Origin of the sequence: Dietzia massiliensis (assembly GCF_018390595.1) — a bacterium.
Lineage (GTDB): Bacteria > Actinomycetota > Actinomycetes > Mycobacteriales > Mycobacteriaceae > Dietzia > Dietzia massiliensis.
Genome location: NZ_JAHBAV010000002.1, coordinates 1 through 115,343, shown reverse-complemented (window position 1 = coordinate 115,343; position 115,343 = coordinate 1). Strand labels below are relative to the sequence as shown.

The 115,343-nt window shown below is 71.4% G+C and carries 101 protein-coding genes, 7 tRNA genes and 4 pseudogenes (1 of these 112 running past the window's edge); 78 read left to right on the top strand and 34 right to left on the bottom strand.

Going from position 1 to position 115,343, the window contains the following annotated elements; genetic code table 11:
• From KHA85_RS01320 to KHA85_RS01310, 3 genes are all read left to right on the top strand, one after another.
• A protein-coding gene (locus KHA85_RS01320) for a DsbA family protein (RefSeq protein ID WP_213184508.1) crosses the window boundary here: on the top strand, positions 1–110 show its 3' end. It extends 628 nt beyond the left edge of the window; only the last 110 of its 738 coding nucleotides appear in the window; the start codon falls outside the window, past its left edge; the stop codon is at positions 108–110.
• Positions 111–263: 153 nt separating this feature from the next.
• A tRNA-Ala gene (locus KHA85_RS01315) sits at positions 264–336 on the top strand.
• A 95-nt stretch (positions 337–431) separates the two neighbouring features.
• Entirely contained in the window at positions 432–1,526 is a 1,095-nt protein-coding gene (locus KHA85_RS01310) for a serine hydrolase domain-containing protein (protein ID WP_213184507.1), read from the top strand.
• 22 nt (positions 1,527–1,548) lie between these two features.
• Here KHA85_RS01310 and nadE read toward each other — a convergent pair whose 3' ends face one another.
• Positions 1,549–2,415, bottom strand: a complete 867-nt coding sequence (gene nadE, locus KHA85_RS01305) for an NAD(+) synthase (protein WP_213184506.1) — start codon at positions 2,413–2,415, stop codon at positions 1,549–1,551.
• A 213-nt stretch (positions 2,416–2,628) separates the two neighbouring features.
• On the opposite strand from nadE, the gene ykgO reads away from it, so the two are divergent.
• The 5 genes from ykgO to nrdF all read left to right on the top strand — a co-directional run bounded on the left by ykgO (position 2,629) and on the right by nrdF (position 7,415).
• Positions 2,629–2,751 carry a type B 50S ribosomal protein L36 gene (ykgO, locus tag KHA85_RS01300; protein WP_007626209.1) on the top strand — a complete coding sequence of 41 codons (123 nt, stop codon included), beginning with the start codon at positions 2,629–2,631 and terminating at the stop codon, positions 2,749–2,751.
• Positions 2,752–3,464: 713 nt separating this feature from the next.
• A complete protein-coding gene (gene nrdH, locus KHA85_RS01295) occupies positions 3,465–3,695 on the top strand; it encodes a glutaredoxin-like protein NrdH (RefSeq protein WP_109148944.1) in 231 nt (76 codons plus the stop codon).
• 51 nt (positions 3,696–3,746) lie between these two features.
• On the top strand, positions 3,747–4,193 hold the full coding sequence (gene nrdI, locus KHA85_RS01290; RefSeq protein ID WP_007627785.1) for a class Ib ribonucleoside-diphosphate reductase assembly flavoprotein NrdI: 447 nt from the start codon (positions 3,747–3,749) through the stop codon (positions 4,191–4,193).
• 68 nt (positions 4,194–4,261) lie between these two features.
• Positions 4,262–6,343 carry a class 1b ribonucleoside-diphosphate reductase subunit alpha gene (nrdE, locus tag KHA85_RS01285; protein ID WP_236884998.1) on the top strand — a complete coding sequence of 694 codons (2,082 nt, stop codon included), beginning with the start codon at positions 4,262–4,264 and terminating at the stop codon, positions 6,341–6,343.
• Positions 6,344–6,398: 55 nt separating this feature from the next.
• Positions 6,399–7,415, top strand: coding sequence for a class 1b ribonucleoside-diphosphate reductase subunit beta (gene nrdF / locus KHA85_RS01280; protein WP_007627783.1), 1,017 nt, complete (start codon positions 6,399–6,401; stop codon positions 7,413–7,415).
• Positions 7,416–7,526: 111 nt separating this feature from the next.
• Here the strand turns inward: nrdF and KHA85_RS01275 are convergent, their stop codons facing one another.
• Positions 7,527–8,663: a TroA family protein gene (locus KHA85_RS01275; RefSeq protein ID WP_236884970.1), complete on the bottom strand. Its 1,137-nt coding sequence runs from the start codon at positions 8,661–8,663 to the stop codon at positions 7,527–7,529.
• Positions 8,664–8,915: 252 nt separating this feature from the next.
• Here KHA85_RS01275 and ctaD point away from each other — a divergent pair, with 252 nt between their 5' ends.
• The 3 genes from ctaD to KHA85_RS01260 all read left to right on the top strand — a co-directional run bounded on the left by ctaD (position 8,916) and on the right by KHA85_RS01260 (position 12,869).
• The gene (ctaD, locus tag KHA85_RS01270) at positions 8,916–10,676 is read left to right on the top strand and encodes an aa3-type cytochrome oxidase subunit I (RefSeq protein ID WP_213184504.1); all 1,761 of its coding nucleotides are present in this window, start codon (positions 8,916–8,918) and stop codon (positions 10,674–10,676) included.
• A 136-nt stretch (positions 10,677–10,812) separates the two neighbouring features.
• Positions 10,813–12,042: a phosphoserine phosphatase SerB gene (serB, locus tag KHA85_RS01265; RefSeq protein ID WP_061229606.1), complete on the top strand. Its 1,230-nt coding sequence runs from the start codon at positions 10,813–10,815 to the stop codon at positions 12,040–12,042.
• 77 nt (positions 12,043–12,119) lie between these two features.
• On the top strand, positions 12,120–12,869 hold the full coding sequence (locus KHA85_RS01260; RefSeq protein WP_213184515.1) for an aminoacyl-tRNA hydrolase: 750 nt from the start codon (positions 12,120–12,122) through the stop codon (positions 12,867–12,869).
• A gap of 41 nt (positions 12,870–12,910) precedes the next feature.
• Here the strand turns inward: KHA85_RS01260 and KHA85_RS01255 are convergent, their stop codons facing one another.
• Positions 12,911–15,019, bottom strand: a complete 2,109-nt coding sequence (locus KHA85_RS01255) for an ATP-dependent DNA helicase (RefSeq protein ID WP_213184503.1) — start codon at positions 15,017–15,019, stop codon at positions 12,911–12,913.
• A gap of 33 nt (positions 15,020–15,052) precedes the next feature.
• The gene (locus KHA85_RS01250) at positions 15,053–16,411 is read right to left on the bottom strand and encodes a nicotinate phosphoribosyltransferase (RefSeq protein ID WP_070721585.1); all 1,359 of its coding nucleotides are present in this window, start codon (positions 16,409–16,411) and stop codon (positions 15,053–15,055) included.
• Positions 16,412–16,515: 104 nt separating this feature from the next.
• On the opposite strand from KHA85_RS01250, the gene clpS reads away from it, so the two are divergent.
• From clpS to KHA85_RS01215, 7 genes are all read left to right on the top strand, one after another.
• The gene (clpS, locus tag KHA85_RS01245; protein WP_007627772.1) at positions 16,516–16,809 is read left to right on the top strand and encodes an ATP-dependent Clp protease adapter ClpS; all 294 of its coding nucleotides are present in this window, start codon (positions 16,516–16,518) and stop codon (positions 16,807–16,809) included.
• 4 nt (positions 16,810–16,813) lie between these two features.
• Complete coding sequence (locus KHA85_RS01240) at positions 16,814–17,434, top strand: DUF2017 domain-containing protein (RefSeq protein ID WP_061229610.1); 621 nt, start codon at positions 16,814–16,816, stop codon at positions 17,432–17,434.
• 10 nt (positions 17,435–17,444) lie between these two features.
• Entirely contained in the window at positions 17,445–18,140 is a 696-nt protein-coding gene (locus tag KHA85_RS01235; RefSeq protein ID WP_007627770.1) for a rhomboid family intramembrane serine protease, read from the top strand.
• On the top strand, positions 18,137–18,952 hold the full coding sequence (murI, locus tag KHA85_RS01230; protein WP_070721588.1) for a glutamate racemase: 816 nt from the start codon (positions 18,137–18,139) through the stop codon (positions 18,950–18,952). The genes KHA85_RS01235 and murI overlap by 4 nt, the downstream gene beginning before the upstream one ends.
• 73 nt (positions 18,953–19,025) lie before the next feature.
• Positions 19,026–19,805, top strand: a complete 780-nt coding sequence (locus KHA85_RS01225) for an MBL fold metallo-hydrolase (protein WP_070721593.1) — start codon at positions 19,026–19,028, stop codon at positions 19,803–19,805.
• A gap of 26 nt (positions 19,806–19,831) precedes the next feature.
• Entirely contained in the window at positions 19,832–20,617 is a 786-nt protein-coding gene (gene rph / locus KHA85_RS01220; protein ID WP_007627767.1) for a ribonuclease PH, read from the top strand.
• Positions 20,618–20,619: 2 nt separating this feature from the next.
• A complete protein-coding gene (locus KHA85_RS01215) occupies positions 20,620–21,306 on the top strand; it encodes a non-canonical purine NTP pyrophosphatase (RefSeq protein WP_213184502.1) in 687 nt (228 codons plus the stop codon).
• Between the two features lie 6 nt (positions 21,307–21,312).
• Here KHA85_RS01215 and KHA85_RS01210 read toward each other — a convergent pair whose 3' ends face one another.
• Both KHA85_RS01210 and KHA85_RS01205 read right to left on the bottom strand, forming a co-directional pair.
• Positions 21,313–21,687, bottom strand: a complete 375-nt coding sequence (locus KHA85_RS01210) for a DUF3817 domain-containing protein (RefSeq protein WP_070722092.1) — start codon at positions 21,685–21,687, stop codon at positions 21,313–21,315.
• The gene (locus KHA85_RS01205) at positions 21,684–22,247 is read right to left on the bottom strand and encodes a hypothetical protein (protein WP_213184501.1); all 564 of its coding nucleotides are present in this window, start codon (positions 22,245–22,247) and stop codon (positions 21,684–21,686) included. The genes KHA85_RS01210 and KHA85_RS01205 overlap by 4 nt, the downstream gene beginning before the upstream one ends.
• A 59-nt stretch (positions 22,248–22,306) precedes the next feature.
• Here KHA85_RS01205 and KHA85_RS01200 point away from each other — a divergent pair.
• The 3 genes from KHA85_RS01200 to KHA85_RS01190 all read left to right on the top strand — a co-directional run bounded on the left by KHA85_RS01200 (position 22,307) and on the right by KHA85_RS01190 (position 23,585).
• Positions 22,307–22,388: transfer RNA gene (locus tag KHA85_RS01200), tRNA-Leu, on the top strand.
• Positions 22,389–22,435: 47 nt separating this feature from the next.
• Positions 22,436–22,990, top strand: coding sequence for a CAP domain-containing protein (locus KHA85_RS01195; RefSeq protein WP_165001104.1), 555 nt, complete (start codon positions 22,436–22,438; stop codon positions 22,988–22,990).
• Positions 22,991–23,060: 70 nt separating this feature from the next.
• A complete protein-coding gene (locus tag KHA85_RS01190) occupies positions 23,061–23,585 on the top strand; it encodes a DUF421 domain-containing protein (protein ID WP_061229717.1) in 525 nt (174 codons plus the stop codon).
• Positions 23,586–23,613: 28 nt separating this feature from the next.
• Here the strand turns inward: KHA85_RS01190 and KHA85_RS01185 are convergent, their stop codons facing one another.
• Both KHA85_RS01185 and KHA85_RS01180 read right to left on the bottom strand, forming a co-directional pair.
• Positions 23,614–24,183: a gluconokinase gene (locus tag KHA85_RS01185; RefSeq protein ID WP_213184500.1), complete on the bottom strand. Its 570-nt coding sequence runs from the start codon at positions 24,181–24,183 to the stop codon at positions 23,614–23,616.
• A gap of 14 nt (positions 24,184–24,197) precedes the next feature.
• A complete protein-coding gene (locus KHA85_RS01180) occupies positions 24,198–25,037 on the bottom strand; it encodes a maleylpyruvate isomerase family mycothiol-dependent enzyme (RefSeq protein WP_213184499.1) in 840 nt (279 codons plus the stop codon).
• Positions 25,038–25,159: 122 nt separating this feature from the next.
• On the opposite strand from KHA85_RS01180, the gene KHA85_RS01175 reads away from it, so the two are divergent.
• The gene (locus tag KHA85_RS01175; protein ID WP_213184498.1) at positions 25,160–26,554 is read left to right on the top strand and encodes a glucose-6-phosphate dehydrogenase; all 1,395 of its coding nucleotides are present in this window, start codon (positions 25,160–25,162) and stop codon (positions 26,552–26,554) included.
• 47 nt (positions 26,555–26,601) lie between these two features.
• On the opposite strand, the gene KHA85_RS01170 is transcribed toward KHA85_RS01175, so the two are convergent.
• Both KHA85_RS01170 and KHA85_RS01165 read right to left on the bottom strand, forming a co-directional pair.
• Positions 26,602–26,742 carry a methionine/alanine import family NSS transporter small subunit gene (locus KHA85_RS01170; protein ID WP_082767821.1) on the bottom strand — a complete coding sequence of 47 codons (141 nt, stop codon included), beginning with the start codon at positions 26,740–26,742 and terminating at the stop codon, positions 26,602–26,604.
• Between the two features lie 3 nt (positions 26,743–26,745).
• Entirely contained in the window at positions 26,746–28,419 is a 1,674-nt protein-coding gene (locus KHA85_RS01165) for a sodium-dependent transporter (RefSeq protein WP_213184497.1), read from the bottom strand.
• A gap of 147 nt (positions 28,420–28,566) precedes the next feature.
• On the opposite strand from KHA85_RS01165, the gene KHA85_RS01160 reads away from it, so the two are divergent.
• The 3 genes from KHA85_RS01160 to KHA85_RS01150 all read left to right on the top strand — a co-directional run bounded on the left by KHA85_RS01160 (position 28,567) and on the right by KHA85_RS01150 (position 39,450).
• Entirely contained in the window at positions 28,567–29,130 is a 564-nt protein-coding gene (locus tag KHA85_RS01160) for a hypothetical protein (protein ID WP_070722080.1), read from the top strand.
• 358 nt (positions 29,131–29,488) lie between these two features.
• Entirely contained in the window at positions 29,489–38,929 is a 9,441-nt protein-coding gene (locus tag KHA85_RS01155; protein ID WP_308936813.1) for a polyketide synthase, read from the top strand.
• Positions 38,926–39,450 (top strand): holo-ACP synthase, encoded by a 525-nt coding sequence (locus tag KHA85_RS01150; RefSeq protein ID WP_213184495.1) that lies wholly within the window; start codon positions 38,926–38,928, stop codon positions 39,448–39,450. The genes KHA85_RS01155 and KHA85_RS01150 overlap by 4 nt, the downstream gene beginning before the upstream one ends.
• Before the next feature lie 49 nt (positions 39,451–39,499).
• On the opposite strand, the gene KHA85_RS01145 is transcribed toward KHA85_RS01150, so the two are convergent.
• Together KHA85_RS01145 and KHA85_RS01140 are read right to left on the bottom strand one after the other, a co-directional pair.
• Positions 39,500–40,246, bottom strand: coding sequence for a TetR/AcrR family transcriptional regulator (locus KHA85_RS01145; RefSeq protein ID WP_007626718.1), 747 nt, complete (start codon positions 40,244–40,246; stop codon positions 39,500–39,502).
• A 7-nt stretch (positions 40,247–40,253) separates the two neighbouring features.
• Positions 40,254–40,760, bottom strand: coding sequence for a peroxiredoxin (locus KHA85_RS01140; protein ID WP_213184494.1), 507 nt, complete (start codon positions 40,758–40,760; stop codon positions 40,254–40,256).
• 148 nt (positions 40,761–40,908) lie between these two features.
• On the opposite strand from KHA85_RS01140, the gene KHA85_RS01135 reads away from it, so the two are divergent.
• On the top strand, positions 40,909–41,184 hold the full coding sequence (locus KHA85_RS01135) for a DUF3618 domain-containing protein (RefSeq protein ID WP_007626708.1): 276 nt from the start codon (positions 40,909–40,911) through the stop codon (positions 41,182–41,184).
• A gap of 317 nt (positions 41,185–41,501) precedes the next feature.
• Here KHA85_RS01135 and KHA85_RS01130 read toward each other — a convergent pair.
• Positions 41,502–41,574, bottom strand: a tRNA-Lys gene (locus KHA85_RS01130).
• Positions 41,575–41,809: 235 nt separating this feature from the next.
• Between KHA85_RS01130 and KHA85_RS01125 the strand changes: the two genes are divergently transcribed.
• Positions 41,810–43,039, top strand: coding sequence for a L,D-transpeptidase (locus KHA85_RS01125; RefSeq protein WP_109148412.1), 1,230 nt, complete (start codon positions 41,810–41,812; stop codon positions 43,037–43,039).
• Between the two features lie 48 nt (positions 43,040–43,087).
• Here the strand turns inward: KHA85_RS01125 and KHA85_RS01120 are convergent, their stop codons facing one another.
• A complete protein-coding gene (locus KHA85_RS01120; RefSeq protein ID WP_213184514.1) occupies positions 43,088–44,371 on the bottom strand; it encodes a cation:proton antiporter domain-containing protein in 1,284 nt (427 codons plus the stop codon).
• A gap of 58 nt (positions 44,372–44,429) precedes the next feature.
• Here KHA85_RS01120 and KHA85_RS01115 point away from each other — a divergent pair, with 58 nt between their 5' ends.
• A complete protein-coding gene (locus KHA85_RS01115) occupies positions 44,430–45,419 on the top strand; it encodes a DUF2804 domain-containing protein (RefSeq protein ID WP_213184493.1) in 990 nt (329 codons plus the stop codon).
• Between the two features lie 99 nt (positions 45,420–45,518).
• On the opposite strand, the gene KHA85_RS01110 is transcribed toward KHA85_RS01115, so the two are convergent.
• The 3 genes from KHA85_RS01110 to KHA85_RS01100 all read right to left on the bottom strand — a co-directional run bounded on the left by KHA85_RS01110 (position 45,519) and on the right by KHA85_RS01100 (position 47,013).
• A tRNA-His gene (locus KHA85_RS01110) sits at positions 45,519–45,591 on the bottom strand.
• Positions 45,592–45,665: 74 nt separating this feature from the next.
• Positions 45,666–46,334, bottom strand: coding sequence for an oligoribonuclease (orn, locus tag KHA85_RS01105; RefSeq protein ID WP_213184492.1), 669 nt, complete (start codon positions 46,332–46,334; stop codon positions 45,666–45,668).
• Positions 46,335–46,341: 7 nt separating this feature from the next.
• Entirely contained in the window at positions 46,342–47,013 is a 672-nt protein-coding gene (locus KHA85_RS01100) for a hypothetical protein (protein ID WP_213184491.1), read from the bottom strand.
• Positions 47,014–47,129: 116 nt separating this feature from the next.
• Here KHA85_RS01100 and KHA85_RS01095 point away from each other — a divergent pair, with 116 nt between their 5' ends.
• The gene (locus KHA85_RS01095; RefSeq protein ID WP_213184490.1) at positions 47,130–47,831 is read left to right on the top strand and encodes a TetR/AcrR family transcriptional regulator; all 702 of its coding nucleotides are present in this window, start codon (positions 47,130–47,132) and stop codon (positions 47,829–47,831) included.
• Between the two features lie 25 nt (positions 47,832–47,856).
• Here the strand turns inward: KHA85_RS01095 and cmrA are convergent, their stop codons facing one another.
• On the bottom strand, positions 47,857–48,681 hold the full coding sequence (gene cmrA / locus KHA85_RS01090; RefSeq protein ID WP_213184489.1) for a mycolate reductase: 825 nt from the start codon (positions 48,679–48,681) through the stop codon (positions 47,857–47,859).
• Between the two features lie 122 nt (positions 48,682–48,803).
• Complete coding sequence (locus KHA85_RS01085) at positions 48,804–49,514, bottom strand: hypothetical protein (protein WP_213184488.1); 711 nt, start codon at positions 49,512–49,514, stop codon at positions 48,804–48,806.
• 290 nt (positions 49,515–49,804) lie between these two features.
• Between KHA85_RS01085 and KHA85_RS01080 the strand changes: the two genes are divergently transcribed.
• Entirely contained in the window at positions 49,805–51,109 is a 1,305-nt protein-coding gene (locus tag KHA85_RS01080) for an MFS transporter (protein ID WP_236884987.1), read from the top strand.
• Between the two features lie 91 nt (positions 51,110–51,200).
• Here KHA85_RS01080 and KHA85_RS01075 read toward each other — a convergent pair whose 3' ends face one another.
• Positions 51,201–51,911 (bottom strand): HAD family hydrolase, encoded by a 711-nt coding sequence (locus KHA85_RS01075; protein WP_308936812.1) that lies wholly within the window; start codon positions 51,909–51,911, stop codon positions 51,201–51,203.
• 97 nt (positions 51,912–52,008) lie between these two features.
• On the opposite strand from KHA85_RS01075, the gene KHA85_RS01070 reads away from it, so the two are divergent.
• Positions 52,009–52,998 (top strand): TIGR03557 family F420-dependent LLM class oxidoreductase, encoded by a 990-nt coding sequence (locus tag KHA85_RS01070; RefSeq protein ID WP_063973991.1) that lies wholly within the window; start codon positions 52,009–52,011, stop codon positions 52,996–52,998.
• A gap of 42 nt (positions 52,999–53,040) precedes the next feature.
• A complete protein-coding gene (locus KHA85_RS01065) occupies positions 53,041–53,667 on the top strand; it encodes a DUF2335 domain-containing protein (protein WP_213184487.1) in 627 nt (208 codons plus the stop codon).
• Positions 53,668–53,804: 137 nt separating this feature from the next.
• Here KHA85_RS01065 and KHA85_RS01060 read toward each other — a convergent pair.
• Positions 53,805–53,877 (bottom strand) — tRNA-Arg (locus tag KHA85_RS01060).
• 112 nt (positions 53,878–53,989) lie between these two features.
• Here KHA85_RS01060 and KHA85_RS01055 point away from each other — a divergent pair.
• The 8 genes from KHA85_RS01055 (at position 53,990) to KHA85_RS01020 (ending at position 61,722) form a co-directional block, all read left to right on the top strand.
• The gene (locus KHA85_RS01055) at positions 53,990–56,020 is read left to right on the top strand and encodes a bifunctional copper resistance protein CopD/cytochrome c oxidase assembly protein (RefSeq protein ID WP_213184486.1); all 2,031 of its coding nucleotides are present in this window, start codon (positions 53,990–53,992) and stop codon (positions 56,018–56,020) included.
• A 166-nt stretch (positions 56,021–56,186) separates the two neighbouring features.
• Entirely contained in the window at positions 56,187–56,639 is a 453-nt protein-coding gene (locus KHA85_RS01050; RefSeq protein WP_213184485.1) for a single-stranded DNA-binding protein, read from the top strand.
• A 126-nt stretch (positions 56,640–56,765) separates the two neighbouring features.
• Positions 56,766–58,439: an energy-dependent translational throttle protein EttA gene (gene ettA / locus KHA85_RS01045; RefSeq protein ID WP_007626691.1), complete on the top strand. Its 1,674-nt coding sequence runs from the start codon at positions 56,766–56,768 to the stop codon at positions 58,437–58,439.
• A 5-nt stretch (positions 58,440–58,444) separates the two neighbouring features.
• Positions 58,445–58,921, top strand: a complete 477-nt coding sequence (locus tag KHA85_RS01040) for an acyl-CoA thioesterase (protein ID WP_213184484.1) — start codon at positions 58,445–58,447, stop codon at positions 58,919–58,921.
• Positions 58,918–59,376, top strand: a complete 459-nt coding sequence (locus KHA85_RS01035; protein ID WP_213184483.1) for an acyl-CoA thioesterase — start codon at positions 58,918–58,920, stop codon at positions 59,374–59,376. The genes KHA85_RS01040 and KHA85_RS01035 overlap by 4 nt, the downstream gene beginning before the upstream one ends.
• Positions 59,373–59,858 carry an acyl-CoA thioesterase gene (locus KHA85_RS01030; protein ID WP_213184482.1) on the top strand — a complete coding sequence of 162 codons (486 nt, stop codon included), beginning with the start codon at positions 59,373–59,375 and terminating at the stop codon, positions 59,856–59,858. Before KHA85_RS01035 ends, KHA85_RS01030 begins: the two co-directional genes overlap by 4 nt.
• A gap of 35 nt (positions 59,859–59,893) precedes the next feature.
• On the top strand, positions 59,894–60,547 hold the full coding sequence (locus KHA85_RS01025; RefSeq protein ID WP_308936811.1) for a DUF8185 domain-containing protein: 654 nt from the start codon (positions 59,894–59,896) through the stop codon (positions 60,545–60,547).
• A complete protein-coding gene (locus KHA85_RS01020; protein WP_213184480.1) occupies positions 60,544–61,722 on the top strand; it encodes a site-specific DNA-methyltransferase in 1,179 nt (392 codons plus the stop codon). The genes KHA85_RS01025 and KHA85_RS01020 overlap by 4 nt, the downstream gene beginning before the upstream one ends.
• Here the strand turns inward: KHA85_RS01020 and KHA85_RS01015 are convergent.
• The 3 genes from KHA85_RS01015 to KHA85_RS01005 are packed head-to-tail and all read right to left on the bottom strand — an operon-like array spanning position 61,719 to position 64,466.
• Complete coding sequence (locus KHA85_RS01015; RefSeq protein ID WP_213184479.1) at positions 61,719–62,462, bottom strand: SDR family NAD(P)-dependent oxidoreductase; 744 nt, start codon at positions 62,460–62,462, stop codon at positions 61,719–61,721. The two genes, KHA85_RS01020 and KHA85_RS01015, sit on opposite strands and share 4 nt — an antisense overlap.
• Positions 62,463–62,481: 19 nt before the next feature.
• Positions 62,482–64,032 (bottom strand): glycoside hydrolase family 13 protein, encoded by a 1,551-nt coding sequence (locus tag KHA85_RS01010; protein WP_213184512.1) that lies wholly within the window; start codon positions 64,030–64,032, stop codon positions 62,482–62,484.
• Between the two features lie 38 nt (positions 64,033–64,070).
• Positions 64,071–64,466 carry a globin gene (locus KHA85_RS01005; RefSeq protein ID WP_082904694.1) on the bottom strand — a complete coding sequence of 132 codons (396 nt, stop codon included), beginning with the start codon at positions 64,464–64,466 and terminating at the stop codon, positions 64,071–64,073.
• A gap of 402 nt (positions 64,467–64,868) precedes the next feature.
• Here KHA85_RS01005 and KHA85_RS01000 point away from each other — a divergent pair, with 402 nt between their 5' ends.
• On the top strand, positions 64,869–65,480 hold the full coding sequence (locus tag KHA85_RS01000; protein ID WP_131884916.1) for an HNH endonuclease: 612 nt from the start codon (positions 64,869–64,871) through the stop codon (positions 65,478–65,480).
• A 144-nt stretch (positions 65,481–65,624) separates the two neighbouring features.
• On the opposite strand, the gene pepN is transcribed toward KHA85_RS01000, so the two are convergent.
• A complete protein-coding gene (gene pepN, locus KHA85_RS00995; protein WP_213184478.1) occupies positions 65,625–68,234 on the bottom strand; it encodes an aminopeptidase N in 2,610 nt (869 codons plus the stop codon).
• Positions 68,235–68,343: 109 nt separating this feature from the next.
• Between pepN and KHA85_RS00990 the strand changes: the two genes are divergently transcribed.
• From KHA85_RS00990 to KHA85_RS00975, 4 genes are read left to right on the top strand one after another with little or no spacing between them, the layout of a single operon-like run.
• A complete protein-coding gene (locus KHA85_RS00990; RefSeq protein ID WP_213184477.1) occupies positions 68,344–68,970 on the top strand; it encodes a mycothiol-dependent nitroreductase Rv2466c family protein in 627 nt (208 codons plus the stop codon).
• A 27-nt stretch (positions 68,971–68,997) separates the two neighbouring features.
• Complete coding sequence (locus KHA85_RS17775) at positions 68,998–70,524, top strand: GNAT family N-acetyltransferase (protein WP_236884968.1); 1,527 nt, start codon at positions 68,998–69,000, stop codon at positions 70,522–70,524.
• A 45-nt stretch (positions 70,525–70,569) separates the two neighbouring features.
• Entirely contained in the window at positions 70,570–71,043 is a 474-nt protein-coding gene (locus tag KHA85_RS00980) for a ribose-5-phosphate isomerase (RefSeq protein ID WP_213184476.1), read from the top strand.
• Between the two features lie 41 nt (positions 71,044–71,084).
• Positions 71,085–71,921 carry an Fpg/Nei family DNA glycosylase gene (locus tag KHA85_RS00975; RefSeq protein ID WP_213184475.1) on the top strand — a complete coding sequence of 279 codons (837 nt, stop codon included), beginning with the start codon at positions 71,085–71,087 and terminating at the stop codon, positions 71,919–71,921.
• A 213-nt stretch (positions 71,922–72,134) separates the two neighbouring features.
• Here KHA85_RS00975 and KHA85_RS00970 read toward each other — a convergent pair.
• A tRNA-Gly gene (locus tag KHA85_RS00970) sits at positions 72,135–72,208 on the bottom strand.
• Positions 72,209–72,410: 202 nt separating this feature from the next.
• On the opposite strand from KHA85_RS00970, the gene KHA85_RS00965 reads away from it, so the two are divergent.
• The 7 genes and pseudogenes from KHA85_RS00965 (at position 72,411) to catC (ending at position 78,187) form a co-directional block, all read left to right on the top strand.
• Positions 72,411–72,487 (top strand) — tRNA-Pro (locus KHA85_RS00965).
• Positions 72,488–72,538: 51 nt separating this feature from the next.
• Positions 72,539–73,936, top strand: coding sequence for a trigger factor (gene tig, locus KHA85_RS00960; RefSeq protein WP_213184474.1), 1,398 nt, complete (start codon positions 72,539–72,541; stop codon positions 73,934–73,936).
• 266 nt (positions 73,937–74,202) lie between these two features.
• A complete protein-coding gene (locus KHA85_RS00955) occupies positions 74,203–74,844 on the top strand; it encodes an ATP-dependent Clp protease proteolytic subunit (RefSeq protein WP_007626671.1) in 642 nt (213 codons plus the stop codon).
• Positions 74,845–74,912: 68 nt separating this feature from the next.
• Positions 74,913–75,536 (top strand): ATP-dependent Clp protease proteolytic subunit, encoded by a 624-nt coding sequence (locus KHA85_RS00950; protein ID WP_061228473.1) that lies wholly within the window; start codon positions 74,913–74,915, stop codon positions 75,534–75,536.
• Positions 75,537–75,682: 146 nt separating this feature from the next.
• Positions 75,683–76,951 (top strand): ATP-dependent Clp protease ATP-binding subunit ClpX, encoded by a 1,269-nt coding sequence (clpX, locus tag KHA85_RS00945; protein ID WP_007626667.1) that lies wholly within the window; start codon positions 75,683–75,685, stop codon positions 76,949–76,951.
• Between the two features lies 1 nt (position 76,952).
• Positions 76,953–77,836 (top strand): annotated as a pseudogene (locus KHA85_RS00940) (muconate/chloromuconate family cycloisomerase); the annotation flags it as partial.
• 66 nt (positions 77,837–77,902) lie between these two features.
• Positions 77,903–78,187 (top strand): muconolactone Delta-isomerase, encoded by a 285-nt coding sequence (gene catC, locus KHA85_RS00935; RefSeq protein ID WP_061228475.1) that lies wholly within the window; start codon positions 77,903–77,905, stop codon positions 78,185–78,187.
• A gap of 368 nt (positions 78,188–78,555) precedes the next feature.
• On the opposite strand, the pseudogene KHA85_RS00930 reads toward catC, so the two are convergent.
• Positions 78,556–79,212 (bottom strand): annotated as a pseudogene (locus tag KHA85_RS00930) (acetyl-CoA C-acyltransferase); the annotation flags it as partial.
• 5 nt (positions 79,213–79,217) lie between these two features.
• Here KHA85_RS00930 and KHA85_RS00925 point away from each other — a divergent pair.
• The 3 genes from KHA85_RS00925 (at position 79,218) to KHA85_RS00915 (ending at position 81,176) form a co-directional block, all read left to right on the top strand.
• Positions 79,218–79,391, top strand: coding sequence for a CoA-transferase (locus KHA85_RS00925; protein ID WP_259827681.1), 174 nt, complete (start codon positions 79,218–79,220; stop codon positions 79,389–79,391).
• A complete protein-coding gene (locus KHA85_RS00920; protein WP_213184473.1) occupies positions 79,388–80,017 on the top strand; it encodes a 3-oxoacid CoA-transferase subunit B in 630 nt (209 codons plus the stop codon). The genes KHA85_RS00925 and KHA85_RS00920 overlap by 4 nt, the downstream gene beginning before the upstream one ends.
• A 166-nt stretch (positions 80,018–80,183) precedes the next feature.
• Positions 80,184–81,176 carry a malate dehydrogenase gene (locus KHA85_RS00915; RefSeq protein WP_213184472.1) on the top strand — a complete coding sequence of 331 codons (993 nt, stop codon included), beginning with the start codon at positions 80,184–80,186 and terminating at the stop codon, positions 81,174–81,176.
• 42 nt (positions 81,177–81,218) lie between these two features.
• Here KHA85_RS00915 and KHA85_RS00910 read toward each other — a convergent pair.
• Positions 81,219–82,452, bottom strand: a pseudogene (locus KHA85_RS00910) (acetamidase/formamidase family protein).
• A gap of 121 nt (positions 82,453–82,573) precedes the next feature.
• Here KHA85_RS00910 and KHA85_RS00905 point away from each other — a divergent pair.
• From KHA85_RS00905 to proB, 9 genes are all read left to right on the top strand, one after another.
• Positions 82,574–85,285, top strand: coding sequence for a valine--tRNA ligase (locus KHA85_RS00905; RefSeq protein ID WP_213184471.1), 2,712 nt, complete (start codon positions 82,574–82,576; stop codon positions 85,283–85,285).
• Entirely contained in the window at positions 85,282–86,880 is a 1,599-nt protein-coding gene (gene folC / locus KHA85_RS00900; protein WP_007628952.1) for a bifunctional tetrahydrofolate synthase/dihydrofolate synthase, read from the top strand. The genes KHA85_RS00905 and folC overlap by 4 nt, the downstream gene beginning before the upstream one ends.
• Entirely contained in the window at positions 86,877–87,290 is a 414-nt protein-coding gene (locus KHA85_RS00895; RefSeq protein ID WP_213184470.1) for a DUF4233 domain-containing protein, read from the top strand. Before folC ends, KHA85_RS00895 begins: the two co-directional genes overlap by 4 nt.
• A 50-nt stretch (positions 87,291–87,340) precedes the next feature.
• Positions 87,341–87,751 carry a nucleoside-diphosphate kinase gene (gene ndk, locus KHA85_RS00890; protein ID WP_007628950.1) on the top strand — a complete coding sequence of 137 codons (411 nt, stop codon included), beginning with the start codon at positions 87,341–87,343 and terminating at the stop codon, positions 87,749–87,751.
• 330 nt (positions 87,752–88,081) lie between these two features.
• The gene (locus KHA85_RS00885) at positions 88,082–91,741 is read left to right on the top strand and encodes an Rne/Rng family ribonuclease (protein WP_213184469.1); all 3,660 of its coding nucleotides are present in this window, start codon (positions 88,082–88,084) and stop codon (positions 91,739–91,741) included.
• A 242-nt stretch (positions 91,742–91,983) separates the two neighbouring features.
• Positions 91,984–92,289: a 50S ribosomal protein L21 gene (gene rplU, locus KHA85_RS00880; RefSeq protein ID WP_007626967.1), complete on the top strand. Its 306-nt coding sequence runs from the start codon at positions 91,984–91,986 to the stop codon at positions 92,287–92,289.
• 69 nt (positions 92,290–92,358) lie between these two features.
• Positions 92,359–92,622 carry a 50S ribosomal protein L27 gene (gene rpmA, locus KHA85_RS00875; RefSeq protein WP_007626965.1) on the top strand — a complete coding sequence of 88 codons (264 nt, stop codon included), beginning with the start codon at positions 92,359–92,361 and terminating at the stop codon, positions 92,620–92,622.
• A gap of 140 nt (positions 92,623–92,762) precedes the next feature.
• Positions 92,763–94,223: a GTPase ObgE gene (gene obgE / locus KHA85_RS00870; RefSeq protein ID WP_213184468.1), complete on the top strand. Its 1,461-nt coding sequence runs from the start codon at positions 92,763–92,765 to the stop codon at positions 94,221–94,223.
• The gene (proB, locus tag KHA85_RS00865) at positions 94,220–95,335 is read left to right on the top strand and encodes a glutamate 5-kinase (RefSeq protein WP_109148409.1); all 1,116 of its coding nucleotides are present in this window, start codon (positions 94,220–94,222) and stop codon (positions 95,333–95,335) included. The genes obgE and proB overlap by 4 nt, the downstream gene beginning before the upstream one ends.
• Before the next feature lie 73 nt (positions 95,336–95,408).
• Here proB and KHA85_RS00860 read toward each other — a convergent pair whose 3' ends face one another.
• The 3 genes from KHA85_RS00860 to KHA85_RS00850 form a co-directional block, all read right to left on the bottom strand.
• Positions 95,409–96,032, bottom strand: a complete 624-nt coding sequence (locus KHA85_RS00860; protein ID WP_213184467.1) for a carbonic anhydrase — start codon at positions 96,030–96,032, stop codon at positions 95,409–95,411.
• 82 nt (positions 96,033–96,114) lie between these two features.
• Positions 96,115–97,002 (bottom strand): Sir2 family NAD-dependent protein deacetylase, encoded by an 888-nt coding sequence (locus KHA85_RS00855; protein WP_063974036.1) that lies wholly within the window; start codon positions 97,000–97,002, stop codon positions 96,115–96,117.
• Complete coding sequence (locus KHA85_RS00850; protein WP_213184466.1) at positions 97,003–97,809, bottom strand: MBL fold metallo-hydrolase; 807 nt, start codon at positions 97,807–97,809, stop codon at positions 97,003–97,005.
• 23 nt (positions 97,810–97,832) lie between these two features.
• On the opposite strand from KHA85_RS00850, the gene KHA85_RS00845 reads away from it, so the two are divergent.
• Positions 97,833–98,603 carry an AAA family ATPase gene (locus tag KHA85_RS00845; RefSeq protein WP_308936810.1) on the top strand — a complete coding sequence of 257 codons (771 nt, stop codon included), beginning with the start codon at positions 97,833–97,835 and terminating at the stop codon, positions 98,601–98,603.
• Positions 98,604–98,620: 17 nt separating this feature from the next.
• Positions 98,621–100,441: an FAD-binding dehydrogenase gene (locus KHA85_RS00840; RefSeq protein ID WP_213184465.1), complete on the top strand. Its 1,821-nt coding sequence runs from the start codon at positions 98,621–98,623 to the stop codon at positions 100,439–100,441.
• A gap of 33 nt (positions 100,442–100,474) precedes the next feature.
• On the opposite strand, the gene KHA85_RS00835 is transcribed toward KHA85_RS00840, so the two are convergent.
• The gene (locus KHA85_RS00835; RefSeq protein WP_213184464.1) at positions 100,475–101,635 is read right to left on the bottom strand and encodes a calcium/sodium antiporter; all 1,161 of its coding nucleotides are present in this window, start codon (positions 101,633–101,635) and stop codon (positions 100,475–100,477) included.
• 117 nt (positions 101,636–101,752) lie between these two features.
• On the bottom strand, positions 101,753–103,930 hold the full coding sequence (locus tag KHA85_RS00830) for a RecQ family ATP-dependent DNA helicase (protein ID WP_213184463.1): 2,178 nt from the start codon (positions 103,928–103,930) through the stop codon (positions 101,753–101,755).
• Between the two features lie 70 nt (positions 103,931–104,000).
• Between KHA85_RS00830 and KHA85_RS00825 the strand changes: the two genes are divergently transcribed.
• Both KHA85_RS00825 and KHA85_RS00820 read left to right on the top strand, forming a co-directional pair.
• The gene (locus tag KHA85_RS00825; RefSeq protein WP_213184462.1) at positions 104,001–105,023 is read left to right on the top strand and encodes a serine hydrolase domain-containing protein; all 1,023 of its coding nucleotides are present in this window, start codon (positions 104,001–104,003) and stop codon (positions 105,021–105,023) included.
• Positions 105,024–105,112: 89 nt separating this feature from the next.
• Entirely contained in the window at positions 105,113–105,724 is a 612-nt protein-coding gene (locus tag KHA85_RS00820; RefSeq protein ID WP_213184461.1) for a class I SAM-dependent DNA methyltransferase, read from the top strand.
• Between the two features lie 65 nt (positions 105,725–105,789).
• Here the strand turns inward: KHA85_RS00820 and KHA85_RS18600 are convergent.
• Positions 105,790–106,044, bottom strand: a pseudogene (locus KHA85_RS18600) (CPBP family glutamic-type intramembrane protease); the annotation flags it as partial.
• Between the two features lie 10 nt (positions 106,045–106,054).
• Here KHA85_RS18600 and KHA85_RS00815 point away from each other — a divergent pair.
• From KHA85_RS00815 to KHA85_RS00770, 10 genes are all read left to right on the top strand, one after another.
• The gene (locus tag KHA85_RS00815; protein ID WP_213184518.1) at positions 106,055–106,330 is read left to right on the top strand and encodes a hypothetical protein; all 276 of its coding nucleotides are present in this window, start codon (positions 106,055–106,057) and stop codon (positions 106,328–106,330) included.
• 411 nt (positions 106,331–106,741) lie between these two features.
• Complete coding sequence (locus KHA85_RS00810; RefSeq protein ID WP_213184460.1) at positions 106,742–108,031, top strand: HNH endonuclease signature motif containing protein; 1,290 nt, start codon at positions 106,742–106,744, stop codon at positions 108,029–108,031.
• A 148-nt stretch (positions 108,032–108,179) separates the two neighbouring features.
• Positions 108,180–109,484 carry a glutamate-5-semialdehyde dehydrogenase gene (locus KHA85_RS00805; protein ID WP_236884966.1) on the top strand — a complete coding sequence of 435 codons (1,305 nt, stop codon included), beginning with the start codon at positions 108,180–108,182 and terminating at the stop codon, positions 109,482–109,484.
• A gap of 70 nt (positions 109,485–109,554) precedes the next feature.
• The gene (locus KHA85_RS00800) at positions 109,555–110,436 is read left to right on the top strand and encodes an AAA family ATPase (RefSeq protein WP_213184459.1); all 882 of its coding nucleotides are present in this window, start codon (positions 109,555–109,557) and stop codon (positions 110,434–110,436) included.
• A gap of 36 nt (positions 110,437–110,472) precedes the next feature.
• Complete coding sequence (locus tag KHA85_RS00795) at positions 110,473–111,903, top strand: vWA domain-containing protein (protein WP_213184458.1); 1,431 nt, start codon at positions 110,473–110,475, stop codon at positions 111,901–111,903.
• A gap of 65 nt (positions 111,904–111,968) precedes the next feature.
• On the top strand, positions 111,969–112,685 hold the full coding sequence (gene nadD, locus KHA85_RS00790) for a nicotinate-nucleotide adenylyltransferase (protein WP_213184457.1): 717 nt from the start codon (positions 111,969–111,971) through the stop codon (positions 112,683–112,685).
• A complete protein-coding gene (rsfS, locus tag KHA85_RS00785) occupies positions 112,682–113,125 on the top strand; it encodes a ribosome silencing factor (RefSeq protein ID WP_007626928.1) in 444 nt (147 codons plus the stop codon). The genes nadD and rsfS overlap by 4 nt, the downstream gene beginning before the upstream one ends.
• Positions 113,126–113,133: 8 nt before the next feature.
• On the top strand, positions 113,134–113,832 hold the full coding sequence (locus tag KHA85_RS00780; protein ID WP_213184456.1) for a histidine phosphatase family protein: 699 nt from the start codon (positions 113,134–113,136) through the stop codon (positions 113,830–113,832).
• Positions 113,829–114,659 carry a DegV family protein gene (locus KHA85_RS00775; protein WP_213184455.1) on the top strand — a complete coding sequence of 277 codons (831 nt, stop codon included), beginning with the start codon at positions 113,829–113,831 and terminating at the stop codon, positions 114,657–114,659. The genes KHA85_RS00780 and KHA85_RS00775 overlap by 4 nt, the downstream gene beginning before the upstream one ends.
• A gap of 51 nt (positions 114,660–114,710) precedes the next feature.
• Positions 114,711–115,343, top strand: a 633-nt coding sequence (locus KHA85_RS00770) for an SLBB domain-containing protein (protein ID WP_213184454.1), incomplete at its 3' end; no start/stop codon positions are given.

Genomic DNA, 115,343 nt, shown 5'->3' with positions numbered 1-115,343 from the left:
AGCAGACCATCCGGGAGATCACCGATCGCGTGTCAACCCCGACCGTCGCGTTCGAGGGTCAGGTCGTGGACCTCGCGAACGCCGCCTGGCTGCAGGAGATCGTCGCCTGATCCTCTGCGGTCCCGCGTGTCACGCGCCCACCGTTTTCGTGCCCCGGCCTCGCCTTTTCCGGCGGGGCCGGGGCCGATTTGGAAGGCCGGACCGTGGTGGTGTAACTTAAGTCGGGCCGGTCACCGAGAGGGGAACGGCAGAGAAATGGATACGGGGCTATGGCGCAGCTGGTAGCGCACCACACTGGCAGTGTGGGGGTCAGGGGTTCGAGTCCCCTTAGCTCCACCGGGGACGAGATCCCGGGAGGTCGGAGACGACCGCCCGGGATCTCGTCATTTCGCCGTCTTCCGCGGCGGTTCGTGCGGACGTAGGGTCGGTACATGGCGGAGCCGCGGGAGATCGCCGCCGTGCTCGACGAGCTCGTCGACGCCGGCCGGCTGATCGGGTACGTCTGCGGCGTCCGGCAGAACGGACGCTCATGGCTCGCCGCGGGCGGTACGCGGTCCATGGGCGGGCCCGCGATGCCCGAGGATGCGGTGTTCCCGCTGTCCTCCAACACCAAACCGATCGCGGGCATCCTCACGATGCGGCTCGTGGAGCGTGGCGTGATCGCCCTCGACGATCCGGTGGACGCGCAGCTGCCCGAGCTCGCGGGGCCGCGGGTGCTGGCCGAACCCGACGGGCTGCTGGACCGGACGGTGCCGGCTGACAGACCTGTCACGGTCCGGGACCTGCTCACGATGACCGCCGGCGTCGGGTGGCCGGTACGCAACCCCGACCTGGGCGAGGCCATGGCCGCCCGAGGGGTCGCGCCCGGCCCGTACGCACCGGCCGTCCCGCCGGGGGAGTACCTGCGCAGGCTCGCCGAGCTCCCGTTCGCCGGACAGCCGGGCGGCGGGTGGTGGTACCACACGTGCAGTGACATCCTCGGAGTCCTTCTCGCCCGCGCCACAGGCGCGTCGGTGGGGGAGCTGGTCGCCGAACACGTCACCGGGCCCCTCGGTCTGGCCGACACCGGGCTCACGGCCGATCCGGACCGCCTGGTCGTCACGTACGGACTCGGGCCCGACGGCCGGGTGGCGCCGGTGGACACCTCGGCCAGGTTCACGGCCCGGCCGGTGTTCGACTCCCTCGCCTGCGGGCTCGCCGGGACGGTGCACGACTACCTGGCGATCCTGGACGTGCTCGTCGACGGCGGTCCGCTCATCGGCGCGGAGAGCGCGCGGTTAATGACCTCCGACCACCTCACCGAGCGCCAGCGGGCCTCCGCCGAGGGGTTCCTGGAGCCCGGATGTGGTTACGGGTTCCAGGTCGAGGTCCGCCCCGACGGGACGGTGGGCTGGGCCGGGGGACTGGGCACGATCGGCTACGTCGACCGCCACGCCGGCCGGTCCGCTGCAGTGTTCACCTCGCAGGCCTTCGACGTGCCCGGCACGGCGGAGGCGCTGGAGACGGTGTGGTCGCTGCTGGAGTGAGCGATCGTCGGCACCGGGCCGGTCAGCGCCACCACGTGTCGAGCGGCGTGGCGGGGACGGTGCGCTTGTGCCGTGAGCCGAGGAACAGGGACTCGATGCGGGCGACGGCGTCGGCCGGGACGCCGTCGCGCCCCTCGAGGTAGTCGTCGATCTGCGCGTAGGTGACGCCGAGCGCGACCTCGTCGGGCAGGCCGGGCCTGTCGTCCTCCAGGTCGGCGGTGGGGACCTTGCTCCAGGTGGACTCCGGCGCGCCGAGGTGGCGCAGGAGCGCGGCGCCCTGGCGCTTGGTGAGACCGGTCAGGGGGGTCAGGTCGACGCCGCCGTCGCCGTACTTGGTGAAGAAGCCGGTCACCGCCTCGGCGGCGTGATCGGTGCCGACGACGAGGTGGTTCACCTGCCCGGCCACGGCGTACTGGGCGATCATCCGCTCACGCGCCTTGACATTGCCACGGACGAAGTCCCGGAGCGGACCCGCCTGGTCGGGGAGTGCCGCAAGGGCCGTGGAGGCGGCCTCGGCGGCGGCGTCGGACGCTGCACGGACATCCACCGTCAGGCACGCGTCCGGGCGGATGAACTCGAGTGCGATCTGCGCGTCGGCCTCGTCGGCCTGTACGCCGTACGGAAGGCGCATCGCGACGAACCGGGCCTGTTCCATCCCCTCCTCGCGGAGGCGCTCGGCCGCGAGCTGACACAGTCGCCCCGCGAGCGTCGAGTCCTGACCACCGCTGATCCCCAGGACGAAGCCGGAGGCGGGTGTGGAGCGCAGGTAGTCGACGAGGAAGGCGACCCGCGTCTCGACCTCCTCGGCGGGGTCGATGTCGGGCCGCACGCCGAGTTCGGCGATGATGGAGGCGCGCAGCGCACTGGAGTCGGGTGGCGTCTGGTTCATGCGGTCAGCTTAGGAACCGCGTGTGACGTCCACGTGACATCAGTGCGCGGTCCGTGGTGCGGTCCCTCGTCGGTTGGAGTTCTTGCCGGGTGGTCCGTTACGATGGACCAGTTGTGTGTCGTACATCCGACCCCGTGGCCGGACGTGTCGCACAGTGATTCCCAGTCGTGTCGGCGGCCATCGCGGCCGCCCCGAGAGCCTAAGGAGCGCCACATGAAGGTCCGCAAGTCCCTTCGGTCGCTGAAGAACAAGCCGGGCGCCCAGGTTGTCCGTCGTCGCGGCAAGACCTACGTGATCAACAAGAAGGACCCCCGGTTCAAGGCCCGCCAGGGCTGAGTCGACCGCGTGAGTTCTCACGCACCCCCGAGGGCCCGCCTCCGGTTCGCCGGAGGCGGGCCCTCGTCGTCGTTCCCGTCTCGTCCGCAGCGGTGACCCGCCGCCCGGCGACGAGGCGGGGGTCCGGCGTCGCGCCGCCGCCCGCCGCCGTCGGCCGCGCCCACCCGCGGTGTCCCACGGCCTCCCCGGGTGGCCTTCGGGGGCGCCCGACCCAGCGCCCGCGACGTCCCGACGCTTCGATCGGCGGGGGTGACGGCGAGGGTGCGGAATCGAGCGGAATGGTGGGCAACCTGTGGATGGGATGGGGACAACCGGGGGCGCGTTGTGAGGGCTCTGGGGGCGCGTTGTGGGTTGCCGAAACCGTGTGTCGGAACGCGCTCCGGGATGCCACGATGGGGTGGTGCACCCGCCGCTGAGGGCCCCGGTGCCCCCGGTTCCACGCTGAGCAGGGGCATCCCACAAGGCGGGATCACGACCTGGGAATTCCAGGGATGTAAGACCAAAATGTTGTGGTCAGTTGACCTTCTCGCCACTAGGGGTAGTGTTGGGAGGTGTTGAAGCACCGATGAATGCCATCCATGCGATTCGGCGCACGACCACCGACAGACACGCGGCCGACCCTTAGTCCGGGCCAGAAACCCCGGACGAGACGGCCATCACCAGAAGAGCCCCTCGCGCCGTCCGGCGCCGTGCCGAAAGAGGTCCAGACACACATGGTCACCGTCTACACCAAGCCCGCGTGCGTCCAGTGCAACGCCACCTACAAGGCGCTCGACAAGCAGGGCATCGAGTACCAGGTCATCGACATCTCGGTGGACGACGAGGCCCGTGAGTACGTGATGGCCCTCGGGCACCTCCAGGCCCCCGTCGTGGTGGCCGGTTCCGACCACTGGTCCGGCTTCCGCCCGGACCGCATCAAGGCGCTCGCCTCCGTGGCGGCCTGACGGCCCGAGGGCACCAGCACCTTTTCGAGTTCCTGTGACAAGGGGGCGTCGATGGCGGCTCCGCTGCCGGCCGATCAGCCGGTGAGGATCGTCTACTTCTCCAACATCTCGGAGTACACCAAGCGGTTCGTCGACAAGCTCGGTCTCCCGGCGGTGCGGATACCCGTGCGGAAGACCGAGCCCATGCCGGTCGTGTCGGACCCATATGTTCTGATCGTCCCGACCTACGGGGGAAGCCTCGAGATCACGGGTAAGAGCGGGGCCGCGGTCCCGCGGCAGGTGGTCGCGTTCCTCAACAACGCGCACAACAGAAGTCTGTGCCGGGGAGTCATCGCCGGCGGCAACACCAACTTCGGAGCGGACTTCGGTCGCTCCGGCGACGTGATCGCCAAGAAGCTGGGGGTCCCGTACCTCTACCGCTTCGAGTTGATGGGCACACACGAGGACGTCATCCGCGTCCGAGAGGGATTGGAAGAGTTTTGGCAGCACCAACCGTGAACCCTGAGAGCACCACCGCGGGAGAGGCGGGGGAGGGCCAGCGTCTGGACTACCACGCGCTCAACGCCATGCTCAACCTCTACGACGCGGACGGGAACATCCAGTTCGACAAGGACCGTCAGGCGGCGCGGGAGTACTTCCTCCAGCACGTCAACCAGAACACGGTCTTCTTCCACAACCTCGACGAGAAGCTCGACTACCTCGTCGAGAAGGACTACTACGAGCGCGAGGTCCTGGACCAGTACACGCGCAACTTCGTGCGCGAGCTCTTCGACCACGCCTACGCCAAGAAGTTCCGCTTCCCGACCTTCCTGGGCGCGTTCAAGTACTACACGTCGTACACCCTGAAGACCTTCGACGGGAAGCGCTACCTCGAGCGCTACGAGGACCGCGTCTGCATGGTGGCGCTCACCCTCGCCGCCGGCGACGAGACCCTCGCCCGGCAGTTGGTCGACGAGATCATCGACGGCCGCTTCCAGCCGGCCACCCCGACGTTTCTCAACTCGGGCAAGAAGCAGCGCGGCGAGCCCGTGTCCTGCTTCCTCCTGCGCATCGAGGACAACATGGAGTCCATCGGTCGCAGCATCAACTCCGCCCTGCAGCTGTCCAAGCGCGGCGGCGGCGTGGCGCTCCTGCTGTCCAACCTGCGTGAGCACGGCGCCCCGATCAAGCACATCGAGAACCAGTCCTCGGGCGTCATCCCCGTGATGAAGTTGCTGGAGGACTCCTTCTCCTACGCCAACCAGCTCGGCGCGCGCCAGGGCGCGGGAGCGGTCTACCTGCACGCCCACCACCCGGACATCTACAAGTTCCTCGACACCAAGCGGGAGAACGCGGACGAGAAGATCCGCATCAAGACCCTCTCGCTGGGCGTCGTCATCCCGGATATCACGTTCGAGCTCGCCAAGCGCAATGACGACATGTACCTGTTCTCGCCGTACGACGTCGAGCGGATCTACGGGAAGCCCTTCGCGGACGTCGACATCTCGGCGAACTACCACGAGATGGTCGAGGACAGCCGGATCAAGAAGACCAAGATCAACGCCCGGCACTTCTTCCAGACCGTCGCCGAACTGCAGTTCGAGTCCGGTTACCCGTACATCATGTACGAGGACACCGTGAACCGGGCCAACCCGATCGCCGGCAAGATCACGCACTCCAACCTGTGCTCGGAGATCCTCCAGGTCTCCACGGCGTCGGAGTTCAACGAGGACCTCACCTACTCGCACGTGGGCAAGGACATCTCCTGCAACCTCGGCTCGCTCAACATCGCCAAGGCCATGGACTCGCCCGACTTCGGCCGGACCATCGAGACCGCCATCCGTGGCCTGACCGCGGTGTCCGACCAGACGCACATCAACTCGGTGCCGTCCATCGAGCGCGGCAACTCCGAGTCGCACGCGATCGGCCTGGGGCAGATGAACCTGCACGGCTACCTCGCGCGCGAGCGGATCCACTACGGATCCGAGGAGGGCATCGACTTCACGAACATCTACTTCTACACCGTGCTCTACCACGCCCTCAGGTCCTCCAACCTGATCGCGCGCGAGCGTGGCGCCTGGTTCGCCGGTTTCCCGGAGTCCAAGTACGCCTCCGGTGAGTTCTTCGACAAGTACACCGACCAGACGTGGGAGCCGGCCACCGACCGAGTGCGTCAGCTCTTCGCCGAGGCCGAGGTCGCCATTCCCACCCAGGAGGACTGGCGCGCGCTCAAGGCGGATGTGCAGAAGTACGGCATCTACAACCAGAACCTGCAGGCCGTCCCGCCCACCGGGTCGATCAGCTACATCAACAACTCCACGTCGTCGATCCACCCCGTGGCGTCGAAGATCGAGATCCGCAAGGAGGGCAAGATCGGGCGCGTCTACTACCCGGCGCCCTACCTGACCAACGACAACCTGGACTACTACCAGGATGCGTACGAGATCGGCTACGAGAAGATCATCGACACCTACGCGGCGGCCACCCAGCACGTCGATCAGGGGTTATCGCTGACGCTGTTCTTCAAGGACACCGCCACCACCCGCGAGGTCAACCGCGCGCAGATCTACGCGTGGCGCAAGGGCATCAAGACCCTGTACTACATCCGTGTCCGTCAGCTCGCGCTCGAGGGCACCGAGGTCGAGGGCTGCGTCTCGTGCATGCTCTGACCCCCCGGGCCCGGCCCCGCGCCACAATCCACACCTGCTCTCAGGAGGAGAACCGATGACCGCCGAGCTGCACGCTCCGGGTTCGCACAGCCCCGCCGCCGGCATCCAGCCGAAGCTCGTCGACCGCGTGTCGGCGATCAACTGGAACCGTGTCCCCGACGAGGTCGACGACCAGGTGTGGGGCCGGCTCACCACGAACTTCTGGCTTCCGGAGAAGGTGCCGGTCTCCAACGACATCCCGTCGTGGCAGACCCTGACCGAGTACGAGCAGACGATGACCGCCCGCGTCTTCACGGGACTCACGCTGCTGGACACGATCCAGGGGACCGTCGGCGCGGTGAGCATGATCCCCGACGCCTCGACCCCGCACGAGGAGGCGGTGCTCACCAACATCGCGTTCATGGAGTCCGTGCACGCGAAGAGCTACTCGACGATCTTCTCCACCCTGTGCTCGACCCCGCAGATCGACGAGGCGTTCCGCTGGGCGGAGGAGAACCCCTACCTCCAGCGCAAGGCGAAGATCATTCTCGGCTACTACGCCGGTGACAACCCGCTCAAGCGCAAGATCGCCTCGGTGATGCTCGAGTCGTTCATGTTCTACTCGGGCTTCTACCTGCCCATGCGGTGGTCCTCGCGCGCCAAGCTCACCAACACCGCCGACGTCATCCGGCTCATCATCCGGGACGAGGCCGTGCACGGCTACTACATCGGGTACAAGTACCAGCGCGGTCTCGAGCACGTCACCCAGGCGGAGCGGGACGAACTCAAGGACTACACGTTCGAGTTGCTCTTCGAGCTGTACGACAACGAGGCCGACTACACCGAGGACCTCTACGACCCGGTGGGCTGGACCGAGGACGTCAAGAAGTTCCTGCGCTACAACGCCAACAAGGCGCTGATGAACATGGGCTACGAGGGGATGTTCCCCAAGGACGAGACCGACGTCGACCCGGCCATCCTGTCCGCGCTGAGCCCCAACGCCGACGAGAACCACGACTTCTTCTCCGGCTCCGGCAGCTCCTACGTCATGGGCAAGGCCGAGGCCACCGAGGACGAGGACTGGGACTTCTGACCCAGCCGCCCGAGAACGCCGTGGGGCCCCTGCGACCGATAGCGGTCGCAGGGGCTTCGTCGTTGTCCGGGGGCCGGGCTCGCGACTAGCCGTCGGGGGCGATGTCCGCGACTAGCCGTCGGGGGCGATCCCGTTGATCGATCCCCGGATGTCCTCCAGCACCGCGCGGGCGGCGACCGGACCGGCGCCCTCCCACACGGCACGGTCCACCACGAACACCCGGTTGGCGCCCACGGCGTCCAACTCCATCCACCGGTCCGAGGCGAAGGCCTCCCGCGCCGCCTCCTCGGAACCGGGGCGACCGCCGACCACGGCGAAGATGACGTCTCCGTCGAGTTCGTCACCGAGTGGGGGCGACTCGGGCAGCGGCGGCACGCGTTCGCCCTCGCGGGTGCGCTGCGCGGGCGGACGGCCCGCGCCCACCGCCTCCAGCATGAGCGAGCCGAGTGTGTCGGCGTCCTGCACGCGCGCCCCGTCACCCGAGCCGTCGGCGACCGAGACCAGCGACACCCAGGAGTCCGACGGCGTCGTCGCCCCGGCGGTGAAACGCGCCCGGTCGATGACGTCCAGCAACAGGTCGCCGCCCGCCCGCGGTCGGCCGTAGGCGTCGGCGACGGACTCGGTCGCATCGGTCCACTCGAGGACGTCGCCGGAGTAGACGACGGTCGGGGCCACGTCGGCGAGCGCGTCGACGACCGTGGGATCGAGATCCGGCGAGCCGGCCAGCACGATGAGGTCGGGCGTGAGGTCGCGCGCGGCGTCGGCGACCGCGCCGGCGTCCGCGCCTCCGCCGAGGTCGATGGTCGGGAGAGCCACGAGGGGAGCGGGTAGGTAGACGTCGGCGTCGCGGGGCAGCCCGGAGGTGCCGACGACGAGGTCCTGCAGTCCCAGAGCGCAGGCGGTGTCGACCGCACCCACACCGAGGGCGAGGATGCGTTCCGGCGATCTCGGGACCGCCACACTGTCCGGGCCCGGCCCGGTGGAGTCGACCCTGCGGGTGCCCGCGCCGGGGAACTCGGCGGGCGCCGGCGCGGGCGCGCACGATTCCTCGGGCTCCGCGGAGCGTTGCAGTTCCTCGCCCGCCATCCGTGACGGCGTCGTCGTCACGGGGTACTCGACCATGTCGACGGGGGAGGGGCCGCACGCGGCGAGCGCCAGACCGGCCGCGAGCGGCAGGGCGGCCCGGGCGGCACGCCGCGCATACCCCCGCCCGGGGCGTCGGCGGAGGACGGGAACGGTTTCGGTCATGGGACAACAGCCTAGGAGATGGGTCCGCCGGGGACGCTCCCGCCGAGGTCGACGCCCTCCGGTGACGGGCGCTCCGCGCTGCGGCAGGTGTCGCCGTTAACGGGGGTGAGCACCGGTGACGAGATCGACGGGTCGGATGGGCGTCGCTCTCAGCCGAGGGTTAGGATTGCGGTCACGCACTATTCCTATGCGTTCGACGTGGGGTCGGTGGTTCGACCCGCGACGTCGGGTGAGGCGTTCAGGAGGACCCTTATGACCGCAGTGGCCCCCAAGCCGGTCCACGAACTCGACCACCCACCGGGTGAACCCACCGGCAACTCCCGGCCGGGCTCGTTCGTGTGGAAGATGCTGACGACGACCGATCACAAGATGCTCGGCATCATGTACATCGTCCTCTGCTTCATCTTCTTCTTCATCGGCGGCCTCATGGCCCTGCTCATCCGGGCGGAGCTCTTCTTCCCGGGCATGCAGTTCCTGTCGAACGAGCAGTTCAACCAGCTGTTCACCATGCACGGCACGGTGATGCTCCTGCTCTACGGCACCCCGATCGTCGTCGGGTTCGCGAACTACATCATGCCGCTGCAGATCGGCGCCCCGGACGTGGCGTTCCCGCGTCTCAACGCGCTCGGCTTCTGGCTGTTCGCCGCCGGCGGCACGATCATGCTGTCGGGCTTCCTGACCCCCGGTGGTGCGGCGTCGTTCGGCTGGACGATGTACATGCCGCTCGCGGACAAGATCCACTCGCCCAACGTCGGCGCCGATCTGTGGATCCTCGGCGTGGGCATCGGCGGTATCGGCACCATCCTCGGTGCCGTCAACTTCGTCACCACGATCATCTGTCTCCGTGCCCCGGGCATGACGATGTTCCGTATGCCGATCTTCACGTGGAACATCCTCGTGGCGTCCGTGCTCATCCTGCTCATCTTCCCGCTGTTCACCGCAGCGGCCCTGGGCGTGTTCTACGACCGCACGTTCGGCGGCCGGATCTTCGACCCGGCCAACGGCGGCGCGATCCTGTGGCAGCACCTGTTCTGGTTCTTCGGCCACCCCGAGGTGTACGTCCTCGCGCTGCCGTTCTTCGGCATCGTCTCCGAGGTCTTCCCGGTGTTCTCCCGGAAGCCGCTGTTCGGCTACGCCGGCCTGGTCTTCGCGACCCTGGCCATCGCCGCGCTGTCCATGGCGGTCTGGGCGCACCACATGTTCGTCACCGGTGCCGTGCTGCTGCCGTTCTTCTCCTTCATGACGTTCCTCATCGCCGTCCCGACCGGCGTGAAGTTCTTCAACTGGATCGGCACCATGTGGCGGGGCAAGATCACCTTCGAGACCCCGATGATGTTCGCCCTCGGCTTCATCATAACCTTCCTCTTCGGTGGTCTGACCGGCGTCATGATGGCCTCGGCTCCGATCGACTTCCACATCTCGGACACCTACTTCATCGTCGCCCACTTCCACTACACGCTGTTCGGCACGATCGTGTTCGCCACGTTCGCCGGCGTGTACTTCTGGTTCCCCAAGATGACGGGCCGGATGTACGACGAGACGCTGGGCAAGTGGCACTTCTGGCTGATCTTCATCGGCTTCCACACCACGTTCCTGGTCCAGCACTGGCTGGGCAACCAGGGCATGCCCCGCCGCTACGCCGACTACCTGGACACGGACAACTTCACCGTCCTCAACCAGATCTCCACGGTCGGCTCGTTCATCCTCGGCATCGCGATGCTGCCGTTCATCTGGAACATCATCAAGAGCTGGCGTTACGGCGAGATCGTCACTGTCGACGATCCGTGGGGTGCGGGCAACTCCCTCGAGTGGGCCACCTCGTGCCCGCCGCCGCGCCACAACTTCGTGACGCTGCCCCGCATCCGCTCCGAGCGCCCCGCGTTCGAGCTGCACTACCCACACATGAGCGAGCGGATGCGCGCCGAGGCCCACGTCGGCGGCCGGAGGAAGTCCCAGGACCCGGACGCCGTCAAGGACGTGGCCCAGCGCGGGACCTCTCCGCAGAAGGGCTGACCACCCGCCCGTACTCACCCACGGGCACAGGTCCCGGGAACCCCGTCGGCTGGCTCGTCCACCGGCGGGGTTCCCGTCTGTCGGCCCACCGCACCACCCAGCAGTCGCCCACCACGATCACCTGTCAGGAGCACACGTGAGCACCTCCGGCACCCCGGCCCTCCTCACCGTCACAGGGCCCGACCGGCCCGGAGTCACCGCGCGGGTCATGTCCGTCCTCGCCGCGCACGACGCCGACCTCGTCGATGTCGAACAGGTCGTCGTCAACGGGCACCTGTCCCTGGGGCTGATGGTCCGGGTCGACCGTGACGCCGACGTCGTCGCGGTCGTCCGCGAGCTCACCGAGCAGGTCCACGACCTCGGAATGCACCTCGAGGTGCAGTTCGACGACATCGCGCCCGCGGCGCCGCCGTCCACCCACGCGGTGGTGATCCTGGGCAGCCCGGTCACCGCGTCGGCGTTCTCCGCGGTCTCCGGCGCGCTCGCCTCGATCGGCGCGAACATCGACATCATCCGCGGCATCGCCGACTACCCCGTCACCGGAATCGAGCTCCACGTGTCGACCGCGCGGCGCGACGCGGCCGACGACGCGCGGCTGCGGGAGACGCTCGCCCCCCTCTCCGACGCGCACGGGGTGGACATCTCCGTCGACGGGGCGGGCCTGAGCCGCCGGTCCAAGCGGCTCGTGGTCTTCGACGTCGACTCCACGCTCGTGCAGGGCGAGGTCATCGAGATGCTCGCCGCCCACGCCGGCAAGGAGGAGGAGGTCCGCGCCGTCACCGAACGGGCCATGCGCGGCGAGCTCGACTTCGCCCAGTCGCTGCACGAGCGGGTCGCCACGCTCGCCGGGCTGCCGGCCACCGTCCTCGACGAGGTCGCCGCGAGCATCGTCCTCACACCCGGCGCCCGCACCACGATCCGGACCCTCAAGAGACTGGGGATCCGCTGCGGCGTGGTCTCCGGGGGCTTCATCCAGGTCATCTCGGGCCTCGTCGAGGAACTGGGTCTGGACTTCGCGAAGGCCAATACGCTCGAGATCGTCGACGGTCATCTCACCGGCCGGGTGATCGGGGAGGTCGTCGACCGCGAGGCGAAGGCGGAGTACCTCCGCGCGTTCGCCGACGAACTCGGCATCGCGCTCAGCCAGACCGTCGCCGTCGGGGACGGCGCCAACGACATCGACATGCTCACGACCGCGGGGCTCGGCATCGCGTTCTGCGCCAAGCCCGCTCTCCGCGAGGTCGCGGATGCGTCGCTGTCCAAGCCGTTCCTCGACACGGTGCTGTTCGTCCTCGGGATCACCCGCGACGAGATCGAGGCCGCGGACACCGCGGCGGGGACGTACCGACGCGTGCCGCTCACGTGACCGGCGCGCCTGACACGCCTGACGGGCCTGACGGGGCTGCCGCGGTCGACGGGCAGACGGCGGAGGCAGCCGGCGGGGTGGTCGGCGGGGTGGCGTCCGGCGCGTCGCTCGACTGGTGCCACGAACGGTTGCGGGCGGGGTCGCGGGGCGCGGAATACCCCGAGGACCGCTCGACGGTGCGGTCGATGCCCATCGTGCTGCACCTGCCCAAGAACGAACCCCCGGCCCGCACCCCGCTGTTGGAGGCGGTGGCCGGCGCGGTCGCCGCTGTCTGCCTGGATGAGCGCGTGGCTCCGGGCGGGCCGTGGCACGAGCCCTATGCCGACTGGTTGGACGCCCGGATGCGCAAGATCGCGCGGCGTGCGCGGGGTGCACCGTGGCGGGCCGCCCTCGACGTTCCCGGGGTGACTCACGAGGTGGACGGGTGTGCGGCGCGCGCCTGCGTCCCCGGTCCGGTGGACGAGGTCGACCCGCGGTTGGCGAAGTTGCAGATCGGCGGGACCGACCTGGCCCGCGATGAGCCGCCGGCGCCGCCCGTGGGCACTCCGGTGGTGTGGATCGACGGGGCGCTAGAGATGTCCGTCGGCAAGGCCGCCGCCCAGGTCGGCCACGGCGTCATGCTGCTCATCGCGGAGATGGGCAGGGCCCGCCTCGACCGCTGGATCGCGCAGGGACGCCCGGTGGCGGTGCGGGAGGCCGACCGACCCCGCTGGCGCTCGTTGTCCGAGGCGGTCGCCGCGGGCACGCCGGGCGTCGCCGCGGTGGTGGACGCCGGCTACACCGAGGTGGCCCCCGGATCGCTGACGGTGATCGCGGTCGACCGCTGACGGCGGCGCGTGCGATGTCCCGGCGGACGCCCGCCGATGTCTCAGGCGTTCCGGAGGCGCTCCAGCGCGCCGATCACCACGTCACGGTCGGTGGTCTGCCAGAACGGGGGCAGTGAGGCGCGAAGATAGCCGCCGTACCGGGCGGTGACCAGGCGGGAGTCGAGCACCGCCACCACGCCGCGGTCCTCGGTGCGTCGGAGCAGACGTCCGACGCCCTGGGCGAGCAGGAGGGCGGCGTGGTTACCGGCGACGGCGAGGAATCCGTTCCCCCCGCGGGCCCCCACCGCACGCTGTCGCGCGGAGAGCAGTGGATCGTCCGGCCGGGGGAACGGGATGCGATCGATCACGACGAGGGACAGGGTCCGCCCGGGGACGTCGACGCCCTGCCACAACGAGAGGGTCCCCACGAGGGTCGTCTCCTCGTCGTCGGCGAACTGCGCGACGAGATTGGCCGTCGAGTCCTCGCCCTGACACAGCACCGGGGTGTCCAGGCGCTCGCGCAGGAGCTCGGCCGCGGCCCTGGCCGCGCGCATCGAGGAGAAGAGGCCGAGCGTTCGGCCGCCGGCGGCGGTGATGAGGTCCACCAGCTCGTCCTCGGCGGCCGGTGAGGTCCCGTCCCGACCGGGCGCGGGCAGGTGCGCGGCCACGTAGAGGATGCCGTTGCGGCGGTAGTCGAACGGTGAGCCCGCGTCGAGGCCGGTCCAGCGCAGGGAGTTCGCGTCGTCGTCGGACGGCGGCTCGAGCGCGACGGCGCTCGCGGTGTCCGGGCGCGCGGACGACGCCGGCGGCAGGCCCCAGGTGGCGGCGAGCCCGTCGAACCTCCCCCCGGTGGTGAGCGTCGCGGAGGTGAGGATGACGGTCGACTCGGCGAACAACCGGGCGCGCAGCAGCCCGGCGACCGAGAGGGGCGCCACCCGCAGGATCCGGCCGCGACGGTCCTCGACGCTCATCCACACGATCTCGACGCGCTCGGTGACCGGCTTCTCGTAGGAGGACAGCATCCGGTCGGCCGCGTCGGCGATCTCGTCGAGCGCGGCGAGGGTCTTCTGCCGGTCGGAGGCCCCCTGCGGGTCGTTGGCGACCTCCCCGGGCTTGGGGCCCGGCACGGCGCTGCGGCAGTTCTCAGCGGTGTGGCGCACGGCGGCCAGGGCGAGGTCGGCTCCCTCGGGCAGGAGGTCCCAGCGCCCCTCGGGGCAGATCTCGAGCAGGGTCGCCAGGCCCTCGCCGGCAGCGACCATGCGGTCCGCGGTCTGCTGATCCACGAGCTTGGCCGCCCGGCGCGCGGCCTGGATGACGGCGGCGCCGGTGAGCTCCGCGGTGGTCACGCCCGTGACCCGGTCCGCCAGCTCGTGGGCCTCGTCGATCACCACGGCGTCGTGCTCGGGCAGGACCGACACGTCCGTCATCGCGTCGATCGCGAGCAGGGCGTGGTTGGTCACCACGACATCGGCCTGACCGGCCTTCTGGCGTGCCAGCTCCGCGAAGCACTCGGTGAACTCGGGGCAGACCTGCCCGAGGCACTCCCGGCTCGTCACCGACACCTGCCGCCACGCCGCGTCGGAGACGCCGCGGGGGAGGTCATCGCGGTCACCGGTGTCGGTCTCCTGGGCCCAGTCGTGGAGCCGCGCGATCTCGCGTCCGAGCCAGGAGCTGGGTCCGGTGTCGCGCGTGGAGGCCTGTCGGGGGGTGCGCGCGGCGGTGGACTCGCCGCCGATCGGGAGGTCGAACAGCTCCTCGGTCTCGATCTCCTCCGGGTCGGCCTCGTCGACCGGCCCGGTGCTCACCCGGTGCAGGCACAGGTAGTTGCCGCGGCCCTTGAGGATCGCGTGGGACGGACTCACGCCCAGCTCGGGGCGGAGCGCGGCGGCCAGGCGGGGCAGGTCCCGGTCGACCAGTTGGTTCTGCAGCGCGATGGTCGCCGTGGAGACGACCACGGTGCCGCCGGTGGCGACCGCGTGGCGGAGGGAGGGCACCAGGTAGGCGAGGGACTTTCCGGTGCCGGTGCCGGCCTGGACGGCGAGGTGTTCGCCGGTGGACAACGCGTTGCCGACGGCTTCCGCCATCGCGAGCTGCCCCGTCCGCTCGCTGCCACCCAGGCTCTCGACCGCGGTGGCGAGCAGCTCGGAGACGGAGGGGAGCGAGTCGGTCACGCGGCTACCCTAGCGGCCCGCCCGGACACCGGGTCAGGCGCCGGGCAGTGCCCCCGGCGGCACGACCCGCACGGGGATCGCGGGGTCGCCCTCGCTCAGGGCGAGCCCCTCCCACGGCAGCGAGACCATGACCGACGCGTGATGGGCGCGCGACTCCTCCAGGGTCGGCAGGCCGGGCACGGTCTCCCCGCCCCGGATCAGCGGGAGCATGAGCTCGCGCTTCTCCAGCCCGTTCTCCTCGGGGGCCTCCGCAGAGAACGGCAGGAGCACCTCCTCGACCGCGGTGCCGGTGCGTCGGTGGAGGCGGATCGCGCGCTTGGCCCCGGGGAGGGACTCCTTGTGCGCGGACCGCTTGGCCACCGGGATCCCGTCGACCTCGACGAGCTTGTAGACCATCCCGGCGGTGGGGGCGCCCGAGCCGGTGACGAGCTTGGTCCCGACCCCGTAGACGTCGACGGGTTCGGCGCGCAGCGCGGCGATCGCGTACTCGTCGAGGTCGCCGGAGACGACGATCCGAGTGTTGTAGGCGCCCAGCGAGTCGAGCTGGTCGCGGACCTGACGGGCGAGGACGCCCAGGTCCCCGGAGTCGATGCGGACGCCGCCGAGCTCGGGCCCGGCCACCTCGATCGCGGTCTCGACCCCGGCCGTGATGTCGTAGGTGTCCACGAGGAGCGTGGTGCCGACGCCGAGCGCGCGGACCTGGGACCGGAACGCCGCCGCCTCGTCGGGTCCGTCGGGGCCGGTGTGCAGCAGGGTGAACGAGTGGGCCGAGGTTCCTGCCGACGGCACCCCGTGGCGTCGGGTCGCCTCGACGTTGGAGGTGGCGTCGAAGCCGGTGAGGTAGGCGACGCGGGCCGCGGCCACCGCGGCCTCCTCGTGGGTGCGGCGCGAGCCCATCTCGATGATGGGCCGACCATCCGCGGCCCAGTTCATCCGCGCGGCGGCGGAGGCGATCGCGCTGTCGTGGTTGAGCACCGACAGCACGAGCGTCTCCAGTACGACGCACTCGGCGAAGCCGCCCCGGATGCTCAGGACGGGGGAGCCGGGGAAGAACAGCTCGCCCTCCGGATAGCCGTCGACGTCGCCGGTGAAGCGGAAGGCCCGCAGCCAGTCCGTGGTCCGCTCGTCGAGCGAGTCGGCCAGGGCGTCGATCGCCTCGTCGTCGAACCGGAAGTCGGCCAGCCGCTCGAGGAGGCGTCCGGTGCCGCCGACCACGCCGTAGCGGCGGCCGGCGGGCAGGCGCCGGGCGAACACCTCGAACACGCACGGCCGGTCGGCCGTGCCGTCCGCGAGGGCCGCCTGGATCATGGTGAGCTCGTATTTGTCCGTGAGCAGGGCGGTGGACGGTCGCCCGGAGCCGGGCGTGGCAGGGGAGGTGGTCGTCGAGGTCACGGGGCCGACTCTACGGCGTGGCCGACCCGCCGCGAATCCGTATCCTGGGAACCATGCACCCTGTGACGACACCGCTTGCGGCCGTCAGGAGCACCGCCCCGGTGATGGCGATGCCGTCGGCCGCGCCCGTGGAGACCACGGACGCGGACCTCGACGGCGGGGTGGACAATCCCTGGTTGACCGTCGTGTGGGACGACCCGGTGAACCTCATGAGCTACGTGACGTTCGTGTTCCAGCGGGTGTTCGGTTACAGCCGGGAGAAGGCGCACGAGTTGATGCTCAAGGTCCACAACGACGGCCGGGCGGTGGTCTCGTCCGGTAGCCGCGACAAGGTGGAGAACGACGTCCGCAAGCTGCAGGAGGCCGGGTTGTGGGCCACGATGCAGCGGGAGGCGTGAGCCGGTGAAGGCCTGGCAGCGGAAGTCGTCCCTGGGCGGGACGCGCATCAAGTCCGTCATGGAGAGCCACGAGGTGCAGATCCTGCACGCGCTGGTGTCGAACATCGTGGACATGCTCGAGCAGCGTCGTGACTCGGCGCCGCGGGACGAGTTGGCGGAGATCACGGGTATGCGCAGCGGGCACTCCCAGCTCCCGGCCGAGGCTCCGCTCGCGCGGTTGCTGCCGGATTTCCACCGGCCGGAGGCGGCCGATCGCCGGGACGGGTCCGAGGCCGACCGGGCGGCCGTCGCGCGCGCCCACAACGCGGGTATGCGCATGATCCACGAGCCGGCCATCATCGACGCGAAGCTCGACTGCGCGGGCGTGGTCCTGCGCTCGTTGCCCTCGCGCGGCGGCACCGTGTCGCTCACCCTCGACCAGGCGGGGGCGTGGATGCGCTGCCTCAACGACGTGCGCCTGGGCCTGGGGGCCGTCCTGCTCGAGGCCGGCTCGACGGACGGGACACCCGCCACCGACATCCCCGAGTACGTGCCGGACGACGATCCCCGGTCGGCCCAGCTGGACGTGTACCACTGGCTGACCTTCATGCAGGACTCCCTGTGCACCGCCCTGGACGGGCAGTGAGGAGAACACCGTGAACCGTGACCCGAGATCGCCCTGGCCGGGCGCCGGAGCGGCCCGGCCGGCGGACCCGGGTCCGCGGCGGTGGCCGGCCCTGGTCCTGTTGTGGTCGTTCGTCGCCCTGATGTGGGTGGTGGAGGCCGCGGACCGGGTCATCGTGGAGCTCGTCGGCCCCCGGCAGACGCTCGACGACTACGGTGTGCAGCCGCTGTCGACAGACGGGCTGCTCGGCATCGTGTTCCAACCGCTGTTGCACGGCGACTGGGCGCACCTCATCGGCAACTCGATCGCCCTGCTCGTACTGGGCTCGATCATCGCCCTGTCGGGAATCCGGCCGCTGCTCAGTGTCACGCTGATCTCGTGGCTGGCCTCGGGCGTGGTGTCCTGGCTGCTCGGCGGCGCGGGCACCGTCCACATCGGGGCGTCCGGCATCGTGTTCGGCTACATCTTCTACGTCATCGTCCGCGGCTTCTTCTCGCGGCGGATCCTGCACCTGGTGATCGGCCTGGTCATCGGCTTCTATTACGGACTCGAGGCGTTGGCGGGCCTGTCGCCGATGCTCGACGGCGTGTCGTGGCAGGGCCACCTGGGCGGCGCGGTCGGCGGCGTGGCGTCGGCGTACGGCCTCAGACGCGACCGTGACCGCGACCGCGGGGCACGTCACCTCACCGCAGGCCGGGCGGGGCGTCCCGCCGGACCGCGGAGGTGACGCGCCCCGATCCGCGGGCCCCCATCGGCGTGTTCGACTCGGGCGCCGGGGGGCTGACGGTCGCCCGGGCGATCGTGGACCAGCTCCCCGACGAGTCGGTGGTCTACGTCGGGGACACCGCCCACGGGCCGTACGGTCCGCTGTCCCTGGCGCAGGTCCGCGCGCACGCCCTGGCGGTGGCGGACCAGCTCGTCGACCGCGGCGTCAAGGCCCTGGTGATCGCGTGCAACACCGCGTCGGCGGCGATGCTGCGGGACGCGCGCGAGCGCTACCCGGTGCCGGTGGTCGAGGTCATCCAGCCGGCGGCGCGGCGCGCGGTGGCCACCACGCGCTCGGGTCGGATCGGAGTCATCGCGACCCGCGCGACGGTGGCGTCGCGGGCGTACGACGACGCGGTGGCGGCGGCCGCCGGGATCGAGCTGACGTCGGTGGCGTGCCCCAAGTTCGTGGAGTTCGTCGAGCGCGGCATCACCAGCGGCCGTCAGGTGCTCGGGTTGGCGGAGGCCTATCTGGCGCCCATCCGGGACGCCGACGTCGACACCCTGGTGTTGGGCTGCACGCACTACCCGTTGCTGTCCGGGGTGGTGCAGCTCGCGGCGGGCGATCACGTCACGTTGGTCTCGAGCGCGGAGGAGACGGCCAAGGACGTGCTGCGCGTGCTCACGGCGGAGGATCTGCTGCGGCCGCACGATCCGGCGGACCCGCCGACGCGCGAGTACCTCGTCACGGGCGACCCGGACGCGTTCCGGCGGGTGGCGTCGCGGTTCCTGGGCCCGGGGCTGGTGGCGGTGGGCCGGACGGCCGCCCGGTGAGGCGCTGTCACGCGCGGGGCGCGTGCGGCCGCGATCACCACGACACGCGGCGCGGCGTGGCACGATGGTGCCCATGTTTCTGACTGTCCTCGGCTGCTCGGGAAGTATCGGCGGACCCACGTCGCCGGCGTCCGGGTACCTCGTGGAGGTCGACGGTCTGGCGCCCGTGGTGGTCGACATGGGGCCCGGGGTGCTCGGCGCGTTGCAGCGGCACGTCGCGCCCGAGGACGCGACGATCCTTCTGTCGCATCTGCACGCGGATCACTGCCTGGACGTGCCGAGCCTGTTGGTGCTGCGGCGTTTCGGCCCCGGCGCGCGGGGCGCGGGTCGCGTGCCGCTGGTGGGGCCGTCGGGGACGGCCTACCGGATCGGGGTGGCGTCGGCGGAGGAGCCGGGAGCGGTCGACGACCTGTCGGACACGTTCGACGTGTCGACGTGGGACGTCACGCCCGAGGTGGCGATGAGGGGCGACGACGACGAGGTGGCCCTGCACGTGCGGGCCGAGAGGGTGGAGCATCCGCCGGAGTCGTACGGGCTCCGCCTGGAGTCCGGTGACGGGAGGGTGTTGGCGTACAGCGGCGACACCGCGTACTGCGACGCCCTGGTCGAGCTCGCGGTCGGCGCGGACGTCCTGCTGTGTGAGGCGTCGTGGACGCATGAGGAGGGGCGCCCGCCCGGCATCCACATGTCGGGCTCCGAGGCGGGGTTGACCGCCCGGCGGGCCGGGGTGGGCCGGCTGGTGCTCACCCACATCCCGCCGTGGACCGACCACGAGGCGGTCCGGGCCGAGGCGGCCGCCGAGTTCGACGGCGAGATCCTGCTCGCGGAGCCGGATCTGCGGATCACCGTCTAGGGGGGCGCCCGCTAGGATCGGCGGTCGTGACCTCTTCGAACTTCCACAGGGCAGACGGACGCGGCGTCGACGAGCTGCGCGACGTGACCATCACGCGGGGCTTCACCTCGCATCCGGCGGGGTCGGTGCTCGTGACCTTCGGGCAGACCCGCGTCATGTGCACGGCCAGCGTCACCGAGGGCGTGCCGCGCTGGCGTAAGGGATCGGGGCTGGGCTGGCTGACGGCCGAGTACGCGATGCTGCCGGCGGCGACCCACGAGCGGTCGGGCCGCGAGTCCGTGCGCGGCAAGGTCGGTGGCCGCACCCACGAGATCAGCCGGCTCGTCGGCCGCTCGCTGCGCGCGTGCATCGACCTGTCCGCTCTGGGGGAGAACACCATCGCGCTGGACTGCGACGTGCTCCAGGCCGACGGCGGTACGCGCACGGCGGCGATCACCGGCGCGTACGTGGCGCTGGCCGACGCGATCACGTGGCTGCAGTCCTCCGGCGCGGTGACGGGCAACCCGCTCACCGGGGCGGTCGCCGCGGTGAGCGTCGGCGTGGTCGACGGACACGTGCTGTGCGACCTGCCGTACGAGGAGGACTCGCGCGCCGAGGTGGACATGAATGTGGTGTGCACAGACGGCGGCAAGCTCATCGAGGTCCAGGGCACGGCCGAGGGCGCCGCGTTCGGCCGCGACGTGCTGGACGCGATGCTCGACTCGGCGCAGGCCGGCTGTGAGCGACTGTTCGCGCTGCAGCGCGAGGCGCTCGCCGCGCCGTACCCGGGCGAGCTGCCCAGCCCGCCCGCGGCGCGGAACCGGGGGCGGTAGCCGTGGCCGTCCGTCTGCTGGTCGCCAGCCGCAACGCCAAGAAGCTGGCCGAGCTGCGCCGGGTGCTCGAGTCCGAGGGGGTCGTCGGCATCGAGCCGGTGGGGCTGGACGAGGTGCCGGAGTTCCCGGAGGAGCCCGAGACCGGCGCCACGTTCGCCGAGAACGCCCTGATCAAGGCGCGCGCCGGGGCGCTGGCGACCGGGCTGCCGTGCCTGGCGGACGACTCGGGCCTGGCCGTGGACGCGCTCAACGGGATGCCGGGCGTGCTCTCCGCGCGCTGGGCCGGCCGTCACGGCGACGACGCCGCGAACAACGCCCTGCTGCTCGCCCAGCTGTCGGACGTCCCGGACGAGCGGCGGGGTGCGGCGTTCGTCTCGGCGTGCGCGCTGGTCGGGCCGGGCGTGCCCGGGGTCGCCCGGGCCGCCCGGGACCCGCGGGTGCACGGTGAGGGCACCGACGAGGGCCTGCAGGGCGAGGTCGTGCAGGAGGGTCGCTGGCCCGGACGGGTGCTCCGCGCGCCGCGCGGGGAGGGCGGGTTCGGCTACGACCCGCTGTTCCTGCCCGAGGGCTCCGACCGGTCGGCGGCCGAGCTCAGCCCGCAGGAGAAGGACGCGGCCTCACACCGCGGCCGGGCGCTGCGTGCGCTGGCGCCGGCGCTGCGGGTGCTCGCCGCGCGCGCCGAGGGCTGAGCGGGGTCAGATCGCGTACTCGGCGTGGACGTCGCGGGTCCGCTTGTGCTCGAACCAGAACGACAGGAACGGGATCGTCCCCGCAAGCGCGGTGAGCAGCGTGCGCGTCGCGGGCCAGCGAGCCTTGATCGCCAGATCCAGGGTCATGAACAGGTACAGGATGTAGAAGACGCCGTGCGCCTGACCGATGTAGGTGAACCACTCGGGCGCGTCCGAGGAGTCGGCCAGGATGAGGTACTTGTAGATCATCTCCACGGTGAGCACGAGCAGCCACACACCGGTGATCCAGGCGAGCACGCGGTAACGCTTGAGCGCACCGGCGACCTTCCCGCCCGGGTCCGGCCTGCGGTTGTCGGTCTGCGGCGTGGTTGCGGCTGTCATGAAGCGGATCTCTCCTGGTGGTTGCCGCCGGCCGCCCGATCCTTCCGGGCCAGCTCGGCGAGATAGGCGTTGTACGCGTCCAGGCCCTCGTCACGGGCCCGGGCGTCCGCGGCGGGACGACGGGTCGGAAGCAGGTCGGCGGGGATCTCCGTCAGGACGCCGAAGCGGTCCCGGCCCGACCCGTTCTTCCCGGCGGCCGGCAGGTCCGCCGCGCGGGGGTCGGCCTCGTCGTCGTCATCGTCGTCGGTGCCCCGTGCGCCGGCGGTACCGACCGAGGCGGAGGCCCAGTCGTCCTCGGCGGCCTCCATCCGGACGTACTTGAGGTACGCGTAGATGAGGAAGCCCCCGAGGAACGGCCACATGAACGTGTACCCGAGGTTCTGGACGGTGCCGCTGGCTTCCTGGTAGCGGGCGAGCTGCCACAGGCCCATCCCGATGCACACGATCGCGCCGAGGACGACGAACGCGATCCACGCCGGACGGTGCTTGACCGAGGACGGCGCCGGATCCGCGGACGCGGCCTCGTCTCCGGTCGCTCGGGAACTCAGGGTGTCGGACACGCCTCCACGGTACCGCTGACCACGCGGTAAGCTCATCTCGCCCGGTACCCCCGGGTGACGCGCCCGTGGCGGAATTGGCAGACGCGCTGGATTTAGGTTCCAGTGTCTACGGACGTGGGAGTTCAAGTCTCCCCGGGCGCACAGGTCTCTCCACTCGGACCGGGTGATCAGGATGTCGGGTGATGAGGATGAGCAACCGGACAGTCGCGAGGGCGGCGGTCGCGTCGGTGATCCTGGTGGCGTCGGTGATGAGTGGCTGCGCGGAGTCGGATCTCGCGGTGAACGGGGGACTCCCGTGGACGGACCCCCGTGGCGCGGCGCCGCTCGAGCCTCCGGCGGAACCGTCCCCGGTGGAGGAGCGGACGAACGCGCAGCGCAGCGAGAACGGGCTCCCGGCACTGGACGCGAGCGAGAAGCTCCGCGACAGTGCCTGTGCGAAGGCCGACGACATGATCGCGAGGGACTACTGGGCGCATCACGCGCCTGACGGCAGCGGCGGCCCGGGCACGTTCATCCGCGAGGCCGGCGTCGATTACCACAGGGCAGCGGAGAACCTCTTCTATTCGTCCACCGGCGGGCCCGACCCGGTCGCCCAGTGGATGCAGAGCCCGGGCCACAGGGAGAACATCCTCGACCCGGACTTCACCCGCGTGGGTGTCTGCATGCGGACCGCCGCCTACCAGGGCCTGCCGGAGGCGCATCTCTACGTCCAGCACTTCGCCACCCCGATGGCGGAGAGGTAGCCCGGGCCGCCGGCACGGGGCTCGTCGGCACGGGGGCTCGTCGGCGCCGGCTCGTCGGTACGGTGCGGGCATGTGGTTCGACAACTGGCCTGACGTTCTCCGCGTCCTGCTCGTCGGCGCCGCCGCCTACGCGTTCCTCGTGCTGGTGGTGCGGGTGTTCGGCAAGCGCACCCTGACGCAGCTCAACGCCTTCGACTTCGTCGTCACCGTCGCGCTCGGTTCCACGCTCGCGACCATCATCCTCAGCTCCGACGTGTCCTGGACCGAGGGCGCGATCGCGATGGCGTTGCTCGTCGTCCTGCAGTACGCCGTCTCGCGGCTGAGGAGGTCGCGGGCCGGGCGGGCCGTCCTCACCGCCGACCCGACGCTGCTCGTGCGCGACGGCGTCTTCCTCGACGACCAGATCGCCCGCCACCGCCTCACCCACGCCGACATCCGCCAGACCATCCGCTCCTCCGGCGTCGGCGACCTGGGCGACGTCGCGGCCGTCATCCTCGAGAACGACGGCAGCATGAGTGTCATCACCGGGTCGTCGCTGGGCGACGGATCCGTCCTCGAGGACGTCCCGGGGTGGGCGCGGCAGCACCGGGGCTGACGGCGGCCGAGCCCGGCTGACCGCCGCCTCATCCCGACAGCGCGGCCAGCACGTCCTCGGCGATCTCGTCCGCCGGCCGCGAGATCGGGCAGAGCATCCCGTACTCGTCGGCCGCGAGCGACTCCAGCGTGAGCACCTGCGACTCCAGGATCCGATCGGATGCGAAGTGGCCGCGGCGGGCGGCGAGACGGGCGGCGATGAGTTCCGGATCGGTGCCGAGCTCGACGAAGAACACCGGGCGGCGGACCTCGCGCAACACATCGCGATAGGCGCGGCGCAGCGCCGAGCACGCGACGACGAGGCCGCGGTCGGGCCCCGGCGCCTCCGACCCGCGCGGGTGGTCGTGGTCCCTCATGCGGTCGCGGACCGCCTCCAGCCACGGCCAGCGGTCGTCGTCGGCGAGGGGTTCCCCGGCCGCCAGCTTCCGGATGTTGCGAGGGGGATGCAGGTCGTCGGCATCCACCAGCTCCGCACCCGCCCGTTCGGCGATAGCCCGGGCGACCGTCGACTTCCCGGCGCCGGAGACCCCCATGACGACGATGTGCGGACCGGGCGTCTGGCCGGACCCTCCGGCTGCTGAGCTCCTCGTCGTCGTCACCACCTCCCGAGGGCTCAGATGGTGAAGGCCAACGATCCGAGGATCGCCCGGCCGAGATCCTCGTCCCCGGTGACCTCCACGCCGTGACCCGGCTCGGCGGTGATGCGGCCGGTCGTCGCACGCACGAAGGTCGCCGTGTCGAAGACCAGCTCGACGGTGGTCCGCGCGGCGTCGTCCACATCGGCGAGCCGCGCGCGTCCGTCGACGACGACGTCGGTGGCCAGCGGCAGATCCGCGTCGTCCTCACCGACGACGCGGAACCGGACACGCGACCCGTCGGGGGCGCCGGCGCCCTTCCCGACGATGCGCGGCAGGGCCCGGACGATCTCCTCGACGGCGAACCGCCCGGTGTCACCGCCGAGGTGGTGCTTCATGCCGAGCGCCTGCCGGATGTCGTCCTCGTGGACCCAGCAGTCGAAGACCCGCACCCCCATGAAGCGCCGGTAGGGGACATTCCCGACGGGGGACCCGGTCTCCGCCTCGATGTCCGCGGCGGACATCTCCGCGAGCTGTTCCGTGCGCTCGGCGACGACCTCCCGGAAATCGGCGAACGCGTCCTCGACCGCGAGCGACCGGGCCTCCTGGACGAACTTCTCGTTGAGCTCACCGATCGGGTTGCGGACGTACTCGCGCACCGACTCCGGCAACTCGATGTCCGGGACCGGCTCGCCGGCGAGCATGTGCTCGGTGCCGGCGATGTGCGCCACGATGTCGCGCACGGTCCACCCCGGCAGCGCCGTCGCCGCCGTCCAGTCGTCCTTCTTCAGGCCCGCCAGCACCTCGTCGAGGCGCTTCCACTGCCGCACCAGGTGGCGCACCTCGACGGGTGCCGTGTCGCTCGACTCGCTGTCCATGCCGCCGAGGCTACTGGCGTCGCGCCCGGCCGGTGGACGATCGCGCGGGTAGCGTCGGGCGGGCAGCCGAGTAGTGCCCGGACCGAGCCGCCGGGCGACGACCCGCCGGGAGGCCCGACCGCATGCCGACCACCACGTCACAGAACGACCGCCCCACCCTGGCGATCCTGGGGGCCGGGGGTGATCTCACCGAGCGCCTCCTGCTCCCCGGCCTGGGCTCGCTCCTGGCGCGCGACCCGGAGCGTGACGTCACCGTCGTCGGATCCGGCCGGTCCGGTATGGACGACGACGAGTGGCGCGGACTCGTCCGGTCGGCGCTGCGCGAGGGCGGCTGCGGACCGGACCAGGCCGACCGGGTCGCGGCGACGACTCGCTTCGTCGCCCTGGACGTGACGGACGCCGACGCGTTCGCCGACTTCATCGACGGGCTCGACGGCCCGGTGGTGCTGTACTTCGCCCTGGCCCCGGCCGTCACCGCCACGGCGTGCGAGGGACTGCGCGGCCGCCTGCTCCGCGACGACGTACGGTTCGCGGTCGAGAAGCCGTTCGGCACCGGCCTCGCCTCGGCCCGCGACCTCAACGCGCTGCTCCTCGACCTCGTCCCCGAGGACCGCGTCCACCGCGTCGACCACTTCCTCGGCGACGCGAACGTCCTCAACATCCTCGGGATGCGGTTCGGTAACCGGGTCCTCGAACCCGTGTGGACGGCCGAGCACGTCGAGCGCATCGACGTCGTGGCCGACGAGACCCTCGCCCTCGAGGGCCGTGCCGGCTACTACGACTCGACCGGAGCGCTGGTCGACATGCTCCAGTCGCACCTGTTGCTCGTGACGGCGCTGGTCACCATGGAGGCGCCCGCGCGACTGGACGCGACCGAACTGCACGACCTGCTCGCCACCACCCTCCGGTCCACCCACGTGTGGCGGGACGACCCGTCCGCGTCCTCCCGCCGCGCCCGCTACACGGCCGGCAGGGCGGGCGGCCGCGACGTCGTCGCCTACACCGACGAGGAGGGCGTCGACCCGTCGCGGGGGACCGAGACGCTCGCCGAGGTGGTGCTCGAGGTCCGGAACCAGCGCTGGGCGGGAGTGCCCGTGCGGCTCCGGTCAGGCAAGGCACTGGGTGAGGACTCGATGCGGGTGACGGTGACGTTCCGGCCGCCGCCACACGTTCCGGAGGCGTTCGCGGGCGAGGTCCCGCCGAGCCGGCTCACGATGGGCATCGCGCCCGGCCGGGTGGCACTCGACCTGACGACAAGCGCCTCCGGCGACAGTCTCGCGCTCGAGGACTCCCGCCTCGACACCGAGCTCGGCGACAGCGACCTGCTCCCGTACGGGGAGGTCCTCGGGCGGATCCTCGACGGGGACCGGCTCCTCACCGTCCGCGGCGACGTCGCCGAGGAGTGCTGGCGGATCCTCACCCCGGTGATCGAGGCCTGGGAGTCCGGCGCGGTCCCGATGGAGGAGTACGAGGCGGGCTCGGACGGCCCGGTCGAGGGGAACCCCGGGACGACGTAGGCCCCGGTTCCGCTGTGGAACCGGGGCCTACGGTCGATGACCGGGAGTCAGACCTTCCGCGCCGTGCGCGCGGCGTTCTCCTCCGTCATGTCGTCGGGCTGCCGGACGAAGTGCGCGATGCTCAGTGCCAGGCCTCCCCAGATGACGAGCAGGAACAGCACCATCATGATGATCGCTGCGGTGTCCATGGTTCAGCCCTCGTTTCGGGTGGTCTCGGTACGGTTGCCGCGCGTACCGGTGCCGGCCGTGCGGGTCGCGCTGGCCGCGTCGGCCCGGACGGGGGAGCCCGACGCGTCGAACTGGTCCTCGTAGAAGACGTCGCTTGGATCGTCGTCCGTCGCCGGCGGGCCGTCGAGGTGACGGGCCCCGCGCCAGGGCAGCAGGGACAGGATCACCGACAGCACCAGGATCGCGGCGATCATGCCCCAGCCCCAGACGCCGAGTACGGCGGCGTCGTAGCCCTCGTACGGCTCCGAGACCAGGCTGCGGATCTCGCCGAACAGCGCGTACGCCAAGACGAGCGGGGTGACGACCGCCATGCACACGATCCAGATGGGGCCGACCTTGAACGAAGAGACCGAGTTGAGGTGGTCGCGCAGGGTGGGACCCAGGCGCAGCGCGAACATCACCACGATGAGGGCGATGAGCGCGATGCCCACGATGCCGATGCTGTTGGCGAACTTGTCCAGGATGTCGAGGTTCTGCAGGCCCGTCTCGGTGGGCATGAGCAGGATCGACACGATGGCCATCGGGCCGCCGATCGCCAACGTTGCGGTGGTGCGGGAGACGCCGACCTTATCCTGGAAGGAGGAGATGACCACCTCGACGATCGAGATCATCGACGTGAGGCCGGCGAGGATGAGGCACGCGAAGAACACGACGCCCCAGATGGGCCCGCCGGGCATCTGTGAGATGAGCGCGGGGAAGGCGATGAACGCCAGGCCCGGCCCGCCGCTGACATCGTCCCAACCCGCACCCGCGGCGGAGGAGACCAGGAAGCCGAGGGTGGCGAAGACGCCGATACCGGCCAGGACCTCGAACGCGGAGTTGGAGAAGCCCACCACGAGACCCGAGCTGGTGAGGTTCGACCGGCGCTTGAGGTACGACGAGTAGGTCAGCATGATGCCGAAGCCCACCGACAGGGAGAAGAAGATCTGCCCGTAGGCGGCGATCCACACACCGGGGTCGGTCAGCACGCCCCAGTCGGGCGTGAAGAAGTTGTTGAGGCCGTCGGCGGCCCCCTCGAGAAACAGGGACCGGATGACCAGGGCCGCGAACAAGACGATCAACAGCGGGATGAAGATCTGAGCGGTCCGGCCGATGCCCTTCTGAACTCCCGCGATGAGGACGCCGAGAGTGAACAGCCATACAACGACCAACACGCCCGTGATGAGCGGCACGAAGTCCAGGCCGAAGCCGGACCCGGCGCGGAGGAAGTCCTCCGAGAAGAAGGTGGCGGTTTCCTCATAGGTCTCGCCCCAGCGGCCGTCGACGGAGAACCAGGCGTAGCAGGCCGCCCATGCGAGGATCACCGCGTAGTAGACGGCGATCACGAAGGACACCAACACCTGGATCCAACCGATCGGCTCGGCGAAACGGTTCATGCGGCGGAAACTCAGGGGAGCGGAGCCGCGGAACCGGTGGCCGATGGCGTAGTCGAAGAACAGCAGGGGGATACCGGCGGAGAGCAGCGCGACCAGATACGGGATGAGGAACGCGCCGCCGCCGTTGTCGTAGGCGACGAAGGGGAAACGCCAGATGTTGCCGAGGCCGACGGCGGAGCCGATGGCGGCGAACACGAAGACGGAGCGCCCCGAGAAGGCCTCGCGTCTCCTGGTACCGCCCGTGGCGGCGGGTGTGGACATGGATTCCTCCTCAGCGGGGGAGCGGGCGGGTTCAGGTCTGAGCCGTGCTCTGAGTCCCCTACTTCTAGTCGGACGGTTGCCATTTGGTGATCGAATCGACGCAAGTCGGGTACTCGGTCACGTGGCTGGTGTGATTAGGGTAAGCCCATGAGGCACCAATTAGGAGGGCGGACCGCGAATCGGCTGCTCGTCGCCGCGGCGCTCGTGACGCTCACCGTCGGCGCGGGCTCCGTCGCCGCCTCCCCGCGGACGCTCGCGCCGGGCGGGCCGGCGGTTCCGACCGTGGTGGCGCCCGTCGAACCGGTGGCCGCGTCCGTACCGCCCCCGGCCGTCCTGACGCCCACGGACGTCGTGCGCGAGACCGGCCGGTGGTTCTCGCACGGGCGCACGCTTGAGCTCCGGCCGGACGGCACCGGTACGTTCGCCGTTTGGATGGGGGCGTTCGACGGTCACCTCGTGCAGCTGCGGCTGATCCCCGCGCCCGGGGCAGCGACCGTCGCCGAGGTCGTGGCGATCGACCGGGTGGGGGAGGGGGCGCTCGCGCCGGACGAGACGCCCGGTATCGGTGGCCTGGTCACCGTGTCGTTCGGGCAGGCCGCGCGGGCCGCCCACGTCGAGTGGTCGTCCGGGCCGCGCCGGTTGGCCGCCGATCTGTGCGCTGCCGAAGGGTTGGACGCGCGGGCCATGGAGGAGCTGCGCTGCGGCGCCTGATCGCGGCACGGCAGTGGCGACGCGTCGTCCCGTACCGGGTCGCGGGCGCGTCGGCAGCACACCCGTATGGGCTGGACGACACGCCCTGGTGGCCCGAGAGCCCCTGAAAAGATGTAACGATTCGATAACGGCGCAAACGCAGAACTTGAGGGTGGCCTCACCTGTAGATATGAGGCGCGCGTCATGTCTTTTTGTGGCGGGCATCACCGCCGCCAACCGACGGCTGACCCGCGATTCGGTCGGTCGTACCCCCGCAATCTGAGGGGCCCCTCAACTTTGTGTGGCAATCTGTGCGCTGCGCCGAAACCGGTCACCGATTCCGGCGATGTCCCTGACGCAGTGCCAAGGAGTTCCACACGTGACGATCGACGACCGCGACCTCACCCCCCGCCCGATCGAGACCGGGTTCGCGGCCCGTAGCGCCGCCCGCGCCCTCGCGGACGAACTCCGTGAGGGTACGGCCTATGCGCTCGCCTTCGGCGGGCAGGGGATCGCCTGGCGCGACGCGCTCAGCGATCTCATCGACGGCACGGGGATCGGGCCGGAGCTCCAGGACCTCGTCGACGCCTCCGTCGCCCTCACCGAGCCCGTCCATGACGAGATCGCGGTCGTGCGGACCCACGGCTTCCGGCCCATCGAGTGGGCCAACACCACCACCGGCGAGGACGAGGACGCGGCTGACCTGCCCGACGACGCCTTCCTGTCGGCCGCCGCGGTCTCCCTCCCCGCGGTCCTGCTCACCCAGATGGGTGCACTGCGCGCCCTCGCGGCCGAGGGCTTCGACGTCAACGACACCGCCCCGGCGGCCGTGGTCGGACACTCCCAGGGCGTGCTGGCCGTGGAGTCGGTGGAGACCTTCGGGTCCATCGACGACCGGCTGCTGGCCGTCGCCGAGCTCATCGGCGCCGCCGCCACCCTGGTCGGGCGGCGCGTGGGTCTGTTCCGCCGTGGCCAGGCCAGCCCCATGGTCGGGGTGTCCGGGATCGACGGCGAGGCCCTGCGATCACTGGTCGACGAGCTGTTCTCGGACGTCGACGCGTCGATCCGCCCGTCGGTCTCCATCCGCAACGCGCAGCGCCGCCACGTCGTGGTCGGCCGACCGGACGACCTCGAGGACCTGCGTCGTCACTGCGCCGACCTCGAGGCCGAGTCGCGTCGTCGTCGCGAGGCCAAGCTCACCGGCGGCGAGGTCTTCGCCCCCGTCTTCGACCCGCTCGACGTGGAGGTCGGATTCCACCACCCGGCGATGGCGCCGGCGGTCGAGATCGTCTCCCGCTGGGCCCGCGCCTGCGATCTGGACGTCGAGCGCGCCGTCCACCTGGCGCGCCAGGTCTTCATCGAGCCGGTCGACTGGGTCGAGGAGATGGCCGAGGCCCTGCACTCCGGTGCCCAGTGGATCCTCGACATGGGCCCCGGCGAGGCGCTGACCCGCCTCAACCGGTCCGTGGTCCGCGGTCAGGGCGTCGGCGTGGTCGCCGCGGCCACCCGCGGGGGCCTGCGCAATCTGTTCACCCCGGGCGCCACGCCGCCCATCGAGCGGCCGTGGACGGCGTTCCAGCCGCAGCTCATCACGCTGCCCGACGGCAGCGTCCACGTGGAGACGTCGTTCACCCGCCTCACCGGGCGCTCGCCGATCCTGCTGGCCGGCATGACGCCCACCACCGTGGACCCGCAGATCGTCGCGGCGGCGGCCAACGCCGGCCACTGGGCCGAGCTCGCCGGCGGCGGTCAGGTCTCCGAGGCGATCTTCGCCGAGAACACCTGCCGTCTGGCCGAGTTGCTCGAGCCCGGCCGCAGCGCCCAGTTCAACTCCCTGTTCCTCGACCCGTACCTGTGGAAGATGCAGGTCGGCGGCAAGCGCCTCGTCCAGCGGGCCCGGGCCGCGGGCATCCCCTTCGACGGCGTGATCGTCACCGCGGGGATCCCCGAGCTCGACGAGTCGGTGGCCCTCATCGAGGAGCTGACCGAGGCAGGCCTGCGGTACGTCAGCTTCAAGCCCGGCACCGTCGCGCAGATCCGCCAGGTCGTGCGGATCGCCGCCGAGGTCCCGCACATGCCCGTCATCGTCCAGGTCGAGGGAGGGCGCGCCGGCGGCCACCACTCGTGGGAGGACCTCGACGCCCTCCTGCTGTCGACCTACGGCGAGCTGCGCGAGCGCCCCAACGTCGTCCTGTGCGTCGGCGGCGGCATCGGCACCCCCGAGCGGGCCGCCGACTACCTCACCGGCTCGTGGGCCAACGCTCACGGCTACCCGGCCATGCCGGTCGACGGCATCCTCGTGGGCACCGCCGCCATGGCGACCCTCGAGGCCACCACCAGCCCCCAGGTCAAGCAACTGCTCGTGGACACCACCGGCGTCGACGCCTGGGTGGGCGCGGGCCAGGCCGAGGGAGGCATGGCCTCCGGCCGTAGCCAGCTCGGCGCGGACATCCACGAGATCGACAACACCGCCGCGCGCACCGGACGCCTCCTCGACGAGGTGGCCGGCGACGCCGAGGCCGTGGCCGCCCGCCGCGACGAGATCATCGCGGCCATCAACGGCACCGCCAAGCCCTACTTCGGCGACCTCGACTCCATGACCTACGAGCAGTGGCTGCGTCGCTTCGTCGAGCTCTCGCTCGCGTCCGGCGCCGGCGCCGACGGGTCGGTCGCCGGGGGCGACGACTCGTTCGACGTGGGTGGCGACTTCGCCGCCGCCGTCGCCGACGGCACCCGTTCCGTGTGGCTCGACCCGACCATCCGCGAGCGCTTCCACCGCATGGTCCAGCGCACCGAGGCCCGCCTCGACGCCGCCGACAGCGGCCGCATCCGCTCCGCGTACCCGCGCGTGGAGTCCATGGAGCGCCCGGCCGAGGTGATCGACGCCCTCGCCGCCCGCTACCCCGAGCTCGCGAGCGCCGTGCTGCACCCGGCCGACGCCGCCGAGTTCCTCGACATCTGTCGCATGCCCGGCAAGCCCGTGCCGTTCGTCCCCGTCGTCGACGCCGACGTCCGCCGCTGGTGGCGTTCGGACTCGCTGTGGCAGGCCCACGACCCGCGCTACGACGCCGACGCCGTGTGCGTGATCCCCGGGACCACCGCCGTGGCCGGCATCACCCGCGTCGACGAGCCGGTCGGTGAGCTCCTCGACCGTTTCGAGGCCGCCACCGCGGACCGGGTCCGTGGCTACCTCCCCGCCACCGAGGCCGTGTCGAGCCGCCGCCGCGGCGTCGTCACCACCGCCACCGGCCCCGTCGCCGACGTGCTCAACAGTCCCGACGTCACCTGGGCCGGCCGGCTCGTCGTGAACCCCGTCCACCGCCTGGGCGTCCTGCACGCGTGGGAGATCGACGCCGACGGCATCGGTCGCCACCCGGTCTCCGGCGCCGTCCTCACCCCGGACACGGACGGGCAGACGGTCGACCTGACGCTGCCGATCGGCCCGGCCGAGATGACCATCACCCTCACCGTGGGCGACGCCGTGGCCACCGGTGCTGCGCCCGTCGTCACCGATGACGCCGCGGAGTCCGCCATGCGCACCCTGCTGGCAACCGCCGCCGGCGTCGGCCGCGGAGGAGCGGGCGGCACCCGGATCGACGCGCTGCCCGAGGTCACCGACGGCGTCGCCACCGCGCGGTTCACGTTCGAGCCGACCCTGGCCACGGACCACACGGGCGTCACCGCCGGCAGCCTGCCCACCTCGCTCATGCCGTCCGCCGGCGTCCCGGACGCCCTCGTGGGCGCCGCCTGGCCGACCGTCTTCGCCGTGCTCGGCCAGACGCGTCGCCCGCGCGGCACCGGCACGGTCGTCGAGGGGCTGCTCGATCTGGTCCACCTGGACCACGGCGTCCGCATGCACGCGGCGCTGCCGCAGGAGACGACCGACCTCGTCGTCGTCGCCCGGTCCGGCGGTGTCCGCGACACCGACCTCGGCCGCGTCGTCGAGGTGTCGGTCGAGGTGGCCGCGGAGGCGCGTGACGGCTCCCGCACCCCGCTGTGCACCCTGTCGGAGCGCTTCGCCATCCGCGGCCGCACCGGCGGTGCCGAGGTCGGCGACCCCCGCCCGGCCGGTGGCGCGCTGGTCACCCCGTCCGGCGGCTTCGCGGAGCCCGCGGAGACCACGCGCCAGCAGCGCGTGTCCGCCACGCTCACGGCCCCGCACGACATGACCGCGTTCGCGCTGGTCTCCGGCGACCACAACCCGATCCACGTCTCCGACACCGCGGCCGAGTTGGCCGGGCTGGGCGGCGTGATCGTCCACGGCATGTGGCTCTCGGCCGCCGCGCAGCACGCCGTGCAGGCCTCGGACGGCAAGACCCCCGCGCTGCGGATCGCCGGCTGGACCGCCCGCATGCTCGCGCCGGTCCGCCCGGGCGACCACATCACCGTCCGCGCGGTGCAGACCGGCCGCCACGCCGGCGGCCAGGTCCTCGAGGTCACGTGCACGGTCGACGGCGCCACCGTCATGGCCGCCACCGCGCTCACCGAGGCCCCGCGCACCGTCTACGCGTTCCCCGGCCAGGGCATCCAGGCCAAGGGGATGGGCATGGAGGGGCGCACCCGCTGCCCCGCCGCCCGCGAGATCTGGGACCGCGCCGACAAGCACACCCGTGAGGCCCTGGGCTTCTCGATCCTGGCGCTCGTCCGCGACAACCCGACCGAGGTCACCGTCCGCGGCGAGGTCCACCGGCATCCCGACGGCGTGCTCTACCTGACCCAGTTCACCCAGGTCGCGATGGCGTGCCTCGCGGTCGCCCAGCGCGCCGAGCTCGAGGCCGACGGCCTGCTCGTCGACGGCGCCTACTTCGCCGGCCACTCGATCGGCGAGTACGACGCCCTGGCCGCCATCTCCGGCGTGCTCGAGCTCGAGCCACTGCTGGAGATCGTGTTCCAGCGTGGCTCGACCATGCACCAGCTGGTCCCGCGTGACGCGCAGGGGCGGTCGGACTACCGCATGGCCGCCATCCGCCCGTCGCAGATGGGCATCTCGGACGAGGACATCGCGGAGTGGGTCGCCGACGTGGCCCGCGAGTCCGGCGAGTTCATCGAGATCGTCAACTACAACCTGGCGGGCTCGCAGTACGCGCTGGCCGGCACGGTCGCCGGCTGCGCCGCCCTGGAGAAGGCGGTGAACCGGGAGCTCGAACGCTCGGGCGGCAAGAACGCCTTCATCCTGGTGCCCGGGATCGACGTGCCGTTCCACTCCACGGTGCTGCGCGGCGGCGTCCCGGACTTCCGGGCCACCCTCGACGCGCTGATCCCCGAGGACGTGGACATCTCGGTGCTCGTCGGCCGCTACATCCCGAACCTCGTGCCGCGCCTGTACAGCCTCGAGCGCGACTTCGTGCAGGAGATCGCCGATCTCGTGCCGGCGGAGGCCCTGGACGAGGTCCTCGCGAACTGGGACGAGTGGGCCGCCACCCCCACGCGACTGGGCCGCCTGCTGCTCGTGGAGCTGCTGGCCTGGCAGTTCGCCAGCCCGGTCCGCTGGATCGAGACGCAGGAGCTGCTGTTCACGCCGATCGAGCGTGGCGGCCTCGGCGTCGAGCAGTTCATCGAGGTCGGTGTGGCGAACGCCCCGACCGTCGCGAACCTCGCCTCCAAGACCCTCGACCTGCCCACCCACCGCGGGCCGCGCGCCCAGGTGATCAACGTCGAGCGCGACTCGGCGACGCTGTACGGCACCCTGCCGCCCAGCGTGGAGGTCGACGACGACGAGACGGACACCGGCACCGGTTCCGCCTCCACCCCGGCCGCCGGTCAGGCGGCCCCCACAGACCCCGCACCGGCCGTCAACACCCCCGGCACGGCCGGTGCGGACCGATCCGAACCGGCAGCTGCGCCTGCCGCCGCCCCCGGCGCTCCCCGCCCGGACGACCTGGAGTTCGGCGCACCCGCCGCCACCCGCATGCTGGTGGCGCTGCGCACCAAGGTCCGCCCCGAGCAGATCGCCGCCGGCGACTCCATCGAGACGCTGTGCGACGGCGTGTCCTCGCGCCGTAACCAGCTGCTGCTGGACCTCGGCACCGAGCTGAGCCTGGGCGCCATCGACGGCGCCGCCGAGGCGGACTTCCCGACCCTCGCCGACCAGGTCTCGCGCCTGGCCCGCGGCTACGCCCCCTTCGGCCCCGTCCTGTCGGACGCGGTCGGGGAGGCCCTCCGCGCGGTCCTGGGCCGCAGCGGCAAGCGCCCGGCGTACATCACCGAGCGCGTGACCGGCGCGTGGGAGCTCGGCGCGGGCTGGGCCCACCACGTGACCGCCGAGATCGCGTTGGGCACCCGTGAGGGCGCCTCGATCCGCGGTGGTGACCTCGCGACCCTCGACGCCTCGGGCGTGAAGGACGTCGCCGGCCTGGACGCGCTCATCGACGCGGCCGTGCAGGCGGTCGGCGCCGCCCACGGCGTGTCCGTCGCCATGCCCTCCTCGGGCGCCGGCGGAGGCGGGGTCGTCGACTCCGCCGCGCTGACCGAGTTCGCCGACGAGCTCACCGGGCGCGACGGCGTCCTGGCCGAGGCCGCGCGCGGCCTGCTCACCCGGCTCGGGCACCTCGAGCCGGAGGCCGTCGACCTGCTGGCCGACGCCGACCCGGACTCCGAGCTCGCCGACCTCGTGGCCGCCGAGCTGGGCTCCGACTGGCGCCGCGTGGTGGCCCCGGCCTTCGACGCCGGCCGCGCCGTCCTGCTGGACGACCGCTGGGCCTCGGCCCGCGAGGACCTGGCCCGCCTGTGGACCGCCTCGGATGTGCCGGCCGACGCCGCGGAGGCCTTCCGCGGCGCGGGCGAGATCGTCGCCGAGCAGGCCCGCTGGTGGGCGGCCCGGGCGACCGATGCCCGCCGCGACGCGCTGGCCACGGCCTTCCGGGAGATCTCGGAGGCCGCGGCGGAGGAGTTCGTCGGCGAGTACGCGGGTGACGTCGCCGTCGTCACCGGTGCCGGCAAGGGTTCCATCGCCGCGGCGGTCACCGGCCGCCTCCTGGCCGGTGGCGCCACGGTGGTCGCCACCACCTCGTGCCTCGACCAGGGCAAGCTGGCGTTTTTCAAGGATCTCTACCGCTCCAACGCCCGCGGTGGCGCGGCGCTGTGGGTCCTGCCCGCCAACATGACCTCCTACTCGGACGTCGACGCGCTGGTCGAGTGGGTCGGCTCGGAGCACTCGGAGTCGGCCGGCGGTCAGACCACCGTGCTCAAGCCGGCGCTCAGACCGACGCTGCTGTTCCCGTTCGCCGCACCGCGCGTCCAGGGCTCGATGGCCGACGCCGGCCCGCGGGCCGAGACGGAGATGCGCGTCCTGCTGTGGAGCGTGGAGAAGCTCGTCGCCGGGCTCGGCGCGATCGGCGCCGACACGGACGTCGACTCCCGCCTGCACGTGGTCCTGCCGGGCTCGCCCAACCGCGGCATCTTCGGCGGCGACGGCGCCTACGGCGAGGCCAAGGCCGCGCTCGACGCCATGATCGCCAAGTGGGGTTCGGAGAAGGCCTGGTCGCAGCGGGTCACCTTCGTCCACGCGATCATCGGGTGGGTCCGGGGCACCGGCCTCATGGGCCACAACGACCCGCTCGTCGAGGCCGTCGAGGCCGCGGGTGTGTCCACGTGGTCCACCGCGGGGATGGCCACCGAGCTGCTGCGCTGGTGCGCACCGGAGTTCCGCGAGGCCGCTGCCGAGAAGCCGGTCACCGTGGACCTCACGGGCGGGCTCGGGACGGCCGACCTCGACATGTCCGCGCTCGCCGCGGACCGGCCCACCGCCTCCGCGACGACCCCGGCCGAGGACACCGCCGGCACGATCGCCGCGCTGCCCTCGCTGCCGACAGTCGCCGCCGACGAGCGGCCCGAGTGGGGTGAGGTCACCCAGGACCTCGAGGACATGGTCGTCATCGTGGGCGCCGGCGAGGTCGGCCCCTACGGCAGCGCCCGTACCCGCTTCGAGGTGGAGACCACCGGCGACCTCACCGCCGCCGGCGTGGTCGAGCTGGCCTGGTCGACGGGCCTGATCACGTGGGAGGACTCGCCCCGCGCGGGATGGAGCGTCACGGCCACCGGCGAGGCGATCGACGAGGCGGACATCGCCGAGCGGTTCCGCGACGAGGTCCTGGCCCGGGTGGGCGTGCGCACGTACGCCGATGACGCCCGCGCCGAGATGTTCGCGGGCGCCGCACCGCAGCTGACCTCGGTGTTCCTGCCGGAGGACCTGTCCTTCGTCGTGGACGACGAGGCCCAGGCCCGCGCCTACCTCTCGGACGACCCGGAGAACACCGTCGTCACGCAGAGCGAGGACGGGGAGTGGACGGTCACCCGAAAGGCCGGCACCGAGATCCGCGTTCCGCGCCGCACGATGCTCACGCGCGTGGTCGGTGGCCAGATCCCGACCGGGTTCGACCCCACGGCGTGGGGCATCCCCGCCGACATGGTCTCCGGCATCGACCGGGTGGCCGCGTGGAACCTCGTGGCCACCGTGGACGCCTTCATCTCGTCGGGCTTCACCCCGGCCGAGCTGCTGGCCCACGTCCACCCGGCCGACGTCGCCAACACGCAGGGCACCGGCATGGGCGGCATGACGAGCATGCGCTCGCTGTACATCGACGGCATCCTCGGCCGCAGTCGCGCCAACGACACGCTGCAGGAGGCACTGCCCAACGTCGTGGCCGCGCACGTCATGCAGTCCTACGTCGGCGGCTACGGCTCGATGGTGCACCCGGTGGCGGCCTGCGCCACCACCGCGGTGAGCGTCGAGGAGGGCTTCGACAAGATCCGCGCCGGCAAGGCCGAGTTCGTGGTCTCGGGCGGGTTCGACGACCTGTCCATCGAGGGCATCCAGGGCTTCGCCGACATGTCCGCCACCGCCGACTCCGCGGCCATGGCGGCCAAGGGGATCGACGAGCGGTACTACAGCCGGGCCAACGACCGGCGTCGCGGCGGGTTCGTCGAGTCGGCCGGCGGCGGCACCATCCTGCTCGCCCGTGGTGACGTCGCGGCCCGCATGGGCCTGCCCGTCCTGGGCGTGGTCGGCTGGGCCGGCTCGTACGCCGACGGCGCGCACACCTCCATCCCGGCCCCCGGGCTGGGCGCGCTGGGCGCCGGTCGCGGCGGGAAGCGCTCGCCGCTCGCCCGCGGCCTCGCCCAGCTGGGCCTGACCGCCGACGACGTGGCCGTGGTGAGCAAGCACGACACCTCGACCAAGGCCAACGACCCCAACGAGTCGGACCTGCACGAGCGTCTCGCCGAGGCGATCGGCCGGTCCGAGGGCAACCCGCTGTTCGTGGTGTCGCAGAAGACGCTCACCGGCCACGCCAAGGGCGGTGCCGCGGCGTTCCAGCTCATCGGGCTCACCCAGATGCTGCGGTCGGGCACCATCCCGCCCAACCGCTCCCTGGACTGCGTCGACGACGTCCTGGACCACCACCGGCACCTGGTGTGGCTGCGCGAGACGCTGCAGCTGGGCGGCGACCTGCCCCTCAAGGCCGGTCTGCTCACCTCGCTGGGCTTCGGACACGTCTCCGGCCTCATCGCCGTGGTGCACCCGGAGGCCTACCACCGCTCCGTGGCCGCGGCGTACGGCGAGGACGAGGCCGAGCGCATCCGCGAGGCCGGCCTGCGCCGCGAGCGCGAGGGCGCCCGGCGCCTGACCGACGCGATCTACGGCGGCGAGGCGCTCTACACCCGCCCCGAGGCCCGTCGCCTCGGTGAGGGCTCGGGCGACGAGCTCAAGGAGCGCGAGGCCGCGGTCCTGCTCGATCCGGCCGCCCGGGTCGACGCCGACGGCGTGCTGTCCGCCGGCGTCGCCGCGGAGGTCTCCGGGACCGCGGAGCGCTCCGGGCGGTGACGACCGGGGTGAGAGGCGTCGGGGTCGACATCGTCGACCTCGGCGCCTTCGCCGCGTCTCTGGCCGAACCGGGGACACGGCTCACACGGGCGTTCTCGCCCACCGAGCGGAGGCAGTGTCGCGAACGCGCCGAGGCCCGCGGGGCCGGCCGGGCGGGCGGGCTCTCGTCGTCGTCGCCGTCTGGGGCGCCGTTCCCGCCCGGGGCGGTGACACCTCGCCGCGACGAGGACCCGCTGGCCCGCCACCTCGCCGCCCGCTGGGCCGCGAAGGAGGCCGTCATCAAGGCGTGGTCCGCGGCGCTGTACGGCGAGCCCCCGCCGATCCCGCCCGACCTGCTGCGCTGGGCGGAGATCGAGACGGTGTGCGACGCGTGGGGCCGGCCGACGGTGCGTCTCGGGGGCGAGGTGGCCCGGCAGGTGGCCGCGACCCTCGGCGACGACGTGCGCTGGAACGTCTCCCTCAGCCACGACGGCGGCTCCGCGATCGCGTTCGTCGTGCTCGAGGGGCCGCCGCGCGGATAGGTGGCAAGGTAGTCGCGCTCCACGGCGACGGGGGAGCGGCGGGGCCGCCTCAGTCGGCCTGGGCCTCCTTCTCGGCCAGCCACAGGTAAGCGGTGAGCATCCGCTTGAGCTCGGTGACGGTCGCGTCGTGCATGTCCTCGCCACCGGCCGAGCCGACGGTGTCACCCGCCTCGCCGCCGGGCACCGGACCGGCGCTGACCGAGAAGTTCAGCATCGAGTAGGCCACGTGCACCAACACCTCGGCCATGAACGCGCGACGTTCCCGCTCCGTGGCGGGCATGAGCGGCGCGAGGACGCTGGCGATCATCCGGGCGATCTCCCGCTCGTTCACCGCGGCCGTGGCCCGCGTGGCGGGAGTGGCCTGGGTGGCCAGCCAGACCGCGCGCCGCGACGGATCCCGCAGCCACAGGTCGGCCAGGTGGTCGAGGAAGTCGTTGAGCAGCTCCGGCCAGTCCAGCGCGGGGATCTTCTGCGCGAACCGCTCGACCTCCTCGATCACGCCGTGCGCGTCCTGGCGGTCGAGCTCGCAGACCAGGACGTACTTGTTGGCGAAGAACTGGTACAGCGTCCCGATGGGAACGCCCGCGCGCGACGCCACCTCCTCGCAGGTGAACGAGTCGAAGCCCACCTCGACCAGCACCTCACGGGCCGACGACAGGAGCGCCTGGAACTTCCGACGGCTGCGCTCCTGGATCGGACGACGGCGGGGGACGAGGATGTTCGGTTCGTCCTGGACGGCCTCGTCGGTGATATCCCGTGACGGCTCGTGGGCGCGCTCGGACGATTCGGTCGGCATGGGTGGTTCAGCCCTCCGCCGGCTGGGGCTCGGGGAGCTCCACGCCGAGCAGCTTGGCGACCATCGCCACGTGCCCCTTCGCGCGGACGTTGTATCGGGCCATCGAGATGGTGCCGTCCGACTCCACCTCGAAAGTCGAACGGATCACGCCCATGACGGTCTTGCCGTAGTTCTTCTTCTCGCCGAAGGCGCCCCACTCGGTGAGCATCGTCTTGTCGGGGTCGGACAGGAGCGGGAACGTGATGTCGTGCTTGTCCCGGAACCGGGCCAGCTTCTCCGGCGCGTCGGGGGAGACGCCGACGACGCCCATGCCCGCGTCGCGCAGCTGCTGGAGGGCGTTCTCGAAGTCCACGGTCTCGGTCGTGCACCCCGGCGTCATGGCGGCGGGGTAGACGTAGACGAGCAGCTTCCCGTGCTCCGCGAGGAGATCCTGCAGCGACGTGGGGGTGCCGTCGGCGTCGGGGAGGGTGAACGCGGGGGCCGGCTGGCCCACCTCGAGCCGTGGTGTGGTCACCGGTGCTCCTGGGGTCGAGTCGGGGCGTCGGACCCTCCCAACCTATCCGATGCACCGGCGCTCGGGCGCGGATCCAGTCGGTGTGCAGTAGCGTGGGCGTGGTCAAGACCCGCGGGACGCCCGCGGACGAGCGATCGACGGAGGTCTCGTGTCCAGGAGTTACGACAGCATCGAGGGCGATATCGCCAAGGCGCGTGACGATCTCGCGACGACCCTGGACGAGATCATCGACCGGGTCAATCCCAAGAACCTCGCGACCGAGGGCAAGGAGCGTGCGACCGCGGCCCTGAAGGATCCGCGCGTTCTGGCGGTGCTCGGGGGGATCGCGGCCCTGGTCGTCGGCGGGATCACGGTGTCCATGGCCAACAAGCGCAAGGAACGGCAGCGCATCGAGGCGTACCTGGCGGCCCGCCGGGCCCTCTGAGCCCGCCGCCGCTCGTCACGGACCCGGTCCGGTCGGGTTCGGCGACGGCTCAGGCGTCGGCCCGGCTCCGGCTCGGCTTCATCCAGAAGAGCGTCCCGCACACTCCCACTCGGGCGACGTGTGCGGGACGTTCTTCTCGTTGGTCAGCGTCCCCCGCGCGGCACCCGCGCAGCCCGGCCCCCGGCCCTGACTGGTCCGCCGGCCCCTCGCTCGGCCCGGTCCCCGGTCCCCGGCACGGTCTGGTCCCGCCGGCCCCTCGCCCGGCCCCCGCGCACACGAAAAAACCCCGGGTCGTGGAACCCGGGGCTTTCGCTCTGTGCGCCATCAGGGACTCGAACCCCGAACCCGCTGATTAAGAGTCAGCTGCTCTGCCAATTGAGCTAATGGCGCTCGCCTCGCTGGCCTTGCGGCCTTGCTCGGTGCGAGAGAAACAGTAACAGCCGCGAGCCGGGATCACGAAATCGCCTGGTCAGAGTTCGGGTTGCCGTCCAACTCCCGGGGTCCGTGATGTGACATACTCCGGTGTTTCGATATGGAGTGAGGGCAGCCCGGCAGGCATACTGGTGTAGACATCCCCCGGTCGTGGCCACGGCTGGGCGGAAGAGACAGCTGGAAGGGGCCATCAGTGAACCTGCGGACAACGGATCGGACGGCGCGGCGAGCGACCGGGGCCCGGTCGAAGGCCCGTCTCGGTCTGGCCGCCGTGTTCACCGGCGCACTGGTTCTCACCGGCTGCACTATCGGCGACGGCACGGTGGAGGACACCCCCGTGGCCGAGGCGCCGGCGGGTCCCGCCGCGGTGATCGACCTGTCGGTGGCGGACGGTGCCACCGACGCGAACCCCGCTGAGCCGATCGTGCTCACCGCCGAGGACGGTAAGCTCGACTCCGTCGTGGTGCGCAACCCCGAGGGCGTGCAGGTGCAGGGGGAGTTCAACCCGGAGTTGACCGAGTGGCGCACGACCGAGGAGCTCGGGTACGGCCGGCAGTACACGGTGGAGTCCACCGCCACTGACGAAGCCGGGCTAGTGACGCGTAAGAACGCCACGTTCACCACGCTGACGCCGAACATCATGACGGCCGCCTACCTGACCACGGGTGAGGGGTCCGTGGTGGGGATCGGCCAGCCCGTCGCGGTGATGTTCGACGAGCCCATCGCGGACCGCCGCGCGGCGCAGGAGAACATCCACATCACCACCGAGCCGGCGGTCGAGGGCGCGTTCTACTGGGTCTCCGACCAGGAGGTCCGTTGGCGCCCCGCCGAGTACTGGGCGCCCGGAACCAAGATCGACGTCCACGTGGACATCTACGGCGAGGATCTCGGCGGCGGGATGTACGGGCAGCAGGACGCCCACAGCAACTTCGAGATCGGCGACGCCGTGATCTCCCGGGTGGACGACTCGACCAAGATGATCACCGTCGAGCGCAACGGCGAGGTCATCAAGACCATGCCCACCTCGATGGGCAAGGACGCCACCCCGACGCCCAACGGCACCTACGTGATCGGCGAGAAGCACGCCTCGATGATCATGGACTCGTCCACGTACGGCGTGGCGGTGGACTCGGCGGAGGGCTACCGCACGCCGGTGCAGTACGCCACGCGGATGTCGTACAGCGGGATCTTCGTCCACGCCGCGCCGTGGTCGGTGTGGGCGCAGGGCAGCCAGAACACCAGCCACGGCTGCCTCAACGTCACCACGGCGGACGCCAAGTGGTTCTACGACAACGCCAAGCGCGGTGACATCTTTGAGGTCACCGGGACCGTCGGCCCCACGCTGCCCGGCTGGGACGGTCTCGGTGACTGGAACGTCCCGTGGGAGACCTGGAAGGCCGGCAACGCCGACCGGGGCGCCTGACCCCGAGGGCGGGGGCCCCGACGGCGGGCCGCCGCGCCGCGGTGGGGCCTAGGATGACGACCGGGACGACGACGAGGTCGACTTCCGCTCGCGCTCGGCGGCGGCCCGGAAGAGCGCACGGCCTGGGGCCGCGGTGATGCCGTGCGCGACGGTACTGGCCACCACGACCAGGGTCCCGGCGCCGAGGAGTGTCGGATCCGCACCGGCTCGCGAGGCCTCCTCGGTCAGGTAGAACACCGCGGCCACACCGACGGGGCCGAACCAGCCGAGGTAGGCGGCGCCACGCACCTTGAGCCCGAGCGGCTTCATCACGGCGAAGATCAGCGGCGGGCGGCGCAGCAGGAGGACGCCGGCGGTGAGCCACACGGCTCCCCAGCCGAGCTCGGTCCAGGCGCCCCACGGGATCATCGCGCCGAGGGCGACGAAGAACGGCAGGACGGCGAACTGGTTGACGGCCTCGTCGATCTCCACCTCGGTCCTGCGTTCGCTGCCGGAGCTGGTGAGGTTGAACGCCAGCCCGGCGACGAACGCGCCGAAGACGCCGTTGACGCTGAGGAGTCCCGCGACGCCCAGGACGAGCAGCGCGAGCAGCAGCGTGTACAGGAGCATGGGCCCGGTCTCGGTGTCGCGGTGGCGTTCGGAGAAGTGCAGGGCCTTCGCGGCGGCGACCCCGGCGGCGATCCCCACGATGAGGGCGCCGATGATCTGCCATGCCGATTCTCCGAGGGCCTGCCCGGCGGTGAGCGGGGTGGCCACGGCCAGCGCGACCATCACCAGGGGCAGGGCGAGCCCGTCGTTGGCGCCGGACTCGAGCGACAGCAGTTGCCGGTCGTGCTCGGGTAGGTCCTCCTCGGCCTCGTCCCCGGTGACCGCGCTCGAGGCGAGGACGGGGTCGGTGGGGCACACGGCGGTGCCGAGCAGCAGCGCCAGCGCGAACGGGATGCCGAGGGTCCACATCGCCAGGCCGGTCGAGATCAGCGCCATCCCGGGCAGGACCACCGCCAGCAGGAGAGCCAGTCGCCGCCAGTGGCGCCGGATCGCCGAGAACGGGTAGCGCAGGGCCACGCCCATCACGGAGATGGCCAGGAGGATCTCGGCACCGGTGTGGAGGGTCGAGTGGTCGGCGATGATGTCGCGGACGTCGAGGACTCCCGAGACCGCCGGCCCCAGGAGAACTCCCGCGACGAGCGCGATGAGCGGCTCGGTGACGGGCCACTGGCGCAGTCGGGCCGAGAGGGCGACGATCACCACCCCGAGTGCCCCGACGGTAACGAGCAGCACATCGAGTGCGGTCAACAGGCTCTCCTCGTGTCGGTCGGTCATCCGAACCATAGGAGAAGCCGCCGGGGCGCGCATCCGTGCTCCTCGGCGTGCGTGCGACAGTGACCCCATGACCGCCGAACGCGAGATCACTAGACCCGTCGACCTGGCCCGGGGCCGCATGCTCAACCCGGACGCCGTGGGCTGGTCCCGACGACCCCTTCATCGCACACACATCGCCGGCTGGGGGAGGACCAAGCGGTGGGAGTACTGGGGGATCGTCACCGACCGGTTCGTGGTGGGGCTGACGGTCGCCGGGCTGGACTACCTGGCCAACTGCGCGGTCTACGTGCTGGACCGCGCCACGGGGCGGGAGACCGTCCGCGGCGGGATCAGGCCGCTCCACAGGCCGCGTTTCGGTGACGCGCCGGGTGACGGGTCCCTGCGGGCATCGGCCGGCGTGGGCGGAGGTCGGGTGGCCATCGAGGTCGACGACGACGAGGACGCCACCTCCATCCGTGTGCAGGCGCGGGATCTACAGGTCAGACTGCAGGTCAGCCGCCCGGAGCACGACAGCCTCGCGGTGGTGGTCCCGTGGAGTGAGCGGCGGTTCCAGTACACCCTCAAGGATCTGGCCAATCCCGTGACCGGGTCGGTGACCCTCGACGGCACGACGCATGACCTCGGCACCGGCTGGGCGGTGCTCGATCGCGGGCGGGGCCGCTGGCGGTACGCGACCACCTGGAACTGGGGCGCGGGCAGCGGTGTGGTGGCTGGCTCGACGCGGGCTGTTCAGGTGGGCGGCAAGTGGACGGACGGCACCGGATCAACCGAGAACGGGATCCTCGTCGACGGCCGGATGCACAAGCTCGGCGAGGACCTGCAGTGGACCTATGACGTGTCGGATCCGGCGGGGCCGTGGCGGGTGCAAGGGGAGCGCCTGGATGCCACGCTCACGCCGTTCCACCTGCGCCGCGACATCACCGAACTCGGGGTGCTGGCGGTGAAGACGCATCAGGCGTTCGGCACGTGGCACGGCACCGGCGTGCTCGACGACGGCACGGAGGTCTCGCTCGACGGGCTGGTGGGCTGGGCGGAGCAGTCCCGCAACCGCTGGTAGACCGGCGCGCATCACGGCGGAGGCCAGCCGCGGATGTCCCGCAGATGCGAATGGCGGGTGATTCACACCGAAGTGCGCATCACCCGCCATCGCGGTCGGGGTGGCTGACGGGACTCGAACCCGCGACAACCAGAATCACAATCTGGTGCTCTACCAGCTGAACTACAGCCACCACCGCTGCCCTCGCGGACAGCGCTGACGACTTTACCTCCTCGGTGGCCTCGCCGGGAAATCCCCAGGTGGCGACTACTCGACCGCGGGCAGCTCCGCAGCGGCCTTCTTGACCTCGTCGCTGGTCGGGCCGGGCTGCGGGACGAACGCGGTGGCCCGGTAGTACTGCAGCTCGCGGATCGACTCCTTGATGTCCGCCAGGGCGCGGTGGGACATGCCCTTCTCGGGCTGGCCGAAGTAGATGCGGGGGTACCACCGGCGGCACAGTTCCTTGATGGAGCTGACGTCGATCATCCGGTAGTGCAGGTAGGAGTTGAGCTCGGGCATGTCGCGGGCGAGGAAGCCGCGGTCGGTGCCGATCGAGTTGCCCGCCAGGGGAGCGGACCCGGCCACCGGCACCCACGTCCGTACGTAGTCCAGGACGGCCTTCTCGGCCTCGGCAACCGTCACCGTCGACCTGCGGATCTCCTCGGTCAGGCCGGAGGAGGCGTGCATGTCCCGCACCACCGGCACCATGGCGTCGAGCGCGGCGTCGGAGGCGTGGATGACGATGTCGACGCCCTCGCCCAGCACGTTGAGTTCGGAGTCGGTGACCAGGGCGGCGATCTCCACCAGCTTGTCGTTCGTGGTGTCGAGGCCGGTCATCTCGCAGTCGATCCAGACGATGCGATCGTTCTTCGATTCCTGGTGGGGCGTCGGTGACGTCGACGGGGCAGCGGTCTCGGCGGGGGTCGGCTCGGGCATCGTTCGACTATATCCCCGGCACTCGGAACGCCCGGGGCCCGTGCGTCGCAGCGGCGCCGCGGAAGGTGGTCAGTGTGTACGCGGCGTAGCCGGCCGCCGCGGCGAACAGCACCCCGTAGGCGATGCGGCCGACCGGCGGGAGGAGGAACTGCGGCAGGAACAACGCCGCGAGCACCGCCAGTGGGAGGAAGGCGCCCGCCACAGGCCCCCGGCCGTGGGTGCGACGCCAGCCGAGCGCGGAGGCGAGACCGGCGCTGGCCAGCGCGAGCAGCCCCACCCCGAAGAGGGCCATGGCGGTCGGATCGTTCCGCACCGTCGGTACCAGTTCGAGTGCGCCGGGTGCGTCATCCAGGGCCCGCTGACCGATCGCGTGCAGGGCGAACGTCTCCGTCCCGTAGTAGGGCAGGACGAGCGCGGCGCCCAGCGCGGCGACCAGGCCCACTCGCGCGGAGGCGAGCGATGACCACAGGGCTGCCGAGGCGACGAGCGCTCCCGCCCCCGCGAGGTGCGACCAGACCCACAGCGGCGAAGCGAACGCCTCGGCCGCGGCGAGGGACTCAGCGCCGCCCCCGTCGCCGTAGGGACGAATCGACAGGTACGCGGCCATGAGGGTGCCGGTGACGACGGCGAGGACCGCGATCGAGGAATGGGGAACCGGGCGGTGCGTGCGAAGGGTCATCGGGGCCTCCGGCCGATAGGAGAGCGGTGCTCTCAGAGTGGATCAGAACCCACGGTAGGCCGGACCGGGCGACTAATCAAGAGCACTGCTCTCGGAATTCTGGCAGAATCGCCGCCATGGGCAGACGCGCCGAGGCCAGGGCTGAGACGACCGAGAGGATTCTCGGAGCGGCACGTGCGGAGATCGCCAGAGTCGGCGGGGTCGGGCTCTCGATGCGGGCGGTCGCTCGGGAGGTGGGCATGGTCTCGTCTGCCGTCTACCGATACTTCCCGGCACGCGAGGACCTGCTCACCGCGATGATCATGGAGAGCTACGCCAACCTCGCCGATGCTCTCGCCGCCGCGGCCGACCACGGCGACGCGGCTTCCGGTGCCGCCGCGGGCTCCGGCGTCGCCGTGGCCGACCGGTGGTCGCGGCTCGCCACGGCGCTGCGCCGTTGGGGTCTCGCCACCCCCCACGAGTTCCAGCTCATCTACGGCACCCCGATCCCCGGGTACGTCGCACCGCCCGAGACGATCCCGGCCGCGGGCGCGGTCGCGGCGCCGTTCCTCGACTGTGTCGGTCCGAGGCGGGTCGCGTGGACCGCCGATCTGCGATCAGGGGAGGGCCTGCGGGCACTGGTCGACGGGACGGGGATGGATTCCTCGGGGGCTGCGGCGGTCGTCGCGGCGATCTCCGAGCTCGTCGGTTTCGTGGGTCACGAGCTCGCGGGACACTTCGTCGGGATGTTCGAGCCCGCCGACGGCCTCTATGACGCGGTCGTGGCCCGCCAGGTGCGGGATCTCGGCCTGAACGCGGCGCCGCGAGGCGAGTTCTGAGGGCTCGACCGCAGGGGCGTTCCGGTCAGGCGCCGTCGCCCTGCTGGCCCTCGCCGAGCTTGGCGTAGAACCTGCCCACGACGGGCGCCATGATCCCGCGCGGGATGTAGTTGCCGGCCACGGACATGGCCTGGCTCAGCGGGCCGGGCACCACGCGCATCTTGTTGCGGGCCAGCGCGTCCAGCGAGACGCGGGCGGTGTACTCGGTGTCGACCCAGAGGCGATCGGGGACCAGGCGGTCGACGAAGGTCTTGTCCTCCTCGGCGATCTCCTCGGTGCGCACCGGCCCGGGCGCGAGGAGGGTGACGTTGACGCCGGAGCCGATGAGTTCGCCCCGGAGGGACTCGGAGAAGGTGTTGAGGAACGCCTTGGTGCCGGCGTAGGTGGCGTTGTTGGGGATCGGCATGTTGCCGGCCGCCGATCCGACGTTGAGGATCGCTCCCGAGCGCCGTTCGACCATGCCGGGCAGGACCGCCAGGACCAGGTCGTGGCAGGCCACCGCGTTCACCTGCATCTGCTGCTTCTCGTATGCGGGGTCCAGCGACGCCACGGGTCCGAACGTGGCGATGCCGGCGTTGTTGCAGAGGACCGAGATCTCCTGCGTGGCCAGCTCGTCGAGCAGGGGCTGGCGCTCGGCGGGGCTGCCGAGGTCGCAGGGGCGGACGTCGACGCTCACGCCGTACTCGCTCTCGAGCCGCGTCTTGAGGTTCTGCAGGATTCCCTCGCTGCGGGCCACCACGATGAGCGAATGTCCACGCCGTGCGAGTTCGGTGGCCAGCGCCATGCCGATCCCGGAGGAGGCGCCGGTGACGACTGCTCGGTTCGACGTGGTGGGAGTGGGCAGGGACATGGGGCTCCTCGGGGCTGCGGGCTGGCGGACCGAGGCTGAGCGTACCGGCCGGAGCGCGGGACGCGGCCCCCGGCGAACGTCATTTGCCGGGGGCCGCCGGAGGGCTGGACGGGAGAGGGGGGTCAGCTCCCGAGCGAGCCCATGCTGAGCGAGCCCCCGTCATCGTCGGCATCGTCGTCGTCGGAGACCTCGTACCCGGCGAAGGCGTACCACTGGTCGTTCTCATCAGTGCAGGTGAACAGCGCGCCCGCGTCGAAGTCGGTGCGCTCGACGGTCGGGACGGACAGCGTCGCCGACCAGGGTTCGCTGGCGCCTGCGGCAACGGTGAACCCGGGCGCGGTGCCGTAGTGACCGGCGAGACGTGCCTGATCCTGCGCCTGCTGGATGGCGTCGAGTTCGACGGCCGCGGGATCGCCGAGTCCGAGCGAGCCGAGGCTTCCGGAACCGAGCCGGGCCGCGAGGGAACCGGTGTCGACCAGTCCGCCCGTGCTGGGCAGGATATTGCCCGTCAGGAATGCCAACGATCGGTCGACCAGCGCCTCGTCGGTCACTGTGCCACCGTCGGATGCGCCGAATGCTCCTGGGGTGCTGCAGGTCAGGGGGCCGTCGCTGTCATTGGTGAACGTACCGGTCACCACTGTGGCGTCCTCGTCCGCCGCGTCGACCTCCACGGTGGCGAGGCCGGATCCCACCGCCATCTGCACGGTCGAGTCGTCGGTGCCCGGCAGGGCCATGGGGGCGATCTGGGCGGCGGCGACGCCACTGCCGGCGACGAGGCCGGCGGCGCCGAGAAGAGCGATGAGAGAGCGGCGGGCGGGTGATCGGAACTGCATGGTGAGTTCTCCTCATGTGGGGATGTCGGCGCACCGCCAAAGGGGGAGGCGGCGTCACACAGGCGCCAGGAGCTTTGTGACTAAGAACGCACTAAGACATTCGAGGTTGACGGTGTACAGATTCGCGCGATCCGACGGCGTCCAATTCATGGCGTCGCCGCCGGCCGGATAGCGTGACGGGTGTGAACCAGTCGAACCGCCCCGAACCGTCCTCACCTGCGTCCCCGGTCGCGGCGACGCCCTCGGCGGCGGTGACGCGCACCCCGCGCGGCCAGGTCTTCGCCTGGGGGATGTGGGACTGGGGGTCGGCGGCGTTCAATGCGGTGATCGTGACCTTCGTCTTCTCCGTCTATCTCACCGACTCGGTGGGCGCGGACCTCGACGGGCCGCTGTCGGCCGCGACGTGGCTGTCGATCTCCGTCGCCGTCGCCGGGCTGGTCATCGCGCTCACCGCGCCGGTGATGGGGCAGCGCGCCGACCGCGGCGGTCGGCGTCGACGGTCGCTCGCGATCTGGACCTACGCAACGGTTCTGCTCACCGCGCTGATGTTCCTCGTCGACGCGGACGCCCCGTACCCGTCGTTCTTCATCGGGCTCGCCCTGCTGGCGATCGGATCGATCACCTTCGAGTTCGCCGAAGTGTCGTACTTCGCGATGCTGCGCCAGGTCTCGACTCCCGCCACAGTCGGCCGGGTGTCCGGCTTCGGCTGGGCGATGGGCTACTTCGGCGGGATCTTCCTGCTGCTCGGGGCGTTCCTCGGCTTCATCGCCGGCGACGGCCCCGACCGCGGGCTGCTCGGCGTCACCGCCGACGGCGGCATGAACGTGCGCCTGGTGTGTCTGCTCGCCGCCGTGTGGTTCGCGACCTTCGCGCTACCGGTGCTGCGGTCGGTGCCGGAGCACCGCCCGGCCGCTGCCCGTGGGGCCGCCGGTGAGGTCGACGACGACGAGCCCGGCTTCCTCGCGTCGTACCGCATCCTCTGGGTCGATCTGAAGCGCCTGTGGCGGCGGGATCCGCGCACCGTGAAGTTCCTCGTCGCGAGCGCGATCTTCCGGGACGGCCTGGCCGGGGTGTTCACCTTCGGGGCGATCCTGGCCGTGACGGTCTACGGGTTGGCGCCCGGGGACGTCCTCATCTTCGGCGTAGCCGCCAACGTGGTGGCGGCGCTGGGGGCGGCGGCCGCGGGCCTTGTCGACGACAAGGTCGGCCCCAAGGCGGTGATCATCGGCTCGCTGGTGGCGATGATCGCGACCATGACCGTGCTCCTGTTCGTCGACGGCCCCGCGATGTTCTGGGTCTTCGGGCTGCTCATGTGCCTGTTCGTGGGGCCCGCGCAGTCGGCGTCGCGGTCGTTCCTGGCCAGGCTGGCCCCGGCGGGCAGCGATGGTCAGATGTTCGGCCTCTACGCCACCACCGGCCGCGCGGTCTCGTTCCTCGCCCCCGCCCTGTTCGGGCTGTTCACGTGGGCGTTCGCGACGGATCGCGCGGGCATCGCGGGCATCGGCCTGGTGTTGCTGGTGGGCCTGCTCCTGCTGTTGCCGGTGCGGACGCCGACCCGCGACGAGGCGGCCGGTAGCTGGGCGGACGTTCGGTAAACCCTGAACCCGCTGATTAAGAGTCCGGCGTGCCGCGTCTGCGACCGCGCGCTACCCCGGCGTCCCGGGAGGGTCGCCCCGGGCTCGCCGGTCAGAGCTCGTCGGCCTCGAGGAGTTCGAGGACGGCCGCGGCGTCATCGACGATCGTGGAGAAGCCCGCCTCGGTGAGCTCGGCGTCGCCGATCCCTCCCGTGCGCACCGCCACCGAGCGGATGCCCAGCTTGGCGGCGGCGATCGCGTCCCAGGTCGCGTCGCCCACCATGATGGCGTTCTCGGCGTCGACGCCGGAGCGCTCCAGGGCGATCGCCACGATGGTCGGATCCGGCTTGGCCTGGTCGACGTCCTCGCCGGTGGTCACGGCGTCCAGGTGGTCGTCCACGTCGAGCAACTCGCGCGCCTGCTCGAACTCCGACGGCGCCGCCGAGGTCGCGAGCACGGTGATCCAGCCGCGTTCCTTGGCTCCGCGGACGAGCTCACGGCCACCGGGGAGCAGCCTCAGGGGCGCCTCGGCGTAATACTCGGTGTGCAGGTCCTTGGCCCGGCTCGCCATGTCATCGCGCTCGTCGTCGTCGACACCGGCGAGTTCCAGGAGTTCGGACACCAGCGTGGATCCGTCCTTGCCGATCCGTTTGTGGACCTCTACGTAGGGAACCGGCGCCCCGGCTTCCGCCAGTGCCCGGTACCAGGTCGCGACGTGGACGTAGGTCGAGTCGATCAGCGTGCCGTCGACGTCGAGAAGAAGTGCGCGCTCGGAACTCATGCCCCCGAAGGTGCCCGTCTCGCCGCGCGGCGGCAACCGCACACGGTGTGTCCTCGGGCACGCCGGGGGCGTCATTCACCGGCGCTCGGCCGCGTCGACCGGTGGCGCTCGCCGTCGCTCGCGCGCACGATCGATTGGCATGACGCGCTTCGGATACACACTCATGACCGAACAGTCGGGCCCCAAGGAACTCGTGCGCTACGCGGCCAAGGCAGAGCAGGCGGGGTTCGACTTCGAGGTGGCCTCCGACCACTACTTCCCGTGGCTGAGCTCGCAGGGACACGCGCCGTATGTGTGGAGCGTGCTCGGTGCGGTCGCGCACGTCACCGAACGGGTCGACCTGTGCACCTACGTCACCTGCCCGATCCTGCGGTACCACCCGGCCGTGGTCGCGCAGAAGGCCGCGACCGTGCAGATCATGTCGGACGGCCGGTTCATGCTGGGCATCGGCGCCGGCGAGAACCTCAACGAACACGTCGTCGGCCAGCGCTGGCCGTCCGTCGACGAGCGGCACGAGATGACCGTCGAGGCGCTGGAGATCATCCGCGAACTCTTCGACGGCGGCCTCGTGACCTACTCCGGCGAGCACTTCCGCGTGGACTCCGCCCGCCTGTGGGATCTGCCCGAGAAGCGGGTTCCTATCGGCGTGGCCGCCGGGGGCGAGAAGGCGCTCGCGCACCTCGGCCCGCTGGGCGACCACCTCATTGCGACCGAGCCCGAGAGCAGCTACATCGAGAAGTGGAACGCCCTGGACGGGCAGACGCGGATCGGTGACGGTGCCCGCGCGATCGCGCAGATCCCCATCAGCTGGGACCCCGAGTCCGAGAAGGCCGCCGTCGAGCGCGCGCACGACCAATTCCGCTGGTTCGCCGGCGGCTGGGCCATGAACTCCGACCTGCCCACCACCGCCGGGTTCGCCGCCGCCACCCAGTTCGTGCGGCCGGAGGACGTGGGGGAGCAGCTCGCCTGTGGGCCCGACCTCGACGCGATCGTGGAGAAGGTCCGGCCGTACTGGGAGGCCGGGTACACGGACATCGCGCTCATCCAGATCGGCGACTCCACGCTCGACCGGTTCCTCGAGGAGGCGGCCGAGCCGCTGCTCGCCCGGCTGCGTGAGGCCGCGGGCTGAGCGGACAGATCGTGTCGGACCCCACGGCTACCGTCGCGCCCCATGGGGGAGTCGAACGGGACCGAGGAAGAGGACGACCGTGGCTACACTGAGAGGCATGACAGCGAGCCGGAGCGCCTTCACCGCGGGGATGCGGGGGTTGGATCGAATGACATCGACCCCGACGTCTCGGATTCGCCGGGCCCGGATCGCCGAGGAGTCCCAGCCCAGCGCAGAGGCGAGGTTCTCTCAGGTCCGGAACAAGATCCGAGGGCGAGTGGACCGCAGGCTGGCGTAGTTCGCGAGGAGTCGCAGCTTCTGTCAGCGTCATGGTCGGGTCTACTGCCGCACCCGTCGGACTTCGGCGCATACGACAACGTTCTTCCCGGGGCTGCCGACCGGCTCCTCCGAGTCCTGGAATCCGAGACCGTCGACCGATCGAGACGAGCAGACAAGCTCGCGGACGCCGAGATCGCCAGTGCCGACAAAGACCGCCGCGCAGCAGTAGCGCTTCTGCTGCTGTTCACGGCACTCTCAGTGGCCTTCTTCGCGTCGGGTAACCCGCTCGCCGGCGGCTTCTTCCTCACCCCTCCGATACTCGGGCTGGTGAAAGTGATGTGGCCGGGCCGTGGCGCTGGGCCCGGGCGTGGCCCGGAGTCTTCTCCTGCGCCGAACGGCGACGAGGCGTAGGCGGACCACCTCACAGGCGACCGGAACGACACGATCGTCCGTAGTCGTCGAGAAGAGCTTTTCGCCCGTATCTGTCGAGTGGCGGCGTGCGAAAAGCTCTGCTCGATGGGTGAAGCCCCGGCTCCCGACGCACTGGGCGCCCCCGAGAGGATTCGAACCCCTGACCAGCCGGGTAGAAACCGGATGCTCTATCCACTGAGCTACGGAGGCCTACGACACACCGCGAGGGTGCCGCCGGGTGAATGGTAGCCGATCCGGGGGGGGGGTGGTCCCGGCACCGGCGAATCGGCCCGGGGGTGCCCGGGTTCTTACGATGGTGGTCATGACGTCGTCGAAGACCGCCCCAGCCACCACCGGGCGGCTCGGAACCCGCAGTATCGTCCTGCTCGTCCTGCTCCTCGCGGCGGTGGCGGCCGCGGTGGTCATCCCGCTCTCCGCGCTGTCGCGGGACGTCGCGCTGGAGCTGGTGGGCGTGCCCGACCCGGGCGTTCTCACCACGGCCGGGCTGCCGGCGCTGCGGTCCATCGGCGAACTGCTCGCGTCGGTGGCGGTGGGTGCCGCCCTGTTCGCGGCGTTCTTCACTCCGCCGCAGAAGGACAAGACGCTCGATGTGGACGGCTACCGCATGCAGCAGATCTCGTCCTGGGCCAACATCGCCTGGGCGGTCGCGGCGGCGCTGCTCATCCCGCTGACCCTCTCCGACGTCTCCGGGCGCACGTTCTTCCAGTCGCTGCCGCCGGACCAGTGGCTGGTGGCGATCAACCAGATCGACGTGGCGTCCTCGTGGCGGTGGGCCGCGATCATCGCGCTCGTCGCCGGGATCGGGCAGCGACTCACGCTGAGCTGGCGCTGGTCGGTCATCTGGCTCGCCGTCACCGCGCTCTCGCTGCTACCGGTGGCGACCACGGGCCACGCCTCGGGTAGCACCGCGCACGACATCGCCACCAACTCGCTGATCATCCACCTGTTCGGTGCCGCGTTCTACATCGGCGGGCTCGTCGCGGTGATCGCCCACACGTGGGTCGGCGGCACGCGGGTGGCCCTGGCCCTGCGTCGCTACTCGGCGGTGGCGACGGTGGCGATCATCGCGCTGGGCCTGTCGGGCGTGATCAACGCGATCGTGCGCCTGCACCCCGCCGACCTGTTCACCTCCACCTACGGGCTGCTGGTGGTGTGCAAGGCGCTCGTGCTGTGCCTGCTCGCCCTGTTCGGCCTGGCGGTGCGCCGCCGGGTCATCAACCGGATCGAGTCCAAGGGCGCCAACGCCCCGGTGGACCGCGCGACGATGCTGCGGATCATCCTCACCGAGTCCGTCATCATGGCGGGCACCATCGGACTATCCGTGTCACTGGGCCGCACCCCGCCGCCGGCGCCGCTGTACGTGCCCACCCGCCAGGAGGCGCTGCTCGGCTTCGAGCTGCCCGGCCCATTTGGATTCGGCACCGTGTTCGGCACGTGGCGCTTCGACCTGGTGTTGGGCCTGGCCGCGGTAATCCTGCTGGGCCTGTACCTGTGGGGGCTGTTCAGCCTGCGCCGGCGCGGTGACTCGTGGCCGGCCGGCCGCACCGCCTTCTGGGTGTCCGGCTGCGTGATCCTCTTCCTCACGACCAGTTCGGGCATGGGGATGTTCATGATGGCCGACTTCGCCAGCCACATGGTGGGCCACATGATCATCTCGATGCTCGTGCCGGTCCTGCTCGCGCTGGGCGGCCCGTTCACGCTCGCGCTACGGGCGCTGCCGGCGGCCGGTCGGGGCAACCCGCCGGGGCCGCGCGAGTGGCTGGTCGAGTTCATCAACAGCCCGATCTCGCGATTCCTCACCCACCCCATCGTCGCGTCGGTGCAGTTCGTGGCCGGCTTCTACATCATCTACTTCGGCGGGTTCTACGAGACGCTGGCCTCCGAGCACCTGGGCCACATGTTCATGAACGTCCACTTCCTCATCAGTGGCTACCTGTTCTACTGGGTGATCATCGGCGTGGACGCGGCGCCGCGGCACTTCTCGCCGATGTACAAGCTCATGGTGCTGCTCAGCTCGCTGCCGTTCCACGCGTTTTTCGGCATCCTGCTCATGAACTACCCCACGGTGCTGGCGGAGGGCTGGTACTCGGGCATCGGACTTCCGTGGATCCCGGACCTGCTGCAGAGTCAGCGGGTCGGCGGCGGCGTCGCCTGGGCGATGGGGGAGATCCCGCTGGTGATCGTCATGCTGGCCCTGGCGTGGCAGTGGTACCAGAGCGACATGCGCGAGGCGCGGCGCGGGGAGCGGCAGGCCGACCGGGACGACGACGCCGAGCTCAGGGCCTATAACGCGATGCTCGCGGAGATGTCCCGTGCGGACCGCCGGCGCTGAGGTCGCGCACCTCGTCGTCGTCGACCCCCTTCTCTCCACACCCCGCCCCCTCTCCACAGGGTGACCACCGCGCGCGGTGGGAACGAGGGGTGACGACGACGAGGTGGGGCACTCTGCAGAGCACGAGGCCGGCGCACGGTCGGCCGAGCGTGACAGGAGTGAGCCCATGAACGAAGCCCAGACCACAGTCCGCGGAACCGTGATCACCAACCCCACCACCCGGCGCGTCGGCGACGACCAGGTGTTCTCCTTCCGGGTGGCCAGCAACACCCGCTACCAGGACCGGACGTCGGGGGAGTGGAAGACCGGCGGCACGCTGTACTTCTCGGCCAACTGCTGGGGCCGGCTCGCGCAGCGGGCGTCCGGGTCGATCTGCAAGGGCGACGGCGTGATCGTCCACGGCCGGTTGCTCACCAACGAGTACGAGCGCGAAGGCCACCTCATGCGCGACCTCGAGATGCGCGTCAGCGCGCTGGGTCCGGACCTGTCGCGGATGGACGTCACGGTGCGCCGCGCCAAGCCGGACGAGGACGCCATGGAGATCGGGTCGCAGGACCTCGACGAGTCGGACACGGATCCGGCCGAGGACGGCGTATTCGTGGGGGCGTCCGGCCTGTAGGGGCGGTGCGTCGCGGGGGCGGCGTCCGCCGAGGACGCCGGGGCCGCGGGCGGACACGTAACATGGGGGTCGTGCCCGCGGCCCGCCCGCGGTGATGTGACCTATTTGTGCAGGTGAGAGGGTAGAATGGCCGAGTTCATATACACCATGAAGAAGGTTCGTAAGGCGCACGGGGACAAGGTGATCCTCGACGACGTCACGATGGCCTTCTACCCCGGTGCGAAGATCGGCGTGGTCGGCCCCAACGGCGCCGGTAAGTCCTCGATCCTCAAGATCATGGCCGGCCTGGACCAGCCGTCCAACGGCGAGGCATTCCTCGACCCCGAGGCCACGGTCGGGATCCTCCTGCAGGAGCCCGAGCTCGACCCGGACAAGACCGTCAAGGAGAACGTCGAGGACGGCCTCGGCGAGACCATGGTCAAGCTGCGGCGGTACAACGAGGTCGCCGAGGAGATGGCGACCAACTACACCGATGAGCTCATGGAGGAGATGGGCGTCCTCCAGGAGTACCTGGACGCGGTCGACGCCTGGGAGGTCGACTCGCAGATCGAGCAGGCCATGGACGCGCTCCGCTGCCCGCCGGGTGACGCGCCGGTCACCAACCTGTCCGGTGGCGAGATCCGCCGCGTCGCGCTGTGCAAGCTGCTGCTGAGCAAGCCCGACCTGCTGCTGCTCGACGAGCCCACCAACCACCTCGACGCCGAGAGCGTGCTGTGGCTCGAGCAGCACCTCGCCAGCTACCCCGGCGCCGTCATGGCCGTCACGCACGACCGGTACTTCCTCGACCACGTCGCCCAGTGGATCTGTGAGGTCGACCGCGGCAAGCTGCACCCCTACGAGGGCAACTACTCCACCTACCTGGAGAAGAAGGCCGAGCGGCTCGAGGTCCAGGGCAAGAAGGACCAAAAGCTGCAGAAGCGCCTCAAGGCCGAGCTCGAGTGGGTGCGCTCCGGCGCCAAGGCCCGCCAGTCCAAGTCCAAGGCCCGACTGGCCAAGTACGAGGAGATGGCGGCCGAGGCCGAGAAGCACAGGAAGCTGGACTTCGAGGAGATCCAGATCCCGACCCCGCCGCGCCTCGGCAACGTGGTGGTCGAGGTCAACGACCTCCAGAAGGGCTTCGACGACCGGATCCTCATCAAGGACCTGTCCTTCACGCTGCCCCGCAACGGCATCGTCGGCGTGATCGGCCCCAACGGTGTCGGTAAGACGACGCTGTTCAAGACCATCGTCGGACTGGAGGAGCCGGACGCCGGCACCGTCCGGATCGGCGACACCGTCAAGCTCAGCTACGTCGACCAGAACCGTGCCAACATCGATCCCGAGAAGTCGGTGTGGGAAGTCGTCTCGGACGGCCTGGATTTCATCGAGGTCGGCCAGAACGAGATGCCCTCGCGCGCCTACCTCAGCGCGTTCGGCTTCAAGGGCCCGGACCAGCAGAAGAAGGCCGGCGTCCTCTCCGGTGGAGAGCGCAACCGCCTCAACCTGGCGCTGACCCTCAAGGTCGGCGGCAACCTGATCCTGCTGGACGAGCCCACCAACGACCTGGACACAGAGACCCTCGGCAGCCTCGAGAACGCCCTCGAGGAGTTCCCCGGTTGTGCCGTGGTCATCTCGCACGACCGCTGGTTCCTCGACCGCACCTGTACCCACATCCTCGCCTGGGAGGGCAACGTAGCCGAGGGCCAGTGGTACTGGTACGAGGGCAACTTCGAGGGCTACGAGAAGAACAAGGTCGAGCGCCTCGGCCCCGAGGCGGCCCGCCCGAGCCGGGTCACCCACCGCAAGCTCACCCGGGGCTGACCTCCATGGCGACCCCGACCACCCGCGACACGGGCACCGCTCCGGCTCCGGCCGGGAGCGGTGCGCCGGGCGCCGTGTACCGGGTCCGCATCCCGTTGCGCATTTCCGACTTCGTGGGCTCGCACGTCAACAACGTGCGGTTCCAGGAGTTCTCCCAGGACGCCCGGAGGATGTTCTTCCGTGAGAAGTTCGGCGTCTCGGGATCGCGGGTGCCGATCGCCCTGGCGCGGTGGATGGAGATCGATTTCCGTCGCACCATCGCCATGGGCGTGCCCGAGGTGTGGGTCGACGTGCGGACACTGCGCGTCGGCCGCACCTCGTACACCATGCGGACGTCGATCGGCTCGGAGTCCACGGGCCCCGAGCCGTGCGCGGTCGTCGACACCGTCATGGTGGTGACGGCGGCGGACGAGACCACCACGTTGGAGATCAATCCCGAGGAGCGCGCCGCGCTGCTCGGCCACCAGGAGGAGGCGGGATGACGTCACGCGACGCGACGGACGCCGGGACGGTCCGCTGCACCCTGCAGGTGCGGTGGGCGGACTTCGATCAGTACGGGCACGTCAACAACATCAAATACATCGAGTACGCCCAAGAGGCGCGGATCCTGTTCATCCGCAGCCGCTTCGGGCCGTTCGGCCTCGGGAACCTCCCGCAGGTGGTCCGCCGGACCGAGATCGACCACCTGCGGCCCGTCCTGCGGGACTCCACGACAGTGGACGTGGAGATCGAGGTCGAGCACGTCGGCACCACCTCGTACCAGATCCGGCAGACGATCTACGACGCCGCGGGCGAGGTCTGCTGCACGCTGCGGGTGGTCATGGTCGCCTACGACACCTCCACCTCGTCGGCGGTGGAGATCCCGTCCGGGGTCCGCAACGTGCTGGAGGCCGCCCGGCAGCCGGCCGCGATCACGGACCAGGGGTCGGCCGGGTGACCGACCAGCTCGTCTACGAGGCCGGCGGCCCGCTGGGCGTGTCGGGGGAGCCGGGACGTCGGGTGTTCACCTCGGCGATGCCCGTCCGCTGGTCGGACCAGGACCTCTACCGCCACGTCAACCACGCGCGGATGATCACCCTCATCGAGGAGGCGCGGATCCCGTGGCTCTTCTCCGAGGGGCTGCCGACCGCCACGCTCACCGCCGGCGCGGTGATGACCGACCTGGCGGTCAGGTACCGCGGCCAGATCCGCCACGCCGACGGGCCCATCCGCGTCCGGATGTGGTGCGAGAAGGTCGGCGGAGCGATGTTCGTCGCGCGCCACGAGGTCCGCGCGCGTACCACTCCGGATTCCGAGCCACCCGAGGTGGACTGCACCGCCACCATCGCCGCCTTCGACCTCGCCACCCAGCGGCCCCGCCGGCTCACGCGCGACGAGCGCGGCTATCTGCTGGAGTTCCGGCACGGGGACGCGGCGTGACTGCGCCGGGGCCGCTCGCGGCGCCGGGGGACAGCGTGATCCGCATTCCGGATCCCGCCGACCGCGATGACGTGCGGACCCTCCTTCGTCGGCTCCTGCGGCTCGACGAGGCGACCGTCGTCCGGCTCACTTCGAGCGGGGACCGGATGCGGGTGTGGGGCCGCACCCCCTTCGGCGCGCTCGTCGTCCGCGTCCTCGGCGGTTCGTGCCCCGGTGGCGACGTCGTCTGCGGCGCCGACCACCTGCTCACCGAGCTCGACGTCCTGCAGCGCGGCGACCTCGAGGGGCGTATCGATCCCGGCATGCCTCTGGTCTCCGCCTGGCAGGGGCTGCTGCCGCCCACGGACGGGTTCACCCGCGTCGAGGACGTGCCCGCGCAGGTCCTGCTCGATCTCACCGAGTCGGGGCGGGAGGCCGCGCGCGAGAACGCCGGTCCGGCAGGACTCCCGCCCTCGCTGCTCGACCAGGAGGCGTTGACCGTCCGCGCGGACACCGACCACCCCGTCGGCGTGGACATGCGCACGGTGTTCTCCGTGGTGATGTGCGGGTTCGTCCCGGAAAAGGCGGGCCGCGCCCCCGAGGGGGAACCGGTCCGGGTGAGCGAACGCGGTGCCTGGCTGCGTCTGGACGCCCGCTACGGCACGGCGTTCCGCCGCACGGACGCCCTCACCCTCGAACCGCTGCGGTGACCTCCCCGGGCTTCTCGGTCTCGTGGCCGGGGCGCGGACGCGTCCCGGCCCCCGCGGAGCAGGGGCCGCCCCCACGGATCGAGGCGGTCTTCCCCGGCGAGCACGCCGGCGCCGTCCTCGTCGGCGACGGAGCGCGGATCGCCGAGTCCGCGGAAGCGCTGGCCGGGCACGACCTCGTGCCCGTAGGCACCGCACAGCTCGTCTACCTCGACCCGCCGTACAACCGCGGCGGTCGATTCGACTCCTACCACGACAACATGCCGCGCCTCGAGTGGCTCGACTACATCGAGAGCCGCCTCGTCGTCGCCCGCGATCTGCTCGCCGACACAGGGACCGTGTGGGTCCACCTCGACGACGCCGAGGCCCACCGCGTCCGCTGCCTGCTCGACGACGTCTTCGGCACCGACGCCTTCATCGCCGACCTCACGGTGGAGAGCAACCCCAAGGGCCGCCAGTTGGACCGGTTCTTCGCCGGCTCCCACGACCGTCTCATGGTGTACGCCCGCGACCCGGAGCGGGTGCGGCTCGCCGGCGGCGTCGCCTCAGCGGTCGACCCCGCCGACTTCCCGCTCACAGACGGCGACGGCGTCAGCTTCAGGCTCCTGCCGCTGCGCAACACCAACAAGCGCTTCAACCCCCGCACCACGCCCACCATGACCTACCCGCTCTACGGCGATCCCGTGACCGGTGCCGTCTCCGTGGAACCCGGCCCGGGCCTGGTCGAGATCGTTCCGGTGTTCGGCGACCTCACGCCGGCGGTGTGGCGCTGGTCGCGCGACCGGGCTCGCGAGCGGGTGGGGGACCTGGTGTGCCGCACCGTCCGGGGGCGCAGCGGCCCGCGCGTGGACGTGTACCAGCGCGACAGATTCGAGTTGGGCCGCATCAAGAAGCTCAAGACGATCTGGCTGGCCCAGGAGGTCGGCTCCACCGACACCGCCCGCGCCGAGCTGCGGGCGGCCGGGGTCGACGGGTTCCGCACGCCCAAGCCGGAGGCGCTGATGCGGCGGATCGTCGAGCTGGCCACCGAACCCGGCGAGTTGGTCGTGGATCTGTTCGCCGGATCGGGGACGACAGCGGTGGCCGCCCGCGGGCTGGGCCGACGGTGGGTGGTGGTCGAACGCAACCCCGACACCGTCCGCGACGTCCTGGTACCGAGGCTCCGGGCCGGTGACTAGCGGAGCATGAGGCTGCCGCCGTCGACCACCATCGTCTGCCCTGTCATGTAGGACGCGTCGTCGCTGGCCAGGAACACGGCGACCCGCCCGATGTCGGATTCGGGGTCGCCGAACCGCCGCATGGGGGTGCCCGCGAGCAGCTTCTTCTCGATCCCCGGGTTCGCCTCGATATACGCCTCGACGCCCTCGGTGAGTGCGAGCGGGGAGATGACGTTGACGTTGATCCCGTCGCGAGCCCACTCGTTGGCGGCCACCCGGCTGATCGCGCGGATCGCTTCCTTGGCGGCGGCGTAGGACGCCTGGGTGGGGCTGCCGTCGATCCCGGCGCCGGAGGCGAAGTTGATCACCGAGCCGTCCCGCTCCGCCAGGTGCGGGTGCGCGGCCTTCATGAGCCAGAACGTGGGGTAGAAGCCGGTGTTGAACGACAGGTCCATCATGTCGCCGGTGGTCTGCAACAGCGGGGCCTGACGGGAGGCGTGCGCGTTGTTGACCAGCACGTCGAGGTGGCCGAAGGCGTCGACAGCGGCGGCGACGATCTTCTCCGCGTTGGCCTCCACCGAGATGTCGGAGTTCAGATACCGCACCGCGTCACCGAGCTCGGCGGCGAGCGCCTCCCCGGCCTCGTCGTTGATGTCCACCACCAGGACGCGGGCTCCCTCGGCGACGAACGCACGCGTGATGCCGCGGCCGATGCCGCCGGCCCCTCCGGTCACGATGGCCGTCTTACCGGAAAGTCGCATATTCCGAACCCTTCACTGGTCAGCGCTGGAGCCACACGGCGGTGTCCGGTGGCAGTCTCCTCCCGTCGAGGGGGCCCGACGCGAGCACCACGTCACCGTCGGGCAGCTGCACCGCGTGACGCGTTGTATTGATCATGCACAGGACCGGGCCGTCCTCGCGCCAAAACAGTAGACACCCGTCAAGTTTGTCGTCCCACCCGACCGTCGAGGATCCCGCGGGAGGCCACGACCGCCGGATCTCGATCGCTCGCCGGTACAGCGCCAGCGTGGAATGGGGGTCGGCCTCCTGCGCTGCCACCGTCAGCGGCGCCCAGCCGTCGGGCATCGGCAGCCAGGTCCGCGGCGAGTCCGAGAACCCGTACGGCGGCCGGTCGCCGTCCCACGGGATGGGGACGCGGCAGTGGTCACGCCCCGTCTCGGCGTGGGCGGTGCGCTCCCAGGTCGGATCGGTGAGCCGATCGTGGGGGATGGAGTAGTCGCTGGGCAGGCCGAGTTCGGCGCCGTTGTAGACGAACGTGATGCCCGGCAGGGCGAGCGCGACGAGGAGCATGGCGCGGGCGCGCTCGGTGCCGATGGCGCCGTTGCCGTAGCGGGTTACCTCGCGCACGACGTCGTGGTTCGACAACGCCCATGTGGGGGCGGTGCCGGAGACGCGGGCGGCCTCGAGGGTGGAGTCGATCGCCTCTCGGATCGCCGCCGCCTCGAACGGGGCGCCCGTGAGGGCGAAGTGGAACGCGAAGTGCAGCTCGTCGGGCCGGAGGTAGCGCGCGAACCGCTCGACCGAGCCCACCCAGACCTCACCGAAGGCGGCGGTGCCGGGGTGGTCGTCGAGGACGCGCCGGATCCGTCGGTGGACATCGTGGACGCCGGGCTGGTCCCACCGTGTGTCGCGGGTGTCGACGACGAGCTGCGCGATCTCCACGTCGTCGGGCAGGTCCGCGAGGTCGGCGGGTTTGGCGAGCCCGTGCGCGACGTCGATCCGGAACCCGTCCACTCCCAGGTCGAGCCAGAACCGCAGGGTGTGCTCGAGATCGTCGGCGACGTCCGGGTGCGACCAGTCGAGGTCGGGCTGTTCGGGGGCGAAGAGGTGGAGGTACCACTGCCCGGGCGTGCCGTCGGGCTCGGTGACGCGGGTCCAGGCGGGGCCGCCGAACACGGACGGCCAGTTGTTGGGCGGCTCGGATCCGTCCTCGCCCCGCCCGTCGCGGAAGAAGTAGCGTGCCCGCTCGGGGCTGCCCGGCCCGGCGGCGACCGCGTCGGCGAACCAGGGGTGCTCCGCGCTGGTGTGGTTGGGCACGAGGTCCATGATGAGAACCATGCCCGCGGCGTGCAGTCGCTCCAGCAGCCGCTCGAGGGTGGCGACGTCCCCGAACAGTGGGTCCACGTCTCGTGGGTCCGAGACGTCGTATCCGTGGTCGACGCCCGGCGAACGCATGATCGGCGAGAGCCAGAGCCCGTCCACTCCGAGCGACTCGAGGTGGCCCACGCCGTCGAGGACGCCCTGCAGATCCCCCGTCCCGTCACCGTCGGAGTCGGCGAACGAGCGTGGGTAGATCTGGTAGAGGACCATGTCGTCCCATGCTCGCCGGGCGTGCGCGGGGGAGGGGGTCACGGCACGTCGGCGGTGTTGACCATCATGGCGGCGGCGCGGGTGAGGTAGTCCACCAGCGCGGCGCGGTGCTCGTCGCCCAGGGTGTCGCGGTCGATCGTCTCGACCGCCGCGAGCATGTGGGTGAGCCACGCGTCGTGGGCGGCGCGGTCGACGACGTACGGATTGTGCCGCATACGCAGTCGCGGGTGCCCGCGTTGCTCGGAGTAGGTGGTGGGGCCTCCCCAGTACTGCTCGAGGAACATCCGCAGGCGGTCCTCGGCGGGGCCCAGGTCCTCCTCGGGGTACATCGGGCGCAGCACGGGGTCGTTCGCCACGCGGCGGTAGAACTCGTGGACGATCTTCCGGAACGTCTCCGCCCCACCGACCTCGTCATAGAACGTGCTGCTGCTCATGCCTTCCATGATGCCTGCATGGTCACCTTCGGGCCGCCGGGGCGGACACCCGCGGGCCCCCGCGCAGGTGGTGGCGCCGCGCCGAACCCGCGCCCGCCCCGCCCGCCGCGACGCTTGCGGCGATATGGACGTACGCATGGCGGTTTTGGACGTAACCAGGCTGGTGATCCGGGCTCCGGAGCGACATGGTTACGTCCGAATTTCGCCCCGCTGGGCTGCGCCTCGACACGCTGGGCCCCGCCCCCGCCGCGACTGGTCCCGGCAGGGCGGCCCGGCTAGCCCGCTCGCCTGTAAACCGCGCGAAGAGTTCACCGAAGGTGCATCATCGTTGCAGGCAAGGTTCACTGCGGGCCCGGTCGGGAATGGTGCACTGGGCTCGGAGCAGACGAGCGGAGACCGACCATGGGCACAGCAGTGCGCGAGAACTCGGAGTACCGACAACGGGGGGCTCGAGCCCCGAAGCGACTGGAGCCGGTCCCGGACCGGCCGGTCCCGCTCGCGTCGGCGCCGCGCGTGCTGCTGCTCAACGCCAGCTACGAGGCACTCACCGCGTTGCCGGCCCGCCGAGCCGTGGTGATGCTGCTGGGCGGGAAGGCCGACGTAGTGCACGAGCATCCGGTGGAGGTCGTGGTGCGGTCGGTGGACACCTCGGTGCGCGTGCCCTCCGTCATCCGGCTCCGTGAGTACGTCCGGATCCCGTACCGCTCGCAGGTGCCGATGACCCGCGCCGCGCTCATGCACCGGGACGGGCACCGCTGCGGCTACTGCAACGCCAAGGCCACGACCGTCGACCACGTCGTCCCCCGCAGCCGCGGGGGAGCGCACAACTGGGAGAACTGCGTCGCCTCGTGCGCACCGTGCAACCACCGCAAGGCGGACAAGCTCCTCTCCGAGCTGGGCTGGGAGCTCAAGGTTCCGCTCGTCGCCCCGCGCGGTCGGACGTGGCGGCTGGTCTCGCAGCTGCGGGAGATCGGCCCGTACTGGGAGGACTACCTCTACCTCGACGCCGCCTGACCCGCGGCTCCGCGTCCCGAGGCCGCGGGTCAGGCGGACGCGCCGGGACGCCCAGCCGCCCCGGCGACGACGTCTCGCCCGCCCCGCGGTGTGCGCAGGCCGCCATGGCGAGGGGCGGCTGTGGCCCGGTGGGGTGACCGCCGGTCAGTCGGCCTCGGCGGCGTCGACGGCCCGGGCCTTGAGCGCGCGGGTCATGTCCGCGGTCTGCTCGGCGATGATCCGACGCAGCGACGACGGCCGCGACTCGTCGGCGATCACCTGCTCGAACCGCTCCACGGTCTCGCTGTCGACCGCCCAGGAGGGGAAGATGCCCTCGGCGACGGTCTGCGCGAGGTCGCCGGGGCGGGCCTTCCACAACGCGGTGACGTCGTCGATATAGCGCTCGCACAGCCCGCTCAGCAGGTGCTCGTGGCCGGGCAGATCGATGCCCAGGAGCGTGGCGCGCACGATCGCGTTGGTCGGAGCGTCGGCACCGGTGGTCAGGAGCAGTTCCTCCGCCTCCTCCTTGGCGGCGACGGAGGGCCGGGCCGCCCGGGCGGTGGCGGCCCGGCGCGCTCCACCCGCCGTGTCGTCGGCGGCGAGTTCGGCGTCGATGCGGTCGGTGCCTTCGACACCCGCGGCGACGAGCGCCGTGAGCACGGTCCAGCGTAGGTCGGTGTCGACGACGAGGCCGGGCAGCCCCGCGTCCTCGGCACCCGCGTCGAGGAGCGTCCCGAGCACACGCTGCTGATCGATCCCGATCGGGCACGCGCACAGCGCGGTGAGGAACGCGAGCTGGTGATCCGACCCCGGCTCGGCGTCCCGCGCCGCGGCGAGCATGGCCCCGGAGAACGTCGCCCACCCGGTCGCGGCCGCCCAGTCCGGGTCGGCGTAGCGCGCCAACGCGGTCTGCGCCTGGGTGAGCACACGCTGGACGACGCCGATCTGGGACTCGCGCGGGACGGCACGCGAGACCACCTCGACGAAGCGGCGGGCCGGGAGCCGCGCCTCCCGCGTCATCTCCCACAGCGCCGACCAGCAGAGCGTCCGCGCGAGCGGGTCGACGATGTTCTCCAGAGAGTCCAGGACGGTGGCCAGCGACCGCTCGTCCAGGCGGACCGAGCAGTACGTCAGGTCCTCGTCGTTGGGCAGGACGAGGTCGGGCACCGGTTGACCGGCCAGGTCGGCGACGACGGTCCGCTCGCCGGTGACGTCGAGTTCGGCGCGGGCCGTCCGCACGAGCGCGCCGGAGTCGTCGCGGTTGTACAGGCCCACGCCCAGACGGTGGGTGCGCAGCTCGCCGGCCCCCGGCGCGGCGGGACCCTGGACCACCGTCAGCTCGGAGATGCGGGCACCCGCACCGCTGCCGGAGACGGCCACGTCGACGGAGATCGGGTTGATGCCGGTGGTACGCAGCCACTGGTCGGCCCAGCCGGACAGGTCCCGACCGGAGGACTCCTCCAGCGCCGACAGCAGGTCGTCGAACTCGGCGTTGCCGAACGCGTGCTCGGCGAAGTACGCGCGCAGACCCGCGAGGAAGGGCTCGCGCCCGACGTAGGCGACAAGCTGCTTGAGCACCGAGGCGCCCTTGGCGTAGGTGATGCCGTCGAAGTTGGCCTCGACCGTCTCCAGATCGGTCATGTCCGCCGCCACGGGGTGCGTCGACGGCAGCTGGTCCTGGCGGTACGCCCACGACTTCTCCACGTTGGCGAACGTCGTCCACGCCTCCGTGTACTGGGTCGCGTCGACCTGGGCGAGCACGGAGGCGAAGGTGGCGAACGACTCGTTGAGCCACAGGTCGTCCCACCACCGCATGGTCACGAGGTCCCCGAACCACATGTGGGCCATCTCGTGGAGGATCGTCTCGTTGCGCCGCTCGTAGCGGTAGCCGGTCACCCGGGAGCGGAACACGTAGTCCTCGAGGAACGTCACCGCGCCGGCGTTCTCCATGGCCCCCGCGTTGAAGTCGGGGACGAAGATCTGGTCGTACTTACCGAACGCGTACGGCAGCCCGAACTCGCGGTGGTAGAAGCCGAACCCCTCCTTGGTCTCCGCGAAGAGGCGGTCGGCGTCGAGGTGCTCGGCGAGCGAGGCGCGGCACAGCAGCCGCAGCGGGATGATGCCGTGCTCGTCGGTGTAGGCGTCCTCCACCACGTGATACGGGCCCGCGATGAGCGCGACCAGGTAGGTGGACATGATCTCGGTCGGCGCGAAGCGGTGGACCACGCCACCGCCCTCCGCCGGTGACTCCTCGGCCAGCGTGTTGGCCACCACGACCCACTTCTCGGGTGCGGTCACCGTGAGCGTGTACCTCGCCTTGAGATCCGGCTGGTCGAAGCAGGCGAAGACCCGCTTGGCGTCCGCGGTCTCGAACTGGGAGTAGAGATAGACCTCCCCGTCCGCCGGATCGACCATCCGGTGCAGGCCCTCACCGGTCGTGGTGTACGCCAGATCGGCGTCCACCACGAGCTCGTTGGACTCCTGCAGGTCGGGAAGGGTGAGGCCCTCCTCGTCGTCGTACCCGTTCTCCTCCCCGGCCGGGAACAGCTCCCGGCCGTTGAGGACCGCCGACCTGATCACGGCGGACCGCAGGTCGATGAACGTCTCCGCGCCCGGGCGCGTGCAGGTGAACCGCACCACGGTGCGCGAGCGGAACGTGCCGGACCCGGGCCCACCGCTCCCGTCGGTGAGATCGATCTCCACGTCGTACGACTCGACGCTGAGCAGTTCCGACCGCGCGGCGGCGTCGGCGCGGGTGAGGTTGAGCGAGCGCATCTGTGGGACCTCGGTTCGGTGGGGTTCGGCTACCGCACCAGTCCTACCACCCGGATCCGTCACGCAAGCGGCAGTGGCGACACGCGCGCCGGACGGGGAGGATGGGGACATGACCTCCACATCGCAGCCCGCCCCCCGCTCCGTCGACTTCTGGTTCGATCCGCTGTGCCCCTTCGCGTGGGTCACCAGCCGCTGGATCCTCGAGGTCGAGAAGGTCCGCGACATCTCGCTGACGTGGAACGTCATGAGCCTGGCCGTGCTCAACGACGGTCGGGACCTGCCCGAGGACTACATGGAGAAGATGAAGCTCGCGTGGGGCCCCGTGCGGGTGGCGATCGCCGCCGCCAGGCGCCACGGCCAGGAGGTCCTCGGGCCGCTGTACACCGAGATGGGCACCCGCATCCACGACCAGGGTCGCGGCGTCGAGGACGCGACCGTCATCACCGAGGCGCTCCAGGCGGCCGGCCTGGACGCCGACCTCGCCGAGGCAGCGGGGACCGATGAGTACGACGACGAGCTCCGCGCCTCCCACCACCGGGGCATGGACCCGGTGGGCGACGAGGTCGGCACGCCGGTGGTCCACGTCGACGGGGTGGCCTTCTTCGGGCCCGTCCTGACGCGCATCCCGCGTGGCGAGGAGGCCGGCAAGGTGTTCGACGGTGCCGCGCTGCTCGCCGGGTTCCCGTACTTCTTCGAGCTCAAGCGCAGCCGCACGGAGGATCCGCGGTTCGACTGAGCGACTCGGATCCGGTCGGGAACGGGCATGACGCTCGCTGACACACTGCTCGCCGGACCGTACGGGCGCGCTCTGTGTAGAGCCGTGGCGGAGGCATCCGCCCCCGAGACGTCCTGGTGGCGGCTGACGGTCGGGCAGCTCATCGACGCGCTGAGTTCAGTCCGACCCGAACGCGTCCGGAAGCTGGAGGAGCGCCGCATCCTCGGCGAGCTCCGGGCTGGGCTCTGGGAGGCGGTCTATTGGCAGGAGCCGCGGGACGACCGCGAGGAGCTCGCCCTCCCCGATGTGGTGGAGGCCCTGCGGCCGATCGCGCTGGCGCTGTCGGAGAACCCGGCCACGTACTGGTGGTCGGATCCCGTCGACCTGAGCGGCCAGAACGTCGTGACACTCCAGCTCCGTGACTGGACGCCGCCCGATGAACTCGTAGACGCCCGTGAGCAGTTGACGCGATGGCGGGATCGAGTCGTGGAGCGGGAGCGCGAAGGAATGGGGGATCCCCACTGGCGGTCCACCACCGGCGCGTGGTGGACCCCACCGGTCAGGGCCGGCGTCGTCTGGACCACCCGGACCCGAGACGCCGTCGGGCCCCTCGCCCCACACACGACCGAGGACGATATGGGGTGGTCCCGGGCCCGTGTCCGCCCGGCCGACGTGGACCCCGGGGCCCGGGTCCGGGAGATCGACACCCCTGAGGACTGGGCGCGATTGGTCGATGAGTACCCGCTCGAGGTCACGCGTGAGAAGCGCGGCGACTGGTGGCGCACGACCGGACGCGACGGTCGCTGGTGGATCCCGGATTGGGCCGCGGTCGCCGATCGGTACGACGCGGTGCACGTGACCGTCGCCGGCTACCTTGCCACGGCTGGGCAGGCCGTAGAGGTCGCGGGTGGAGCCACGGTCCTGGCCGGATGGGGACCCGACCGGACCTGTTGGCTCCGTCCGGACCGGCTCACCTACACAGGCGTCGTCGAACAATGGCACGCACCCGGTGCCTTTCACGTACCCGAGGACATCGCGTGGCGGAAAGTCCCTTCGCACGGTCCGGACGGCTCCGTGCACCTGCGCCCCCTGGGCCAGGGTGACGAGGCGTTGTTGGCGGAGGCGACGCTGCTCAACGTCAACTGGAACGGCGACGATCGGTTCACCGCCGTCGACGTTGCCGCCGATCCCGCGCTCGCCCACTACACCCGGTTGCGACCGGAGCGCGGGGACTTCGGGCTGGTGGCCGAAGTCTCTGGTCGACCCGTCGGCGTGGTGTGGCTGCTGTTCCTCGACTCCTCCGACCCCGGTTACGGCCACGTCGCGGACGACGTGCCCGAACTGAGCGTGTGCATATGGCCCGGGTACCGGGGGAGCGGTCTCGGCCGGATGCTCATCGACTCCGCACTTCGCACAGCTCGCGAACCCGTCGCAGGCACGTCCACTTCGCACCGCGTCTCCCGGGTGAGTCTGAGTGTCGATCCGTGGAACCCCGCCGCTCGTCTCTATCGGAGCATCGGGTTCGAACCGGTCCCGTCCGCGGCGCCGGGGACGATGGTGTTCCACCTGCGCTGAACGGCGGTGGGAAGGTAGCCAGGGGCACGTGGCAGAATCGCCGCCATGCGCATCTACCTGGGAGCGGACCACGCCGGCTTCGAGACCAAAAACGTCATCGCCGAGCACCTGAAGAGCTCCGGCCACGAGGTCGTCGACTGCGGCGCCCACACCTACGACGCCGAGGACGACTACCCGGCGTTCTGCATCGACGCCGCCCGGAAGGTCGTCGCCGACCCGGGCAGCCTCGGGATCGTCCTGGGCGGGTCCGGCAACGGCGAGCAGATCGCCGCGAACAAGGTGCCCGGCGCGCGCTGCGCCCTCGCGTGGAGCGTCGAGACCGCCCGGCTCGCGCGTGAGCACAACAACGCGCAGCTGATCGGCATCGGCGGGCGTATGCACTCGCAGGAGGAGGCGCTGGCGATCGTCGACGCGTTCCTCGACCAGGAGTGGTCGGGAGCCGAGCGACACCAGCGGCGCATCGACATCCTCGCCGAGTACGAGCGCACCGGCGAGGCCCCCGCGGTGCCCGGCGCCTGAGTCCCTGACCGGCCCGGTCCCCACCGTGTCCGAGCGTCCCCGTGCCTGAGGGGCACACCCTTCACCGGCTGGCCCGCCTGCACACCGAGTACTTCGCAGGCGGGCCCGTCCGTGTGTCCAGCCCTCAGGGTCGATTCGCGGACCATGTCGTCGTCGACGGACGGCACATCGACCGCGCCACGGCGGTCGGGAAGCACCTCTTCCACCACTACGAGGGCGGCCTCGCCGTCCACGTCCACCTGGGCCTGTACGGCTTCTTCGACACGCACCTCGTCCCCGAGGGGCAGGACCCGCCGGCTCCGGTCGGGCAGGTCCGCATGCGGGTGGGCGCGATCGCCGACGGGGGGCCCGCACACTGGGTCGACCTGCGCGGACCGACCCGGTGCGAGGTGATCGCCGAGGCGGAGGTCGGCGACGTGTGTGACCGGCTGGGCCCCGACCCCCTCGACCCGGACGCCGAGCCGGAACGGGCCTGGGCCCGGATCTCGCGCAGCGCCCGGCCCATCGGTGCCCTGCTCATGGACCAGAAGGTCCTGGCCGGCGTCGGCAACGTCTACCGCGCCGAGGTGCTCTTCCGGCACGGGATCGATCCGTTCCGTCCGGGCAAGGACCTCGATCGCGCGCAGTTCGACGCCGTGTGGGACGACCTCGTCGCGCTGATGGAGATCGGGGTTCGGACCGGGGCCATCCACACCATCCGTCCCGAACACGATCACGGCGACGTGCCGAGGCGGGGCGCCGACCGGCCGCGCAACTACGTCTATCAACGCGATGGCTGGGAGTGCCGGGTGTGCGGGGACGAGGTGCGTCAACAGGCGATGGAGGCGCGGACACTGTACTGGTGTCCCACCTGTCAACCGGGGCGGCGCGGCCGCTGACCGGGCGGCTCCGGGTTGGGTGGTGCAGCCGCGCGCGACCATGGCGTCTGGCGCGCACCGGAGCCGGGGCGAGACGCCATGGCGAGGGGCGGCTGTGGGCGGGCCGGTCGGGCGGGCGCGCGAGACGACATCCGCGGGAGCGGCTGCGCATCGACGGGGGCGTGCTGACGAGAAGAGCCCCGAGCCGTCGGTGGGGACGGGCGGGGCTCTCTGTGGAGCGGGTGACGGGAATCGAACCCGCGTATCCTGCTTGGAAGGCAGGGGCTTTACCATTAAGCTACACCCGCGTCGGTGGCCTGACCTGGGGTTTTCCCCCGGGTCCCGCTCACGCTGTGACAACACTACCGGACGCCGCGCGGCGCTCCCAACTTCCGGGCCGATAAGTCGGAATCGGTGCCGGGGTCGGCCTGTCGTACACTGGGCGAGTTGGTTTGGCGGCCCGGCGGATTTCCCGTGCGTGACAGCGGGGTGGTCGGCCGCGCGACCCACCGGGATGTGGCGCAGCTTGGTAGCGCATCCGCTTTGGGAGCGGAGGGTCGCAGGTTCGAATCCTGTCATCCCGACCAGCGGAGCCGAAAGACACGAACCCCCAGAAGACTTCCTAGGAGAACATCACCGTGAAGAGCACTGTCGAGCAGCTCAACCCGACCCGGGTCAAGATCACCGTGGAGGTGCCGTTCGCGGAGCTCGAGCCGGACTTCGCCAAGGCCTACAAGTCGCTCGCCGGCCAGGTCAACATCCCGGGCTTCCGTCCCGGTAAGGCCCCGGCCAAGCTCCTCGAGTCGCGGATCGGTCGCCCGGCCGTCCTCGAGCAGGTCATCAACGACATGATCCCCGCGCGCTACAGCCAGGCCGTCGACGAGCACGAGCTCGTGGTCCTGGCCCAGCCGGAGATCGAGGTCACCAAGCTCGAGGACAACGACGTCGTGGAGTTCACGGCCGAGGTCGACGTCCGTCCGGAGATCACCCTGCCGAAGTTCGAGGACCTCGAGGTCACCGTCGAGGCGCCCGAGACCGACGACGCCGCCGTCGACGCCGAGCTCGACAACCTCCGCGCCCGCTTCGGCACCCTCAAGGGCGTCGAGCGCGGCGCCACCAAGGGCGACTTCCTGTCCGTGGACCTGGCCGCCACCGTCGACGGCGAGCCGGTCGAGGACGCCTCCACCGAGGGCCTGTCCTACGAGCTCGGCTCGGGCACGCTCATCGAGGGTCTCGACGAGGCCGCCGAGGGCCTGAAGGCCGGCGAGTCGAAGGAGTTCACCTCCTCGCTCGTCGCCGGTGAGCACGCCGGTAAGGAGGCCGTCATCACGGTGACCGTCCAGTCGGTCAAGGAGCGCGAGCTGCCCGAGGCCGACGACGAGTTCGCCCAGATGGCCAGCGAGTTCGACACCCTCGAGGAGCTGCGCGCCGACCTCACCGAGAAGGTCGCCCAGCAGGCGAAGGCCGGCCTGGCCGGGGAGATCCGCGACAAGGTGCTCGACGCGCTTCTCGAGGCCACCGACGTCCCGACCCCCGACGCCCTCGTCGAGGCCGAGGCGCACCAGCAGCTGCACTCGATCTTCGGCGATGCTGCGCACGACGACGACATGATCAACTCCATGCTCGCCGCGGAGGGCACCGACCGCGAGACCTTCGATGCGGAGACGCTCGAGGCCACCGCCCGTGCCATCCGTAGCCAGCTCCTGCTGGACGCGGTCGCCGAGGAGGCCTCCACCGACGTCTCGCAGGAGGAGCTCACGCAGCACATCCTGTTCCAGGCCCAGCGCTACGGCATGGACCCCAACCAGTTCGTGCAGCAGATCCAGCAGGCCGGTCAGCTCGGCTCGCTGTTCTCCGACGTCCGCCGCTCCAAGGCTCTGGCCGACGTGATCCAGCAGGTCACCGTCAAGGACGCCGAGGGCAACGTCGTGGACACCTCCGAGTTCTTCGGCACCCGTGAGGACGCCTCGGACGAGGACGCCGCCGACGAGGCGACCGACTCCGCCGACGAGTCGCGCGAGGACACCGACGCCTGATCGGTACGCCCAGTCGCACCCGGGGGCCGGGGACCACCACGCGTGGTCCCCGGCCCTCGCCTCGTCGTCCCGCCTCGTCGTCCCGCCGCGTCGTCGCGGCGGCCGCGACGGAATGCGCGGGTCGGCCGACGCTGAGAGCGAACACCCGCCCCGGCGGGACGGTTCCGTCCCCGGCGTTGGTTAGTGTTTGACGTAACGGTTCCCCGGCCACCGGTCGGCCGGGCGCCGCGCGAGCGGTGAAGACGATGAGCGAAGGTAGGTTCCCCGTGGCCCAGAACGGTTCAGCGGCTCAGCCCGGTTCGACACAGCCCGCCCTCAACTCGCCGGGGTCCCACGGACTCACTCTCGGCGACTCGGTGTACGAACGTCTCCTCCAGGAGCGGATCATCTTCCTGGGGTCCCAGGTCGACGACGACATCGCCAACCGCCTCTGCGCGCAGATGCTCCTGCTCGCCGCGGAGGATCCCTCCCGCGACATCGCGATGTACATCAACTCGCCCGGCGGCTCGGTGACGGCCGGTATGGCCATCTACGACACCATGCAGTTCGTCGAGTGCGACGTGGCCACCTACGGCATGGGTCTGGCCGCCTCGATGGGCCAGTTCCTGCTGGCGGCCGGGACGAAGGGCAAGCGCTACGCCCTGCCGCACGCCAAGATCATGATGCACCAGCCGTCGGCCGGCGTCGGAGGCTCCGCCGCCGACATCGCCATCCAGGCCGAGCAGTTCGCGGCGACCAAGCGTGAGATGGCCGAGCTCATCGCCTTCCACACCGGTCAGTCGTTCGAGCAGGTCACCGAGGACTCCGACCGCGACCGCTGGTTCACGGCCGAGCAGGCCAAGGAGTACGGCTTCGTCGACCACGTCATCTCGCGTGCGTCCCAGTCCGGCGGGTCCTCGCCGTCGTGATCGAGTCCTTCCCCGGCGGGAGCGCTCCCGCCGACCGTCCAGCCCCGCACACGACCACGGAGTCCCCGATGACCTCACTGCCGTCCTCGCGCTACATTCTCCCGTCCTTCGTCGAGCACTCCAGCTACGGCGTCAAGGAGTCCAACCCGTACAACAAGCTCTTCGAGGAGCGCATCATCTTCCTGGGCACCCAGGTCGACGACGCCTCGGCGAACGACATCATGGCCCAGCTCCTGGTCCTGGAGGGCCAGGATCCGGACCGCGACATCACCATGTACATCAACTCGCCGGGCGGCTCGTTCACGTCGCTCATGGCGATCTACGACACGATGCAGTACGTGCGCCCGGACGTCGTGACGGTGTGCCTCGGGCAGGCCGCGTCGGCCGCGGCCGTGCTGCTCGCGGCGGGCACCAAGGGCAAGCGCGCCGCGCTTCCCAACGCCCGCATCCTCATCCACCAGCCCGCCACCGGCGGCATCCAGGGCCAGGTCTCGGACCTCGAGATCCAGGCCGCGGAGATCGAGCGGATGCGTCGACTCATGGAGACCACCCTCGCCCGTCACACCGGTCGTGACGCCGACCAGATCCGCAAGGACACGGACCGCGACAAGATCCTCACGGCCGAGGAGGCCAGGGACTACGGCATCATCGACACCGTGTTCGACTACCGCAAGCTGTCGGCGGGCAACTGACGCGGCGGCGGCGCGCCGCTCAGGGGAGCGGTGCGCCGTCGGGTGCAATGAACTGATCGCGCGGGGCGGCTTTTGTGGCCGCTCCCGCGTACCGTCGACTACGGGGCGTGACATCGGCGCCCCCGGAATGCGAGGACGTAGAACTCATGGCGCGTGTGGGTGAGAGCGGCGACCTGTTGAAGTGTTCCTTCTGTGGGAAGAGCCAGAAGCAGGTCAAGAAGCTGATCGCCGGTCCCGGGGTCTACATCTGCGACGAGTGCATCGAGCTGTGCAACGAGATCATCGAGTCGGAGGTCGACGAGTCGCAGGAGGCGGGTCTCGACGCGCTGCCCAAGCCGGCCGAGATCCACGCGTTCCTCGACGAGTACGTGGTGGGTCAGGACGCGGCCAAGCGCAATCTCGCGGTGGCCGTCTACAACCATTACAAGCGCATCCGCGTCGGCGCGGCCCTCGGGCGCGGTGACGGCGTCGAGCTGGCCAAGTCCAACATCCTCATGCTGGGCCCGACGGGCTGCGGTAAGACCTACCTCGCGCAGACCCTCGCCAAGATGCTCAACGTGCCGTTCGCGATCGCGGACGCCACGGCGCTGACCGAGGCCGGGTACGTGGGCGAGGACGTGGAGAACATCCTCCTCAAGCTCATCCAGGCCGCGGACTTCGACACCAAGCGCGCCGAGATGGGCATCATCTACATCGACGAGGTCGACAAGATCGCCCGCAAGGCGGAGAACCCGTCGATCACGCGGGACGTGTCCGGCGAGGGCGTCCAGCAGGCGCTGCTCAAGATCCTCGAGGGGACCCAGGCGTCGGTGCCGCCGCAGGGCGGGCGCAAGCACCCGCACCAGGAGTTCATCCAGATCGACACGTCCAACGTGCTGTTCATCGTGGCCGGCGCGTTCCAGGGCCTGGAGAAGATCGTCGGCGACCGCGTGGGCCGCAAGGGCCTGGGGTTCGGCGCGGAGGTGGCCAGTAAGAACGAGCTGGACACCACGGACAATTTCTCGGAGGTCATGCCCGAGGACCTGGTCAAGTTCGGTCTGATCCCGGAGTTCATCGGGCGCCTGCCCGTGGTGGCGACCGTGACGAGCCTCGACCGCGAGGCCCTGGTGAACATCCTCGCCGAGCCGAAGAACGCGCTGGTCAAGCAGTACGCCCGCCTGTTCGAGATGGACGGCGTGGAGCTCGAGTTCACGCAGGACGCGCTGGAAGCCGTGGCTGATCAGGCGATCCTGCGCGGTACCGGCGCCCGTGGTCTGCGCGCGATCATGGAGGAGGTCCTGTTGCCGGTCATGTACGACATCCCGGGCCGCGACGACGTCGCCCGCGTGGTGGTCACCGGCGAGACGGTGCGCGACAACGTCCTCCCGACGATCGTCCCGGTCTCCGAGGAGGAGCCCCGCGAGCGCTCGGCGTGAGCTGACCGGCCGGCGGGTGGAGGAGATCCCCGCCGTGCTCGAGGCGATGGAGGGCGTAGTGGCCCGCGGTCGGTTCGCCAAGGCCGCCCTCGAGATCGCGATGTTCGACGCGTGGGCCCGGTCGTCGGACGTGCCGGTTCGCTCGCTGCTCGGCGGCGCGGTGGGTGATTCGATCGAGTGCACCTGGGCGCTGGGCGCCATGCCGCTCGAGGAGATGGTCGCCGAGTTCGACTGCTGGCGGCGGATCGTCACCGCAGTTTCAAGGTGAAGATGGGCGCGCTGGAGCCGGCGGAGGACGTGGCCCGCATCGCCGCGCTCGCGGATCGGCTGAACGGTCGCGCCGGTCTGCGGGTGGACATCAACGCCCGTTGGGACCGGTTCACCGCCAATGTGCATCTGCCCGCGTTGGTGGAGGCCGGGATCGAGCTCATCGAGCAGCCGACCCCCACCGAGCAGGTCGAGGTGCTCGCCGAGCTCAACCGGTCGCTGCCGGTGCAGTTCATGGCCGATGAGTCGGTCCAGTCGCCGCACGACGCGCTCGAGGTCGCCCGTCGGGACGCGGCCGGGGTAATCGCGGTCAAGACCACCAAGCTCGGTGGGCTCACCCGCGGCAAGGAGGTCGTGACGGTCGCCCGCGCAGCGGGGATCGCCTGCCACGCGGCGACGTCCTTGGAGGGGCCGATAGGCACGGTCGCCTCACTGCACCCGGCCTGCGCGGAGCCCGGCTTCAACTACGGCTCGGAGCTCTTCGGCCCGCTGCTGCTGGCCGAGACGTACGTCACCGAGCCGATCCGCTACGAGGAGGGCCGCGTACACCTCCCGGAGGGACCGGGCCTGGGCGTGGAGCCCGACCACGACGCGGTGGAGCGGTTCACCCGCCGCTGATGACCGCCCCGACCCACCACTGACAAGCGCCCGACCCACACCACCGACAAGAAGGAGAGGCCGACAATGGCACTGTTCCACGTCCGCATGGACGTCAGGATCCCGCACGACCTGGACCCGGAGGTCCGCGCCGAGACCGTGGCGCGCGAGAAGGCCTACAGCCAGGAGCTGCAACGGTCCGGGAAGTGGCGTGAGCTCTGGCGCATCGTCGGCCAGTACTCGAACATCAGCATCTTCGACGTCGAGTCCGGCGACGAGCTCCACGAGATCCTCCAGGAACTCCCACTGTTCCCGTTCATGGACATCGAGGTCATGGCCCTGACCCGGCACCCGTCCCGGATCGACGGCTGACGGCGACATGTCGGACGCCCCCGGGGCGGAGCGCGGAACACGCGGTCCACCCCCCGGGGCGTCGTCGCTTTCCAGGACGTCCCGGCGGCGGGTGCGTTGTTCCGGGCACCGGGCGAGCCAGTCGGTGCCTCCCCTCCGCGACTACCGCGGGCATAGGCGCAGCGCGACCTCCGCGAGGTGCGCTGGTTCTTCGGCTCACGCTGCCTCTCCGTACGGAAATCCCGGGGGTGCGCTGCGGGAACGGACCTTTCCGCCAGCGCGAGTCGAAGGCGCAGCGCGACCCCCGCGAGGTGCGCTGGCGTAATGCCCGGGCGCGGCCTTCCCGGGGGGCTGCGCGCGGGTGGGCGGTTGCGGTCGCGGCGTCGGCGTCAGACCCGCTCGAACACGGCGGCGAGGCCCTGGCCACCGCCGATGCACATGGTCTCCAAGCCCCACTGCGCGTCCCGGCGGACCATTTCGCGGGAGAGGGTCGCGAGCATCCGGGCACCGGTCGCGCCGACGGGGTGGCCGAGAGAGATGCCGGAACCGTGCGGGTTGAGGTGCTCGGAGGCCGGATCGATGTCCCACTCACGCATGACGGCCAGAGCCTGGGCGGCGAACGCCTCGTTGAGTTCGATGACGTCCATGTCGGCCAGCGTGAGTCCCAACCGGTCGAGTGCTTTGGCGGTCGCGGGGACCGGACCGATGCCCATGGTCTCCGGGGCGACGCCCGCGACGGCCCAGGAGGCCAGACGCACGATCGGGGTCAGGCCGAGAGTTGCCGCCCTGTCGGCGGTGGTCACCACGCACATCGCGGCGCCGTCGTTCTGACCGGAGGCGTTGCCGGCGGTGACTGTGGCTTCGGAGTCCGCACGTCCCATGATCGGGCGCAGTTCAGCAAGCGCCTCCACGCTGGAGTCCGCACGCGGGTGTTCGTCGGTGTCCACGACCAGGTCGTCGCCCTTGCGCTGCGGGACGGTGACCGGGACGATCTCCTCGCCGAATGCGCCGGACCGCTGTGCGGCGACCGCCCGTTGGTGTGACTGGGGCCGTGGCCGGCCGGGTCACGATCGTCCAGGCCGAGGAGGTCGTCCGCGAGGGTGAGATCGACCCCGCCGACGTCCACCTGCCCGGCATCTACGTCCAGCGCATCGTCGAGGTCGGACGCCAGGAGACCGGCGTGGAGATCGAGAAGCTCAGCAGCAACGGGGAGGATCAGTCATGAGCTGGACCCATGAGCAGATGGCCGCCCGGATCGCCGCGGACTTCACCGACGGCCAGTACGTCAACCTCGGCATAGGGATGCCGACGCTGATCCCCGACCACCTCCCCGAGGGAGTGCGTGTCACACTCCACTCGGAGAACGGGATCCTGGGCGTTGGCCCCTATCCGACCCGGGAACAGCTGGACCCCGAGATGATCAACGCCGGCAAGGAGACGATCACCGCCGCACCCGGCGCGGCGTTCTTCGGCTCCTCGGACTCGTTCGCCATGATCCGGGGCGGCCACGTCGACGTGGCGGTGCTGGGCGCGATGCAGGTCTCGCAGCACGGCGACCTGAGCAACTGGATGATCCAGGGCGCGATGGTCAAGGGCATGGGCGGTGCGATGGACCTCGTCCACGGTGCCGGCCGTGTGATCGTGATGATGGACCACGTCACTCGCAAGGGCGGTCTCAAGCTCATGGAGGAGAACACCCTCCCGTACACCGGAAAGGCCTGCGTCCAGCGGGTCGTGACCGATCTGTGCGTCCTCGACATCACCGAGGAGGGCTTCCGCCTGGTCGAGCTGGCGCCCGACGTGACGATCGACGAGGTCCGTCAGAAGACGGCTGCGCCGGTCCACGCCTGATCAGCGCCGCCCGCCGGGCGTCGCCGCCCGCCGGGCATCGCAGCCCGCGGGGCTTGCAGCCCGCAGTGCAGCGCGCACACGGCTGACGAGCGGGCACGCGGTACGGGGTCGGATTCTCACTACTGTGGGGACCGACCCCGTCGTCGTTCCCGGGAGGCCCTCGGATATGAGCACCAACACACCGGTCACCGTCACCGTCACCGGTGCGGCCGGCAAGATCGCCTACTCGCTGCTGTTCCGGCTCGCGTCCGGCCTGGTCTTCGGGCCGGGCACCCCGGTCCGACTACGGCTCCTCGACATCCCGTCGGCCGTGGTCGCCGCCGAGGGCGTGGCGATGGAGATCGAGGACTGCGCGCTGCCCCTGGTCGACTCGATCGAGATCACCGACGACGTGACGACGGCGTTCGACGGTGCGAACGCGGCGTTCCTCGTGGGTGCCCGACCGCGCGGGAAGGGCATGGAGCGGGCGGATCTCCTCACCGCGAACGGGGCGATCTTCCGCGAGCAGGGGCGGGCGATCAACGACCACGCCGCCGACGACATCCGCGTCGTCGTCGTGGGCAACCCCGCCAACACGAACGCGTACATCGCCCACCGTCACGCGCCCGACGTCCCGGCCGGACGCTTCACCGCGCTCATGCGACTCGACCACAATCGCGCGCTCAGCCAGCTGGCCACGCGGCTGGGGGCCCGGGTGTCCGAGCTCGACGGGGTGGTGGTCTGGGGCAATCACTCCGCGACCCAGTTCCCCGACGTCACCTATCTGACGCGCGGAGGTGAGCCGGTCACCGCCGGACTCGATCCCGAGTGGCTGGCCGACACCTTCATCCCGCGCGTCGCCGGCCGCGGCGCCGAGATCATCGCCGTGCGGGGATCGTCGTCGGCCGCCTCCGCGGCCGGTGCGGCGGTCGACCAGATGCGGGACTGGGTGTGTGGCACGTCCGGCGAGAGCTGGACCACCGTCGCTCTGCCATCGGCCGGCGAGTACGGCACGGTCCCCGGCGTGGTGACGGGGTTGCCGTGTCGCAGCCGGGGCGGTGAGTGGGAGGTCGTCGAGGGCCTGGAGATCGGCGAGTTCCAGCGGGCCCGCATCGACGCCTCGGTCGCGGAACTGGTCTCCGAGCGGGACGCCGTACGCGCGCTCGGTCTGGCGGACTGACCCCGGACTCCTCCGCCGATCCTCGGCGTCTACGCGGACGCGTCAGGCGAAGCCCTCCTTGTAGATCTGGCCGTGGACGCCGACGGTGCGGTCCACCACCTGCGACACGGTGAAGTCCGCCGCCGCGGACAGGTAGGCGTACGCGGTGGCGCGGTCCATGCCCCGGTCGTCGACGAGGAAGTCCAGGGCGTTGACGACCGCCCGCCGCATCGCCACGTTCAGATCGCCGCTCTGCCCACCGACCGAACCGTCGGGATCCGACAAACCGATGGGGATCCACGAGTCCGCTGTCTCGCCGAACGGGTACGAGAACGCGACGGATGGGGCGTCGCCGTCGCCCGGGCGGCACACCGTCAGCCGGAACGTGCCGCGGAGCGACCCCTCCATCGCGGTGAGCGCGGCCTCGCCGTCGCCCATCGCCATGTGCGGGTCGCCGACGTAGAACAGCGCTCCCTCGGCGAACACCGGCAGGTATAGGGTGGAGCCCGCGCCCAGCAGGCGGATGTCGATGTTGCCGCCGCCGAGCGTCGGCGGGATGGAGTTCGCACTCGCCGCGGTGAGGTCGTCGTCCCGGGAGAACGCGACGCCCATCATCCCCATGAACGGACGCAGCGGGAAGCTCGCCCGCCGGTCGCCGAACGGCAGGACGCCCCGGCCGTTCTCGATGGCGACGAACGTCGAGACGTTCCCGTAGTGCATCGGGTCCCCGGTCGCCCGCCCGTCCGTGGCGGCCGGTGGCATCACCTCGGCGAGCCCGATGCCCGCCGGAGCGGACCCGTCCGGTGTGATGCCCAGCGCACCCTTCCCGTGCCTGCTCGAGACCACGCCGTACGGCACCCGCGGGACCACCTCCAGCGTGTCGATCCGCAGGACGTCGCCGGGCCTGGCGCCCTCGACGAAGACGGGCCCGGTCACCACGTGCGGCCCGTCCCGGTCGAAGTCGCGGGGGGTCCGCGAGTACCCGGAGGCGATGGCCACCGCGTCGTCGAGGATCGCACGCCGGTCGACGCCCTCGCGGCCGAAGTAGGTGACCGGGTCGCGGCCCTGGTCCTCGAGGATCCCCTCGTGCGAGACGGTGTCGATGGTGACGGTCTGCCCGGATCGCACCCGCAGTACCGCAGAGCTGTGGACGTTCGGCACGCAGCCCCACAGGACCTCGGCCGGATCTGCCCGCGGCCCCGGCGGCGGCGCTCACGGCGAAGGCTGCCCGCAGGAACCCGCGCCTCCCCAGTCCGTGTTCGAGCGTCTCCGCGGCGCGATGTCCGGTGTGCTCCATGGCGGGCTCCTCCTGCAGATGATGTTCTCCGACGGCGACCGGCAGAAAGCTACGTGTCCTGTTTGTCGAACCGGTTTCACCGTGTTTCGGGCGAGTTCCGCCGACGGCCTAAGATGGCCGGGTGACCACTCCAGCCGCTTCCCCTCCGAACGCCGACCGCGCGGACGCCCTGCCCGCCTCCTGGAACCCAGGTGAGGTGGAGGCCGAGCTGTATCAGCGCTGGGTGGACGCCGGCTACTTCGAGGCGGACGCGTCCAGCGGTAAGCCCGCGTATTCGGTGGTCCTGCCCCCGCCCAACGTCACCGGCAGTCTGCACATGGGACACGCGCTCGACCACACCCTCATGGATGTGCTCACGCGGCGCAGGCGCATGCAGGGGTACGAGGTGCTGTGGCTGCCCGGGATGGATCACGCCGGCATCGCGACGCAGACCCTAGTGGACCGCAAGCTCCGCGACGAGGGGATCGACCGTCACGAGATCGGTCGTGAGGCCTTCATCGAGAAGGTCTGGGAGTGGAAGCGTGAGTCCGGCGGCACGATCGGCGAGCAGATGCGTCGCCTCGGCGACGGCGTGGACTGGTCGCGCGAGCGGTTCACCCTCGACGACGGCCTGTCCCGCGCCGTCCAGACGATCTTCAAGGAACTCTACGACCAGGGGCTGATCTACCGCGCGGAGCGACTGGTCAACTGGTCGCCCACGCTGCAGACCGCGATCTCCGACATCGAGGTCAAGTACTCCGACGTCGAGGGCGAGCTGGTCAGCTTCCGCTACGGCTCGATGGACGACTCCGAGCCGCACCTGGTCGTGGCCACGACCCGTCTCGAGACCATGCTCGGCGACACCGCGATCGCCGTCCACCCGGACGACGAGCGCTATGCGCATCTGGTGGGCACCGAGATCCCGCATCCGTTCCGCGACGGCTGGACGATGCGTGTGGTCGCCGACGACTACGTGGACCCCGAGTTCGGGACGGGCGCCGTCAAGGTCACGCCGGCACACGACCCCAACGACTTCGCCATCGGCCAGCGTCACGGGCTCGAGATGCCCACGATCATGGACGCCACCGGCCACATCACGGGCACCGGCACCCGCTACGACGGCATGGACCGTTTCGAGGCACGTGCGGCGGTCCGCGAGGACCTGGCGGCGCAGGGGCGGATCGTCAAGGAGGTCCGGCCCTACCTGCACTCGGTCGGTCACTCGGAGCGGTCCGGGGAGCCGATCGAGCCGCGCCTGTCGCTGCAGTGGTGGGTCCGGGTCGAGGAACTGGCGAAGATGGCCGGCGACGCGGTCCGCGACGGCGACACGGTGATCCACCCGACGAGCCAGGAACCGCGGTGGTTCGACTGGGTCGACGACATGCACGACTGGTGCATCTCGCGCCAGCTGTGGTGGGGCCACCGGATCCCGATCTGGTACGGGCCCGACGGCGAGGTGGTGTGCGTGGGCCCCGACGAGGAGCCGCCCGCCGGGTACACGCAGGAGGCCGACGTCCTCGACACGTGGTTCTCCTCCGCGCTGTGGCCGTTCTCCACGATGGGCTGGCCCGAGCGCACCGCCGACCTCGAACGCTTCTACCCGACGTCGGTGCTGGTCACCGGCTACGACATCCTGTTCTTCTGGGTGGCGCGGATGATGATGTTCGGCACGTTCGTGGGCCGCCGGCTCGGCGGCGACAAGGCCGCGCCCGGCACGGTCCCGTTCACCGACGTGTTCCTCCACGGGCTGGTCCGTGACGAGCACGGTCAGAAGATGTCCAAGTCCAAGGGCAACGGTATCGACCCGTTGGACTGGGTCGACCGTTTCGGCGCGGACGCACTGCGGTTCACGCTGGCGCGAGGCGCGCACCCCGGCGGCGACCTGTCCGTCGGCGACGACTCCGCGCAGGCCTCGCGCAACTTCGCCACCAAACTCTTCAACGCCACCCGCTTCGCGCTCATGAACGGCGCGAAGGTCGGTCCGGTGCCCGACGCCGCGGATCTCACCGACGCCGACCGGTGGATCCTGCACCGTCTGGGGCAGGTGCGGGAGACCGTCGACGAGGCGTTGGAGCGCTACGAGTTCTCCAAGGCGTGCGAGGCCCTCTACCACTTCGCGTGGGACGAGGTCTGCGACTGGTATCTCGAGCTCGCGAAGGTCCAGTTCGGGAACGACGACGAGTCCCGCGCCTCCGAGCGGGCCGAGCGGACGAGGCTCGTGCTGGGCCACGTCCTGGACGTACTGCTGCGGATGCTGCACCCGGTGATCCCGTTCGTCACCGAGACCCTCTGGACCGCCCTCACCGGCGGTGAATCGCTCGTGATCGCGCCGTGGCCGACCGACGTGGTCCCGGCCGACGACGCCTCGGACGCGGTGCGACGGGTGGGCGACGCCCAGACGCTGGTCACGGAGATCCGCCGGTTCCGCTCGGACCAGGGCCTCAAGCCCGGTCAGCGCGTGCCGGCGCGTATCGGTGGCGTGGACGGCGCCGACCTGCCGGCCGACCTGCTCGACCAGGTGGCCTCGCTCGCCCGACTCACGCCGGCCGCCGACGACTTCACCGCCACGGCGTCGCTCGAGGTCCGGCTCGGCCTGTCGACGGTGGACGTCGAGATCGACACGTCGGGGACGATCGACCTCGCCGCCGAGCGGCGTCGCCTGGAGAAGGATCTCGCGGCGGCCCACAAGGAGCTCGAGACCACCGGCGCCAAGCTCGGTAACGAGGCGTTCCTGGGTAAGGCGCCCGATCACGTCGTCGACAAGATCCGGGCCAGGCGTGACCTGGCGGAGGCCGAGGTCGCCCGGATCACCGCCCGGCTCGAGACGATGCCGGCGGGGAGTGGCTCCGCGTGAGTGACCGCAAGTGGCTCCCGCCCCACGATCCGGAGGAGGGATGGGACACCCCGACCGAGGAGGACGTCGCCGAGATGCTCGGCGAGGACGGGCTCGTGTCGGGCGTACCACTGGGCGGACCCATCCCGGGGGACGAGGAGAGCGACGGTGACGACCACCTGCCGCCGCGCCCGATTCCCGAGGTGGGCAGTCCCGAGTGGCAGGCCGACACCGCCGAGCTCGCGGCGGTCGAGGAGGAACTGGCCACCCGCTGGCCCGAGTCCCGCCTCGAGCCGAGCCTGGACCGGATCGCCGAGCTGACCTCGATCCTCGGCGACCCACAGCACGCCTACCCCGTGGTGCACGTCGCCGGGACGAACGGCAAGACGTCGGTCACCCGGATGATCGACGCGCTGCTCCGGGCGCTCCACCAGCGCACCGGGCGCAACTCCAGCCCGCACCTGCAGAGCGTCACCGAGCGCATCGCGATGGACGGCGAGCCGATCACGGCGCGGACCTTCGTCGACACCTACCGCGAGCTGCAGCCCTACCTCGACCTGGTCGACCAGCGGTCCGAGGAGGCGGGGGGCCCGCGGATGAGCTACTTCGAGGTGCTCACAGCAATGGCGTTCGCCGCGTTCGCCGACGCACCCGTCGACGTCGCGGTGATCGAGACGGGGATGGGCGGGACCTGGGACGCCACCAACGTCGTGCGACCGGCCGTCTCCGTCATCACCCCCGTGGGCCTCGACCACACCGAGTACCTCGGAGAGGACCTCGCGACGATCGCGGGGGAGAAGGCCGGGATCATCCAGCCGGGCCCCTCCGACGACCTGCTGCCGCGGGACCCGGTCGCCGTGATCGGCCGGCAGGAACCCGAGGCCATGGAGGTGCTGATCCGCCGCGCGGTCGAGGTCGGCGCGGTCGTCGCGCGCCTCGGTTCCGAGTTCGATGTCGTGGAGCGGCGTCTCGCCGTGGGCGGACAGCAGCTCACCCTGCGCGGGCTCGGCGGCGAGTACCCCGAGGTGTTCCTGCCCCTGTTCGGCGAGCACCAGGCCGAGAACGCGGCGACCGCCCTGGCCGCGGTCGAGGCGTTCTTCGGAGCCGGGCCCGACAGGGCGCTGGATCCGGAACTCGTCCGCGCCGGCTTCGCCGCGGTCGACAACCCGGGCCGTCTCGAACGGCTCAGTTCCAGCCCCACCGTCCTGGTGGACGCGGCCCACAACGGCCACGGGGGTCGCGCGCTCGCCGAGGCCGTCACCTCGGAGTTCGACTTCAAGCGGCTGGTCGCCGTGGTCGCCATGCTCGACGGCAAGGACGCCGACGCCTTCCTCGCGGCGCTGGAGCCCGTGGTCGAGGAGGTCGTCGTCACCCGCTCGGCGTCACCGCGCGCGATGGAACTCGACGAGTTGGCCCGGATCGCGGAGGAGCGGTTCACCGCGCAGCGCGTCCACGTGGTGGACACTCTGCCCGACGCGGTCAGCGCCGCCCTGGATCTCGTGGGCGTCCCGGACCCCACCGCGGACGACGACGTCTCCGGAGTCGGCGTCCTCGTCACCGGCTCCGTGGTGACCGCCGGTGCCGCCCGCAGTCTGTTCGGAAAGGACGCACAGTGACCGACCCGACCCCCGGACCCCGGGGCACCGCACACGAGCCGTCGGTGGACCCGTGGAAGGGCCTGCGGGGCATCATGGCGGGGACCCTGGTGCTCGAGGCGATCGTCATCGGCCTGGTGCTCACGGTGATCGCGCGGCTCGACGACGGCGCGCACTTCCAACCGTGGAAGGTGTGGTTCGTCAGTCTGCTGGCGATCGCGATGCTCGTGGCCAGCGGATTCCAGCGCAAACCCTGGGCGATCCCGATGAACCTGACCCTCGCGGCCCTGGCCGTGGCGGGCTGGGCCGTGCACTGGTCGATGGGCGTCTCCGGCCTGTTGTTCGCGACCGTGTGGGCGTACATCCTGTTCCTGCGCCGCGACCTCGCGGGACGGATGGCCGGGGGATACCTGCCCAGTCAGCACGACTGAGCGGCCCCGCCGGGCGACCCGCCCGCGTATGTGCTTGTAGCATTGCCGCCGTGACCGAGAGAACCTTCTTCCTCATCAAGCCCGACGGAGTCGAGCGCGGCCTGACCGGCACCATCCTGTCCCGTATCGAGGCCAAGGGGCTCAGGATCGTCGCCATGGACATGCGGCGGGTGCCGCAGGAGACCGCGGCCGAGCACTACGCGGAGCACGCCGAGCGTCCGTTCTACGGCGACCTGCTCGAGTTCATCACCTCCGGTCCCGTTGTCGCCGGCGTCCTCGAGGGGCCCCGCGCGATCGCCGCGTGGCGGCAGCTCGCGGGTGGCACCGATCCCGTCGAGAAGGCCGCCCCGGGCTCCATCCGCGGCGACTTCGGCCTCGAGACCCAGCTGAACCTCGTCCACGGTTCGGACTCCGAGGAGTCGGCGGCGCGCGAGATCGCGCTCTGGTTCCCCGGTCTGTAGCTCCCGCCACCCCTGCAGCGACGACGCTGCCCACGCGCCCGTCGGCCCCCGGCCCGACGGGCGCGTCGCCATTTCCTGGTGCCCGGACGGCGACGTTCCGGCGCCCGGTGTGGGAGAATGGTCGGAGCCCATCCTGGCGAGTGGACCACCAGTCCGCCCCGGAACGGGCGCCCGCCACCCGCGGCCCGGTTCGTCCCGGTACCGCGGACCACAAGACGTTGCCCCGCCACGGCGGGGCCGAGACCAGAAGACGCCCGACCCCGTGCGGCGGCGTGGGTCACCGGTTTCCCGGTGACGTGATCGCGCCCGGAGTCCGGCCGGAGGAGACACGTGTCGGATCCGAACCTGACCATCGACGACCTCGCCGCGCTGCCCGAGAGGATGCGCGCGCACGCCGCGGCCAAGGCCGTGGGTATGACCAGCAAGGAGTTCCTGGCCGCCATGGCCGGGATCGGGGTGGAGATCAAGAGCGCCCAGTCCGGCGTGACCCGCGACGTGCTGCTGACGTGGTTCAACAGCCGTTCCGACGCGCCGGCCGGCGCCGCCGCGGCCGACCGGGTGGCCCCCGCCACCGAGCAGCCCGCCGACACGGCAGAGGCCATTGCGCCGGAGGCTCCGTCCGCAGAGACGCCCGCGAAGAAGGCGCCGGCCCGCAAGACCGCCGCGAAGAAGGCCTCGGCGACGAAGGCCTCGGCGAAGAAGTCCCCGGCGCGCAAGACCACCGCCGAGAAGACCGCCGAGAAGGCCACCGCGGCGGAGAAGAGCGCCGCGAGGACCGCTGACGACACCGTCCCGGCCGAGGACACCCGCTCGGATGCCGCCCGCACCGGGGGTGGGAAGGCCGACGCGAGGAACCGGCCGCCGCTGCCGGAGATCGCGATCGTCACCGGCGAGGTCGGCGCCGCCGAGCCCGGGAACCGTCGCCGTCGCTCCACCGCGACCCCCTCGTTCTCCCCCCTGTTCCTCTCTCCCGAGGACACCGCCGCGGCCACCGAGAGGTCCGACTCGGCAGCGCAGTCGGACTCCACGGCGCCGACCGACTCGGCCACGCGGTCCGACCCCGCTGCCCAGCCCGCTTCCACCGAACAGTCCGACTCCGGTGAGGGCGGAACCCGTCGTCGTCGGCGTGGCCGTCGGGGCCGCGGCCGCGGGCGCGGTGAGGGCGGCGACGAGCAGAACGGCCAGGACACCACCTCCGGTCCGGACGCGGGTGCCGCCGGATCCGACGACGCGACCGGTGACGACGCCAACGACGCCGACGACCGCACCGCCGCCGCCACGGCGTCCTCCGGAGACGCCGACGGCGCAGACGCGTCCGACGACGCCGCGACGGCCGCCCGCGGGACCGGCCGCGACCGCTCCGACGACGCCGCGGACCGGACGGCCGACGACGCCGACGGGCAGGACGAGTCCGGAGACGACGACGCGGACGAGTCCGACGACTCCTCGGGCGCCCCGTCGGGCTCGAGGAGGCGTCGCCGTCGTCGTCGTCGTGGTGGGGGTTCCGGCGCCGACGACGCCCAGACCTCCAGCGACGACCCGCCCCACACCGAGGTTCACGAGCGCGACCCACGCCGCCGCACCGGGCGCGCGGGACAGGGCTCCAGCACGTCCTCCGACGAGGTCCAGGGCATCACCGGCTCGACCCGACTCGAGGCCAAGCGCCAGCGTCGACGCGACGGCCGTGAGGCCGGCCGTCGCCGCCAGCCGATCCTGTCCGAGGCCGAGTTCCTCGCCCGCCGCGAGGCCGTGGACCGCGTCATGGTGGTACGCGAGAAGCAGCGCACCGACGGCAAGGGCCTCATGACCCAGGTCGGCGTCCTCGAGGACAAGGTGCTCGTCGAGCACTTCGTCACCACCGAGTCCGCCCGCTCGATGGTCGGCAACGTCTACCTCGGCCGCGTGCAGAACGTCCTGCCCAGCATGGAGGCGGCGTTCGTCGACATCGGACGCGGCCGCAACGGCGTGCTCTACGCCGGCGAGGTCAACTGGGAGGCCGCCGGACTCGGCGGAAAGGCCCGGCGCATCGAGCAGGCGCTCAAGTCCGGCGACATGGTGTTGGTCCAGGTCACCAAGGACCCCGTCGGTCAGAAGGGCGCCCGCCTGTCGACCCAGATCTCGCTGGCCGGCCGGTTCCTCGTCTACGTCCCCGACGGCAACTCCACCGGCATCTCCCGCAAGCTTCCCGACACCGAGCGGCGCCGCCTGAAGGGGATCCTCAAGGAGGTCGTGCCCGAGGGCTCCGGCGTCATCATCCGCACCGCCGCCGAGGGCGTCAGCGCCGAGGAGATCGGTCGCGACGTCGAGCGGCTCGCCGCGCAGTGGACCGAGATCTCCGAGGCGGCCGCCAAGCGCACCGAGTCCGGCTCCGGCACGCCCGTCGCGCTGTACGAGGAGCCCGATCTGCTGGTCAAGGTCGTCCGCGACCTGTTCAACGAGGACTTCTCCAAGCTCGTCATCCAGGGCGAGACGTCCTGGAACACGGTGCACGGCTACGTCTCGCGCGTGGCGCCGGAGATGGTCGACCGGCTCGAACGCCACGACAACCCTGACGTGGACGTGTTCGCGACCCACCGGGTCGACGAGCAGCTGGCCAAGGCGCTCGACCGCAAGGTGTGGCTGCCCTCCGGTGGCTCCCTGGTGATCGACCGCACCGAGGCCATGACCGTCATCGACGTCAACACCGGCAAGTACACCGGCTCCGGCGGCAACCTCGAGGAGACCGTCACCAAGAACAACCTCGAGGCCGCCGAGGAGATCGTGCGCCAGCTGCGTCTGCGGGACGTGGGCGGCATGGTGATCATCGACTTCATCGACATGGTCCTCGAGGCGAATCGCGACCTCGTGCTGCGCCGCCTCACCGAGGCCCTCGGCCGCGACCGCACCCGCCACCAGGTCTCCGAGGTCACCTCACTCGGCCTGGTCCAGCTCACCCGGAAGAAGCTGGGCACCGGTCTGGTCGAGGCGTTCTCCACGCCGTGTGAGCACTGCCAGGGCCGCGGGCTGATCGTCCACGCCGACCCCCTCCACACCGAGTCGCACAACGCCGACGAGCCGGGCGCCAAGCGCGGCCGTCGTCGTGGCGGCAACGGCAAGGGCAACGGCGAGTCCGACAGCGCCTCGCCCAAGCAGGCACCGCGCAAGGACGGCCCCGCGCCGGCCGCGCACCCGGCCGCGCTGGCGATCGCCCGGCAGAACGCCGAGGCCGGCGCCGGCGGGACCGATTCGGCGGATCAGAAGACCGTCGAAGCAGCCGAGGCCGCCGCGCCCGCCGTGGTGACCGCCCCGCCGGCCGAGGCCGGTACTGACAAGGCCGGTACTGACGAGGCCGATGCCCCGGCGGCGACGTCGGCGGCAGAGGCCGCGGCCCCGTCGGCGGCGGACACGGCAACGGCGTCGGAGGCGACCCCTTCTGCCGACGAGAGCGAGACCGCTCCCGCGGCGGCCCCGGAGGCGGGTGAGGCGGACTCCGCCGACGCCGCCGGCGTCACCCGGCCCGCGCGTCGGCGACGCGCGTCGCGACGGCCGGCGAGCAACGCCCCCGCCCCGGAGACCGCGGCCGCGGACTCCGCCGCGGCCGAGGTCGTGGAGACCCCGCAGGCCGAGTCCGCGACGGTCGCCGAGGCCGACGCGGTCGTGGACGAGGTCGAGTCCGCGACGTCGGGGGGCGGGTCCGGCGTCACGACCGCGGGCGCCGCGTCCGCCGACGCCGCGTCCACCAGCACCACGACGGGCCGGCGGCCCCGTCGCCGGTCGACCCGTCGCGCGGCGGGTGCCGCCACGGCGGACTCCGCGGCGACCGCGAGCGCGGGCGGTGCCGCCACGGCCGCCACGGCGAGCTCCGCGGCTCCGGCGGCATCGGTCGAACCCCCGGCCGGGGTCGAGGCCGCGCCGCTCGCGCAGACGCCGACCGCCGTGGTCGCCGAGCCGCGCAGGCGCCCCGCGAGGCGACGCGCGACCCGGTCGACGACGGCTCCCACGGGCGACTGAGAGACCGGGCCGCGTGTCCGGCGGCACGGTCGGTTTGACCTGCTGCGCCGCCGGACCGTAACCTTGACAGGTCGCTCGTCGCGGCGCTATGTCGCCGCGCGAGGAGTCGCGGGCCCGGTCCACACGGACCGGCGTGGCCGACGACCTCCGACCGGCGTGAGCCGGCGAGCATGAGAGAACACCGCACACCAGGTGCGGTCGCCCCGGCGGCCGCACACCCGAGAAGCAAGGGGAAGCCCTCGATGTACGCGATCGTCAAGACCGGCGGCAAGCAGTACAAGGTCGCCGAAGGGGACCAGGTCAAGGTCGAGAAGATCGAGGGCGAGGCCGGAACCTCCGTGTCGCTGTCCCCGATCCTCGTGGTGGACGGCTCGGCCGTCACCTCCGACGCCGACGCCCTGGCCAAGGTCACCGTCTCCGGCGAGATCGTCGAGCAGACCAAGGGTCCGAAGATCCGGATCCACAAGTTCAAGAACAAGACCGGGTACCACAAGCGTCAGGGCCACCGTCAGAAGCTGACGGTCGTCAAGATCACCGGTATCAAGTAATCCGTCACCGGCCGCCAAGGCCACCAGCTCAGCGCCCTCGGGCGTGCTCCCTGAAGGAGGGACTCGGACATGGCAAGCAAGAAGGGCGCGTCCAGCACCCGTAACGGTCGTGACTCCAACGCGCAGCGTCTCGGCGTCAAGCGCTTCGGTGGCCAGGAGGTCAACGCCGGCGAGATCCTGGTGCGCCAGCGCGGCACCAAGTTCCACCCGGGCGTGAACGTCGGCCGCGGCGGCGACGACACCCTGTTCGCCCTCTCCGCCGGTGCGGTGGAGTTCGGCACCAAGCGCGGCCGCAAGACCGTGAACATCGTGCCGGCCGGCGCCGAGGCCTGAGCCTCCCAGCCGACCGAACCACACGTGAATCGCCCTCGGGGGCCGGGCGGGGTCTGATCGACCCCACACCCGGCCCCCGAGAGTATTTGCGGCAGCACCACCCGATCCACCGTCGTCCGTCACCAGGAGGAGTCCCCACCATGTCGAGATTCGTCGACCGCGTCGTCCTCCACCTCGCGGCGGGGGACGGCGGCCGCGGCTGCACGTCCGTGCACCGCGAGAAGTTCAAACCGCTCGGCGGCCCCGACGGCGGCAACGGCGGCGACGGCGGTGACGTCGTGCTCGTCGTGGATCCGCAGGTCCACACCCTGCTCGACTTCCACTTCCGGCCCCACGCCCGCGCCGGCAAGGGCCAGCCCGGCATGGGTTCCCACCGCAACGGCGCCCAGGGCGCCGACCTCGTGCTCCCGGTCCCGCCCGGCACGGTCGTGCTGGACGAGAACGGTGAGGTCCTCGCGGACCTCGTCGGCGCCGGCACCCGGTTCGTCGCAGCCGAGGGCGGAAAGGGCGGTCTCGGCAACGCGGCCCTGGCGTCCCGTGCGCGTAAGGCGCCCGGCTTCGCCCTGCTGGGCGAGCCCGGCGAGGTCCGAGACGTCACGCTCGAGCTCAAGTCGATGGCCGACGTCGGGCTCGTGGGCTTCCCGTCCGCCGGCAAGTCCTCGCTCGTCTCGGTGCTCTCCGCGGCCAAGCCCAAGATCGCCGACTACCCGTTCACGACGCTGGTGCCCAACCTCGGCGTGGTGTCTGTCGGCGACGACACCTTCACGATCGCCGACGTTCCTGGCCTCATCCCCGGTGCCAGCGAGGGCCGCGGTCTCGGCCTGGACTTCCTGCGCCACATCGAACGCACCGCCGTCCTGGCCCACGTCGTCGACTGCGCGAACCTCGAGTCCGACCGCGACCCGGTCTCCGACGTCGACGCCCTCGAGGCGGAGCTCGCCGCGTACCGGTCGGAGCTGTCCGACGCCGGGATCGGCGACCTGTCCGACCGGCCCCGCGTGGTGGTGCTCAACAAGATCGACGTGCCCGACGCCGCCGACATGGCCGAGATGGTCCGCGAGCAGTTCGAGGCCCGGGGGTGGCCCGTGTACGCGATCTCCGCGGTCGCCCACAAGGGGCTCGACGAGTTGCGCTTCGGGCTCTACGAGCTGGTGAAGGCGCACCGGAAGGCCAACCCGTCCGCCGCGCCCGAGCGGATCGTCATCCGGCCCAAGGCCGTGGACGCGGGCGAGTTCGACGTCCGCCCCGACCCCGCCTCTCCCGGCGACTTCGTCGTCACCGGCACCAAGCCCGAGCGGTGGATCCGTCAGACCGACTTCGAGAACGACGAGGCCGTGGGCTTCCTCGCCGACCGCCTCGCCCGGATCGGCGTGGAGGACGCGCTCATCAAGGCCGGCGCCGAGGAGGGCTGCACGGTCACGATCGGCGACGTCTCGTTCGAGTGGGAGCCGCAGACCCCGGCCGGCGTCGACCTCATGCGCACCGGCCGCGGCACGGACATCCGACTCGAGTCCGACGAGCGCGTGGGCGCCGCCGAGCGCAAGTACCGCAAGCGCGTGCGCCGCGGCCTCATCGACCCGGACGAGGAGATCCTGGAGTGACCACCGAGCGCGAGCTGCGCCGTCGCATCGGCACGGCCCGCCGCGTGGTGGTCAAGATCGGCTCGTCCGCGATCACCAGCTTCCACGGCGGGATCCGGCGCGCCGAGCTCGACACTCTGGCGGACGTCTGCCAGACGCGCATGACCGGCGGATCGGACGTGTTCGTGGTGTCCTCGGGCGCGATCGGCGCCGGGATGGCCCCGTTGGGTATGACCACCCGGCCCGCGACGCTGTCCGCCAAGCAGGCCGCCGCGAGCGTCGGGCAGCTCGAACTGGCGCGCGCGTGGGGCGACTCGTTCGCGCGCTACGACCGGGTGGTGGGGCAGGTGCTGCTCACCGCCGCCGACATCGGTCGCCGGGACAGCGCGGCCAACGCGCAGCGCACCCTCGACCGCCTGCGGACCCTGCGGGCGGTGCCGGTGATCAACGAGAACGACACCGTCGCGACCAACGAGATCCGCTTCGGCGACAACGACCGGCTGGCGGCCCTGGTCGCCCACCTCATCAGCGCCGACGCGCTCATCCTGCTCTCGGACGTCGACGCCCTCTACGACTCCGACCCCCGCAAGGGCGATGCGACCGCGGTGACGATGGTCGGCGGCGAGGGCGATCTCGACGGCGTGGTGGCCGGCGCCGGGGGAGCGCTCGGGACCGGCGGCATGGCCTCCAAGCTCGCGGCCGCCCGCCTGGCCGCCGACGCGGGGATCCCGGTCCTGCTCACCTCCGCGGAGCGGGCGGCCGAGGCGCTCGCCGCCGAGCCGACCGTGGGGACGGTCTTCGCGGCCCGCCCCGAGCGGATGACCGCCCGCCGTTTCTGGGTCCGCCACGCCGCCGATGCGCGGGGCGCGGTGCTGCTCGACGACGGCGCCGTGCGCGCGGTGACGGGCTCGCGTCGGTCGCTGCTGCTCGCCGGGGTCACGGGCGTTGACGGGCTGTTCCACTTCGGCGACGTCATCGAGCTCCACGACTCCGACGGGCGGGTCGTGGCCCGGGGCATCGCGCAGTACGACTCGATCGAGGTCCGATCCCGGCTCGCCGAGCGGCAGTCCGGGACGGGCGCCGCCGGCCAGGGGCGGCCGCTGGTGCACGCGGACGATCTCGTCGCCGTCTGAGCGCGGACCCCACCGCGCCGGGCTGCCGAGCCGCCGCGAGCCGGGCCGCCGGTCCGCGCGCGACGCGGAGGGATCAGCCCCCGTTGACCCTGCCCTCGGTGTGGACCGGTGTGACGGTCCCCGCCTCGAGGTTGTAGATCGCGCCGACGATCGCCGTGCGGCCCTCGGTGATCGCGCGGTCGACGGCCGCGGACTTCTCGCGGATCGCGGTGACCGTCTGCCGGACGTTCTCGATCACCACGTCGTCGTACCCGGCGTCCGGGTCGCGCCGCGCCTCGAACACGGCCGGGGCGATGCGCTCGACCACGTCGCGCAGGTAGCCGGACGGGGTGGAGTGGGAGTCGATGGCGTTGATGGTGGCGCCGACCGCGCCGCACGAGGTGTGCCCCAGCACGAGGGTCAGCGGGATGCCGAGCACGTCGACGCCGAACTCGATCGAGCCCAGGACGGAGGGGTCGACGATGTGGCCGGCGTTGCGGATGACGAACAGGTCACCCAGGCCCTGGTCGAACACGACCTCGGCGGGCACGCGCGAGTCGGCGCAGCCGAAGACCATGCCGAACGGGTGCTGCTCGCCTGTGAGCTCGGCGCGGCGGGCGGGATCCTGGTGTGCGTGGAGGTTGGCGCCGTCGACGTAGCGACGGTTGCCGGTGAGGAGTCGGTCCAGCGCGGCGGCGGGGCTCAGATCTGTGCTCATGGTTCCAGTGTGCGCCTGTGGCGGCCCGCACAGCGACCGCACCCCGGGGTCCGGGCGGGCGGTGCTGGCCGTCGCCCGCGGTCTACGCGCCCAGCGCCCGGTCGACGCGGGTGAGGACCTCGACGCAGTCGCCGTCGATCGTGAGGGTGGCCTCATCGTGCGCGCGGGTGCGGCCGCGGTTGACCACCGCGACGGGCGTACCGGTGGTCACCGCGCGCCGCACGAACCGGTAGCCGGAGCGCACCGTGAGTGACGAGCCGACGACGACGACGAGGTCGGACCCGTCCACCAGGGCGTTGGCCTCCTGCACGCGGTGCGCGGGGACGTTCTCGCCGAAGTAGACGATGTCGGGCTTGAGCACCCCGGAGCAGCGCGGGCAGTCCACCATCCGGAAGTCGGCGGTGTCGGTGAGGACGGCGTCGGCGTCCGGCGCGACCTCGATCGCCCCGCGGGTCGCGACGCGTTCGGCGAAGCCGGGGTTGAGCCGGTCCAGCTGCTCGTGCAGGGCCCACCGGCTCTGGCGGAGCCCGCAGTCGAGGCACGTGACCACCGCGTAGGTGCCGTGCAGGTCGACCAGCCGCCGGCTGCCGGCCTTGAGGTGGAGCAGGTCCACGTTCTGCGTGATGACGCCCGTGACGGTGCCGCGCCGTTCCCACTCGGCGAGCAGCAGGTGCGCGGCATTGGGGCGGGCGGCCTCCATGTGCCGCCAGCCCAGGTGGTTGCGGGCCCAGTAGTGACGGCGGAACGCGGGGTCACCGACGAACTGCTGGTAGGTCATCGGGGTGCGACCCGGTGAGTCGGGCCCGCGGTAGTCGGGGATGCCCGAGGGCGTGGAGATGCCCGCGCCGGTGAGGACGACAGCGCGGCGGCCGCGCATCAGGTCCGCCAGGGCGTCGGCGCGCTCGGGCAGGTCGGCGTCCGGCCGGGTGCGCTCGGCCGGTGTCCAGGCGGTGTCGCGGATGCGGACCATCTACAGGCCCCCGGGTCCCGAGGGGTCGTGCGCGCACACCACGTCCAGGGTGTCGGCGCGACGAGCGGCCACCCCGGCGAGTCGGGCGTGCGTCACCGCGACCGCGGCCGGCTCCAGGGACATGACGCGCTCCATGACCGGGACCCACGCGGGCACCCGGCCCGCGGAGCCGACCTGGCCCCGGTGGTAGAAGGCATCACCGGCGTGGAGGACGTCCTTGTCGTCGCCGTCGACACCGCCGTCTCCGGGCGCGGACGGGTTCCCGCCGCGCCCCGGCACGAACACCCCCGCGTGCCCGACGGCGTGACCCGGCAGGTCCACGAGCAGCATCCCCTCGGCGACATGGTCCAGCGGGTGCACCCGGAAGCCCTCCCACCGGTCGGTGCCGAACGAGTACTCGGTGAAGCGCGGCCCGTGCGCCCACTGGCGGCGGCGGTAACGCCGACGCTCCAGGAAGCGCGGCGTGCGCACCGCCCACGTCAGGGCCTGCGCCGAGACGTGCACCTGCGCGGCGGGGAAGTCGGCGAGGCCGCCGATGTGGTCGAGGTCCAGGTGGGTGAGCACGATGTGCCGCACGTCCCGCGGATCCAGCCCCAGGGCCTCGATGCGGCGGACCGCCGTCTCCCGTTCGCGCAGCGCCGGGCGCAGGACGTGGCGCGCGGCGCCGAGGCGACCGGCCGGGTCGGCGATGTCCGCCAACCCGATCCCCGAGTCCACCAGCACGAGGCCGCCCGGCGCCTCGAGCAGCAGCACGCGCGTGGGAGCCAGACCCGCGAACGTCCCGCAGTTCATCTGGTGGATCCGCATGAGGGCAACGGTACCGTGGCCGCGTGAGCCGAGACCGTGTCCTGGACCCGCGCCCCGTGGTCCGCGTGACCGCCGACCCCGAGGTCGCGGCCGCGGTGGTCGGGCCCGGGGCGGAGGAGTCCCCGTGGCCGTACTCGATCCCGGCGGTCGCGCAGCTCCTGCGCGACGGGCTCGAGTTGGACGATCTCACCGTGCTGGTCGGTGAGAACGGCGCCGGCAAGTCGACGATCGTCGAGGCCGTCGCCATGGCGTTCGGTCTCGGCGCCGAGGGCGGGTCCGTCCACGGCCGGGACGTGACGTGGCGGTCGGAGTCACCCTTGAACTCGGACCTGCGCCTGGTCCGCGGGGGAGCCGCGTCCCGGTGGGGTTACTTCCTGCGCGCCGAGACCATGCACGGCATGTTCACCTACCTACAGTCCTCGCAGGCGGATCAGACCTCGGGGCCCACGGAGTACTTTCACACGCGCAGCCACGGCGAGGCGTTCTGGGACATCCTCACCACCTCCCGGTTCGACGGCGGCGGCCTGTTCGTCCTGGACGAGCCGGAGGCGGGCCTGTCGTTCGACGCGCAGCTCCGGCTGGTGGCGCTGCTGCTCGAGCTGGCCGACCGGCGCGGCGCGCAGGTGCTCATGGCGACCCACTCGCCGATCCTCGCCTCCGTCCCCGGCGCCGCGGTGTACGAGCTCTCCGACGAGGGGATGCACCGGGCGAGATGGGAGGATCTGGCGATGGTGGACCACTACCGGCGCTACCTCGACGAACCCGGGCGATACCTCCGCCACCTCCTGGAGTGACCGGGCACACTGGACCCATGACCAGTTCCGCGTCCTGTTCCACACGCACCACAGGCGAGGCCCGGCCCGTCCGCCCCGTCTACCCGTCGTGGCAGCCGCCGTCGACGTCGCGCGCCGCCAACGCCGGACCGCTGCCCGCGCCCGAGCCGGGGTTCGCCGCGGACATCATCGTGGTCGGGCACGGCCTGGCGGGCCTCGTGGCGACCTACGAGGCGACGCGCGCGGGCAAGAAGGTGCTCGTGGTGGACCAGGAGAGCGAGAAGAACCTCGGCGGGCAGGCGTTCTGGTCCCTCGGCGGGTTGTTCCTCGTGGACACCCCGGAGCAGCGGCGGATCGGCATCAAAGACTCTCTCGAGCTGGCGTGGCGGGACTGGCTCGGCTCGGCCGGGTTCGACCGCCCCGAGGACCACTGGCCGCGGCAGTGGGCGCGTGCGTACGTCGAGTTCGCCGCGGGGGAGAAGCGTCGGTACCTCCACGACCTGGGACTGCGGATCATCCCCACCGTCGGCTGGGCCGAGCGTGGTGGCGGCGACGTGAACGGGCACGGCAACTCCGTCCCTCGCTTCCACGTGGCGTGGGGGACCGGGCCCGAGGTGGTCCGCGTCTTCGAGGAACCCGTCCGCGACGCCGCCCGCGCCGGCCTGGTCCGCTTCGCGGTGCGACACCGGGTGGACGAGATCGTGGTGGAAGACGGCCGCGCCGTGGGCGTGCGCGGTGCGACGCTCGTGCCCTGCGATTACGACCGCGGCGTCGCGTCCCCCCGGGAGGAGACCGGGGAGTTCGAGTTCCGGGCGAAGGCCGTGCTGCTGGCCTCCGGCGGGATCGGCGGCAACCCCGACCTGGTGCGGAAGTACTGGCCCGCCGACCGGCTCGGCGACGTGCCGAAGGACCTCATCGTGGGTGTGCCCGAGCACGTGGACGGGCGGATGCTGGAGATCTCCGCGCGGTCCGGCGTGAACCTCATCAACCGGGACCGCATGTGGCATTACACCGAGGGCGTGGCCCACTTCGAGCCCGTGTGGCCCTCCCACGCGATCCGCATCATCCCCGGACCGTCCACCCTGTGGCTCGACGCGAACGGCGACCGGATGCCCGTGCCGCTGTTCCCGGGCTTCCACACCACGGCGTCCATCGAGGCGATCCGCCGAGCCGGCCAGGACTACTCGTGGTTCATCCTCGACTCGGCGATCGCCGGCAAGGAGTTCATCCTCTCCGGCTCCGAGCAGAACCCCGAGCTGACCGACAAGAGCATCCGGAAGTTCGCGTCCAAGGCGGGCAGCGGCCTTCCCCCGTCGATCGCAGACTTCGCCGAGAAGGGCGTCGACTGGGTGGTGGCGGACACGCTCGAGGAGATGGTCGCCAGCATGAACTCGCTGCTGCGGGGTGGCGAGCCGGAGCTGGACGTGGAGAAGGTGCGGGAGTTCGTCCTGGCGATGGACGGGCAGATGGACAACCCGTTCGCCAAGGACGCCCAGGTGCAGGCGATCCACAACTCGCGGCGCGTGCTCACCGACAAGCTCACCCGCCTGGCCAAGCCGCACCGACTGCTCGCCGACTCCGGCCCGGGCAAGGGCTCGGCCGCCGGCTCGGGTGGGCCGCTGATCGCGGTGAAGGTGCACCTCATGACGCGCAAGACGCTCGGCGGGATCGAGACGACGCTCGACTCCCAGTGCCTCACTCCCGGCGGCGCGCCGTTCCCGGGCCTGTACGCGGCGGGCGAGGTCGCGGGATTCGGTGGTGGCGGCGTCCACGGCTACAACTCGCTCGAGGGCACGTTCCTCGGCGGGTGCATCTTCTCCGGCATGAAGGCCGGCCGGGCGATGGCGCGGGAGGTCTGAGCCGTCCGGCGGCCGATGCGGGGCCGCCTCCCCTCAACCGCCCTCGCGGCCGCCGTCGTCTCTCGCGACGGGCCGGCCGCGGGCCTGACCGCGTCCCCGCCGGACACCGAGTTCGTAGGTGGCCAATACGATCAGCCACAGCGCGGTGACGGGGATGACGAACCAGAGCATGGCTGCGCTGAACGGATCCAACGCGTCGTGGTCGGCGGCCTGCAGCACCACGTAGGCGACGTACGCGGCGTAGAACCCCGCGAAGAGCAATCCCTCCCACCGCTTGATCGCCATCCCGGTGAAGACGATCGGGAGCAGAGCCATCGAGACGGCGAGCATGATCGGCAGGTCGAAGCGGATGGCCCCTGGGGCGACCCCGATCGGCGTGATGAGCGAGGTCATTCCGAGAACCGCGCCGATGTTGAACATGTTGCTTCCGACGATGTTGCCGATGGCGAGGTCGCGTTCGCCGCGGATCGCCGCCACGAGGCTCGTGGCGAGTTCCGGGAGGGAGGTGCCGATGGCCACCACTGTGAGACCGATGACCAGGTCACTCATCCCCCAGGCCGACGCGAGATCACTGGCCGCGGTGACGAGTAGCCGTGCCCCGATCACGAGCAGCGCCACCCCGGCGATCACGAGAGCGCTGTTGAGGAGGACCGGGTGCGAGGCGTCGCCGCCGGTAGGCGTCGTCTCGCCCGCGCTGTCACCGGCCGGGGCGTCCAATGCCTCGGTGGCGCGGTCTCCATCCCGTTTGCGCGCGATGACGATTGTCGCGGTCGTATAGGTCACGAGGCCGGCGAACAGCAGCAGACCGTCGAGGAAGCTGATCGTGCCGTCGAGGGCCACCAGAAGCACGACCAGAGAGAACAGCACCATGATGGGGATGTCGACTCGCACGATCCGGGACGTCGCCACCAGAGGGGCGACGATCGCGGTCAGCCCCAGGATGAGCAGAATGTTCGCGATATTGCTGCCCACGACGTTGCCGACGGCCAGTCCCGGGAATCCGCTCAGCGCGGCATCGACGCTCACCGCGAGTTCCGGCGCCGAGGTGGCGAACGCGACGACGGTGAGTCCCACCACCAGCGGGGAAATCCCGAGGACGGCGGCCAGACCGCCGGCGCCCCGTACCAGTACTTCACCGCCGCCGATGAGCAGCACGAAGCCCAGCGACAGGGCGACCACCGTCAGGACGCTCATGACCGATCAGAACGGGTCGTGGAGGTGCCCGGCCGGGCAGTGGGCGACGGTCTCGTCAAAGTGACCATGGGTCGATGATCCCGTGCCGGCGCCCACCTGTCGATCACCGGCGGTCGCCTAACCCGCGGCGGCGACGGCCAGGGGCAGAACCGCGGAGGCGCCGGAGGAGCGCAGGTGCCGGGCCGCCTCGGTGACCGTCCAACCCGTGCCGAGAACATCGGTGACCAGCAGGACCGGACCGTCCGGCGCAGTGGCCGGGCCGGAGAACGTGCCCCACAGCTGGGCCACGCGGTAGGCCGAGTTCTGCGCCGTCACCGGCGGCAGCGCCGGGTCGCGGGTGAGCTCGCCGAGAGGCTCCATACGTCCCATCCGCGCCAGCGCGGCGGCGAGGCTGGCGACGAGCTGCGGGTGCTCCCCGGTGACCAGGGCGACGACCCCGGTGGGCCGCTCGGACCAGCCCCACTCCCGCAGGACCGGTACGCACGCCCGTGCCAGCCACTCGGGCGCGTCCTGATCGGGCTCGGCGAGCAGCGCCCGAAGCTTCTGCCCCAGGCCGAGGTCGGTGAGGCGCGCGAGAGCGCGTCCCTCGGCGGGACCGTCGGCGATCTTGCCCTTGAGCGGTACGTCGAGCTTGGCCAGGCCCGTGGGCCACTGCCGGCGGGGCGGAAGCACCACACCGGGCCGCTCCAGCGCCTCGCGCGCCCGGGTCAGCGCGCCGGAATCGACGTCGGTGGTGCGGCGCTCGCCGGTGCAGTTGTCACAGCGGCCGCACCCGGGCGACGCCGGGTCGAGGGTGGGGTCGTCGAGCTGCGCGCGCAGGAACTCCATGCGGCACGAGTCGGTGCGCTCGTAGGCGATCATCGCCTGCTGCTCGGCCTGCCGAGCCTCCGCCAGACCCGCGTAGCGCTCGGCATCGTAGTGCCACGGCCGCCCGGTGGAGACCCAGCCGCCGCGCACCCGCTGGACCGCACCGTCGACGTCGAGCACCTTGAGCACCATCTCCAGCCGCGTCCGGCCCAGATCCACGGCCGGCTCCAGCGCCTGCGTCGACTGCGGACGGTCGGGCTCGAGTGCGTCGAGAACCCGACGGACGACGTCCTCCGGCGGAAACGCCAACGACGCGAAGTGGTTCCAGATCGCGCGGTCCTCCGGTCCCGGGAGCAGGACGACCTCGGCTCTGTCGGCCGCGCGCCCGGCGCGGCCGATCTGCTGGTAATAGGAGATTGGGGAGGGCGGTGCCCCCAGGTGGACGACGAAGCCCAGGTCGGGCTTGTCGAAACCCATTCCCAGCGCGGACGTGGCGACCAGCGCCTTGATCTCGTTGTCCAGGAGGGCGCGCTCGAGTTCCTCCCGCTCGCCGGAGTCGGTACGCCCCGTGTAGGCGCTGACGCGATGTCCGGCCGAGGTGAGCAGCTCGGCCATGTCCTCGGCGGCGGCGACGGTGAGGCAGTAGACGATCCCGCTGCCCGGCAGCGAGTCGAGGTTCTCCACCAGCCAGGCCGCGCGCGTCTCGGAGTCGTCGATCGCGACCACCGACAGTCGGAGCGACTCACGGTCCAGGCCGCCGCGGAGGACGAGGGTGTCGGAGGCGGCGGAGTCGTCGGCGGCCGGGGACGGCACCGCGAGGCCGCTCACGCCGACGCCGAGCTGTTGGGCGACGTCGCGCACCACGCGGTCGTTGGCCGTGGCGGTGGTGGCCAGGACCGGCACCCCCTCTGGCAGGTCGGTGAGGAGGGTGCGGATCCGGCGGTAGTCGGGCCGGAAGTCGTGACCCCAGTCGGAGACGCAGTGGGCCTCGTCGACCACGACCAAACCGGCGTCCGCGGCGAGCGCCGGCAGCACGGTGTCCCGGAAATCCGGGTTGTTCAGCCGCTCGGGGCTCACCAACAGCACGTCCACCTCGCCGGCCCGGACGGACGCGCGCACCTCGTCCCACTCGGTCATGTTGGCCGAGTTGATGGTCGCCGCCCGCACCCCGGCCCGGGCCGCCGCCTCGACCTGGTTGCGCATGAGCGCCAACAGCGGCGAGACGATCACCGTGGGACCGGAACCGAGCTCGCGGAGCAGCCGCGCGGCGATGAAGTACACCGCGGACTTGCCCCAGCCGGTGCGTTGGACCACCAGGGCGCGCCGACGGTCGGCCACCAGCGCCTCGATCGCCGTCCACTGGTCCTCGCGCAGCCGGGCGCCCGGCCCCGCCAGGGCCCCCAGCAGTTCGTCCGCCCGCGCCCGCAGGGAGGCGGGATCCGCTGCGGTCGGGCTGTCGGGATGGGGACGGTCCGCCGGCGAGGTCATGGGCCCATCGTGCACCACCACTACGACACGAGGGTGCGGCGCCGACCCCGACCGGCGTTAACTGGGGGCCGTGACGAGCGACGGGCGGGGCATAGCGGGACAGGTCGATCAGGCGGCGGGGCGGCTGGCACGCCGGCGGGTCGGGGTGGTCGTCGCCGCCGGGCCGCCCGGGGACACTCACGTCGCCGCGCGCGGGGACACGGGTCGGGGAGAGGCCCCCGACGCCCACACGCTGTTCGAGATCGGCTCCATCACCAAGACGTTCACCGCGCTGCTGCTCGCGGACGGCGTCGTGCGCGGCCGGTGGCGGCTCGACACCCCGGTCCGCGAGCTGCTCCCCGCCGGGGTCGAGGTCCCGAGCCGCGACGGAGAGCAGATCACGCTCCAGCACCTGGCGACCCACACCTCCGGGCTCCCACGGTCGCCCGCCCGCCTCGGCCTGCGGGAGAACCTGGCCTACCTGCGCCACGGCACGGACCCGTACGCCGACCTCACCGAGCAGGACGTGCTGGACGGTCTCCGGAGCGTCCGGCTCCGCCGCTCCCCGGGGCGGGGCGCGCCGGCGTACTCGAACCTGGGCGCCGGCCTCCTCGGCATCGCTCTGACCACCGCGACCGGCACCGACTTCGGCACCCTCGTCCGCGACCGGATCTGCGCGCCGCTCGGATTGTCCGACACGGCCACCGACGACCTGCTCACCGAGGAGCAACGGTGCCGCTCCGCGGTGGGTCACCGCAGCCGCGGGCGCCCGGCCGACCCCTGGCCCCTGCCCGGCATCCCCGGCGCCGGCGCACTGCGCTCCACGGCCGCCGACCTCACGCGCTACCTCGCCGCGCAGCTCGACCCGTCGCGCACCGCCCTGGCCGACGCCATCCGGCTCACCCAGGCGACCCCGCCGGGCGGGCCGACGCAGATGGGTCTCGGGTGGCACCGGGCCGGATCCGGGGTGCTCTGGCACAACGGCGGAACCGGCGGGTTCCGGTCGATCGCCGTCGTCGACCACCTCGGCGGGGTCGCGGCGGCCACCCTCGTGAACCAGACCAGGGGCGCTGACATGACCACCTTCCGACTCCTGCGCCGACTGGGCTCCTGACCCGGCCCGCCCGCCGGCCGCGCGGACCACGTCCTCGTCGTCGTCACCGCCCTCGGCAGCGCCGCACCGCGGCGGCCATACTGGACCGCATGGCGCAGACATGGAAGAAGATCGTGGAGGCCGACCCCGAGCACTCGCGGCGATACGCGCGGCGCTGGGACGACATGGTCGCCGAGGGCGTCGACATCGACGGCGAGGCGCGGCTCGCCGACGCCATGGCGCCGCGCGGCGCGCGCATCCTCGACGTGGGCTGCGGCCAGGGACGGATGGGCGTCTACCTCCACGCCCGCGGCCACCGCGTCACCGGCGTCGACATCGACCCCTACCTCGTCGACCGGGCGCGCGAACAGTGCCCCGACGCCACCTGGGAGGTCGCTGACCTCGCCGACGACGGCTGGGCCGCCGGCCCCTTCGACCTGGCCGTGTCGGCCGGCAACGTCCTCGCCTTTGTCGACCCGGCCGACCGCGGCGCCGTTCTGGCCAACCTCGCCGCCCGACTGGCGCCGGCGTCGGAGTCCACCGACGGACGACCCGGCAGGCTCGTCGTGGGATTCGGGCTCGACCGCGGCTGGACGCGGGCGGAGTTCGACCTCGACGCCGAGCGAGCCGGACTGCGGGTCGAGCAGCGGTGGTCGACCTGGGATCTGCGGCCCTTCGACGACGACAGCGGCTTCATGGTCGCGGTACTCGTACGCGCGTAGGGGCCCGTGCAGGTGCGCGCGTCGACCACGGGACCCTGGCTGCTCCCGGCGGCGCTCGTGAAGATCCAGGTCATGACCAGGTTGAAGCCGAGGCAGAACAGCAGGAACGACGTCGCGCGGGTCCAGCTCGCGTCTGGATAGCCGCCCCACTCGGTGAAGAAGAGCGGGACGTGCCACAGCGCCCAGATCGGCCCCAGGATCATCGACGCGGCCAGCGGGCTGAACCGGTCCTGCAACCGGGGAAGCGCGAAGTCACGCCAGCCCGGCTCCTCCGCGAGCCCCGTGGTGACGAACTGGAAGAGCAGGAGCGGCACGTACATGCTCAGTGCCGTGAGCGACGGCGCGTGGATCTCGCCGCCGGAGAACGCGAAGCCCGTGAGCAGCATCCCGCCCGGCACCCCGAGCAGCGCCACCGCGTACCACCGCCCCGGGACCCGCCAGCGCAGTAGTCGCCCGATCCAGCTGCGCACCCCGGCCCGCCCCTCGGTGACGGCGGTGACGAGAAAGGCCGAGAAAATCGGGCCGAGGTACGCGCCCGGGAGGACGCCGACGATCGAGTTCAGCGTGACGGGCAGGACGCCGAGCGCGGTCTCGGACAGGACGTAGGGCGTCCACGCGGTCCAGCTGAGCAGGTTGGCGAGGACGAAGAACGCCGGCAACGGGTGGCGGCGGATGAAGTCCTGCGGCCGCGGCCGCTGCCGGCGCGTGATGGCGGAGGCGGTGGCGGTGTCGGTGGGGGTTTCGGCGACGGTCATGACCGGCTCCTTCGGTGAGGCGCTCGCGCGGTGGCGGCGAGTGCGTTCACGGTAAGAAGCGGCGCCCCCGGCTCTCGAGAGGCGAAAGTGGTCACTTCGGGCGGCTGCATCGAAAGGTGCAAGTGGGACCTGCCGCCCGGCGAGGTGCTCGGCTCCGTCCGGCATCGTCCAGCACATCGCGGCAGGTAGATAGTCTAATGGGGTTATTGAACCGGGACCTGTTGTTCGAACACATGTGTGATCGCGGCGGTAGGATGGGGACATGATCTCGGACCTGGTGGAGTCGACGACGACGAGTGTTGAGCAACTCGCGTCGATGTGCTGGCCGGAGGTGTCCGAGTCGGAGTTGCCTGTGGTGTTGCGGCGGCTGGAGGAGGTGTCGCGGCGTCTGGAGGCCATCAGTGCTGCGGGGGCTGCGGAGGCGGCCGGCCGTGCGGAACGTGCGGGCCGGTCGGTGTCTTCGGCGGCGACGTCGCTGGGCAGGGATCTCGGGTTGACGGCGGGGCAGTGCCGGGCCCGGATCGACGCCGGGCGTCGTGAGGGAACTCCCGCGATGGAAGCGCATCGACGGGGCCTGATCACCGCCGGGCAGGAGCGGGCGATCGGTGAGGCGGTCGCCGAACTGCCCGAGGGCACCCCCGAGGAGGCGCGGGAGGATTTCTCCCGCCATCTGACGGGGTTGGCGCAGGCGGGGGCCAGCGTGCGGGCACTGACCGCGGCGGCGGCGAGGGAGTTGGCCAAGGCGGATCCGGGCCGGTTGGAGCGGCTGGAGGAGATGCAGCAGAAGCGGCGGGAGCTGCGGGCGCATCGGCCGGGTCCGGATGGGCTGGCGAGCATGGGGATCACGGCCGAGCCGCGCCTGCAAGCGCTGCTCGCGGCGGTGATCGCCCGGTTCGGCGGCCCGGGGCGGTGCATCGCCGCACCGACGGATCCGGAGTCTGGTGAGCAGGCCGGCCCGGAGGCGTTGGCCGAGGACGACACGCGTACCGCGGGCCAGCGGGCCTATGACGCGCTGTGCCACGTGCTGGCTCTGGGCTTGGCGGTGGAGCCGGGCGCGAGCCGCGGGGTGGCGGCGATCGTGGTGCGCCTGACGCCGGAGCAGTTCGACGCGGTGGAGGCCGGTGGGCCCGGCGGGCTGGTCGACACGGACGGCGGGGTGCAGCTGAGCGCCGGGCAGGCGGTGTCGATGGCGGGCCGACGGTCCTGGTTTCTGTCAGCACTGCGCGACGGGCGCGAGGAGCTGCGCCGAATCGACGTGGACCGGGGCCGGGATCGTCGGTTGGCCTCGGCGATCCAGCGGCTGGTGCTGTATGCCGCGCACGGTGGGTGTACCCATCCGGGATGCGAGCAGCCGGCGGCACGGTGTCAGGGCCACCACGTGACGGACTGGTCGCGGGGCGGTCCCACGACGGTGTCGAACTTGGCGCTGGTGTGTCCTGTTCACCACGGGTGGGTCGGTGACGGTCCCGGCCAGTGGCGCACGGTCCCGGACCCGGCACGCCCCGGTATGCCCCGATGGATCCCACCCGGGACTCCGGCGAGGGCGGCGTGATCACCTCAGAGTCGGCAGGTGGACTGCCCGGGTCGGGCGCTGCGTGCCCGGGCCCCGGCTGGCCAGCCGACTCGGGATCCCCCCGCGAGCGTCCGGTCACGCTGTCACCTGCGCCGTCCGCGAGCCACCGATCGGTAAGCTGGCCCGCATGACCACCAGCCACCTCGACGCCCCCGACCTCGCCGGCCAGACGGACGCCGATCGGCCGGCCGCGGACCCGGTGCGCGACGCCGTCCACGGCGCCGCCCGTCGTGCCCGCGCCGCCTCGCGCGAGCTGGCGCTGCTGACCGCCGACCGCAAGAACGCGCTGCTGCTCGCCGCCGCCGACGCCCTCGTGGCGGCGGAGTCGACGATCCTCGAGGCCAACGCGGTGGACATCGCCGAGCAGATCGAGGCCGGTACCGGAGAGGCCATGCTCGACCGGCTCCGCCTGACCGCCGACCGGATCGAGGGCATCGCCGGCGGACTGCGCCAGGTCGCCGGTCTGGCGGATCCGATCGGGACCGTCACCCGCGGGTCGACCCGGCCCAACGGACTCCAGCTCCGTCAGGTCCGCGTGCCGCTGGGCGTGGTCGGGATGATCTACGAAGGACGCCCCAACGTCACCGTCGACGCGTTCGGTCTGGCCTTCAAGTCCGGCAACGCGGCGCTCCTGCGCGGCTCCCGCTCGGCACGCAACTCCAACGAGGCGCTCGTCGAGGTCCTGCGCGGGGTGCTCGCCGAGCACGACCTGCCCGTCGACGCCGCGCAGCTGCTCCCCTCGGAGGATCGCTCGTCGGTCACCCACCTCATCCAGGCGCGCGGCCTCGTCGACGTCGTGATCCCCCGGGGCGGCGCGGGCCTCATCCAGACCGTGGTGGAGAACGCCAAGGTCCCCGCCATCGAGACCGGCACCGGCAACTGCCACCTCTACATCCACGGGGACGCCGACCTCGACGAGGCGATCAGCCTCCTGCTCAACGGCAAGACCCGCCGCTGCAGCGTCTGCAACGCCACCGAGACCGTCCTACTCGACGCCGCCCTCGGTGACGCCGCCGTGGACCGCGTCGTGGGCGCCCTCCGCACGGCCGGCGTCACCGTCCACGGGGACCGCGAGGGGCTCGTCCCCGCCGATGACGTGGACTGGGGCGAGGAGTACCTCAGCATGGACATCGCGCTCAAGGTGGTCGACGGCGTCGACGAGGCGATCGAGCACATCGCGCGCTGGTCCTCGGGGCACACCGAAGCCATCTCCACCCGCAGCATCGACGTGGCCGAAGCGTTCACCGCGCGCGTCGACGCCGCCGCGGTGATGGTCAACGCCTCCACCGCCTGGACCGACGGCGAGATGTTCGGCTTCGGCGCCGAGATCGGCATCTCCACCCAGAAACTCCACGCCCGCGGTCCCATGGGACTCGAGGAACTCACCAGCACCAAGTGGATCGCCCACGGCAAGGGGCACGTGCGGCCGTAAGGCACCCGCGCCCGAGCAGGCCGCACCCGCGCGGTTCGCACCAGATCACCCCACCGAGAGGACCCGCCCCATGGACCGAGCCCGCACCGGACAGCGACCGGCGTTCGAGAGCATCGACCACGTCATCGACGCCCTCGGCGACCAGGGCTACCTGGCCGACCGGTCGACGGCGACGGTCGTCTACCTCGCCGACCGGCTGGGCAAGCCGCTGCTCATCGAGGGCCCGGCGGGCGTCGGCAAGACGGAGCTGGCCAAGGCCGTCGCCGCCGCCACGGACGCCGAGCTCATCCGCCTGCAGTGCTACGAGGGCGTCGACGAGGCCCGTGCGCTCTACGAGTGGAACCACGCCAAGCAGATTCTGCGGATCCAGGCCGGCCAGGGGGAGGGCTGGGACTCCACGCGGGACGACGTGTTCTCCGAGGAGTTCCTCCTGTCGCGGCCGCTGCTCACCGCGATCCGGCGCAGTGAGCCCACCGTGCTGCTGGTCGACGAGGTGGACAAGGCGGACATCGAGATCGAGGGCCTGCTGCTGGAGGTGCTCAGCGACTTCGCGGTGACCATCCCCGAGTTGGGGACGATCGAGGCGACCCGCCGGCCCTTCGCCGTGCTGACCTCCAACGCCGCCCGCGAGCTGTCCGAGGCGCTCAAGCGTCGCTGTCTCTACCTGCACCTGGATTTCCCGACGCCGGAGCTCGAGCGGAAGATCCTCGCGTCCCGGGTTCCCGAGCTGGACGACCGACTGGCCGAGCAGCTCGTGCGCGTCGTGGGGGTGCTGCGCGCCATGGCGTTGAAGAAGGTGCCGAGCGTGTCGGAGACGATCGACTGGGGTCGCACGCTCGTGGCGCTGGGCCTGGACACGATCGACGACGAGACCGTACTGCAGACCCTCGGCGTGGTCCTCAAGCACCAGTCCGACCAGCTGCGCGCGGCCGCCGAACTGCGGCTGAACTAGCGGGCGAACGCAGGAGATGATCGGGAGGCGGGGGAGATGACCCAGAAGAGTCCGGGCGGCCTGTCCGGCCACCTCGTCGACTTCGTCGACGCACTGCGCCGCAAGGGCATCCCCGTCGGGCCCAGCGAGGCGGTCGACGCGGCCTCGGCGATGGTGCACGTCGACCTGCTCGACCGCGCCGCGCTTCGCGAGGCGCTGGCCTCGACGATCCTCCACAAGCCCACGCACCGCGGGGTGTTCGACCAGCTCTTCGACCTGTGGTTCCCGGCCGCCGTCGGCGGCCACACCCCGGGCGACGCGGTGACGCTCGAGGTGGAGATCCCGACCGATGACGACGGCAAGGTGGATCCCGACGCCCTGAACGAGCTCATCGCCTCGCTGCTTCTCGAGGACACCGACGAGTCGCGCGCCAAGGCCCGGGCGCTCGCCGAACTCCTCGTGGAGCAGCTCGGCTCGTATGACTCGGTCAACGGCCCGCGCTACTCCGCCTACCAGGCGTTGAGCCCGTTGGACACGAACTCGATCATGCAGAGGATCCTCGACGGACTGCTCGGCGCCGACCCCTTCGACCCCGACGGTTCCAAGCGGCACGCGGAGAAGACCGCGGCCGCCAACGCCGCGGCGGACCTGGTGCGCGGGTTCCTGCGCGAGGTCGCCGACGAGACGCGCCGCCGCACCGCCGAGACGGTGGGGCGGGACCGGGTGGCCCAGTACGCGGTCGGCCCGGCGGCCGAGCAGGTCGACTTCCTGCGCGCCAACGACCAGGATCTGCAGGCGCTGCGTCGCCGCGTCGGGCCGCTGGCGCGGCAGCTCGGGAGTCGCCTGGCCGCGCGGCGGCGTCGCCACCGGCACGGTGCCATCGACATGCGCAAGACCATGCGTCGGTCGATGTCCACGGGAGGGGTCCCGGTCGAGCTGGTCCTGCGCAAGCCGCGTCCGGCCCGCCCCGAGCTGGTGGTGCTGTGCGACGTGTCCGGGTCGGTCGCGGGCTTCAGTCACTTCACCCTCCAGCTGGTGCACTCGCTCCGTGAGCAGTTCTCCCGGGTGCGTGTCTTCGCGTTCGTCGACACCACCGATGAGGTGACCTCGTTCTTCGAATCGGGCTCCGACCTCGGCACGGCGATGAGCAGGATGGTGCGCGAGGCCGAGATCATCACCTATGACGGGCACTCCGACTACGGGCATGCCCTCGAGGGGTTCGCCGACCGGTACGCCCACACGCTGACGAGGACGGGGTCGCTGCTCATCCTGGGCGACGGGCGCAACAACTATCGCGATCCCGCGGTCGGGGCGCTCGAGTTCGTCAGCGAGCGGGTCGGACACACCCACTGGCTGAACCCGGAACCGCAGCGACAGTGGGGGACCGGCGACTCGGCCGCCAAGTTGTACTCCCAGTACGTGCCCATGCACGAGTGCCGCAACGTCGAGCAGCTCACGGCGGTCGTCTCCAGCCTGCTGCCCGTGTGATCGTCCGGGGCGGCGGGGAGCGGCAGACGAGTACGCGCCACCCCGGCCCGATAGACTCGGTGACCATGACCACGACGGGAACCGCCGACGGCTCGCGGCGCCGCATCGGAGTGATGGGCGGAACCTTCGACCCGATCCACCACGGTCACCTCGTGGCGGCCAGCGAGGTGGCTCATCGGTTCGATCTCGACGACGTCGTGTTCGTCCCCACGGGCGAGCCGTGGCAGAAGCGTAGCCGGGAGGTCTCCCCGGCCGAGGACCGCTATCTCATGACCGTCATCGCGACGGCCTCCAACCCGCGCTTCTCGGTCAGCCGCGTGGACATCGACCGCCGTGGGCCGACGTACACGGTCGACACCCTCAAGGATCTCCTCCGCCAGCACCCGGAGACCGAACTGTTCTTCATCACCGGCGCCGACGCGTTGGAGAAGATCCTGACCTGGCGCGGCTGGGAGGAGATGTTCGAGCTCGCCACGTTCGTCGGCGTCTCCCGTCCCGGTTTCGAGCTGTCAGACACCCATCTCACCGAGATCGAGGACGGACGGGTCTACCTGCTCGAGATCCCCGCCCTGGCCATCTCGTCCACCGAATGCCGCCGCCGTGCGGCCGACGGCGCCCCCGTCTGGTACCTCGTACCCGACGGCGTCGTGCAGTACATCGCCAAACGCAACCTGTACCGGCCGGAGGGCTCCACCCGCCTGGACGGCACCCCCGTAGCGACGGCCCCGGTACACCGGGTCCCCGTCCCCATCGATTCGCACCGCGAGGAGAACCCCCAGTGACCGCAAGCCCCGAGGCCCTGGAGATGGCCGCTGTCGCGGCCCGCGCCGCAGACGACAAGCTGGCGACCGACATCGTCGTCATCGACGTCTCCGACCAACTCGTCATCACCGACTGCTTCGTCCTGGCGTCCGCGGACACCGAGCGTCAGGTGAACTCCGTCGTGGAGGAGATCGAAGACAAGCTCCGCGAGGCCGGACACAAGCCACTGCGCCGCGAGGGCACCCGCGAGGGTCGTTGGGCCCTGCTTGACTACAACGAGCTCGTCGTGCACGTGCAGCACGTCGACGAGCGCGACTACTACTCGCTCGACCGGTTGTGGAAGGACTGCCCGGTCGTGGAGATCGAGGGTGTCGAGACGTCCCGGCGCTCGGATGCCGCCGCCGGCGGGGCCGATGACTCGCTCGCCCCGGAGGAGCCACAGCGGGATCAGGAGCTCTGAACTCCTCGGTGACCCGACGTCTCATCCTGCTGCGTCACGGCCAGACGCACTACAACGCCTCGTTGCGGATGCAGGGGCAGTTGGACACCGAACTCAGTGAGCTCGGGGTCCGACAGGCGCACGCGGTCGGCCGGGCACTGGCGCCCCGACGGCCGTGGACGATCCTGTCCTCGGATCTCCAGCGTGCGCACGAGACGGCGAAGGCGCTGGCGTCCGAGGTGGGACTGAATGTCCACACCGACCCGCGGCTGCGCGAGACGAACCTGGGGACCTGGCAGGGAATGAGCCACTCCGAGGTCGACGAGCAGTGGCCGGACGCGAGGCTGCGCTGGCGCAGCAGTCCACGCTGGTCGCCGCCGGACGGGGAGAGCCGCATCGACGTGGCGCGCCGTACCCGCGAGGTCGTCGACGAGCTCGTCGAGTCGTCTCCGGAGTGGGGGGAGCACCCGGCGGTGATCGTCGCGCACGGCGGCGCCATCGCGGCACTGACCGGGGCACTGCTCGAACTGCCCGTGGAGCACTACCCGATGTTCAACGGGCTCGGCAACACCTGTTGGGTGCAGTTGTCCGCCCACCCGCGCCCCGCGAATCCGGACGAGTCGCACGCCGAGCCGGAGGTCGCGCCCACCACTGACGCGGCACGGGCCCTGCTGTGGCGCCTGGACCAGTGGAACGCGGGGATCACACCGCCGGTGGACGCCCCGTGACGATCCGACTGGTCACCGATTCCTGCGCGGACCTGCCGGCCGCGTGGGTCCACGCCTTCGACATCACGGTCGTGCCGCTGCACGTCGTGGAGGAGGACGACAAGGCCGTCTCCACCGCAGCGGTGACCCCTGACGAACTCGCGGCCATCTACGCCGACCTCCTCGCCGATCCGGACTGCACGGGCGTCGTCTCGGTGCACCTGTCCAAAGAACTCTCGCGGACCTGGCAGTCGGCCAGCGACGCCGCCACCCGCTTCGGTGGCCGCGTTCTCGTCTCCGACTCCCGGGGGGCGGGGATGGCCTTCGGCGCCGCGGTCGCCCAGTGCGCGTGGGCCGCGAACAACGGGCTCGGGCTGTCGGCGACCTACGACCTCGCCGAGCGTCTGTGCCGGGGCGCTTCGACGTACGCGGCCCTCGAGTCGCTCGAGCACCTACGGCGGGGCGGCCGGATCAGCGCCCTGGCCGCGATCTTCGGCAGCGCACTGGCGGTGCGTCCGGTGATCGTGCTGCGGTCGGGTTCGGTCGACCTCGCCGCGAAGGCACGCACCACCACGAAGGCCCATGAACGCCTCCGCGCGCTGCTTCGAGACGACCTCTCCCGGGGTGACGTCCTGGTCGTCATCCACCACCACGAGGCGGCGGAACGGGCCGGGGAGATGGCCGCGGAGATCCGCAAGCAGACACCATTCCCGGAACGCGTCGTCATCGTCGAATTCGACGAGGTCCTCGCGTGGCATCTGGGCCCCGGAACAGTGGGGGTGTCGGTGACGGACCTCGTGGACACCGAATTCCCCATCCCGTACCCCTCTCCACAGGACGCGGACTGAGGATCCCGTTCCGGAGCGGATGGGGGCGGGCGCCGGTCTAGCGTCGCGCCCATGCGAACCGAGACCCGGGCCCGTCCCGCCGACCCCGAGCGGGACCCGGCGCGGGCGGCCGCCTTACAGCGACTGGCCGGTGCACTCGCGCCGGAGGCGGTCGGTCGGAGCCGTGAGCCGGCGGCCGCGGAGGCGGCCCGGGTGCCGTGGGCGGAACCCGATCCGGACGGAGCCCGGCCGGAGCGCGTCCCCGCCGAGGAACCGGACATCGCCGCATGGGCCGACCCACCGTGGTGGGCCCGCGTCAGATGGGCACCCGATCGTCTCGCCGGCGTCGCGCTGGTGGTCGTGGTCCTCGCCCTCGGGGCGTTCTCCGTACACCGGCTCCTCGCCGCGGTCCCGGCGGGGCCGCCCGTTCCCGAACTTCCACTGGCGGCGTCGGACGCGGCGTCAGTGGGCGACGGCCCGGCCGCAACGCCGTCCGCGCCGACGACGCCGGCCACGGCAGCCGCGGGAGCCGGCCCGGACGCCGCGGAAGGCCCACTCGTCGTCTCCGTGGTCGGCCTGGTCGGGCGCAGTGGGCTGGTCACCCTCACGCCCGGCGCCCGGGTCGCCGACGCACTCGACAGTGCCGGCGGTGTCCTCGAGGGCGGGGACCGGGAGGGGCTCAACCTCGCGCGCAGGGTCGCCGAC

Coding starts and splice junctions, on each gene's coding strand:
- nadE (WP_213184506.1), bottom strand. CDS start 2,415: ATGAACCAGACGCCACCCGACTCCAGTGCGCTGCGCGCCTCCATCATC.
- orn (WP_213184492.1), bottom strand. CDS start 46,334: ATGCCCGAGCCGACCCCCGCCGAGACCGCTGCCCCGTCGACGTCACCG.
- nrdF (WP_007627783.1), top strand. CDS start 6,399: ATGACCGCCGAGCTGCACGCTCCGGGTTCGCACAGCCCCGCCGCCGGC.
- KHA85_RS00950 (WP_061228473.1), top strand. CDS start 74,913: ATGACCTCACTGCCGTCCTCGCGCTACATTCTCCCGTCCTTCGTCGAG.
- KHA85_RS00820 (WP_213184461.1), top strand. CDS start 105,113: ATGGCGCAGACATGGAAGAAGATCGTGGAGGCCGACCCCGAGCACTCG.
- KHA85_RS00840 (WP_213184465.1), top strand. CDS start 98,621: ATGACCAGTTCCGCGTCCTGTTCCACACGCACCACAGGCGAGGCCCGG.
- ctaD (WP_213184504.1), top strand. CDS start 8,916: ATGACCGCAGTGGCCCCCAAGCCGGTCCACGAACTCGACCACCCACCG.
- KHA85_RS01170 (WP_082767821.1), bottom strand. CDS start 26,742: ATGGACACCGCAGCGATCATCATGATGGTGCTGTTCCTGCTCGTCATC.
- rpmA (WP_007626965.1), top strand. CDS start 92,359: ATGGCAAGCAAGAAGGGCGCGTCCAGCACCCGTAACGGTCGTGACTCC.
- nrdE (WP_236884998.1), top strand. CDS start 4,262: ATGCTCAACCTCTACGACGCGGACGGGAACATCCAGTTCGACAAGGAC.
- KHA85_RS01065 (WP_213184487.1), top strand. CDS start 53,041: ATGGGGGAGTCGAACGGGACCGAGGAAGAGGACGACCGTGGCTACACT.
- KHA85_RS01100 (WP_213184491.1), bottom strand. CDS start 47,013: ATGACCCTTCGCACGCACCGCCCGGTTCCCCATTCCTCGATCGCGGTC.
- KHA85_RS01190 (WP_061229717.1), top strand. CDS start 23,061: ATGTGGTTCGACAACTGGCCTGACGTTCTCCGCGTCCTGCTCGTCGGC.
- KHA85_RS01175 (WP_213184498.1), top strand. CDS start 25,160: ATGCCGACCACCACGTCACAGAACGACCGCCCCACCCTGGCGATCCTG.
- KHA85_RS01050 (WP_213184485.1), top strand. CDS start 56,187: ATGAACGAAGCCCAGACCACAGTCCGCGGAACCGTGATCACCAACCCC.
- nadD (WP_213184457.1), top strand. CDS start 111,969: ATGACCACGACGGGAACCGCCGACGGCTCGCGGCGCCGCATCGGAGTG.
- KHA85_RS00990 (WP_213184477.1), top strand. CDS start 68,344: ATGACCTCCACATCGCAGCCCGCCCCCCGCTCCGTCGACTTCTGGTTC.
- KHA85_RS01085 (WP_213184488.1), bottom strand. CDS start 49,514: ATGCAGTTCCGATCACCCGCCCGCCGCTCTCTCATCGCTCTTCTCGGC.
- cmrA (WP_213184489.1), bottom strand. CDS start 48,681: ATGTCCCTGCCCACTCCCACCACGTCGAACCGAGCAGTCGTCACCGGC.
- KHA85_RS01010 (WP_213184512.1), bottom strand. CDS start 64,032: ATGGTCCTCTACCAGATCTACCCACGCTCGTTCGCCGACTCCGACGGT.
- KHA85_RS00805 (WP_236884966.1), top strand. CDS start 108,180: ATGACCACCAGCCACCTCGACGCCCCCGACCTCGCCGGCCAGACGGAC.
- KHA85_RS01225 (WP_070721593.1), top strand. CDS start 19,026: ATGTTTCTGACTGTCCTCGGCTGCTCGGGAAGTATCGGCGGACCCACG.
- KHA85_RS00920 (WP_213184473.1), top strand. CDS start 79,388: ATGAGCTGGACCCATGAGCAGATGGCCGCCCGGATCGCCGCGGACTTC.
- KHA85_RS01080 (WP_236884987.1), top strand. CDS start 49,805: ATGTGGGACTGGGGGTCGGCGGCGTTCAATGCGGTGATCGTGACCTTC.
- clpS (WP_007627772.1), top strand. CDS start 16,516: ATGGCGATGCCGTCGGCCGCGCCCGTGGAGACCACGGACGCGGACCTC.
- nrdI (WP_007627785.1), top strand. CDS start 3,747: ATGGCGGCTCCGCTGCCGGCCGATCAGCCGGTGAGGATCGTCTACTTC.
- KHA85_RS01005 (WP_082904694.1), bottom strand. CDS start 64,466: ATGAGCAGCAGCACGTTCTATGACGAGGTCGGTGGGGCGGAGACGTTC.
- ettA (WP_007626691.1), top strand. CDS start 56,766: ATGGCCGAGTTCATATACACCATGAAGAAGGTTCGTAAGGCGCACGGG.
- KHA85_RS00915 (WP_213184472.1), top strand. CDS start 80,184: ATGAGCACCAACACACCGGTCACCGTCACCGTCACCGGTGCGGCCGGC.
- KHA85_RS01195 (WP_165001104.1), top strand. CDS start 22,436: ATGAGCAACCGGACAGTCGCGAGGGCGGCGGTCGCGTCGGTGATCCTG.
- KHA85_RS00830 (WP_213184463.1), bottom strand. CDS start 103,930: ATGACCTCGCCGGCGGACCGTCCCCATCCCGACAGCCCGACCGCAGCG.
- KHA85_RS01035 (WP_213184483.1), top strand. CDS start 58,918: ATGACGTCACGCGACGCGACGGACGCCGGGACGGTCCGCTGCACCCTG.
- rplU (WP_007626967.1), top strand. CDS start 91,984: ATGTACGCGATCGTCAAGACCGGCGGCAAGCAGTACAAGGTCGCCGAA.
- KHA85_RS00795 (WP_213184458.1), top strand. CDS start 110,473: ATGACCCAGAAGAGTCCGGGCGGCCTGTCCGGCCACCTCGTCGACTTC.
- ykgO (WP_007626209.1), top strand. CDS start 2,629: ATGAAGGTCCGCAAGTCCCTTCGGTCGCTGAAGAACAAGCCGGGCGCC.
- pepN (WP_213184478.1), bottom strand. CDS start 68,234: ATGCGCTCGCTCAACCTCACCCGCGCCGACGCCGCCGCGCGGTCGGAA.
- KHA85_RS00810 (WP_213184460.1), top strand. CDS start 106,742: ATGATCTCGGACCTGGTGGAGTCGACGACGACGAGTGTTGAGCAACTC.
- clpX (WP_007626667.1), top strand. CDS start 75,683: ATGGCGCGTGTGGGTGAGAGCGGCGACCTGTTGAAGTGTTCCTTCTGT.
- KHA85_RS01015 (WP_213184479.1), bottom strand. CDS start 62,462: ATGCGACTTTCCGGTAAGACGGCCATCGTGACCGGAGGGGCCGGCGGC.
- KHA85_RS01160 (WP_070722080.1), top strand. CDS start 28,567: ATGAGGCACCAATTAGGAGGGCGGACCGCGAATCGGCTGCTCGTCGCC.
- KHA85_RS01040 (WP_213184484.1), top strand. CDS start 58,445: ATGGCGACCCCGACCACCCGCGACACGGGCACCGCTCCGGCTCCGGCC.
- KHA85_RS00850 (WP_213184466.1), bottom strand. CDS start 97,809: ATGCGGATCCACCAGATGAACTGCGGGACGTTCGCGGGTCTGGCTCCC.
- KHA85_RS01165 (WP_213184497.1), bottom strand. CDS start 28,419: ATGTCCACACCCGCCGCCACGGGCGGTACCAGGAGACGCGAGGCCTTC.
- KHA85_RS01000 (WP_131884916.1), top strand. CDS start 64,869: ATGGGCACAGCAGTGCGCGAGAACTCGGAGTACCGACAACGGGGGGCT.
- nrdH (WP_109148944.1), top strand. CDS start 3,465: ATGGTCACCGTCTACACCAAGCCCGCGTGCGTCCAGTGCAACGCCACC.
- KHA85_RS01310 (WP_213184507.1), top strand. CDS start 432: ATGGCGGAGCCGCGGGAGATCGCCGCCGTGCTCGACGAGCTCGTCGAC.
- KHA85_RS00800 (WP_213184459.1), top strand. CDS start 109,555: ATGGACCGAGCCCGCACCGGACAGCGACCGGCGTTCGAGAGCATCGAC.
- KHA85_RS01070 (WP_063973991.1), top strand. CDS start 52,009: ATGACGCGCTTCGGATACACACTCATGACCGAACAGTCGGGCCCCAAG.
- KHA85_RS00855 (WP_063974036.1), bottom strand. CDS start 97,002: ATGGTCCGCATCCGCGACACCGCCTGGACACCGGCCGAGCGCACCCGG.
- KHA85_RS01275 (WP_236884970.1), bottom strand. CDS start 8,663: ATGACCGAAACCGTTCCCGTCCTCCGCCGACGCCCCGGGCGGGGGTAT.
- KHA85_RS01055 (WP_213184486.1), top strand. CDS start 53,990: ATGACGTCGTCGAAGACCGCCCCAGCCACCACCGGGCGGCTCGGAACC.
- KHA85_RS00980 (WP_213184476.1), top strand. CDS start 70,570: ATGCGCATCTACCTGGGAGCGGACCACGCCGGCTTCGAGACCAAAAAC.
- KHA85_RS01145 (WP_007626718.1), bottom strand. CDS start 40,246: ATGCCGACCGAATCGTCCGAGCGCGCCCACGAGCCGTCACGGGATATC.
- catC (WP_061228475.1), top strand. CDS start 77,903: ATGGCACTGTTCCACGTCCGCATGGACGTCAGGATCCCGCACGACCTG.
- KHA85_RS00860 (WP_213184467.1), bottom strand. CDS start 96,032: ATGAGCACAGATCTGAGCCCCGCCGCCGCGCTGGACCGACTCCTCACC.
- KHA85_RS01115 (WP_213184493.1), top strand. CDS start 44,430: ATGACCGCCGAACGCGAGATCACTAGACCCGTCGACCTGGCCCGGGGC.
- obgE (WP_213184468.1), top strand. CDS start 92,763: ATGTCGAGATTCGTCGACCGCGTCGTCCTCCACCTCGCGGCGGGGGAC.
- KHA85_RS01180 (WP_213184499.1), bottom strand. CDS start 25,037: ATGGACAGCGAGTCGAGCGACACGGCACCCGTCGAGGTGCGCCACCTG.
- KHA85_RS00835 (WP_213184464.1), bottom strand. CDS start 101,635: ATGAGCGTCCTGACGGTGGTCGCCCTGTCGCTGGGCTTCGTGCTGCTC.
- KHA85_RS01210 (WP_070722092.1), bottom strand. CDS start 21,687: ATGACAGCCGCAACCACGCCGCAGACCGACAACCGCAGGCCGGACCCG.
- KHA85_RS17775 (WP_236884968.1), top strand. CDS start 68,998: ATGACGCTCGCTGACACACTGCTCGCCGGACCGTACGGGCGCGCTCTG.
- KHA85_RS01120 (WP_213184514.1), bottom strand. CDS start 44,371: ATGGTTCGGATGACCGACCGACACGAGGAGAGCCTGTTGACCGCACTC.
- KHA85_RS01095 (WP_213184490.1), top strand. CDS start 47,130: ATGGGCAGACGCGCCGAGGCCAGGGCTGAGACGACCGAGAGGATTCTC.